Source organism: Pseudomonas sp. UBA7500, assembly GCF_002478435.1.
Lineage (GTDB): Bacteria > Pseudomonadota > Gammaproteobacteria > Pseudomonadales > Pseudomonadaceae > Aquipseudomonas > Aquipseudomonas palmensis.
Genome location: NZ_DLNW01000001.1, coordinates 1 through 115,343, shown reverse-complemented (window position 1 = coordinate 115,343; position 115,343 = coordinate 1). Strand labels below are relative to the sequence as shown.

Annotated in this window: 93 protein-coding genes, 1 tRNA gene and 1 pseudogene (1 of these 95 running past the window's edge); 41 read left to right on the top strand and 54 right to left on the bottom strand. The window is 64.4% G+C overall.

Features of this window, described 5'->3' with window-relative positions; genetic code table 11:
- The 6 genes from B4I46_RS00470 to B4I46_RS00445 form a co-directional block, all read right to left on the bottom strand.
- Nucleotides 1–119: the 5' portion of an HAD-IB family hydrolase gene (locus B4I46_RS00470; RefSeq protein WP_210014681.1), read on the bottom strand. 634 nt of this gene lie to the left of the window's left edge; only the first 119 of its 753 coding nucleotides appear in the window; it begins with the start codon at nucleotides 117–119; its stop codon lies off the left edge, out of view.
- Nucleotides 120–258: 139 nt separating this feature from the next.
- Nucleotides 259–2,865, bottom strand: coding sequence for a type I DNA topoisomerase (topA, locus tag B4I46_RS00465; protein WP_043864567.1), 2,607 nt, complete (start codon nucleotides 2,863–2,865; stop codon nucleotides 259–261).
- Between the two features lie 100 nt (nucleotides 2,866–2,965).
- A complete protein-coding gene (locus B4I46_RS00460) occupies nucleotides 2,966–3,217 on the bottom strand; it encodes a DUF1653 domain-containing protein (protein WP_054916193.1) in 252 nt (83 codons plus the stop codon).
- A 79-nt stretch (nucleotides 3,218–3,296) separates the two neighbouring features.
- On the bottom strand, nucleotides 3,297–4,472 hold the full coding sequence (gene fadA, locus B4I46_RS00455; protein ID WP_043864569.1) for an acetyl-CoA C-acyltransferase FadA: 1,176 nt from the start codon (nucleotides 4,470–4,472) through the stop codon (nucleotides 3,297–3,299).
- Nucleotides 4,473–4,501: 29 nt separating this feature from the next.
- Complete coding sequence (gene fadB, locus B4I46_RS00450) at nucleotides 4,502–6,649, bottom strand: fatty acid oxidation complex subunit alpha FadB (protein ID WP_043864570.1); 2,148 nt, start codon at nucleotides 6,647–6,649, stop codon at nucleotides 4,502–4,504.
- Nucleotides 6,650–7,088: 439 nt separating this feature from the next.
- Nucleotides 7,089–7,526 carry a hypothetical protein gene (locus B4I46_RS00445; RefSeq protein ID WP_043864571.1) on the bottom strand — a complete coding sequence of 146 codons (438 nt, stop codon included), beginning with the start codon at nucleotides 7,524–7,526 and terminating at the stop codon, nucleotides 7,089–7,091.
- Between the two features lie 108 nt (nucleotides 7,527–7,634).
- On the opposite strand from B4I46_RS00445, the gene B4I46_RS00440 reads away from it, so the two are divergent.
- The gene (locus B4I46_RS00440; protein ID WP_043864572.1) at nucleotides 7,635–8,078 is read left to right on the top strand and encodes a universal stress protein; all 444 of its coding nucleotides are present in this window, start codon (nucleotides 7,635–7,637) and stop codon (nucleotides 8,076–8,078) included.
- A 42-nt stretch (nucleotides 8,079–8,120) separates the two neighbouring features.
- On the opposite strand, the gene B4I46_RS00435 is transcribed toward B4I46_RS00440, so the two are convergent.
- The gene (locus tag B4I46_RS00435) at nucleotides 8,121–10,040 is read right to left on the bottom strand and encodes an ATP-binding cassette domain-containing protein (RefSeq protein ID WP_043864573.1); all 1,920 of its coding nucleotides are present in this window, start codon (nucleotides 10,038–10,040) and stop codon (nucleotides 8,121–8,123) included.
- A gap of 210 nt (nucleotides 10,041–10,250) precedes the next feature.
- Here B4I46_RS00435 and B4I46_RS00430 point away from each other — a divergent pair, with 210 nt between their 5' ends.
- A complete protein-coding gene (locus tag B4I46_RS00430; RefSeq protein ID WP_043864574.1) occupies nucleotides 10,251–12,179 on the top strand; it encodes a transglycosylase SLT domain-containing protein in 1,929 nt (642 codons plus the stop codon).
- 97 nt (nucleotides 12,180–12,276) lie between these two features.
- Here B4I46_RS00430 and B4I46_RS00425 read toward each other — a convergent pair whose 3' ends face one another.
- Both B4I46_RS00425 and B4I46_RS00420 read right to left on the bottom strand, forming a co-directional pair.
- Nucleotides 12,277–13,080 (bottom strand): MOSC domain-containing protein, encoded by an 804-nt coding sequence (locus tag B4I46_RS00425; RefSeq protein WP_286897989.1) that lies wholly within the window; start codon nucleotides 13,078–13,080, stop codon nucleotides 12,277–12,279.
- 75 nt (nucleotides 13,081–13,155) lie between these two features.
- On the bottom strand, nucleotides 13,156–14,091 hold the full coding sequence (locus B4I46_RS00420) for a chemotaxis protein CheV (protein WP_286897987.1): 936 nt from the start codon (nucleotides 14,089–14,091) through the stop codon (nucleotides 13,156–13,158).
- Nucleotides 14,092–14,488: 397 nt separating this feature from the next.
- Between B4I46_RS00420 and B4I46_RS00415 the strand changes: the two genes are divergently transcribed.
- From B4I46_RS00415 to B4I46_RS00405, 3 genes are all read left to right on the top strand, one after another.
- Complete coding sequence (locus B4I46_RS00415; protein ID WP_043864577.1) at nucleotides 14,489–14,950, top strand: hypothetical protein; 462 nt, start codon at nucleotides 14,489–14,491, stop codon at nucleotides 14,948–14,950.
- Between the two features lie 459 nt (nucleotides 14,951–15,409).
- Complete coding sequence (locus tag B4I46_RS00410) at nucleotides 15,410–16,306, top strand: sensor histidine kinase (RefSeq protein ID WP_043864578.1); 897 nt, start codon at nucleotides 15,410–15,412, stop codon at nucleotides 16,304–16,306.
- Nucleotides 16,296–16,955: a response regulator gene (locus tag B4I46_RS00405; protein ID WP_043864579.1), complete on the top strand. Its 660-nt coding sequence runs from the start codon at nucleotides 16,296–16,298 to the stop codon at nucleotides 16,953–16,955. The genes B4I46_RS00410 and B4I46_RS00405 overlap by 11 nt, the downstream gene beginning before the upstream one ends.
- On the opposite strand, the gene yegS is transcribed toward B4I46_RS00405, so the two are convergent.
- The gene (gene yegS / locus B4I46_RS00400) at nucleotides 16,939–17,838 is read right to left on the bottom strand and encodes a lipid kinase YegS (protein ID WP_043864580.1); all 900 of its coding nucleotides are present in this window, start codon (nucleotides 17,836–17,838) and stop codon (nucleotides 16,939–16,941) included. The genes B4I46_RS00405 and yegS overlap by 17 nt on opposite strands.
- Nucleotides 17,839–18,137: 299 nt before the next feature.
- On the opposite strand from yegS, the gene B4I46_RS00395 reads away from it, so the two are divergent.
- Both B4I46_RS00395 and B4I46_RS00390 read left to right on the top strand, forming a co-directional pair.
- Nucleotides 18,138–19,592, top strand: coding sequence for a mannose-1-phosphate guanylyltransferase/mannose-6-phosphate isomerase (locus tag B4I46_RS00395; RefSeq protein WP_088514233.1), 1,455 nt, complete (start codon nucleotides 18,138–18,140; stop codon nucleotides 19,590–19,592).
- 65 nt (nucleotides 19,593–19,657) lie between these two features.
- Nucleotides 19,658–20,902: a glycosyltransferase family 4 protein gene (locus B4I46_RS00390; RefSeq protein WP_043864582.1), complete on the top strand. Its 1,245-nt coding sequence runs from the start codon at nucleotides 19,658–19,660 to the stop codon at nucleotides 20,900–20,902.
- Here the strand turns inward: B4I46_RS00390 and glp are convergent.
- Both glp and moaB read right to left on the bottom strand, forming a co-directional pair.
- Complete coding sequence (gene glp / locus B4I46_RS00385) at nucleotides 20,891–22,117, bottom strand: gephyrin-like molybdotransferase Glp (protein ID WP_043864583.1); 1,227 nt, start codon at nucleotides 22,115–22,117, stop codon at nucleotides 20,891–20,893. The genes B4I46_RS00390 and glp overlap by 12 nt on opposite strands.
- Nucleotides 22,101–22,640, bottom strand: a complete 540-nt coding sequence (gene moaB, locus B4I46_RS00380; RefSeq protein ID WP_043864584.1) for a molybdenum cofactor biosynthesis protein B — start codon at nucleotides 22,638–22,640, stop codon at nucleotides 22,101–22,103. Before moaB ends, glp begins: the two co-directional genes overlap by 17 nt.
- A gap of 200 nt (nucleotides 22,641–22,840) precedes the next feature.
- Between moaB and B4I46_RS00375 the strand changes: the two genes are divergently transcribed.
- Entirely contained in the window at nucleotides 22,841–23,062 is a 222-nt protein-coding gene (locus B4I46_RS00375; protein ID WP_043864585.1) for a YgdI/YgdR family lipoprotein, read from the top strand.
- 79 nt (nucleotides 23,063–23,141) lie between these two features.
- Nucleotides 23,142–23,218, top strand: a tRNA-Pro gene (locus tag B4I46_RS00370).
- Nucleotides 23,219–23,360: 142 nt separating this feature from the next.
- Here the strand turns inward: B4I46_RS00370 and mqo are convergent.
- From mqo to B4I46_RS00355, 4 genes and pseudogenes are all read right to left on the bottom strand, one after another.
- A complete protein-coding gene (mqo, locus tag B4I46_RS00365; protein ID WP_054916197.1) occupies nucleotides 23,361–24,947 on the bottom strand; it encodes a malate dehydrogenase (quinone) in 1,587 nt (528 codons plus the stop codon).
- A 368-nt stretch (nucleotides 24,948–25,315) separates the two neighbouring features.
- Nucleotides 25,316–26,020 (bottom strand): methyl-accepting chemotaxis protein, encoded by a 705-nt coding sequence (locus B4I46_RS25520; RefSeq protein ID WP_376787174.1) that lies wholly within the window; start codon nucleotides 26,018–26,020, stop codon nucleotides 25,316–25,318.
- A 225-nt stretch (nucleotides 26,021–26,245) separates the two neighbouring features.
- A pseudogene (locus B4I46_RS25515) lies at nucleotides 26,246–26,359 on the bottom strand (hypothetical protein); the annotation flags it as partial.
- A 792-nt stretch (nucleotides 26,360–27,151) separates the two neighbouring features.
- Nucleotides 27,152–28,915, bottom strand: a complete 1,764-nt coding sequence (locus B4I46_RS00355) for an ABC transporter transmembrane domain-containing protein (protein ID WP_043864588.1) — start codon at nucleotides 28,913–28,915, stop codon at nucleotides 27,152–27,154.
- A gap of 248 nt (nucleotides 28,916–29,163) precedes the next feature.
- Here B4I46_RS00355 and B4I46_RS00350 point away from each other — a divergent pair, with 248 nt between their 5' ends.
- Nucleotides 29,164–29,334, top strand: coding sequence for a PA1571 family protein (locus tag B4I46_RS00350; protein ID WP_167400204.1), 171 nt, complete (start codon nucleotides 29,164–29,166; stop codon nucleotides 29,332–29,334).
- A 119-nt stretch (nucleotides 29,335–29,453) separates the two neighbouring features.
- Here B4I46_RS00350 and pdxB read toward each other — a convergent pair whose 3' ends face one another.
- Entirely contained in the window at nucleotides 29,454–30,596 is a 1,143-nt protein-coding gene (gene pdxB, locus B4I46_RS00345) for a 4-phosphoerythronate dehydrogenase PdxB (protein WP_286897973.1), read from the bottom strand.
- 145 nt (nucleotides 30,597–30,741) lie between these two features.
- Between pdxB and B4I46_RS00340 the strand changes: the two genes are divergently transcribed.
- Nucleotides 30,742–32,142, top strand: a complete 1,401-nt coding sequence (locus B4I46_RS00340) for an MATE family efflux transporter (protein WP_373874872.1) — start codon at nucleotides 30,742–30,744, stop codon at nucleotides 32,140–32,142.
- On the opposite strand, the gene tusA is transcribed toward B4I46_RS00340, so the two are convergent.
- Nucleotides 32,139–32,381: a sulfurtransferase TusA gene (gene tusA / locus B4I46_RS00335; protein ID WP_043864590.1), complete on the bottom strand. Its 243-nt coding sequence runs from the start codon at nucleotides 32,379–32,381 to the stop codon at nucleotides 32,139–32,141. The genes B4I46_RS00340 and tusA overlap by 4 nt on opposite strands.
- Before the next feature lie 59 nt (nucleotides 32,382–32,440).
- Entirely contained in the window at nucleotides 32,441–33,505 is a 1,065-nt protein-coding gene (gene rlmM, locus B4I46_RS00330) for a 23S rRNA (cytidine(2498)-2'-O)-methyltransferase RlmM (RefSeq protein WP_043864591.1), read from the bottom strand.
- A gap of 251 nt (nucleotides 33,506–33,756) precedes the next feature.
- Here rlmM and acnA point away from each other — a divergent pair, with 251 nt between their 5' ends.
- Nucleotides 33,757–36,498 carry an aconitate hydratase AcnA gene (gene acnA, locus B4I46_RS00325; protein ID WP_043864592.1) on the top strand — a complete coding sequence of 914 codons (2,742 nt, stop codon included), beginning with the start codon at nucleotides 33,757–33,759 and terminating at the stop codon, nucleotides 36,496–36,498.
- A gap of 312 nt (nucleotides 36,499–36,810) precedes the next feature.
- Nucleotides 36,811–38,376: a methyl-accepting chemotaxis protein gene (locus tag B4I46_RS00320; protein ID WP_043864593.1), complete on the top strand. Its 1,566-nt coding sequence runs from the start codon at nucleotides 36,811–36,813 to the stop codon at nucleotides 38,374–38,376.
- 40 nt (nucleotides 38,377–38,416) lie between these two features.
- Here the strand turns inward: B4I46_RS00320 and B4I46_RS00315 are convergent, their stop codons facing one another.
- The 4 genes from B4I46_RS00315 to B4I46_RS00300 all read right to left on the bottom strand — a co-directional run bounded on the left by B4I46_RS00315 (nucleotide 38,417) and on the right by B4I46_RS00300 (nucleotide 40,528).
- Nucleotides 38,417–39,301, bottom strand: coding sequence for a pseudouridine synthase (locus B4I46_RS00315; protein WP_286897968.1), 885 nt, complete (start codon nucleotides 39,299–39,301; stop codon nucleotides 38,417–38,419).
- Nucleotides 39,302–39,351: 50 nt separating this feature from the next.
- Nucleotides 39,352–39,663: a hypothetical protein gene (locus B4I46_RS00310; RefSeq protein WP_043864594.1), complete on the bottom strand. Its 312-nt coding sequence runs from the start codon at nucleotides 39,661–39,663 to the stop codon at nucleotides 39,352–39,354.
- A 70-nt stretch (nucleotides 39,664–39,733) separates the two neighbouring features.
- A complete protein-coding gene (locus B4I46_RS00305) occupies nucleotides 39,734–40,165 on the bottom strand; it encodes a D-Ala-D-Ala carboxypeptidase family metallohydrolase (RefSeq protein ID WP_054916203.1) in 432 nt (143 codons plus the stop codon).
- A 126-nt stretch (nucleotides 40,166–40,291) separates the two neighbouring features.
- Nucleotides 40,292–40,528, bottom strand: coding sequence for a glutaredoxin family protein (locus B4I46_RS00300; RefSeq protein WP_043864595.1), 237 nt, complete (start codon nucleotides 40,526–40,528; stop codon nucleotides 40,292–40,294).
- A 160-nt stretch (nucleotides 40,529–40,688) separates the two neighbouring features.
- On the opposite strand from B4I46_RS00300, the gene B4I46_RS00295 reads away from it, so the two are divergent.
- The 8 genes from B4I46_RS00295 to B4I46_RS00260 all read left to right on the top strand — a co-directional run bounded on the left by B4I46_RS00295 (nucleotide 40,689) and on the right by B4I46_RS00260 (nucleotide 51,106).
- Nucleotides 40,689–42,647, top strand: a complete 1,959-nt coding sequence (locus tag B4I46_RS00295) for a monovalent cation:proton antiporter family protein (protein ID WP_043864596.1) — start codon at nucleotides 40,689–40,691, stop codon at nucleotides 42,645–42,647.
- A gap of 261 nt (nucleotides 42,648–42,908) precedes the next feature.
- Nucleotides 42,909–43,214 (top strand): DUF883 family protein, encoded by a 306-nt coding sequence (locus B4I46_RS00290; RefSeq protein ID WP_043864597.1) that lies wholly within the window; start codon nucleotides 42,909–42,911, stop codon nucleotides 43,212–43,214.
- A gap of 10 nt (nucleotides 43,215–43,224) precedes the next feature.
- Entirely contained in the window at nucleotides 43,225–43,593 is a 369-nt protein-coding gene (locus B4I46_RS00285; protein WP_043864598.1) for a phage holin family protein, read from the top strand.
- Nucleotides 43,590–43,925, top strand: coding sequence for a hypothetical protein (locus tag B4I46_RS00280; protein ID WP_043864599.1), 336 nt, complete (start codon nucleotides 43,590–43,592; stop codon nucleotides 43,923–43,925). The genes B4I46_RS00285 and B4I46_RS00280 overlap by 4 nt, the downstream gene beginning before the upstream one ends.
- Nucleotides 43,926–44,022: 97 nt before the next feature.
- A complete protein-coding gene (locus B4I46_RS00275; RefSeq protein WP_100633158.1) occupies nucleotides 44,023–45,186 on the top strand; it encodes an EAL domain-containing protein in 1,164 nt (387 codons plus the stop codon).
- Between the two features lie 62 nt (nucleotides 45,187–45,248).
- The gene (locus B4I46_RS00270) at nucleotides 45,249–46,580 is read left to right on the top strand and encodes a deoxyguanosinetriphosphate triphosphohydrolase (RefSeq protein ID WP_054916205.1); all 1,332 of its coding nucleotides are present in this window, start codon (nucleotides 45,249–45,251) and stop codon (nucleotides 46,578–46,580) included.
- A 237-nt stretch (nucleotides 46,581–46,817) separates the two neighbouring features.
- The gene (locus tag B4I46_RS00265) at nucleotides 46,818–47,444 is read left to right on the top strand and encodes a response regulator transcription factor (RefSeq protein ID WP_043864602.1); all 627 of its coding nucleotides are present in this window, start codon (nucleotides 46,818–46,820) and stop codon (nucleotides 47,442–47,444) included.
- Between the two features lie 8 nt (nucleotides 47,445–47,452).
- Nucleotides 47,453–51,106 carry a transporter substrate-binding domain-containing protein gene (locus B4I46_RS00260; RefSeq protein ID WP_236176604.1) on the top strand — a complete coding sequence of 1,218 codons (3,654 nt, stop codon included), beginning with the start codon at nucleotides 47,453–47,455 and terminating at the stop codon, nucleotides 51,104–51,106.
- A gap of 42 nt (nucleotides 51,107–51,148) precedes the next feature.
- Here the strand turns inward: B4I46_RS00260 and B4I46_RS00255 are convergent, their stop codons facing one another.
- On the bottom strand, nucleotides 51,149–51,493 hold the full coding sequence (locus B4I46_RS00255; protein WP_043864604.1) for a YggL family protein: 345 nt from the start codon (nucleotides 51,491–51,493) through the stop codon (nucleotides 51,149–51,151).
- A gap of 215 nt (nucleotides 51,494–51,708) precedes the next feature.
- On the opposite strand from B4I46_RS00255, the gene dacB reads away from it, so the two are divergent.
- The gene (gene dacB, locus B4I46_RS00250) at nucleotides 51,709–53,172 is read left to right on the top strand and encodes a D-alanyl-D-alanine carboxypeptidase/D-alanyl-D-alanine endopeptidase (RefSeq protein ID WP_043864605.1); all 1,464 of its coding nucleotides are present in this window, start codon (nucleotides 51,709–51,711) and stop codon (nucleotides 53,170–53,172) included.
- A gap of 84 nt (nucleotides 53,173–53,256) precedes the next feature.
- Here dacB and rlmKL read toward each other — a convergent pair whose 3' ends face one another.
- The gene (gene rlmKL / locus B4I46_RS00245; RefSeq protein WP_054916208.1) at nucleotides 53,257–55,455 is read right to left on the bottom strand and encodes a bifunctional 23S rRNA (guanine(2069)-N(7))-methyltransferase RlmK/23S rRNA (guanine(2445)-N(2))-methyltransferase RlmL; all 2,199 of its coding nucleotides are present in this window, start codon (nucleotides 55,453–55,455) and stop codon (nucleotides 53,257–53,259) included.
- A 540-nt stretch (nucleotides 55,456–55,995) separates the two neighbouring features.
- Here rlmKL and rmf point away from each other — a divergent pair.
- Entirely contained in the window at nucleotides 55,996–56,211 is a 216-nt protein-coding gene (rmf, locus tag B4I46_RS00240; RefSeq protein WP_078479587.1) for a ribosome modulation factor, read from the top strand.
- A 94-nt stretch (nucleotides 56,212–56,305) separates the two neighbouring features.
- On the opposite strand, the gene B4I46_RS00235 is transcribed toward rmf, so the two are convergent.
- The 9 genes from B4I46_RS00235 to ppsA form a co-directional block, all read right to left on the bottom strand.
- Nucleotides 56,306–57,331 carry a quinone-dependent dihydroorotate dehydrogenase gene (locus B4I46_RS00235; RefSeq protein WP_286897950.1) on the bottom strand — a complete coding sequence of 342 codons (1,026 nt, stop codon included), beginning with the start codon at nucleotides 57,329–57,331 and terminating at the stop codon, nucleotides 56,306–56,308.
- 154 nt (nucleotides 57,332–57,485) lie between these two features.
- On the bottom strand, nucleotides 57,486–58,529 hold the full coding sequence (locus tag B4I46_RS00230; protein ID WP_043864608.1) for an OmpA family protein: 1,044 nt from the start codon (nucleotides 58,527–58,529) through the stop codon (nucleotides 57,486–57,488).
- A 109-nt stretch (nucleotides 58,530–58,638) separates the two neighbouring features.
- Nucleotides 58,639–59,205, bottom strand: a complete 567-nt coding sequence (sigX, locus tag B4I46_RS00225; RefSeq protein ID WP_010223317.1) for an RNA polymerase sigma factor SigX — start codon at nucleotides 59,203–59,205, stop codon at nucleotides 58,639–58,641.
- A 112-nt stretch (nucleotides 59,206–59,317) separates the two neighbouring features.
- Nucleotides 59,318–60,142: a mechanosensitive ion channel family protein gene (locus B4I46_RS00220; RefSeq protein WP_043864609.1), complete on the bottom strand. Its 825-nt coding sequence runs from the start codon at nucleotides 60,140–60,142 to the stop codon at nucleotides 59,318–59,320.
- A gap of 2 nt (nucleotides 60,143–60,144) precedes the next feature.
- Nucleotides 60,145–60,393, bottom strand: coding sequence for a hypothetical protein (locus B4I46_RS00215; RefSeq protein WP_043864610.1), 249 nt, complete (start codon nucleotides 60,391–60,393; stop codon nucleotides 60,145–60,147).
- A gap of 98 nt (nucleotides 60,394–60,491) precedes the next feature.
- Nucleotides 60,492–61,487: a zinc transporter ZntB gene (locus tag B4I46_RS00210; protein WP_043864611.1), complete on the bottom strand. Its 996-nt coding sequence runs from the start codon at nucleotides 61,485–61,487 to the stop codon at nucleotides 60,492–60,494.
- Between the two features lie 27 nt (nucleotides 61,488–61,514).
- On the bottom strand, nucleotides 61,515–62,003 hold the full coding sequence (gene rraA / locus B4I46_RS00205) for a ribonuclease E activity regulator RraA (protein WP_043864612.1): 489 nt from the start codon (nucleotides 62,001–62,003) through the stop codon (nucleotides 61,515–61,517).
- A gap of 91 nt (nucleotides 62,004–62,094) precedes the next feature.
- On the bottom strand, nucleotides 62,095–63,087 hold the full coding sequence (locus tag B4I46_RS00200) for an alpha/beta fold hydrolase (RefSeq protein ID WP_043864613.1): 993 nt from the start codon (nucleotides 63,085–63,087) through the stop codon (nucleotides 62,095–62,097).
- 108 nt (nucleotides 63,088–63,195) lie between these two features.
- Nucleotides 63,196–65,571, bottom strand: a complete 2,376-nt coding sequence (gene ppsA / locus B4I46_RS00195; RefSeq protein ID WP_043864614.1) for a phosphoenolpyruvate synthase — start codon at nucleotides 65,569–65,571, stop codon at nucleotides 63,196–63,198.
- A gap of 177 nt (nucleotides 65,572–65,748) precedes the next feature.
- Here ppsA and ppsR point away from each other — a divergent pair, with 177 nt between their 5' ends.
- Nucleotides 65,749–66,567, top strand: a complete 819-nt coding sequence (gene ppsR / locus B4I46_RS00190; protein WP_043864615.1) for a posphoenolpyruvate synthetase regulatory kinase/phosphorylase PpsR — start codon at nucleotides 65,749–65,751, stop codon at nucleotides 66,565–66,567.
- Between the two features lie 90 nt (nucleotides 66,568–66,657).
- Here ppsR and B4I46_RS00185 read toward each other — a convergent pair whose 3' ends face one another.
- Complete coding sequence (locus B4I46_RS00185) at nucleotides 66,658–71,523, bottom strand: NAD-glutamate dehydrogenase (RefSeq protein ID WP_116055061.1); 4,866 nt, start codon at nucleotides 71,521–71,523, stop codon at nucleotides 66,658–66,660.
- A gap of 248 nt (nucleotides 71,524–71,771) precedes the next feature.
- Between B4I46_RS00185 and B4I46_RS00180 the strand changes: the two genes are divergently transcribed.
- From B4I46_RS00180 to B4I46_RS00115, 14 genes are all read left to right on the top strand, one after another.
- The gene (locus B4I46_RS00180) at nucleotides 71,772–72,125 is read left to right on the top strand and encodes a hypothetical protein (protein ID WP_043864617.1); all 354 of its coding nucleotides are present in this window, start codon (nucleotides 71,772–71,774) and stop codon (nucleotides 72,123–72,125) included.
- 18 nt (nucleotides 72,126–72,143) lie between these two features.
- Complete coding sequence (locus B4I46_RS00175) at nucleotides 72,144–72,911, top strand: amidohydrolase family protein (RefSeq protein WP_253086283.1); 768 nt, start codon at nucleotides 72,144–72,146, stop codon at nucleotides 72,909–72,911.
- A 56-nt stretch (nucleotides 72,912–72,967) separates the two neighbouring features.
- Nucleotides 72,968–73,678 carry a FadR/GntR family transcriptional regulator gene (locus B4I46_RS00170; RefSeq protein WP_043864619.1) on the top strand — a complete coding sequence of 237 codons (711 nt, stop codon included), beginning with the start codon at nucleotides 72,968–72,970 and terminating at the stop codon, nucleotides 73,676–73,678.
- Nucleotides 73,679–73,775: 97 nt separating this feature from the next.
- A complete protein-coding gene (lhgO, locus tag B4I46_RS00165) occupies nucleotides 73,776–74,969 on the top strand; it encodes an L-2-hydroxyglutarate oxidase (RefSeq protein ID WP_286897930.1) in 1,194 nt (397 codons plus the stop codon).
- A 69-nt stretch (nucleotides 74,970–75,038) separates the two neighbouring features.
- A complete protein-coding gene (locus tag B4I46_RS00160; RefSeq protein ID WP_043864621.1) occupies nucleotides 75,039–76,367 on the top strand; it encodes an MFS transporter in 1,329 nt (442 codons plus the stop codon).
- Nucleotides 76,368–76,587: 220 nt separating this feature from the next.
- Nucleotides 76,588–77,547: an AAA family ATPase gene (locus tag B4I46_RS00155; protein ID WP_043864622.1), complete on the top strand. Its 960-nt coding sequence runs from the start codon at nucleotides 76,588–76,590 to the stop codon at nucleotides 77,545–77,547.
- Nucleotides 77,548–77,551: 4 nt separating this feature from the next.
- Nucleotides 77,552–78,496, top strand: a complete 945-nt coding sequence (locus B4I46_RS00150) for a DUF58 domain-containing protein (RefSeq protein ID WP_054916213.1) — start codon at nucleotides 77,552–77,554, stop codon at nucleotides 78,494–78,496.
- Nucleotides 78,493–78,987, top strand: coding sequence for a DUF4381 domain-containing protein (locus B4I46_RS00145; protein ID WP_043864624.1), 495 nt, complete (start codon nucleotides 78,493–78,495; stop codon nucleotides 78,985–78,987). The genes B4I46_RS00150 and B4I46_RS00145 overlap by 4 nt, the downstream gene beginning before the upstream one ends.
- Nucleotides 78,980–80,056, top strand: coding sequence for a vWA domain-containing protein (locus tag B4I46_RS00140; RefSeq protein WP_054916214.1), 1,077 nt, complete (start codon nucleotides 78,980–78,982; stop codon nucleotides 80,054–80,056). The genes B4I46_RS00145 and B4I46_RS00140 overlap by 8 nt, the downstream gene beginning before the upstream one ends.
- Nucleotides 80,053–81,771, top strand: coding sequence for a vWA domain-containing protein (locus B4I46_RS00135; protein WP_286897922.1), 1,719 nt, complete (start codon nucleotides 80,053–80,055; stop codon nucleotides 81,769–81,771). Before B4I46_RS00140 ends, B4I46_RS00135 begins: the two co-directional genes overlap by 4 nt.
- Entirely contained in the window at nucleotides 81,768–83,390 is a 1,623-nt protein-coding gene (locus B4I46_RS00130; RefSeq protein ID WP_088514246.1) for a BatD family protein, read from the top strand. Before B4I46_RS00135 ends, B4I46_RS00130 begins: the two co-directional genes overlap by 4 nt.
- Nucleotides 83,391–83,482: 92 nt before the next feature.
- Complete coding sequence (locus B4I46_RS00125) at nucleotides 83,483–84,724, top strand: exonuclease SbcCD subunit D C-terminal domain-containing protein (protein WP_078479577.1); 1,242 nt, start codon at nucleotides 83,483–83,485, stop codon at nucleotides 84,722–84,724.
- Nucleotides 84,721–88,368 carry an AAA family ATPase gene (locus tag B4I46_RS00120; RefSeq protein WP_286897913.1) on the top strand — a complete coding sequence of 1,216 codons (3,648 nt, stop codon included), beginning with the start codon at nucleotides 84,721–84,723 and terminating at the stop codon, nucleotides 88,366–88,368. The genes B4I46_RS00125 and B4I46_RS00120 overlap by 4 nt, the downstream gene beginning before the upstream one ends.
- Complete coding sequence (locus B4I46_RS00115) at nucleotides 88,365–88,958, top strand: glutathione S-transferase (RefSeq protein ID WP_196932519.1); 594 nt, start codon at nucleotides 88,365–88,367, stop codon at nucleotides 88,956–88,958. The genes B4I46_RS00120 and B4I46_RS00115 overlap by 4 nt, the downstream gene beginning before the upstream one ends.
- A gap of 48 nt (nucleotides 88,959–89,006) precedes the next feature.
- Here B4I46_RS00115 and B4I46_RS00110 read toward each other — a convergent pair whose 3' ends face one another.
- The 11 genes from B4I46_RS00110 to B4I46_RS00060 all read right to left on the bottom strand — a co-directional run bounded on the left by B4I46_RS00110 (nucleotide 89,007) and on the right by B4I46_RS00060 (nucleotide 100,958).
- Nucleotides 89,007–89,186, bottom strand: coding sequence for a hypothetical protein (locus B4I46_RS00110; RefSeq protein WP_043864631.1), 180 nt, complete (start codon nucleotides 89,184–89,186; stop codon nucleotides 89,007–89,009).
- Between the two features lie 121 nt (nucleotides 89,187–89,307).
- Nucleotides 89,308–90,426, bottom strand: coding sequence for a lactonase family protein (locus tag B4I46_RS00105; protein ID WP_286897905.1), 1,119 nt, complete (start codon nucleotides 90,424–90,426; stop codon nucleotides 89,308–89,310).
- The gene (locus B4I46_RS00100; protein WP_058541348.1) at nucleotides 90,392–90,682 is read right to left on the bottom strand and encodes a DUF5629 family protein; all 291 of its coding nucleotides are present in this window, start codon (nucleotides 90,680–90,682) and stop codon (nucleotides 90,392–90,394) included. Before B4I46_RS00100 ends, B4I46_RS00105 begins: the two co-directional genes overlap by 35 nt.
- Before the next feature lie 131 nt (nucleotides 90,683–90,813).
- Nucleotides 90,814–93,210 carry an efflux RND transporter permease subunit gene (locus B4I46_RS00095; RefSeq protein WP_043864634.1) on the bottom strand — a complete coding sequence of 799 codons (2,397 nt, stop codon included), beginning with the start codon at nucleotides 93,208–93,210 and terminating at the stop codon, nucleotides 90,814–90,816.
- Nucleotides 93,207–94,214, bottom strand: coding sequence for a WD40/YVTN/BNR-like repeat-containing protein (locus tag B4I46_RS00090; protein ID WP_229590342.1), 1,008 nt, complete (start codon nucleotides 94,212–94,214; stop codon nucleotides 93,207–93,209). Before B4I46_RS00090 ends, B4I46_RS00095 begins: the two co-directional genes overlap by 4 nt.
- 241 nt (nucleotides 94,215–94,455) lie before the next feature.
- Entirely contained in the window at nucleotides 94,456–97,113 is a 2,658-nt protein-coding gene (pepN, locus tag B4I46_RS00085) for an aminopeptidase N (protein ID WP_286897898.1), read from the bottom strand.
- A gap of 12 nt (nucleotides 97,114–97,125) precedes the next feature.
- Nucleotides 97,126–97,956 (bottom strand): DUF2797 domain-containing protein, encoded by an 831-nt coding sequence (locus B4I46_RS00080; RefSeq protein ID WP_058541350.1) that lies wholly within the window; start codon nucleotides 97,954–97,956, stop codon nucleotides 97,126–97,128.
- Complete coding sequence (locus B4I46_RS00075; protein ID WP_054916681.1) at nucleotides 97,953–98,213, bottom strand: YeaC family protein; 261 nt, start codon at nucleotides 98,211–98,213, stop codon at nucleotides 97,953–97,955. Before B4I46_RS00075 ends, B4I46_RS00080 begins: the two co-directional genes overlap by 4 nt.
- A 14-nt stretch (nucleotides 98,214–98,227) precedes the next feature.
- Entirely contained in the window at nucleotides 98,228–99,100 is an 873-nt protein-coding gene (locus tag B4I46_RS00070) for a rhomboid family intramembrane serine protease (RefSeq protein WP_100633146.1), read from the bottom strand.
- Nucleotides 99,097–100,071 carry a metallophosphoesterase gene (locus B4I46_RS00065; protein ID WP_173925093.1) on the bottom strand — a complete coding sequence of 325 codons (975 nt, stop codon included), beginning with the start codon at nucleotides 100,069–100,071 and terminating at the stop codon, nucleotides 99,097–99,099. The genes B4I46_RS00070 and B4I46_RS00065 overlap by 4 nt, the downstream gene beginning before the upstream one ends.
- Nucleotides 100,068–100,958 (bottom strand): NAD(+) kinase, encoded by an 891-nt coding sequence (locus B4I46_RS00060; protein ID WP_043864641.1) that lies wholly within the window; start codon nucleotides 100,956–100,958, stop codon nucleotides 100,068–100,070. The genes B4I46_RS00065 and B4I46_RS00060 overlap by 4 nt, the downstream gene beginning before the upstream one ends.
- A gap of 134 nt (nucleotides 100,959–101,092) precedes the next feature.
- Between B4I46_RS00060 and B4I46_RS00055 the strand changes: the two genes are divergently transcribed.
- From B4I46_RS00055 to cybB, 3 genes are all read left to right on the top strand, one after another.
- Nucleotides 101,093–102,037, top strand: coding sequence for a DUF1853 family protein (locus tag B4I46_RS00055; RefSeq protein ID WP_043864665.1), 945 nt, complete (start codon nucleotides 101,093–101,095; stop codon nucleotides 102,035–102,037).
- Nucleotides 102,038–102,172: 135 nt separating this feature from the next.
- A complete protein-coding gene (locus B4I46_RS00050; RefSeq protein WP_286897888.1) occupies nucleotides 102,173–103,036 on the top strand; it encodes a hypothetical protein in 864 nt (287 codons plus the stop codon).
- A 113-nt stretch (nucleotides 103,037–103,149) separates the two neighbouring features.
- On the top strand, nucleotides 103,150–103,701 hold the full coding sequence (gene cybB, locus B4I46_RS00045) for a cytochrome b561 (RefSeq protein WP_058541353.1): 552 nt from the start codon (nucleotides 103,150–103,152) through the stop codon (nucleotides 103,699–103,701).
- Here the strand turns inward: cybB and B4I46_RS00040 are convergent, their stop codons facing one another.
- The 8 genes from B4I46_RS00040 to B4I46_RS00005 all read right to left on the bottom strand — a co-directional run.
- The gene (locus B4I46_RS00040; protein WP_054916685.1) at nucleotides 103,702–104,598 is read right to left on the bottom strand and encodes a 1-aminocyclopropane-1-carboxylate deaminase/D-cysteine desulfhydrase; all 897 of its coding nucleotides are present in this window, start codon (nucleotides 104,596–104,598) and stop codon (nucleotides 103,702–103,704) included. It abuts the gene before it with no gap.
- Between the two features lie 57 nt (nucleotides 104,599–104,655).
- Nucleotides 104,656–106,692, bottom strand: coding sequence for an NADPH-dependent 2,4-dienoyl-CoA reductase (locus B4I46_RS00035; protein ID WP_286897881.1), 2,037 nt, complete (start codon nucleotides 106,690–106,692; stop codon nucleotides 104,656–104,658).
- 165 nt (nucleotides 106,693–106,857) lie between these two features.
- The gene (locus tag B4I46_RS00030) at nucleotides 106,858–107,358 is read right to left on the bottom strand and encodes a DUF2199 domain-containing protein (protein WP_213606027.1); all 501 of its coding nucleotides are present in this window, start codon (nucleotides 107,356–107,358) and stop codon (nucleotides 106,858–106,860) included.
- A gap of 65 nt (nucleotides 107,359–107,423) precedes the next feature.
- Complete coding sequence (locus tag B4I46_RS00025; RefSeq protein WP_286897877.1) at nucleotides 107,424–108,197, bottom strand: alpha/beta fold hydrolase; 774 nt, start codon at nucleotides 108,195–108,197, stop codon at nucleotides 107,424–107,426.
- 111 nt (nucleotides 108,198–108,308) lie between these two features.
- On the bottom strand, nucleotides 108,309–108,608 hold the full coding sequence (locus B4I46_RS00020; RefSeq protein ID WP_286897876.1) for a hypothetical protein: 300 nt from the start codon (nucleotides 108,606–108,608) through the stop codon (nucleotides 108,309–108,311).
- 301 nt (nucleotides 108,609–108,909) lie between these two features.
- On the bottom strand, nucleotides 108,910–109,194 hold the full coding sequence (locus tag B4I46_RS00015; RefSeq protein ID WP_143516621.1) for a hypothetical protein: 285 nt from the start codon (nucleotides 109,192–109,194) through the stop codon (nucleotides 108,910–108,912).
- A gap of 21 nt (nucleotides 109,195–109,215) precedes the next feature.
- A complete protein-coding gene (locus B4I46_RS00010) occupies nucleotides 109,216–113,982 on the bottom strand; it encodes an RHS repeat-associated core domain-containing protein (protein WP_286897873.1) in 4,767 nt (1,588 codons plus the stop codon).
- Nucleotides 113,979–115,343: DUF2345 domain-containing protein (locus B4I46_RS00005; RefSeq protein ID WP_286897871.1), on the bottom strand; the 1,365-nt coding region annotated here is incomplete at its 5' end. The genes B4I46_RS00010 and B4I46_RS00005, both read right to left, overlap by 4 nt.

Sequence of the window (115,343 nt, the reverse complement as noted above, 5' to 3'; positions counted from 1 at the left end):
CCGAAAGCGAACCTCAAAAAAGGTACAAAGCTGTCACGGCGGGTCAGCGTGCCATCGAAATCGAACACCGACAGGATTCTGGCCGACTGCGGCCCTGCTTCCAACATTTCCTGACTCATCTGCTTGCCTCTGCTCGATGGTGTACAGCCCTGGCGGAGAAACGTCCCGATCAAACATCACAACCGTTCGCTGACATGACTAAAAAAAAGGCTGCGTCCAGGATCACCAGATGCAGCCTCTTGTAGCCGATTCTATCGCTTAGCGCTTGTCTTCCACCTTCCACGCCTTACCGTCATAGAACGCTCGCCAGCCGGTCGGCTTGCCGTCGACCTCGGTCTGCACATACTGCTCCTTGGTCTTGCGGCTGTAGCGGATCACCGTAGGGCGACCGTCCGGGTCCTTCTTCGGCGCTTCACAGAGGAAGTGATACTTCGGATCGATCTCGTCCTTGTGCGGCACGATCTCCATCACCAGGGGGGCGCGGGTCTCGCGGTTCTTCGGGAACTGGCTGGCGGCCAGGAACAGGCCCGAAGCCCCGTCACGCAACACATAGGTGTCGTTGACCTTCTCGCACTTGAGCTCCGGCATCTTCACCGCGTCCATCTTCGGCGGCGCCGCCTCGCCGCTCTTGAGCAGCTTGCGGGTGTTCTTGCACTCCGGGTTGGTACAGCCGAAGAACTTGCCGAAACGACCGGTCTTGAGCTGCATCTCGCTGCCGCACTTGTCACACTCAAGGCTCGGACCCTCGTAGCCCTTGATGCGGTAGCTGCCTTCCTCGATCTCGTAACCCGTGCAATCGGGGTTGTTGCCGCAGATGTGCAGCTTGTGTTTCTCGTCGAGCAGGTAGGCGTCCATCGCCGTGGCGCAGATCGGGCAGCGGTGCTTGCCCAACAGCACGCGCGACTCGGACTCGCCCTCGTCGTCGGCGGCAATCTCGTCACCTGGCACCAGGTTCACGGTGGCCTTGCAACGCTCTTTGGGCGGCAGGCTGTAGCCCGAGCAACCGAGGAACACACCCGTGGAGGCTGTGCGGATCATCATGTGCCTGCCGCATTCCTTGCAGGCAATGTTGGTCGGGGTCGGCTGGTTGGCACGCATGCCCTTTTCGGCATCTTCAGCCAGTTGCAGCTTCTTGCTGAAGTCGCCATAGAACTCGTCCAGCACGTTTTTCCAGTCGCGCTCGCCCTGGGCCACATCGTCGAGGTTCTCTTCCATGCCGGCGGTGAAGCCGTAGTCCATCAGGTTGGAAAAGCTCTCGGACAGACGCTCGGTCACGATGTCGCCCATCTTCTCGGAGTAGAAGCGGCGGTTGTGCAGGGTCACATAGCCACGGTCCTGGATGGTGGAGATGATCGCCGCGTAGGTGGATGGGCGACCGATACCGCGTTTTTCCATTTCCTTGACCAGGCTCGCTTCCGAGAAACGTGCCGGCGGCTTGGTGAAGTGCTGGCTCGGGTCGAGCTTGATGAGCTTGAGCACTTCGCCCTGGTTCATTTCCGGCAGTACATCGTCATCGCCCGGCTTGCTCTGCTGCGGCAACACACGGGTGTAACCGTCGAACTTGAGGATACGGCCCTTGGCACGCAACTCGAACTCGCCCGCCGTGACGCTGACGGTGGTCGACAGGTACTGCGCCGGCGGCATCTGGCAGGCCAGGAACTGGCGCCAGATCAGCTCGTACAGACGCTCGGCATCACGCTCCATGCCGCTGAGCTTGGTCGGGTGCGTGGCCACGTCCGAAGGTCGGATCGCTTCGTGCGCTTCCTGTGCGCCTTCCTTGCTGCCGTAGACGATCGGCGCTTCTGGCAGGTACTTCTTGCCGAACTCGCTTTCGATGTAGCTGCGCGCCATTTCCACCGCATCGACCGAAAGGTTGGTCGAGTCGGTACGCATGTAGGTGATGTAGCCGGCTTCGTACAGGCGCTGGGCCATCATCATGGTCTTCTTCACGCCGAAGCCGAGGCGATTGCTCGCCGCCTGCTGCAGGGTCGAGGTGATGAACGGCGCCGAGGGCTTGCTGCTGGTCGGGCGGTCTTCACGCTTGGCAATGGTGTAGCTGGAAGCCTTGAGCTTCTCCAGCGCGGCCATCGCCTGGGCTTCGTTGAGCGGCTTGAAGGCCTCGCCGTTCTGGCGAGCCACCTCGAAGCGCACCTTGGCGTCCTTGGCAGTACCCAGGTCGGCGTGCACTTCCCAGTACTCTTCGGGGATGAATGCGCGAATCTCGCGCTCACGCTCCACCACCAGCTTCACGGCCACCGACTGCACCCGGCCGGCCGACAGGCCACGGGCGATCTTCTGCCACAGCAGTGGCGAGACCATGTAGCCCACCACGCGGTCGAGGAAGCGACGCGCCTGCTGTGCATTGACACGGTCGATGTCCAGCTCGCCCGGCTGGGAGAAGGCCTCCTGGATGGCCTTCTTGGTGATTTCGTTGAACACCACGCGCTTGTAGCGGCTGTCATCCCCACCAATGGCTTCGCGCAGGTGCCAGGCAATGGCTTCCCCCTCGCGATCCAAGTCGGTTGCGAGATAGATGGTGTCGGCATCCTTGGCCAGGCGGCGCAACTCCTCGATGACCTTTTCCTTGCCCGGAAGGATCTCGTACTTGGCCTTCCAGCCGTGGTCCGGGTCGACGCCCATGCGCGCCACCAGTTGCTTGCGCGCCTTTTCTTTCGGCGACAGCGCGGGTGCCTCGCCGGCAGCAGCCTTGCCGCGCTTGGCAGCAGGCTCCTTGCTGGCGGAACCGCTGGTGGGCAGGTCTCGGATATGGCCGATACTCGACTTCACCACGTACTGGTTGCCCAGGTACTTGTTGATGGTCTTGGCCTTAGCCGGGGATTCCACAATGACCAGCGATTTGCCCATGGATCGGAAAATTCCTGAATAACGAAAATAAAAACACGGCAGGTACCTGACGTGGCACCGCTATATATAGTGGCAACAGAGTGAGGTCAAGCGCCGAAGGTTAGCCCACTTGCGCATCGGCACGCGAAAACAGCTCGGGTTCGGCCTCGACCAAAGCAAAGCGCGGCACGTGCTCGCCGTCAACCTCGACCGACTCGGTGAACATCGAAAGCGGGCGTACCCACAGGCCGAAATCGCCGTACAGGGCCTGGTAGAACACCACCCACTCCTCGGTCTCGGAATGGCGCGCGGCACCGAATACACGATACTCAGGCCCTTTGTAATGCCGGTATACGCCTGGTTGTATCTGCATGCTGCCAACCCTCTTGAAAAAAAATCTGCAAAAAGCAAAAAACCGGGGCACAAGGCCCCGGCTTCCGACAACGAAACGCTTAGATGCGTTCGAAGACGGTGGTGATCCCCTGACCAAGGCCGACGCACATGGTCGAAACACCCAGGGTACCGCCATTCTGCTTCATGACATTGAGCAGAGTGCCGGAAATCCGCGCACCGGAGCAACCGAAAGGGTGACCCAGGGCGATTGCGCCGCCGTGCAGGTTAACCTTCTCATCCATCTTGTCGAGCACTTTCAGATCCTTGAGCACTGGCAGGGCCTGTGCAGCGAAGGCTTCGTTGAGCTCGAAGAAGTCGATATCGGCAATGCTCAGGCCCGCACGCTTGAGGGCTTTCTGGGTTGCCGGCACCGGGCCGTAGCCCATGATCGCAGGGTCCACGCCGGCCACCGCCATCGAGCGGATCACCGCCAGCGGCTGGATGCCCAGGTCCTGGGCACGCTGGGCCGACATCACGATCATGCACGAGGCGCCGTCGGTGATCTGCGAGGAGGTACCCGCTGTCACGGTGCCGCCCTTGGGGTTGAACGCCGGCTTCAAAGCCGCCAGGCTTTCCAGGGTGGTGTCCGGGCGAATGGTTTCGTCGTAGTCGAAGACCTTGAGGAAGCCGTTCTCGTCATAGCCCTGCATCGGGATGATTTCGTCCTTGAACTTGCCTTCGACCGTCGCCTTGTGGGCGAGCTGGTGCGAACGCAGACCGAAGGCGTCCTGCTGCTCACGGCTGATGCCATGCATCTTGCCCAGCATCTCGGCGGTCAGGCCCATCATGCCCGAGGCCTTGGCCGCATACAGCGACATGTGCGGGTTGGGGTCCACGCCGTGCATCATGCTCACGTGGCCCATGTGCTCGACACCGCCGACCACGAACACATCGCCGTTGCCGGTCATGATCGCCTGGGCAGCCGTGTGCAGCGCGCTCATCGACGAACCGCACAGGCGGCTGACAGTCTGGCCGGCCGCAGTGTGCGGGATCTGGGTCATCAGCGAAGCCATGCGCGCGATGTTCCAGCCCTGCTCCAGGGTCTGGTTCACGCAGCCCCAGATCACGTCCTCGACTTCACTCGGGTCGACCTTGACGTTGCGCTCCAGCAGCTTGCTGATCAGGTGCGCCGACATGTCTTCGGCGCGGGTGTTGCGGTGCATGCCGCCCTTGGAGCGGCCCATCGGCGTACGACCGAAGTCGACGATCACGACGTCTCTTGGATTCAAGCTCATACAATATTCTCGCTCTAGTCGTTGGGCGCTTAACCGAAGAAGCTCTGGCCGTTCTTGGCCATCTCGCGCAGCTTCTCGGTGGGGTGGTACAGCGCGCCCAGGTCGGCGTACTGGTCAGCCAGGGCAACGAACGCGGCCACACCGATCGAATCGATGTAGCGCAGTGCACCGCCACGGAACGGAGGGAAACCGATGCCGTAGACCAGGCCCATGTCGGCCTCGGCCGCCGTCTCGACGATGCCGTCTTCCAGGCAGCGCACGGTCTCCAGGCACAGCGGGATCATCATCCAGTTGATGATGTCCTCGTCGCTGACTTCACGCTGCTCGTAGACGATCGGCTTGAGCACTTCGAGCACCGACGGGTCGGCAACCTTCTTCTGCTTGCCGCGCTTGTCGGCCTCGTAGGCATAGAAACCCTTGCCGTTCTTCTGGCCCAGGCGCTTGGCTTCGTAGAGCACGTCGATGGCCGAACGACGGTCATCCTTCATGCGGTCCGGGAAGCCCTCGGCCATCACGTCGCGGCCGTGGTGGCCGGTGTCGATGCCGACCACGTCCATCAGGTACGCCGGGCCCATCGGCCAGCCGAATTTTTCCATGATCTTGTCGATGCGCACGAAGTCCACACCGGCGCTCACCAGCTTGGCGAAACCGCCGAAGTACGGGAACAGCACGCGGTTGACCAGAAAGCCCGGGCAGTCGTTGACCACGATCGGGTTCTTGCCCATCTTCTTGGCGTAGGCAACGGTAGTGGCCACCGCCAGTTCGCTGGACTTCTCGCCACGGATCACTTCCACCAGCGGCATCATGTGCACCGGGTTGAAAAAGTGCATGCCGACGAAGTTTTCCGGACGCTTGAGGGCCTTGGCCAGCAGGCTGATGGAAATGGTCGAGGTGTTGGAAGCCAGGATGGTGTCCGCCTTGACCTGGTCTTCGACCTCGGCCAGCACGGCCTGCTTGACCTTGGGGTTTTCGACCACGGCTTCCACCACCAGGTCCACGTGACCGAAGTCGCCGTAGGACAGGGTCGGACGGATGCCGTTGAGCACTTCAGCCATTTTCGCGGCGGTCATGCGGCCCTTGTCGACGCGGCTGACCAGCAGCTTGGCGGCTTCGGCCAGGCCCTGCTCGATACCGTGCTCGTTGATGTCCTTCATCAGGATCGGCGTGCCTTTGGAGGCCGACTGATAGGCGATGCCGCCACCCATGATACCGGCGCCGAGTACGGCGGCCTGCTTCACGTCCTGGGCGATCTCGTCGTAGGCCTTGGCCTTTTTCTTCAGTTCCTGATCGTTCAGGAACAGGCCGATCAGGCTCTGGGCTGCCGAGGTCTTGGCCAGCTTGACGAAGCCGGCGGCCTCGACTTCCAGTGCCTTGTCACGCCCGAAGTTGGCGGCTTTCTGAATGGTCTTGATGGCTTCGACCGGCGCCGGATAGTTCGGGCCTGCCTGACCTGCCACGAAACCCTTGGCGGTCTCGAAGGCCATCATCTGCTCGATGGCGTTGAGCTTGAGCTTTTCCAGCTTCGGCTGGCGCTTGGCCTTGTGGTCGAGCTCGCCGCTGATGGCGCGCTTGATCAGTTCCAGGGCAGCTTCCTGAAGTTTCTCCGGGACCACCACTGCATCGACGGCACCGACTTTCAGTGCGTCTTCAGGGCGGTTCTCCTTGCCGGCGGCAATCCATTCGATGGCATTGTCGGCGCCGATCAGGCGCGGCAGGCGTACGGTACCGCCGAAGCCCGGGTAGATACCCAGCTTGACTTCAGGCAGGCCGATCTTGGCTTTGGTCGACATGACGCGGAAGTCGGCCGCCAGGCACATTTCCAGGCCGCCGCCCAGCGCGATGCCGTTGATGGCGGCAACGGTCGGTACATCGAGATCTTCGAAATCGCTGAAGATTCTGTTGGCTTCGAGGTTGCCTGCAACCAGCTCCGCATCCGGCAGCTTGAAGTTGTCGACGAATTCGGTGATGTCGGCGCCGACAATGAACACGTCCTTGCCGCTGCTGACGATCACACCTTTGATCGACGCATCTGCCTTGATGGTGTCTACGGCCTGACGCAATTCATTCAGGGTAAGACGGTTGAACTTGTTGACGGACTCACCCTTGAGGTCGAACTTCAGTTCGACGATGCCGCTTTCAAGAGCCTTAACCGTGATGGCTTTACCTTCGTAAATCATCAACTGATCTCCACGATATGGAAGCTGAACTGTACACGCCGAACGCTGGCACGAAATTCGGCACCAGGCACACCCGTCAGCGCGATAGTCGGGATTCTGCGAGCGTCATGTGACATACAAACGCTCAATTCATACGCCCGTTTGATTTGGGTACGGACACATTCACCGAAAAGCCTGCCGTTGTCAAATACCCAAAAGCACGAGCAAAACGCGACTTTACGGTCATTCTGAGCGAAGGGGTGCGGGTTCAGCCTGTAGGTGATTGGCCATCATTCATGCAGGTGATCGGCCATGGATACACACGAGAGAGGCGGCGAAGGGATAAAGCGCAGCTACACTGAGGGCATCGAAGAAATTTCCGGCCTGCCTGGCCTTTTTTTATTCAGTTGCCGGCCCCGCCATGGGGCTGGCCCTGGCGGTCAATCACACGACTCACGGGTCACGCCAGCGCCTTGAGCAACCGGGCAATGTCCTGCAACGCTGCGGCATCCCCCTTCTCTCCCCAGCACAACGCGATCATCTGCGGGTTGGCCTCGACCTTGTAGACACTCGCCGGCAGGCGCGACAGGTGCTCGAGCACGCGCGCATCCTCGCAGGGCTCGCGCCACTGGTTGAGCCACACCCCTGGTGTCACCTGCCAGTAGCTCCAGCTGTCTGCATGCCCGCGACGGCGCGCACAATGATACTGCGCGCAGGTGTGCGGCGGCTCTTCGGGCAGCCAGTGCGGCCAGGTCTGCGGGGTGAGCTGCATGGCCAGCCCCATGCGCCGCGCCTCCAGGCGCAGGGCCATGCGCCCGCTGGTGCGACGCGAGGGCAAAAGCCAGACCATGGGGCTGAGCATCAGCGCAAGGATTGACACTACTACCCAGAACGTCATATCTGTTATTCCTATAAAGACTTTGCAAATGAGCTGGTTAGCCGACATCGATGCGATCAGCCTGAAACCGACCATACTTTAACTATCGCGATTGTCAGGAGAGCCCTCATGCCCTACGAACACATTCTGGTCGCCGTCGACCTGACCGAAGAATGCGACCCGGTGATCAAGCGCGCTCGCGAGCTGGCCACGCCCAACGGCACCAAGGTTTCCCTGGTACATATCGTCGAGCCCATGGCCATGGCCTTCGGCGGCGACGTGCCGATGGACCTGTCGCAACTGCAGCAGCAACAGTTCGACCAGGCCAAGGAGCGCATGGACCGCCTGTTCAACAAGTATCCGGAGATCAACCGCGGCGATTCCCACCTGACCTACGGCCAGCCTCGCCAGGAGATTCACCAGTTGGCCAAGGACCAGAAGTGCGACCTGATCGTGGTCGGCAGCCATGGCCGCCACGGCCTGGCGCTGCTGCTGGGCTCCACCGCCAATGACGTGCTGCACGGCGCACCGTGCGATGTGCTGGCGGTACGCCTGCAGAAGAAGGCCGACTGATACCAGAAGGCCCGCTGTTGGACACAGCGGGCCTTCTTCATATCAGCTGTCGAGCTCGGCCCAACGCTCCACCAGTGTGTCCAGCTCGCCCTGCAGCTTCTCGAGGCTGGCCAGCACGGCGGTGGTCTGGTCGATTGGCCGCTGATAGAAGCCTGCATCGGAAATCTCCGCCTGCACCGCAGCCATCTTCTGCTCCAGGGCATCGATCTGCCCCGGCAGAGCCTCCAGCTCGCGCTGCAGCTTGTAGCTGAGCTTCTTCTTGCCTTCATTGACCACCGGCGCTGCCGCAGGTTCGGGTGCAACGGCCTCGACCACCGCACTGTTGAGCTCGGACTTGCCCGACTTGCTTTCGGTCACGCCGAGCAGCTTGGGCGAACCGCCCTGGCGAATCCAATCCTGATAGCCGCCCACGTACTCACGCACCTTGCCCTCGCCTTCGAATACCAGGGTGCTGGTGACCACGTTGTCGAGGAACGCCCGGTCGTGACTGACCATCAGCACGGTGCCCTTGAAACCCGCCAGCACCTCTTCGAGCAGCTCCAGGGTTTCCACGTCCAGGTCGTTGGTCGGCTCGTCGAGCACCAGCAGGTTGGCCGGCTTGCTGAACAGCTTGGCCAGCAGCAGGCGCGCACGCTCGCCACCGGACAACGCCTTGACCGGCGTGCGTGCACGCTGGGGGCTGAACAGGAAGTCGCCCAGGTAGCTCAGTACGTGACGGTTCTGCCCATCGATCTCGATGAAGTCACGGCCTTCGGCCATGTTCTCGATCACGGTCTTTTCCAGGTCAAGCTGATGGCGCAACTGGTCGAAGTAGGCCACTTCGAGACGCGTGCCCGACTCCACCTTGCCCGAGCTTGGCTCCAGGTCGCCCAGCATCAGCTTGAGCAGCGTGGTCTTGCCGGTACCGTTGGCGCCCAGCAGGCCGATACGGTCCTCGCGCTGCAGGACCATCGAGAAATCCTTGACCAGGTAAGGGCCATCGGGGTGTGCGAAGCTGACGTTTTCCAGCACCATCACCTGCTTGCCGGACTTTTCCGCCACGTCGAGCAGGATGTTGGCCTTGCCCTGGCGCTCGCGACGCTCGCTGCGCTCCACACGCAGTGCCTTCAGGGCGCGCACGCGGCCTTCGTTGCGGGTACGCCGGGCCTTGATGCCCTGGCGGATCCACACCTCTTCCTGGGCCAGTTTCTTGTCGAACAGCGCGTTGGCAGTCTCTTCGGCAGCCAGCGCGGCTTCCTTGTGCACCAGGAAGCTGGCGTAGTCGCCGTTCCAGTCGATCAACCCGCCACGGTCCAGTTCGAGGATGCGCGTGGCCAGGTTCTGCAGGAAGGAACGGTCGTGGGTAATGAACAGCACGGCGCCGCCAAAACCGCTCAGGGCATCTTCAAGCCAGGCGATGGCGCCGATGTCCAGGTGGTTGGTCGGTTCGTCGAGCAGCAGCAGGTCGGGCTCGGACACCAGCGCCTGGGCCAGCAGCACACGCCGACGCCAACCACCGGACAGCTCGGCCAGGGTCTTGTCGGCCGGCAGCTGCAGGCGGCTCAGGGTGCTGTCGACCAGTTGCTGCAAGCGCCAGCCATCGCGCGCCTCAAGGTCGCTCTGCACGTGCATGAGCTTTTCCAGGTCGGCGTCGGTGTGAATGTTCTGGCTCAGGTGGTGATACTCGGCGAGCAATGCACCGACACCGTCCAGGCCTTCGGCAACCACATCGAACACGGTGCGCCCGTCGGCCACCGGCAGTTCCTGCGGCAGCTCGCCGATCTTCAGGCCCGGGGCACGCCACACATCGCCTTCGTCGGGCTTCTGGTCGCCCTTGACCAGGCGCAGCATGCTCGACTTGCCCGTGCCGTTGCGGCCGATGATGCAGACCCGCTCACCACGGGCGATCTGCCAGGACACCTTGTCCAGCAACGGCATGGCGCCGAACGCAAGGGACACATCGCTTAATTTGAGCAGGGTCATGATCTTCTCCAAAAACCGGGGGCGCATTCTACCTGAGTTGCGCCTGCTTCACATTAAGCGCGACCGGCGTGCCGACCGCAGTCCTGCATTACATGCCGATACAAGCACAATGCTTTCTTCCGCCCCCGGCAAACGGCTAAGCTTAAGCACGTAATCCCACCAGTGCTGGCGCCGCCGACACTCGTTTTGGTCAAACTGTCCGGAAGTATCATGCGCCGCAGCCTGCTCAGCCTCGTATCCTGTCTGCTTTTTTCCGCCACCGCGGCCAGCACCGTCCAGGCCGCCGATCTCACCCAGCAACGCCAGTACTACGATGAAGCCAAGCGTGCCCTGGCCAAGGGCGACAGCGGCCCTTACCGCCGTTACGAACAGGCCCTGCGTGATTATCCGCTGGAGCCCTACCTGGCCTACGACGAACTGACGGCGCGCCTCAAGAGCGCCAGCAACGCCGAGATCGAGAAGTTTCTTGCCGAGCATGGCGACCTGCCCCAGGCCAACTGGATGAAACTGCGCTGGTTGCGCTGGCTGGCAGAGCGCGGCGACTGGCAACCCTTCGTCAAGTACTACGACCCCAAGCTGAACTTCACCGAGCTCGACTGCCTCAACGGCCAGTATCAGCTCAGCCACAACCTGCGCGCCGAGGGCTATGCCACCGCCGACAAGCTGTGGCTGGTGGGCAAGTCTCAGCCGGCGGCCTGTGACGTGCTGTTCGACCGCTGGGCCGCCGAGGGCCAGCTGACCGAACAGAAGCGCTGGGAGCGCATCAAACTCGCGGCCCAGGCGCGCAACTACGCCCTGGCCAACACCCTGATCAAAGGCCTGAACACCCTGGGCCCGCAAGGCCGTCTGCTGGTGGATGTGGCGCAGAAGCCCGAACTGCTCAACAACCCCGGGCGCTTCACCCCGGTCAACGAAGCGATGTCCGACGTGGTCAGCCTGGGCCTGCGCCGCCTGGCGCGCCAGGACCCGGAGCGGGCCATGGCGCTGCTCGACGACTACGCCAATCGCATGCATTTCTCCCGCGACGAGAAGGTGGCGATCGCCCGCGAAATCGGCCTTACCCTGGCACGGCGCTACGACCCCCGCGCCCTGGGCCTGATGACCCAGTACGACCCCGAGCTGCGCGACAACACCGTGACCGAATGGCGCCTGCGCCTGCTGCTGCGCCTGGGCCGCTGGGAAGATGCCTACGAGCTGACCAAACGCCTGCCCCAGGACCTGGCCACCACCAACCGCTGGCGCTACTGGCAGGCGCGCAGCCTGGAGCTGGCGCAGCCGAAGAACCCGCAGATTCCACTGCTGTACAAGACGGTAGCGCGAGAACGCGACTTCTACGGGTTCCTGGCCGCCGATCGTGCACAGACCCCCTACCAGCTCAACAACAAGCCGCTGGTGCTCAGCCAGCAACTGATCAACAAGGTACGCAACACGCCCGGCGTGCGGCGCGCGCTGGAATTCCATGCCCGCGGCCAGATCGTTGACGGGCGCCGCGAGTGGTACCACGTCAGCCGTCATTTCAGCCGCGACGAGATGGTCGCCCAGGCGCGCCTGGCCTATGAAATGCGCTGGTACTTCCCGGCCATCCGCACCATCAGCCAGGCCCAGTACTGGGACGACCTGGATATCCGCTTCCCGATGGCCCACCGCGACACCCTGGTACGCGAAGCCAAGGTACGCGGCCTGCACTCGAGCTGGGTATTCGCGATCACCCGCCAGGAAAGCGCCTTCATGGACGATGCCCGTTCCCACGTGGGTGCCAGCGGCCTGATGCAGCTGATGCCGGCCACCGCCAAGGAGACGGCGCGCAAGTTCAACATCCCGCTGGCTTCGCCGGCGCAGGTACTGAACCCGGACAAGAACATCCAGCTGGGCGCCGCCTACCTGAGCCAGGTGCACGGCCAGTTCAACGGCAACCGGGTGCTGGCCTCGGCCGCCTACAACGCCGGCCCCGGACGCGTGCGCCAGTGGCTGCGCGGCGCCGATCACCTGAGCTTCGACGTATGGGTGGAGTCGATTCCGTTCGACGAGACCCGCCAGTACGTGCAGAACGTGCTGTCGTATTCGGTGATCTACGGGCAGAAACTCAATTCACCGCAGCCACTGGTGGATTGGCACGAGCGGTTTTTCGACGATCAGTAAGCGGTGATCAGCGCTTCGCCGGCAACGTCGAAGCGCAACCTTGTGGAGGCGACGGTGCGTGTGCAGGGGCCAGCCTTGCTGGCAAAGCGGCCCGTCGCTATTCCAGCACCTCGACCGCCATCCCCACCTGCAGCACGCCCTCGCCGTCGGCCACCAGGTTCTGGCCGAACAGCACATCCCCCTCCTTCTGCCGATAGGTCTTGAGCGTGGTCAAGGGTTCGCGATCGGGGCTGCGTTCGCCGGTCTGCGGGTCGAGGGTGGTGAGGATGCAGCGCGTGCACGGGGAAAGCACCCGAAAGGTCTGCTGGCCAATACGAATACGCTTCCAGCCATCCTCGACATATGCCGCACTGCCCTCGACCACCAGATTGGGCCGAAAGCGCAGCATCTCCAAGGGGCGCCCAACCCGCTGTACCAGGTCGTCGAGCGACGCCTGGCCGATCAGCAGCAAGGGGAAACCATCGGCGAAGGCCACACGGTCGCTGTTCTCACCGTAGCCGGCCGGCAGATAGCGGGTACGCGGCTCGGGCACATGCACCAGGCGCACCGGCTTGCCGATGAAGCGACTCAACCAGTCGGCCGCCGCATCGCCTGCATCCGGTACGCGCAGGGTGTCGCGCCAGATGGTCGCCCCACGCAGATTGGCGTCCGCTTGCGGCACCGCCACCTGCAAGGGGTCAAAACCCGGGGCACTGAGCACCAGACCGCCATCGGCGTCGTACAGCGCCGATAACTGGCTCATCTGCGGGTAGGCGCGCTGGGTCAGGAAACGTCCGTTGTCCTGCTCCACCAGCATCCAGCGCCGGTCACCCAGCAAGCCCAGCAGGCCGCACGGCGACTGGCCCAGGGCTTGCGCCTGGGCCGACTTGAGTGGGTAACGATACAACGCGCTCAGACGCATGGGCCGGCTCCGGATGATAAAGGTGCAAGCTTACACCGAAGGCCGGGCAACCGCTGCCCGGCCCTCGGTGCCGGCTCAGACGGTCGCTTCGTCCAGCATCAGGCGCTGGCGCACCACATCCACCAGCTTGTCGGGCTGGAACTTGGACAAAAAGTTGTCACAACCGACCTTCTTCACCATCGATTCGTTGAAGCTGCCCGACAAGGACGTGTGCAGTACCACGTACAGGCTGCGCAGGCGCGGGTCGTTGCGGATCTCGGTGGTCAGGCGGTAGCCGTCCATTTCCGGCATTTCGGCATCGGTGAAGACCATCAGCAACTTCGAGCACACGTCTTCACCGGCATCCGCCCAGCCTTTGAGCAGGTTGAGTGCCTTGAGGCCATCGCTGGCCACATGCATCTTCACCCCCAGCTGGCTCAGGGTTTCACGCAACTGCGCCAGAGCCACGGTGGAGTCGTCCACCAGCAGCACCTCCCGCCCTCGCGCCTGCGCCAGTACCGGGTCTTCCAGCTTGTCGCGGGACACCTTGGCGTTGTACGGCACGATTTCGGCCAATACTTTCTCCACGTCGATGATTTCTACCAGTTGCTCGTCGACCTTGCTGATGGCCGTCAGGTAATGCTGACGCCCGGCACTGGTGGGCGGCGGCATGATCGCCTCCCAGTTCATGTTGACGATACGGTCCACGCCTCCCACCAGGAACGCCTGCACCGAACGGTTGTACTCGGTGACGATGATGGTGCTGTTGGGCCCCGGCTCCAGTGGGCGCGTGCCGATGGCCTGGGACAGGTCGATCACCGGCAGGGTCTGCCCACGCAGGTTGACCACGCCGCACACATACGCATGGCGTTGCGGCATCAGGGTCAACTTGGGCATCTGCAGCACTTCCTGCACCTTGAACACGTTGATTGCGAACAGTTGGCGCCCGGCCAGGCGAAACATGAGGATTTCCAGACGGTTCTCGCCTACCAGCTGCGTCCTTTGGTCTACCGTGTCGAGAATGCCAGCCATTAAACAACCCCCAGGCGTGTCGCAAAAATTGAATTATCAACCGTGTATCGGCCGCGTTCGTCTTGGCTTGACCCCCCAAAATAAAATGCTGCGGGGGGCATTGATGTCACTTTAGCATCATGGTTTACTGCGCTGACAGTTTTGCAGTCGCGGCAGGTCATCAGCGATCACACCAAGCCAATGCCATCAGGGAAACCCCTAGCCACAATCGGGCGAGACCTGATGTTCGCAATATCCTTTAGCCATTAATGTGACGCCATTCTCATTGCATGAATGGAGTCAGGCTTTTGCTCGCTACTGCCTTGTTGTCCACAACCAATGCTAGCGTCTTGCCAAAACACCGGCTCCAGGGCGTTTCAGCCCCCATCCGCAGTCTGCGCCTGGCAGGAAACGACTGATGTCCGACACCACTGCGGACATCAGCGCCCTACACGACTTTCAGGTCGATGCCCACGTACTGCTGACCCGCGCTCAGGAGTGCCTGTCGCACCTTGACCTGATCGGCCACGATACCGACGCGTGCGACTGCCTGCTGAACACCCTCGGCACACTGGCCGAGCGTGCCCACCTGCAGGCCCAGACGCAGATCGCCGACTTCTGTCGCCAACTCTGTCATGTGCTCGAACCGCAGCAATGCCGCGCGCGCCTTCACGCTGCACTGCCCAAGCTGAAAGCCTGCCTGAGCCTGCTGGCCTGGCAGCTTGAACTGATCGACCCGCACACCGGCCAATTGAACCTGGACCCCCAAGAGCAACTGGCCTTGCTGGAGGAACTGGAACAGACCTTCCGGCAGTTGCACGCAGAACCGGCCAAGGCGACCGCCACACCCGCCGCCCCTGCACCCGCCCTGGGCGCATGAAGTTGCACAACTAACCGGCGTGGGAAATTTCCCCGCCGCACATCATTTCAAAGCACTTTCCCACAACACTAAGCATTAACTTACGCGTGGGCGGCGAGTTTCTGTCAGCTGTATACAAAAACAATATCAGCGCATATAGGACAAGTTGTGTATCGCCACCAGTGATAGCAAAGTGCTAGACTTTGCGCCATCCGGAACGACCGTACCAGCCCGTAAAACTGACAGTTCGGACATCTTTCACGCCCCGCGACCATTTCCAAGCGAAGTGATACTATGCCCGACGCAAATTGCACACCGACAATGCACGGTGCTGAAGTTTGGCGTTTTCAGCACACTTGAAATCGTCTGATTCCAGTGTTGGCAAAACTGCACAAAGTTAAATCCAGGCGTTGCCCCAAACGCCTGTTGGGCGATATTCGACCGGCTTTCAACAGCGATACTTCAGTGGCTTCATTCCCTATGCTCTCAAGCCTCAAGACACTCAAGCGCGGCCCTCCGGGCGCTTCTCTGCTGCATTGGCTGAGCGCCCTGCTGTGCCTGGTGTCGGCGGCGGCCAACCTGTACCTGTACCTGCGTGCGGCACCGATGCCCGGCAGCCTGCTGGCACTGCAGCTGGCCGCCCTGCTCGGAATTGGCTGGCAATTGCGCCAGGCCGCGCGCTCGATCGCCATGCGCCCCCAGGAGCTGGCCCACCGCCTGCTCGAGGTGCAGGAGAGCGAACGCCAGCGTCTGAGCCGCGAACTGCATGACGATATCGGCCAACTGCTGACAGCCGCCAAGCTGCAGGCAGACTGGCTGCAACGGCGCATGCCGGCCGACCTGCAGGAACACTGCGCCACATTGCGCAGCACCCTGGACGACACCCTGGCCAATGTGCGTGATGTGTCGGCGATCCTCAACCCACGCCAACTGGCCAGCCTGGGGCTTGAAGCGAGCCTGCGCGCGCACCTGCTGCGCACCCTGGAAAACACCGACGTGCACTGGAGCCTGGAGTGCAGGCAGCGCCTGGGTGGTATTCCGGAAGACATGGCCATCGCTGCCTTTCGCATTACCCAGGAAGCCGTCACCAACATTCTGCGACACGCCCGGGCGCGCAACCTGAGCGTGCGCATCGAGCGCACCCCCGAAGGCCTGGCACTATCGATCAGCGACGACGGCCAGGGCTTCACGCCTGCTGCCGCCCCCGGCGAGGAGGGCCAGCGCGGCATGGCCGGCATGAGTGAACGGGTCAACCTGCTCAATGGCCGGCTGAGCGTGAACAGCCAACCCGGCCAGGGCACCCACATCGACGTACTGTTCCCCTGGCCACCGCGTGCCCGTGAACGCGCCAATACAAGTAAACCCCATGATCTGTAATCTGTTGCTGGTGGATGACCACTCCCTGATTCGCGCCGGCGTACGCGCCCTGGTCGCCGACATACCCGGCTACGCCGTGGTAGGCGAGGCCAACGACGGTAGCCAACTGCTCGAACTGGTGCAGCGCCTGGACCCGGATATCGTGCTGCTGGACATCTCGATGCGCTCGACCGGGGGCCTGGAGGCCCTGGGCCGCCTGAAGGCTGCTGGCTGTCGCAGCAAGGTGCTGATCCTGTCGATGCACACCGACCCCGAGCTGATCATGCGCGCACTGGAAATCGGCGCCCATGGCTACCTGCTCAAGGACACCACCGCCACCGAACTGGAGCAGGCACTGGCCGCGCTGCGCAGCGACGAGCGCTACCTGAGCCCGGCCATCGCGCATACCGTGATCAACCAGGCGTTACTGCGCGCCCAGAGCAGCAAGCCCGAGGCCGTCGAGAACCACAACCTCACGGCGCGCCAGCTGGAAATCCTGCGCCTGATCGTGCGCGGCAAATCCACCCGTGAAATCGCCAACGGCCTGGGCCTGAGCATCAAAACCGTCGAGACCCACCGCTCGCAGATCATGAAACGCCTGCAGATCTACGACGTGGCGGGCCTGGTGCTGTTCGCCGTGCGCGAACAGATCATCAGCCTGGACGACTGAGCAGCGGCGACTCGGCGGGCAGGTGCACGCGCAGCGCCCCCGGCAGCGCACTGAAGCGCCAGCTGTCGCCTTGCAGCGGCTCGCCATCGAGGTTGATGTCCAGGCCTTCGGCGCTCTTGATCTCGACCCACGGCAGGCGCGCGCGAACGAACAGATTGTCCAGCCCCAGGCCCTCGCTCAGCAGGTCACGCAAAGTGCCGACCACTTCCTGCGGCGCCGGCAGGATGCTGATATCGAGCAGCCCGTCGTCCACCTGCGCCTGCGGGCACAGCACATGCCCGCCGCCGGCCTGGCGGCCGTTGCCGATTCCCAGGGCCAGCAACTGACCTTGCCAGTGAAAATCCGGACCTTGCAGCTCCACCGAGGCCGCACGCAACTCGCTGAAACGCGACAGCCCGGTGAACAGATAGGCCGCGGCACCGATTACCTTCTTCAGGTCCTCGGAAGTGCTGGCCGTGACCTGGCTGCCGAAACCGCCGGTGGCCATGTTGAGGAACACCTGCCCGCCCACCTCGCCCAGGTCGATCGCCCGCGCCGGCAACTCCAGCAGGTTCAGAGCCTGGTCCGGCTCCAGCGGCACACCGGCAGCCCGTGCGAAATCGTTGGCGGTACCCAGCGGCAATAGCGCCAGGCTGGCATCACCCCGGGCCTGGGCCAGCGCCTCTGCCACATCGCGCAGGGTACCGTCGCCACCACCGGCCACCAGATGCGGGTACCCCGCCGCCAGCGCCTCGTGCACCAGGCGCTGGGCATCGCCCCCCTCCCAGGTGAGTCGAACATCGAGCTGCCAGCCGCGCTCGCGCAAGCCCATTACCGCCGCGCGCACCTCGTCGTTCATGGCCTGCTTGCCATGCAGAATCAACAATGCCCTGCGCTCACCCATAACTGCTCCCCCGCATTGATCACCGCCGACGGCGGTGCCGCGTCAGATGACGCCCGTGTATATCGACCGATTACAACACGGTTCCGTTGCATGCGGACCACGTCAAAAACAGCGCTTTCACACAATTGCCATTGAAAGATTCTCAATCGATGTGCATCATTCGACAAATATTTGGCCTTCACGGACGATGCCAGTGATAAAAGTCACTTTTTTGACTCATTGAGCAAAGCGCCTGCCAGGTTCACCTTTTCCCTGTTATCACACCGCCTAGCGGTGCCCAGAACACGAGGCTGAGTGAAATGAGCACACTGATCCCTTGCATCATTGCCGGTGGAGCCGGCACCCGATTGTGGCCGGTTTCACGCGAGGCCATGCCCAAGCCCTTCATGCGCATGCCCGATGGCCAGAGCCTGCTGCAGAAAACCTTCCTGCGTGCCTGCGCACTCAAGGATGTGGCCCGCGTACTCACCGTCACCAATCGCGAAGTGTTCTTCCGCACCCAGGATGAATACCGCCAGCTCAAACAGCCCGGCATCGCGCTGGACTTCATTCTCGAGCCCTGCGGGCGCAACACGGCCCCAGCGATTGCCGCCGCCGCCCTGCACTGTGCCCGTGAATACGGCGAAGACGCCCACCTGCTGGTGCTGCCCGCCGACCACCTGATCACCGACCAGGCAGCCTTCGAAGAGGCCGTGGAACGCGCCCGCGCCCTGGCCGAGCAAGGCTGGCTGACCACCTTCGGCCTGGTGCCCACCCAACCGGAAACCGGCTTCGGCTACATCGAGAAGGGCCAGGCCCTGGATGCCCATGGCTATCGCGTGGAGCGCTTCGTCGAAAAGCCGAACGCAGAGATCGCCCAGCGCTATGTCGAGGGCGGCCAGCACCTGTGGAACGCCGGCATGTTCTGCATGCGTGCAGATGCCATCCTGCGCGAGCTGCAGCAGCACGCACCGCAGGTTCTGGATGCGGTCGGCGAATGCCTGGGGCTGAGCCAGAGCAAACAGGGCAACAACAGCCTGCAACTGGAACTGGATGCCACCAGCTTCGCGCAGGTTGCCGACATCTCCATCGACTACGCCGTGATGGAGCGTTCCACCCAGGTGGCAGTGCTGCCCAGCCAGTTGGGCTGGAGTGACATCGGCTGCTGGCGGGCGGTGCGCAGCCTGGCCCAAGGCGATGCCCAGGGCAACCAGTGCAACGGCGAGACCGTGCTGCACGACGTGAGCAACTGCTACATCGATTCGCCTCGCCGCCTGGTGGGCGCCATCGGCCTGGACAACCTGATCATCATCGACACCCCCGACGCCCTGCTGATCGCCGACGCGAGCCGCAGCCAGGAGGTCAAGCTGATTGCCCAGCAGCTCAAGCGCCAGGACCACGACGCCTATCGCCTGCACCGCACCGTGACGCGCCCCTGGGGCACCTACACCGTGCTCGAGGAAGGCCCGCGCTTCAAGATCAAGCGCATCATGGTACGCCCGCAGGCCTGCCTGTCCCTGCAGATGCACCATCACCGCAGCGAACACTGGATCGTGGTCAGCGGCATGGCCTGCGTGACCAACGGCGAAGAGGAATTTCTGCTCGACACCAACGAGTCGACCTTCATCAAGCCGGGGCGCGAGCATCGCCTGAGCAACCCCGGGGTGATCGATCTGGTAATGATCGAGGTGCAAAGCGGCGAATACCTGGGCGAGGACGACATCGTGCGCTTTACTGATATCTATGGACGCGCCCCGGCAGCAGCGATCGGCTGAGGCCCGCCAGGCGCGTTTTCGCATTCAGCCTGTCGACGCCCCTGCGGCAAGAGAGGAAGTGGGTCATGCGCGTACTCTGGACACTGCCTTACCTGCCCTGGCCCACCACCAGCGGCAGCAAGGCCCGGCAATACCACCTGTTGCGTGGCCTGGCTGAACGCGGGCACAGGATCACGCTGCTGGTGCACTCGAAAGTTCCGCTTGGCGAGGCAGCCCGACAGGCACTGGAGCCACTGCTCGAGCGCCTGATCGTGTTGCCGCGAAGGCCTTTGCGCAGCCCGCTCAACCTGCTGGCGGCGCTGTACGTCGGCTACCCGATGCGGGCCAGCACCAACGGCCTGGCGCCCCACCTGCGCCACTGCTTCGAAACGTTGCTGCGCGAGCAGTGGGATGTGATCCAGATCGAGCACAGCTACAGTTTCCAACCCTTCGAAAAGGCCCTGCAAGCCAGCGGCCTGCCTTTCATGGTCAGCGAGCATCATGTGGAGTCGGACACCGGCGCGGTGTGCCAGGACCGCCTGCCCCTGTGGCTGCGCCCGTTCAACAGCTTCGACCGCTGGCGCTACCGGCGCTGGGAGTCGCGGGTGCTGCGCCAGGCCAGCGAAGTGGTGGCCGTCAACCCGCGCGATGCCGAACAGATCCGCCAGTTCACCGGCCGCCCTGCCGAGGTGGTGATCAACGGCGTGGACTACGAGTACTACCAGCACATCAGCGCCTGCCCGCACAGCCAGCGCCTGCTGCTGGTGGGCAACTTCGAATACGGCGCCAACCTGGAGGCGCTGGAGTGGGCGCTGGAGGAGATCCTGCCGCAGGTATGGCTGAGCAACCCGGCCGTGCGCCTGGCGGTGGTCGGACATGCCCTGCCCACCCAGTGGAAGCTGCGCTGGAACGACCCGCGCATCGAATGGATCGGCTACCTGCCCGACCTGCGTGAGCTGCAACGCCACTCGGCGCTGTTCTTTGCCCCGCTGCGCCATGCCGGCGGGTGCAAGATCAAGTTGCTCGAGGCCATGGCCGCAGGCCTGCCGGTGGTCACCACCACCCAGGGCGCAGCGGGGTTGGCAGTGCGCAACGGCGAGCATTACCTGGGTGGGGACGACACCGACACGCTGGCACTGATCATCACCCGCCTGCTGAGCCACCCGACGCGCATGCAGCAGTTGTCCGATGCCGCGCGCCAGTTCGTGCGCGAGCAGCATGACTGGAGCAGGGCCGCCGCGCAGCTGGAGAGCGTGTATGCGCGACTCGCCGCGCAGGCCCCACTGGGCAACGACCGGGTTGCCCGGGGCCTGCTGCCGTCAGCCGAGTAGCTCGCTGAGGGGGATGAACTGCACGCTGTCGCCCTTGCCGGGCGCAGTGCCCTCGCGCACCTCCACCAGGCCCTCGGCCCACGCGGCGCTGCGCAGCACACCCGAGCTCTGGTTCTTGTAGATCAGCGCCTGGCCCTGCTCCATGCGCGCGCGCAGGTATTCGCGGCGATTGCCTGGCTTGGGCCAGTCGAAACCGGCAGGCACGCTGAACTGCAGCGGCGTCACGTCCTGCACACCCTGGCGGCGCAACAGGTACGGCCGGGTGAGCAGGCCGAAGGTGACCAGGGTCGACGCCGGGTTGCCTGGCAGGCCGATCACCGGCACCCCGCGAAAATGCCCGAAGGTCAGCGGCTTGCCGGGCTTGATCGCAAGCTTCCACAGCGACAGCTCACCTTCTTCGCGCAGGGCGATACCCAGGTAATCGGCCTCGCCCACCGATACACCACCGGTGGACAGAATCAGGTCGACGTCCTTGAGCTGGCCCAGGCGCTCACGGGTCAACGCCAGATCATCGGGCAGGATGCCGGCGTCCTTCACCTCGCAGCCCAGGCGCTGCAGCCAGCTGACCAGCAGGCGCCGGTTGCTGTTGTAGATCTGCCCGGGGCCCAGGGGCAGCCCCGGCTCGACCAGTTCGTCGCCGGTGGAAAGCACCGCCACCCGCACCTTGCGCACTACCGACAGCACCGCGCAGCCGAGCGAGGCAGCCAGGCCCAGCTCGACCGGCCCGAGGCGGGTCCCGGCGTCCAGCACGGTTTCACCTGCCCGGGTTTCCTGGCCCTGCGGGCGCACGTTGAGCCCGGCACTGAGCGGCTCGGTGAAACACACGCGTTGATCGGGCTGAACGTCGGCGTTCTCCTGCATCTCGACGCAGTCGGCCCCTGCCGGCAGCGGCGCACCGGTAAAGATGCGCGCACAGGTACCCGGCTCCAGAGGCGCAGGCGCCTGCCCGGCCTGAATGCGCTGGCTCACCACCAGCGGCGTGCCCTGCCAGTCGGCGTGGTGCAGTGCGTAGCCGTCCATGGCGCTGTTGGGCCAGGGCGGCAGATCAAGGCCGGCGACCAGCGCCGTGGCCAGCACACGGCCCTCGGCAGCAGCCAGTGGCACCTCTTCGCAGTCTTCGATGCGCGCCGCTTCGGCCAGCGCCAGCAAGCGCTCCAGTGCCTGCTCCACGGGCAGCAGCGGCTTTGCCGCAACAGGCTCAGCCACGGCTTTCACACGGCGCCGCCTGCTTGAGGTGCGCGACGAAATTGCACGGGCGATGGCGTACATCCAGTTGCTCGGCAAGAATCCCGTCCCAGCCGGTGCGTACCGCGTTGGTCGAGCCGGGCAGGCAGCACACCAGCGTACCGTTGGCCAGCCCGGCCAGGGCGCGGGACTGCACGGTGGAGGTGCCGATATCGGCCAGGGAGATATGCCGGAACAGTTCACCGAAGCCGTCGACCTGCTTGTCGAGCAGGCAACCGACCGCCTCGGGGGTGCTGTCGCGGCCGGTGAAGCCGGTGCCGCCCGTGATCAGTACCACCTGCACCTGCTCGTCGGCGATCCAGGTAGCGACCTGCGCGCGAATCTTGTAGAGGTCGTCCTTGAGCAGTACACGGGCGGCCAGCGCGTGGCCGGCAGCAGTCAGGCGGTCGACGAACACCTGGCCGGAGGTATCGGTTTCCAGGGTGCGGGTATCGCTGACGGTCAGCACGGCAATGTTCAGCGGCACGAACGGTACATCAGCCTTGGCTTTCATGAGGAAGGTGAATCCATGACAGGGAAAGAATGCCGCCAGTTATATCACAGCCCTCCCCGCGCCCGCCCGCCAGCGGCCGATTGCATTGTTCCCGATCAATGACGCGGTTCAGCCGCTATGCTCAAGTTGCGAGGAACTTGCTGGGACGCGATGCGTCTCAATGACATGACCCGCAACTTCCCCCTCAATGGAGAAAGAATATGATTCAACGGACCCTCCCCGCTTTCCTGCTCGCCCTGGGCCTGGGCACCCTCGCCGGGTGTGCTTCGCCTACCGTGATCACGCTGAATGACGGACGTGAGATCCAGGCGGTCGACACCCCCAAGTACGATGAAGATTCGGGCTTCTATGAAATCGAACAGCTCGACGGCAAGAGCACCCGGATCAACAAGGACCAGGTCCGCACCGTGAAAGAGCTGTAAAAGGCAGTACAGACGGCAAGCTTCAGGCCCCTCGCCGGGGCTTGCCGGTCGCGTTTTTTTTTGAGTAGAATTTTGTCATCGGAGTGTAGCGCAGCCAGGTAGCGCGTCTCGTTCGGGACGAGAAGGCCGCAGGTTCGAATCCTGTCTCTCCGACCAGATCGGCAAAAACCACAAAGCCCGCTTTTGCGGGCTTTGTGGTTTCTGGCTGTACTGCATCCGCTGTGGCTCAAACCCGCCCCCACAAGGATGTCAATCATCCGGTGGGGGCGGGCTCGATCCGCGAAGCGTCAACCCGACGTTACTGCGCGGCCACCGCCGTCTCGTCCGGCAGCACCGGCACGAACAGCAGGTTCAGGCGCGAGCTGCTCCACTCACGGGTCTTGTTGGTCAGCTCGAGGTTGTTGTTGAGCTTCTGACCATAGGTCGGCACGATCTGCTTCAGCTTGGCCTGCCATTCAGGGGTCTTGATACGGTCCTTGAAGGTCTTTTCCAGCACGGTCAGCATGATCGGTGCGGCGGTGGAGGCACCTGGCGAGGCGCCCAGCAGCGCGGCGATGGTGCCGTCCTGCGAAGCCACCACCTCGGTACCGAACTGCAGGATGCCACCGTGCTCGGGATCCTTCTTGATCACCTGGACGCGCTGGCCGGCCTGCAGCAGTTTCCAGTCTTCGTTCCTGGCGTTGGGGAAGTACTCGCGCAGGGCATGCATGCGGTCTTCGAAGCTCAGCATCAACTGGCCCATCAGGTAGGTGCTCAGGTCGATGTTGTCGATACCGGCATGGGTCATCGGCATGATGTTGTGGGTGGTCAGTGCCGAGAACATGTCCAGCAGCGAACCGTTTTTCAGGAACTTGGTGGAGAAGGTCGCGAACGGGCCGAACAGCAGCACTTCCTTGCCATCGATGACACGGGTGTCCAGGTGCGGTACAGACATCGGCGGCGCACCGACCGAGGCCTTGCCGTACAGCTTGGCCTTGTGGCGTTTGACGATGTCCTGGTTGTCGGTCATCAGGAACTGGCCGCCCACCGGGAAGCCGGCATAGCCGTCAGCTTCCGGGATGCCGGACTTCTGCAGCAGCTTGAGCGCGCCACCACCGGCACCGATGAACACGAACTTGGCCTTGACGCTGGTTTCGACGCCCTTGTTGGCGAGGTCGGCGACCACCACGGTCCAGGTGTTGTCGGCGTTGCGCACGATGTCGCGCACTTCGTGCGAGGTGTGCAGCTTGACGTTGTCATGCTGGGTCAGCGAAGCGAACAGCTGGCGGGTGATCTCGCCGAAGTTCACGTCGGTACCGATCGGCATGCGCGTTGCGGCAATCTTCTGGTCGGCGGCACGGCCTTCCATCACGATCGGCACCCACTTCTGGATCTGCGCGTGGTCTTCGGAGTACTCCATGCCACGGAACAGCGAACTGTGCTGCAGGGCCGCATGACGTTTCTTGAGGAACTCGACGTTCTTGTCGCCCCACACAAAGCTCATGTGCGGCACGTTGTTGATGAACGAGGTCGGGTTGTTCAGCACCTTCTGCTCGACCTGGTAGGCCCAGAACTGCTTGGAGATCTCGAACTGCTCGTTGACGCCCACCGCCTTGCTGATGTCCATCGAACCGTCAGCCGCTTCGCTGGTGTAGTTCAGCTCGCAGAACGCAGAGTGGCCGGTACCGGCGTTGTTCCAGGCGTTGGAGCTTTCCTCGGCCACCTTGTCCATGCGCTCGTACACGTCGATGGACCAATCCGGCTCCAACTCGTTGAGGTAGGTCCCCAGGCTTGCACTCATGATGCCGCCGCCGATCAGCAGCACGTCGACGGTCTTTTCCGGTTCACTGGGCTTGGAGCAACCCATGACGCTCAGGCACAGGAGCGTCAGCAGGATTTTTTTCATAGTTCAATCCAATTGAAGTGAAGTGAAGTGATTGGCAATGACCATCACGCCCGCAGTGCACGCCCGTCTCTTGTGGTTCTGCGCGCGCAGGCCATGGCTCAAGGCATGGCGTCCAGGCCTTCGAGGCTGGCTGGCGGCTGGGGTATCGAGGGTGCGGGGAACGGTCTGACGCCATGGCTGCCGTAGCAGCCCTGAATGTTTCGCAAGGCTTAAGCCTGGGTCGCCTTAAGCAGAAAGCGGGCCAACTTGCACAAGACCAACGGCTAATAGCTAGGACCTGTGGTCGCACCCCATCGTTGATGGTTTTGCTGGCGACAATCCGCCACATTGCCCGACATAAAGGCCGGCAGGTGGCGGATTTCCCCCGGTCAGGCCCGCAGGCGCGCCGTCACCTCGCCCAACCGACCCGACAGGTCGTGCAAGTGCTGCCCGGCCTGCTCGGTCCGCTGCACGGCGCCCTGATTGGCGGTGGCGATGCGGGTGATCTCCACCAGGTTGCAGGACATGTCTTCGGCCACGCTGGTCTGTTCCTCGGCGGCGGTGGCGATCTGGCGGTTCATGTCGCGGATGGCCTCCACCGCCTGGGTGATGCGCTGCAACATGGCACCGGCACGCTGTACCTGTTCGGCCCCCTCCTCGCTGCGGGCCTGGCCGTTCTCGATGGCCTTGACCGCCTCCAGCGCGCCCGACTGCACGGCGCTGATGATCTGGTTGATCTCGGCGGTGGACGCCGCCGTGCGCTGGGCCAGGTTGCGCACCTCGTCGGCCACCACCGCAAACCCGCGCCCGGCCTGGCCGGCACGGGCCGCCTCGATGGCAGCATTGAGCGCCAGCAGGTTGGTCTGCTCGGCGATAGCGCGGATCACCTCCAGCACCTTGCCGATACGGGCGCTGTCCTGTTCCAGATGGCGAATCACCGCCGCCGTGCCGGCGATGTCCCGGTTGACCGCGTCGATGGTGGCAATGGTCGACTGCATCACCTGCTCGCCGGCCTGGGCACTGTGGTCGGCATCATCCGCGGCGTGCGCCGCGTCCGCTGCATGACGGGCCACCTCCTGGGCAGTAGCGGACATTTCCTGCATGGCCGTGGCCACCTGGTCGGTCCGCTGGAACTGGTCTTCGGTGCCCCGCGCCATACCGCCTGCCAGGCTGCGCAGCTCGCCGCTGGCGGACTCCAGCTCCCGGGCGTTGTCCTGCAGGCGCCCTACCGTGTCGGCCAGAAAATCGCGCAAGGTATTGGCAGCCACCGCCAGGCGCCCCAGCTCGTCATGGCGCCCGCAGGCCACGCGGGCATCGAAGCGGCCCTGGCTCAGGTGTGCCACGTATTCGATCAGGCGTCGAATCGGCTCGATCAGGCTGCGATCAACCAGCCACAGGCTCAGCAGCGCAATCAGCAGCGCCGAGCCGAGCATCACCAGCAGCCCCAGCCACACCGTACGCTGCGCGCGGGCATCGATGGCCGCCGCCTGCACCTGGGCATCGGCACGCAACTGGCTGACCAGTTCGCTCATCTGTTCGCTGGCCGCGCGGTCCACGCCCTTCACTGCCTGGTCCCCGACAGCGGGGTCGGCCCCTGCCGCGATGAACGCATCGCGACCGCGGGCGTAGGCAGCACCCAGTTGCGCGTGGCTGTCCTTGAGCGCCTGCAGACGCGTTCTGAGCCCCGCATCGTCGGCGTTGGCCCGCACCAGCTGGGCCAGCAGCGCCTGCACCTGCTGTTCACGCGCCGAAAACTGCTGCCAGTACTTGTCCCGCTCGACCGGCTGCTTGCCGCGCAGCAATACGTTCTTCCATTCCTGCACCTGCACCTTGAACTGCAGGTTGGCTTCGTCGATCAGTTGCGAAGCCAGTATCGGCCCCTCCACCAGCTGGCCGTAGCCACGCACGCTGGCCGACAGGAACTGAAAGCACACCAGGGCGATCAGCAACATCGCCAGCAGGCTGCCAGCCAGCAGGGCGAGAATTTGCAGCCGCAGGGATTTACGCACGAACATCGCAAGGGTCTCGGAACAAGAGGATAGGAAAGCTGGCGCGCCACCTGCCGCACCAGTCAAAGACGTCCTTGTCCTCGTTCACCGGGCAAAAAAAAGCTGCCATCGAGCGATGGCAGCAAACTGCATTGAGCATTACGCAACAGCTGATCCGATACTCTCAGGGGATTGCTACAGAAATGTTACAGACGTACAAAATCTGTAACATTTCCTTCATGCGCTGTTGAACTGCAAGGCGGCAAGCCGCGCATACAGCGGGTTCTCGGCAATCAGCTGGCGATGGGTGCCCACCGCGACCAGCCGGCCCTGGTCGATCACGGCGATACGGTCGGCGTGCTGCACCGTGGCCAGGCGATGGGCGATGACCAGCGTGGTTCGCCCGGCCATGAGGGCTGGCAAGGCCTGCTGGATCAGGTGCTCGCTTTGTGCGTCGAGGGCACTGGTGGCCTCGTCCAGCAGCAGGATCGGCGCGTCCACCAGCAGCGCCCGGGCAATGGCCAGGCGCTGGCGCTGACCACCGGAAAGCCCAAGCCCGGCATCGCCCAGGTGCGTCTGGTAGCCCTGGGGCAACTGCAGGATGAATTCATGGGCATGCGCGCTGCGCGCCGCTGCCTCGACCTCGGCACTGGTAGCCTCGGCACGCCCGTAGCGGATGTTGTCTTCGACCGTGCCGAAGAACAGCGCCGGGTTCTGCGCAACCAGTGCGAAATGCCGACGCAGGTCCTGCGGGTCGAGCCGGGTCAGTGGCTGGCCGTCGAGCAGTATCTGCCCCTGCTGCGGGTCGTAGAAGCGCAGCAGCAGGTCGAACAGCGTCGACTTGCCCGCCCCCGAGGGCCCGACCAGGGCCAGGGTCTCGCCAGGCACCACCGTCAGGCTCAGGCCGTCGATAGCCGCTGGGGTGGGCCGCGAGGGGTAGGCAAAATGCACCTCCTGCAGTTCGAGGCGGCCACTGACCCTGGGAGGCAGGCGCTCCAGCCCTTCGTCGGGGGCGTGGATCTCGCTGCGTGCCGCCAGCAGCTCGGCGATCCGCTCGGCTGCGCCCGCGGCCCGTTGCAGCTCGCCGATCACTTCGCTGAGGGTGCCGAAGGCGCTGCCGACGATCAGGCTGTAGAACACGAACGCCGCCAGCTCGCCGCCGGAAATACGCCCGGCGATCACGTCCATGCCACCGACCCACAGCATCACACCGACCGCCCCGAGCACTAGCACGATCACCAGGGTGATCAGCCAGGCGCGCTGCACGATTCGCTGGCGAGCGGTGGTAAAGGCAGCCTCCACGGTCAGGCCGAAACGCTGCTGGTCACGGGCCTGGTGGTTGTAGGCCTGCACGGTCTTGATCTGGCCGAGGGTTTCGGCCACGTAGCTGCCCACGTCGGCGATGCGATCCTGACTCTGGCGCGACAGGCCGCGCACCCGCCGGCCGAAGATCAGGATCGGCGCCAGCACCAGCGGCAAGGCCAGCACCACGATGCTGGTGAGCTTGGGGTTGGTGACAAACAGCAGCACGATGCCGCCCAGCACCATCAGGGCATTGCGCAGGAACAGCGAGAGCGACGAGCCGATCACCGATTGCAGCAGCGTGGTGTCGGTGGTCAGGCGCGACTGGATCTCCGAACTGCGGTTGCTTTCGAAAAAGCCCGGGTGCAGGTAAACCAGGTGGTCGAACACCTGCTGGCGTATATCCGCCACGCACCGCTCGCCGATCCACGACACCAGGTAGAAACGACTGAAGGTACCCACCGCCAGTGCCAGCACCAGCAACATGAACAGGCCGATGGACTGGTTGAGCAGGTGTGGCGACTGGGTCATGAAACCCTGGTCCACCAGCAGGCGAATGCCCTGGCCCATGGACAGCGTGATGCCTGCAGTGACCACCAGCGCCAGCAGTGCGGCCATGGCCTGTTTGCGGTAAGGGCGAATGAAACGCCAGGCCAGGCGCAGGGCCTGGCGCTGGCGAGCAGAAAGAAGGCTGGGCATGAAGGTCTTCGTTTATCCGGAGTATGCAGGTCAGCCTACACCCGACCACCGGTCAGGCGCCAAGGAACTCTGCAGCGCGTGGGGCATCACTGACAAGACCAGGCAACAAGTTCACTAGAGCGTTTCGTTCTAAAGTGCCGCTGGAGATTTGTCTGACTTTCTGTTGGACTGGAGGTGTGACAGGGCTGTCATGGTGCGGTCATGTCGCGGATCTAGTCTGAGCTTGCAACCTGATGAGGAGACAGGAAATGAGCTTGCAAAACAGCAATACCCAAGCGCAACGCCCAAGCCATCCGAACCCGGCGTGCGGGTCGATCATCGATGCCCAGGGTCGGGAAATCGAGATCACCGAAGACATGATCAGAAAAGCCTGCGAGGACCTGGAGAAAAGCCGGGTAGAGCTCGCCAAGAAAGCCTGACCCCTATTCAAATCAACCCGGCCCTGGTGCCGGGTTTTTTATGCCTGGTGTAAAGCCCGCTTCGCCGGCAAGGCCGGCGCCTGCAGGAAGACGCGTTGCCGGCCGGCGAAAGCAGTACCTCACACCAACAGGCCACCCAACGCCTTGACCATCTGCTGCAACTGCGGCGCATCACCCTCGATGCGCACCATCAGCCCCTCGATCTCACGCCGCGGCGGGTACTGTTTGCGCAACACATCGAAGGCCGCGCGCTGGGCCTGCGGGTCACGGTCAAGGCTGCGACGAAAATCCGCATCGTCGCGGCGCGGGTCGTACACCGCACGGCACAGTGTGGCCAGAGCCCAGGCCGGATCGGTTTCGGCCTGCAGGCTGAGCTGCGCCAGCCATGGGCGCGGCAGCAGGTCGGCCAGGCGCACCGTTTTGGCCTCGCCCCGCCAGGCGCAGAACGCCTGGTAGATCTGCGCCGTGCCGCGCTGCTTGCCATCCAGGCTGTAGCCGGCGATATGCGGGGTGGCAATCACGCACAGGTCGGCCAGCGCCTGATCGACCTGCGGCTCGCCCTCCCACACATCCAGCACCGCCTGCACATCATCACGCGCCTGCAGCAGGCTGCGCAATGCCGCATTGTCGACCACCGGGCCGCGGCTGGCGTTGATAAGCCAGGCGCCGGGGCGCAGTTGCGCCAAGCGCTCGGCGTCCAGCAGGTGCCAGGTCGAATGCTCGCCGCCCTTGGTCAAGGGCGTGTGCAGGCTGATCACATCGCACTCGGCCAGCACCTGCTCCAGGCTCACGTAGTCCCCCCCCTCCTGCGCCTGGCGCAACGGATCGCATACCCGTACCGCCCAGCCCAGCCCGCGCAGCACCTCCACCAGACGCCCGCCGACTTCACCGGCGCCAACCACCCCGTAGGTGCGCCGCGCCAGGTCTGCGCCATCCAGCTCGGCCAGGGTCAGCAGGCTGCCCAGCACATAATCCACCACGCCCCGCGCATTGCAGCCCGGCGCGCTGGACCACTGGATACCGGCCTGGGCAAAGTAGTCCAGGGCCAGGTGATCGGTGCCGATGGTGCAGGTGCCGACGAAGCGCACCTTGCTGCCTTCGAGCAGGGCCTGGTCGACGTTTGTCACCGAGCGCACCAGCAATACATCGGCGTCCTGCACGCAGGCGCGGTCGATGCTGCGGCCCGGGTAACGGCGGATCTCGCCGAAGCCTGCGAAGAAGGCATCGAGCAGCGGTATATTCTCGTCGGCAACAATCAGCATGGCGCTCTCCTGTAAGGGAGCGCAGTGTAGGCCCATACACCCGGCTCGATCCAGCCGAGATAAAGCCCGCCGGTGTATTTCCTGACCCATGCGTCAAGGCGTAGACTAGGCGGTTTTCCGCGCCTTTATTGTGGACATCCGCCCCGTGACACAGTCGAACACCGCTACCACCCGCCTCTCCCGCCCAGCCAGGGTCGGCACTGAAGTGCGCAGCCTGCTGCAGTTGGCCACGCCGATCATCATCGCCCAGCTGGCCACCACCGCCATGGGCTTCGTGGATGCCGTGATGGCTGGCCGGGTCGGCCCGCGCGACCTGGCAGCGGTTGCCCTGGGCAACTCGATCTGGGTACCGGTGTTTTTGCTGATGACCGGCATCCTGCTGGCCACCACGCCCAAGGTGGCACAGCGCTTCGGTGCCGGCCAGCATGCCGAGATCGGCCCGCTGGTGCGCCAGGCCCTGTGGCTGGCCGGCGTGGTCGGCCTGGGCGGTTGCGGCCTGCTGCTCAGCGCCGAGCCGGTACTGCACCTGATGAAGGTCGACCCGGAACTGATCGCACCGTGCATGGGCTACCTGCAAGGCATCGCCTTCGGCCTGCCGGCGGTGGCGCTGTACTACGTGCTGCGCTGCAGCAGCGACGGCCTGGGCCGTACCCGGCCGAGCATGGTGATCGGGCTGAGCGGGCTGATGCTGAACATCCCGCTGAACTACGTGTTCATCTACGGCCACCTGGGCGTGCCAGCCATGGGCGGCGTGGGCTGCGGCTGGGCCAGCGGCATCGTGATGTGGTTCATGGCCCTGGCCATGGCGCTGTGGGTCGGCCGTGCAGCGGCCTATCGCCAGGCCCAGGTGTTCGCCCGTTTCGACTGGCCGCAATGGTCGGTGATCAAGCGCCTGCTCACCGTCGGCCTGCCGATCGGCATCGCGGTGTTCGCCGAATCGAGCATCTTCGGCGTGATCGCCCTGTTGATCGGCAGCCTGGGCTCCACCGTGGTGGCCGGGCACCAGATCGCCCTGAACGTGAGTTCGCTGGTGTTCATGATCCCGTACTCGCTGGGCATGGCGGTAACCGTGCGGGTCGGCCAGGCCATCGGTGCCGGCGACCCGCGCCAGGCGCGCTTTGCCGCCGGGGTGGGCATGGGTACGGCGCTGGCCTACGCCTGCTTTTCGGCCAGCCTGATGCTGTTGCTGCGCGAGCCTATCGCCAGCATCTACACCACGGACCTGGCGGTGATCCAGATCGCCTCGATGCTGATCGTGTATTCGGCGCTGTTCCAGTTCTCGGACGCGATCCAGGTGACTGCGGCCGGCGCCTTGCGCGGCTATCAGGACACCCGCGTGACCATGATCCTGACCCTGTTCGCCTATTGGGGCATCGGCCTGCCGGTGGGCTACCTGCTGGGGCTTACCGACCACTTCGGGCCGGCCAGCGGCCCCAGCGGGCTATGGGAAGGCCTTATCGTGGGGCTGACCTGTGCGGCGCTGATGCTGTCGGTGCGCCTGGCGCGCAGCGCACGCAAGCGCATCCGCCAGCAGCGCCGGGGTTAGGCGAGCTTCTTGCGGATCCAGTACAGGTAGGTGCCGGCGTCTTCCTGCTGCTGCACCAGTTCATGGTCCAGAAACACACAGAACTTGGGGATGTCGCGGCGGGTCGAGGGGTCGGTGGCAATCACCTTGAGCAGGCCGCCGGGCGCCAGGTCGCGGATGTGCTGGTGCAGCATCATGACCGGCTCGGGGCAGTTGAGGCCGGTGGCATCCAGGGTGGCGTCGGGGGTGAGGTCGGTCATCAGGTACTCCGGGGTCAGCGGTTGTTCGGTGTTGATTGAAGGCCTTGCCGGCGAAGGCCTCAACGCGGTTTCAGATCCAGACGACGCAGGTGACACGTCACCTCTTCACGGTCGTGATACAGCTGCTTGCAGCCGATCGACACCTTGACCTTGCGCGCCTTGAATCCGTCCTCGATACGCTCGAGCAGCCGCCGCACCTCGGCATAGCGCTGCTTCATCGGCAGCTTGAGGTTGACCACTGCCTCGCGGCACAGCCCTTCCCCCAGCCAGGTTTCCAGCAGCGCTGCGCTGCGCGCCGGCTTCTCGACAATGTCGCACACCATCCAGTCCACGGTCTGCCTGGGCTTGTAGGTAAACCCGTCGGCCATCAGGTGCTGCACCAGCCCGGTATCCATCAGGCTCTCGGCCATCGGCCCGTTGTCGATCGCGGTCACCAGCATGCCGCGCTTGACCAGCTGGTAGGTCCAGCCACCCGGCGCGGCGCCCAGGTCGACCCCGGTCATGTCGCCCGACAGGCGCTGCTCCCACTGCTCACGCGGGATGAAATGGTGCCAGGCCTCCTCGAGCTTGAGGGTCGAACGGCTCGGCGCCTCTCGCGGAAACTTCAGGCGCGGGATGCCCATCGGCCACATCGCCGAGTTGTCCGCTGCGGCCAGGCCCACGAACACGCGCCGGCCACTGACGAAGGTCAGCAGCAGACGCGGCCTGGCCGGGTCGTCAACCAGCCGGCCAGCCTTGCTCAAGGCCTTGCACAACGGCGCCTCGAACTTGCGGCAGAAGGTCGACAGCTCTTTGCCGTCATTGGTGTCCATCACCTCCAGCCACACGCTGCCACACACCGGGTAGGCGGCCAGGTGCTCGAGCAGCACGCTGATACGGTCGGTTTCGGGCAACTCGACGAAGCTGCCGCGGGCCCACTGGCGCGGAAAGATCAGCTGCTTGAAACGCAGCTCGCGCATCAGGCGCTCGGCGCCCTCGGCGTCGTTGCACACGAACTCGGCACAGGCGCTCTGCGGCTTGCCCTTGGCATAACCGGCAACCCCCAGGCGTGCGGCATGCTCGGCGATCTCGGCGCACACTTCACCCTCGAAACCGGGCCGGCAATGCATAAACAGGGTATTCATCAACTACTCCAGAACGGCTGGCCTGCACGCCAACCCTGACCGGGCGCAACACCTGCACACGGCAAATCGGCGAATGATAAAGCAGTTTAGGAACTGGCGACACGCCCCGCCGGTCCAGTACATGGTCAGGTCCGCCAAACAGGGCTAACCTGACCGCTTAGCCAGGTCCGTGCCGTGCGGACCGTCACAGAGGCGGTGAACTGGCGACTGCAAGGATGATTGCCAGGCACCGACGCAGAAGGAGTTGGCAGATGCCCTCGCTCGACAGCCTGAAAACCCTCAAGACCCTGACGGTGGAGAACCGTGAATACCATTACTACAGCCTGACCGAGGCCGCCCGCAGCCTCGGCGACCTGCAGCGCCTGCCGATGTCGCTCAAGGTGCTGCTGGAAAACCTGCTGCGCTGGGAAGACGGCAAGACCGTCACCGGCCAGGACCTGCACGCACTGGCCGAATGGCTGCAGCAGCGCCGCTCGGACCGCGAGATCCAGTACCGCCCGGCACGGGTGCTGATGCAAGACTTCACCGGCGTGCCCGCCGTGGTCGACCTGGCCGCCATGCGCGCCGCCATGGCCAAGGCCGGCGGCGATCCGCAGCGCATCAACCCGCTTTCCCCGGTCGACCTGGTGATCGACCACTCGGTGATGGTCGATCGCTACGCCACCGCACAGGCCTTCGGCGAGAACGTCGACATCGAGATGCAGCGCAACGGCGAACGCTATGCGTTTCTGCGCTGGGGCCAGAACGCCTTCGACAACTTCAGCGTAGTGCCGCCGGGCACTGGCATCTGTCACCAGGTCAACCTGGAGTACCTGGGCCGCACCGTGTGGACCCGCGAGGAAGACGGACGCACCTATGCCTTCCCCGACACCCTGGTCGGCACCGACTCGCACACCACCATGATCAACGGCCTGGGCGTGCTGGGCTGGGGCGTGGGCGGCATCGAGGCAGAGGCGGCCATGCTCGGCCAGCCGGTGTCGATGCTGATCCCCGAGGTGATCGGGTTCAAGCTGACCGGCAAGCTGCGCGAAGGCATCACCGCCACCGACCTGGTGCTGACGGTGACGCAGATGCTGCGCAAGAAGGGCGTGGTGGGCAAGTTCGTCGAGTTCTACGGCGACGGCCTGGCCCAGTTGCCCCTGGCCGACCGCGCGACCATTGCCAACATGGCGCCGGAGTACGGCGCCACGTGCGGTTTCTTCCCGGTGGACGACGTGACCCTGGACTACCTGCGCCTGTCCGGTCGCCCCGCCGCCACCGTGCAACTGGTGGAGGCCTACTGCAAGGCCCAGGGTCTGTGGCGCGAGGCGGGCCAGGAGCCGGTGTTCACCGACACCCTGGCACTGGACATGGACGAAGTCGAAGCCAGCCTGGCCGGGCCCAAGCGCCCGCAGGACCGTGTGGCGCTGTCCCAGGTGGCCCAGGCATTCAACAACTTCATCGGCTTGCAACTGAAGGTGTCGACCAAGGAGGTTGGGCGCCTGGAAAGTGAAGGGGGCGGCGGCGTCGCGGTGGGCAATGCCGACCAGGCCGGCGAAATCGAATACGAGCACGAGGGCGCCAATCACCTGCTCAAGGACGGTGCCGTGGTGATCGCCGCGATCACCTCCTGCACCAACACCTCCAACCCCAGCGTGATGATGGCTGCCGGGCTGGTGGCCAAGAAGGCCGTGGAAAAGGGCCTGCAGCGCAAGCCCTGGGTCAAGACCTCACTGGCCCCCGGCTCCAAGGTGGTGACCGACTACTACAAGGCGGCCGGGCTGACCCCTTATCTGGATGCCCTGGGCTTCGACCTGGTCGGCTACGGCTGCACCACCTGCATCGGCAACTCCGGCCCGCTGGCCGAGCCGATCGAAAAGGCCATCACCCAGGCCGACCTTACCGTCGCCTCGGTACTGTCGGGCAACCGCAACTTCGAAGGCCGGGTACACCCGCTGGTCAAGACCAACTGGCTGGCGTCGCCGCCGCTGGTGGTGGCCTACGCCCTGGCCGGCAGCGTGCGCGTCGACCTGTCCAGCGAGGCCCTGGGCCTGGGCAAGGACGGCAAGCCGGTGTACCTGCGCGATATCTGGCCCAGCCAGCAGGAAATCGCCGAAGCCGTGGCCAAGGTCGATACCGCAATGTTCCACAAGGAATATGCCGAGGTATTTGCCGGCGACGCACAGTGGCAGGCCATCGAGGTGCCGCAGGCAGCGACCTATGTGTGGCAGGAGGACTCCACCTACATCCAGCATCCGCCCTTCTTCGACGACATCACCGGCCCGCTGCCGGTCATCGAAGACATCCACGGCGCCCGGATACTCGCGCTGCTGGGCGATTCGGTGACCACCGACCACATCTCACCCGCCGGCAACATCAAGGCCGACAGCCCGGCCGGACGCTACCTGCGCGACAAGGGCGTGGAGCCGCGGGACTTCAACTCCTACGGCTCGCGTCGCGGCAACCATGAGGTCATGATGCGCGGCACCTTCGCCAACATCCGCATCCGCAACGAGATGCTCGGTGGCGAGGAAGGCGGCAACACGGTGCATGTGCCCAGCGCCGAGAAGCTGGCGATCTATGACGCGGCCATGCGCTACAAGGCCGAAGGTACACCACTGGTGGTGATCGCCGGGCAGGAATACGGCACCGGTTCCAGCCGCGACTGGGCCGCCAAGGGCACCAACCTGCTGGGGGTCAAGGCGGTACTGGCCGAAAGCTTCGAGCGTATCCACCGCTCCAACCTGGTGGGCATGGGCGTGCTGCCCCTGCAGTTCGCCGAGGGCCAGACGCGCAAGACCCTGGGGCTGACCGGCCATGAGCGCATCGACATTCTCGGCCTCAGCCAGACCCAGGTGCAGCCACGCATGACGCTGACCCTGCACATCACCCGCGAAGACGCATCGACGCAGCAGATCCAGGTACTGTGCCGCATCGATACGCTCAACGAAGTGGAGTACTTCAAGGCTGGCGGCATTCTGCACTACGTGCTGCGCCAGTTGATCGCTAGCTAGCCTGAAGCAGGCCCGGCGCCGTTGCGCCGGGCCTGCACCGGCCCGCAGTGTGGCCACTGAGTTCGACCTGAACCGGAGGCACTGTGCGGCGTTGCCCGCCCGCTACCTGCCCCCGCGTGAACACCAAGTCACTAGCTGACTAACATGACAAATATATGAAAGAATGCAAACAAGTTGCTTGACTTTGCAGCCTTTCAACTACAACACGAACAGCTAAGGCACCTTGAGCCGGATCAATATTCTTTAAATATCCATTCAATAAAAACGCCTGTCTGCCGATACACCACGAAAGCCTTCCGGATAGAACAGCTTATGCGTAACAATCAGCCGATTACCCAGCGCGAACGGACTTTCCCTGCCCAACAACGTCTGATATCGACCACCGATGCCAAGGGTGTGATCACCTACTGCAACGATGCGTTCGTCGAGATCAGCGGCTTTTCGCGGGAGGAGCTCATTCGTGCGCCACACAACCTGGTCCGGCACCCGGATGTGCCGCCGGCTGTGTTTGCGCATATGTGGAGTACGCTCAAGCAGGGCCTGCCGTGGATGGGCATCGTCAAGAACCGCTGCAAGTCGGGTGATCATTACTGGGTCAACGCCTACGTCACCCCCATCTTCGAGAACAACCAGGTAGTCGGCTACGAGTCGGTGCGGGTCAAGCCCAGCGCCGAACAGATCCGTCGCGCCGAGGCGCTGTATCACCGCATCAATCAGGGCAAGCCACCCATTCCGCGCCGCGACCGCTGGCTGCCGGTACTGCAGGACTGGCTGCCGTTCATCCTGGTCAGCCAGGTCGGCTTCCTGATCGGCAGCTGGCTGGGCCACTCCTGGGGCTTCGCCGTGGCGGCCGCCCTGTCGGTACCGCTGGGGCTGCTGGGCCTGAGCTGGCAGCAGCGTGGCCTCAAGCGCCTGCTGCGCCTGGCCGAACAGACCACCTCCGACCCGCTGATCGCGCAGATGTACACCGACAGCCGCGGCGTGCAGGCTCGCCTGGAAATGGCCATGCTCAGCCAGGACGCGCGCCTCAAGACCTGCCTGACCCGCCTGCAGGACACCGCCGAGCACCTCAACGAGCAGGCCCGCCAGTCCGACACCCTGGCCCACAACAGCTCCTCGGGCCTGGAGCGCCAGCGCGTGGAGACCGAGCAGGTGGCCGCTGCCGTCAACCAGATGGCCGCCACCACCCAGGAAGTGGCCAACCACGTGCAGCGCACCGCCGATGCCACCCAGGAAGCCAACCGCCTGACCGGGCGCGGCCGCGACATCGCCGGCGAAACCCGCGATGCGATCCAGCGTCTGTCGGCTGCCGTGGGCGAAACCGGCCTGACCGTGACCCAGCTGGCCCGCGACAGCGACGAGATTGGTGGCGTGGTTGATGTGATCAAGGGCATTGCCGACCAGACCAACCTGCTGGCGCTCAACGCCGCCATCGAAGCGGCACGCGCCGGTGAAATGGGCCGCGGCTTCGCGGTGGTGGCCGACGAAGTGCGTCAGCTGGCGCAGCGCACCAGTGAATCGACCGGGCAGATTCACGGCCTGATTGCCAAGCTCCAGCAAACCGCCAGCAATGCCGTACAGACCATGGAAACCGGCCATCGCCAGGCCGAGGAAGGTGTGGCACGGGTGATGGAAGCCGACCAGGCGCTGGTGGGCATCAGCGAGGCGGTGGCCAACATCACCGACATGACCACGCAGATTGCCGCCGCTACCGAAGAGCAGACCGCAGTGGCCGATGAAATCAGCCGCAACATCAGCACCATCGCCCAGCTTGCCGACCAGACCTCCGAGCAGGCCCAGCATTCGGCGCTGCTCAGCGAGGAACTGACCCTCACCGCCACCACCCAGTATTCCCTGGTGGAGCGCTTCAACCGTTGACCCGGTGGCGCACAACCTCTGGTTGTGCGCCCACAGCGGTCTACCAGTCCAGTGTCAGCCGGCTTTCGAAATAGCGCTCCTGCCCATCGAGCGGGTCGTTGAAGCGCAGGTTGTGGGCCAGCAGCTTGAGTGGCCTTGCGTAGTCATCGGGCCCCTGCACGATCTGCGGGTAGAACGGATCATTGCAGATACTCGCCCCCAGCGCCGTCATGTGCACCCGCAACTGGTGGGTCTTGCCGGTGACCGGTGACAGGCCGTAGCGCCACCACTCGCCGTTTTTTTCCAGAACCCGGGCAATGGTTTCGCTGTTGCTGACGCCGGGCACCTCCTGCATGCGAAAGAACGGCTCGCCATTGACCAGCCGGCTCTTGTGCACCCGCGGGAACTCCAGCTGCGGCAAGGCGCGGGCAATGGCCTGGTAGTGCTTGTCGATCTGTCGGGTGGGAAACAGCTGCTGATAGGCCGAACGGCTTTGCGGGTTGGCCGAGAACAGCACCAGGCCCGCCGTGTGCCGGTCGATGCGGTGCAATGGCACCAGGTGCGGGTTGTCGAGCCGGCGAATCAAACGGCGCAGCAACGTGTGCTCGACATATTCGCCAGTGGGCGTCACCGGCAGAAAGTGCGGTTTGTCGGCCACCACCAGGTGCTCGTCGACGTGCAGGATATGCTCCTGCACCGGCATCGGCTTTTCGTTGGGTACTTCGCGAAAATAGTGGATACGCAGGCCTGGCTTGTAGGCAAGGCCCACGTCAATCGGCGCGCCCTGGGCATCCAGCACCCGCCCACGGGAGATGCGATCGAGCCATTGTTCACGGCTGATCGCCTTGAAGTGGTCGCACAGGCAGTCGAGCACGGTGGCCCAACTGCCCGGTGGCAGGCAGACAGTGCTGGCCTGGTGCTGGGCCGGATCGAAAGGGACACTCATGGACATGCTCGCCAGTTGGGGGCCGTCCATTATCCGGCATGCCTGCCGGCTCAGCCAGCCCGGGTTGCCGCAGCCTCGGTAAACTCCTTGAGCCAGCGCAGCACATCCACCGCCTCCCAGCGGCCCGGATCGTACAACGCATACATCAGGCCCTGATAACCGACCACATCCAGCGCCCGGTGGTAACCGGCGCGCTGGAACAATGCCTCTATCTCGGCAAAGCAGGTATTGAAGTGGATCTTGCTGAAAGGGGTCTTGCCCTCGGTGACCAGGCCATCGAGGCGCAATTCGAGCACGGCCTCGCGCACCTGTTCGACAGCCATGCGGTTGACGCTGTATTTCAATTGTTCGACGTTGACCATCGTCCGGCCCCTCTGGCGCAAGCGCTCACCCGATTACTGTATTTGCATACAGTGTATGAATGAACAGTACTCACTGCAACCCCGGCAGGTAGCCGGTACCCTCGCGCACCGTCAGCACCTGCTTGCGCCCTGCCCCTTCGGCGATGGCGAGGTGAACCCAGCGGTCGAACTCCAGAATGAGCTGGTCGAATGCCAGACCGCTGTCCAGGATACGTTGCGCCACCACCAGGGGTGAAAGCGCCGCCACGCTGATATCGGCTGCCAGCCCGAGGGTATGCGCACTGCCGCTCACCCCGCCGACACGGCGGTTGAGCTCGTTGCTGCGGTAGGCACTGTTGACGCGGATGGGATGCCCGAGCAGGCTGCGTACCTGCTCCAGGGTCTGGCTCAGACGGCGCAGGTTGGCCAGGGCATCGGGGCCGGGGTGGTTGGTCAGGCCTTCACGCCGGGCAGTTTCGGAAGCGGTCAGTTCTTCCAGTGTGAAATGCGGACTCAGGTGCATGGTTCGCCACTCCTTGGCGGATGAGACTTCGTCACGGGTGTATGCTGCGCTGGCGATTCTCCAACAGCACCTGCGCCGTTGCATCACAGATTGTGCATCGGCATGTGAACATCCCGCTGGCGACGCTCAGCTCAGAAACGCGACCACCTGCTCGGTATCGAACGGCCAGAGCAGCTCGGCACCGGAGTCACAGCGACGCAGCACCGGAATCAGCAGGCCGTAGCGCTCGACATCGGCCGGATCATCGGCAATATCGACCAGCTCGACCAGCAGCCCGTGCTCGACAAGCGGCATCAGAATGGCCTCGGCCACCTCGCACAGGTGACAGCCCAGGGTGCCGAGCAGTTGAGTTTCAGGAAGCATGGGAAGTACCGTGAAACGTGAAAAGCGGACCCGTATTCTAGGCCCGTACACCTGGCGGGTCGAGACACCAACGACTGACCTGGGTCAGCCTGCGTGGCCTCGAGCGCTGTAGACTGACAAATTTTTTCGCGCCCGTCGGCATTGCAATGGAGTGTATTGAGTGTTTGCCAACCTGCTGATCATCCTGGCCTCGTCACTGGTGGTCATCGCCATTTTCCGGCGCCTGCAACTGCCCCCCGTGCTGGGCTACCTGTGCGTCGGCCTGTTCGTCGGCCCCACCGCCCTGGACTGGGTCAATGAAAGCGAAGAACTGCCCGACCTCGCCGAAATGGGCGTGGTGTTCCTGCTGTTTTCCCTGGGCCTTGAATTCTCCCTGAGCAAGATGCTCGCCCTGCGCCGCGTGGTCTTCGGCCTGGGCAGCCTGCAGGTGATCTGCTCGGCGCTGCTGCTGGCCGGCCTGCTGGGGCTGCTTGGCATGCCGGCCGGGGCTGCCCTGCTGCTGGGCGGCGGCCTGGCGCTGTCGTCCACCGCCATCGTCAGCAAGGAGCTCACCAGCCTCGGCGAAATCTTCAGCAGCCACGGCCAGAACGCCATTGGCGTGCTGCTGTTCCAGGACGTGATTGCGGTACTGCTGCTGACCCTGGTGCCGGTGTTCGCCGGCCAGGGCGGCCAGGCCTGGTACTGGGCGCTGCCGCTGACCCTGGGCAAGACCGTGATCCTGTTCATCGGCCTGCTGCTGGCCAACCGCTGGCTGCTGCCGCGCCTGTTCCACGAGGTGGCCCGCTCGCACTCGGCCGAGCTGTTCGTGCTGCTGGCGCTGGTGATCGTGCTGCTGACCGCCTGGCTTACCCACCTGCTGGGCCTGTCTCCGGCACTGGGGGCGTTCCTCGCCGGGATGCTGCTGGGCGAAAGCAACTATCGCCACCAGATCGAAGCCGATATCCGCCCCTTCCGCGACATCCTGCTGGGGCTGTTCTTTGTCAGTATCGGCATGCTCATCGACCTGCAACTGTTTGCCAGCCACGGCCTGGAAATCCTCGGCCTGACCCTGGCCCTGCTGGCCATCAAGGGCGTGGTGGTGGCGGTGCTGGTCAAGCTGCGCGGCAGCGACAGCGAAACCGCCTGGCGCAGTGGCGTGGCCCTGGCCCAGGGCGGCGAGTTCTGCTTCGCACTGATGGCGCAGATGCAACAGACCCGCCTGCTGCCCGAAGACCTCGGGCACCTGCTGCTGGCCGCCACCTTCTGTTCGATGCTGGTCACCCCGCTGATGCTGCGCGGCGCTCCGGCGCTGGCCGCCCGCCTGCATCGCAAACCCAACCAGGAGGTGCAACTCGAAGAGATCCAGGCACAAAGCGCCTCGCTCAGCGGGCACGTGCTGATCTGTGGTTATGGCCGGGTAGGCCAGTCTATCGGGCGCTTCCTGCGGCGCGAACAGCTGGCCTTCATTGCCCTGGACGACGACCCGGTCAGGGTGCAGGAGGCCGCCGCCGGCGAGCAGCGCGTGCACTACGGCGACTCGCGGCGCGGCGAACTGCTGGCGGCCATCGGCCTGGAGCGTGCCCGGCTGCTGGTGATCGCGGTGGACAAGACCGATGTCGCCATGAGCGTGCTCAAGGCCGCCCGTCACTTCAACACCCAGGTGCCGATCCTGGTGCGCACCCGCGACGACAGCCTGCGCGACGAACTGCGCGCCGCAGGTGCCACGGCGGTGGTACCGGAGTTGCTGGAGTCCAGCCTGATGCTCGCCTCCCATGCCCTGGTGATGCTCGGCGTACCCCAGGAGCGTGTACAGCAGCGTATCGACGAGGTGCGCCAGAGCCGCTATCGCCTGCTGCACGGGTTCTACCAGGGGGCGCAGACCAGCCCGGTCGACAGCGAAGGCCTGCCAAAGGTCATGCTGCATGCGGTCAACCTGGGCGCCGATGCCTATGCCTGCGGTCGCCCGCTGACCGAGCTGGGCCTGGACCTGCTCGGGGTGGAAGTACAGGCCGTGCAGCGCGATGGCGAGGAAGTGGCCCTGGCCACCGATACCTGCCTGCATGCCGGTGACGCGGTGCTGCTGAGCGGCCCCTCCAACGCCATCGATGCCTGCCAGGCCCGCCTGCTGACCGGGCGCTAGCGGCTGCCGTGCGCACTACCCTGGCCCGCGATGTGGGGGCCGGGGGCGCGAATGCAGCGCTGACGTGGAGTTTTTTCCGGGGTTTGTCGTGGATTGGGTTATGGTTTATCGACCGGCCGTCGTTTCGCGCCCTGATCTGGCGCGGCCGCCCGGCCTGCTGCACCAAGGCAAGGCAAATGCTGTACCACTGCCGATTGCACTGAACCTTACGCAGCGCTCGGCACTCGAAATGCCAGACGCCCACTTGACACGGAGAGACCCATGGCCCGCAAAACTGCAAAAGACATCCTTCAGGCAGACTTCGAAATCCTGGTACAGGATGCCGAAAAACTGCTGGAGCACTCCGCGACCCTGGCCGGCGATCAGGCCGACGAGTTGCGCAGGCAGATCGAGGAAAGCGTGTCGCGTGCCCGCGAGACCCTCAAGCAGACCCAGGACTCGGTACGTGAACGCAGCCAGGCTGCACTCAGCGCCACCGAGGACTACGTGCAGTCCAACCCCTGGCAATCCGTCGGCATCGCCGCTGGCGTGGGCTTTCTGATCGGCCTGCTGGCCAGTCGTCGCTGAGGTACGGGGTATGGAAACCGAAACCACCGGCTCGTCTTCACGGCGCCTTGGCGCTGCCATCCTTGGTCTGCTGCACGGCCACGTCGAACTGTTCGGCATCGAACTGCAGGAACAGAAGGCGCGCACCCTGAGCCTGCTGCTGTTCGCCGGGCTGGCCCTGGTGTTCGCCCTGCTGTTGCTGACGGCCTTGTCGGCGCTGCTGCTGATTCTGCTGTGGGACAGTTATCGCCTGGCCGGCATCATCGGCCTGTGCGTGTTCTACAGCCTGGCGGCGGTGTTCTGCGGGCTGCGCCTCAAGGCAGCGGTGTTCGACGAGTCCTCGCCGTTCCATGCCACCCTCGAAGAACTTGCCAAGGACCGGGAGCGCCTGTTGCCATGAGCCTGCCTGAATTGCCGCAAACCACCGACCGCCGCGAACTGCGCAAGGCCCTGGTACGCCTGCGCCTGGAAATGCGTCGCCAGGAAATCCGCCACGAATCCGGGCAACTGCTCAAGCCGCTGACACGCCTGCGCGGGGTGGGCGACTCCCTGCAAGGCGGGCTGCAGGGCGGCCTGGGCATCAAGCACGCACCCCTCTGGGGTATCGGCGCCGTGGTGCTGCTGGGCTTTCTGACCGGCAAGGGCGCACGCAACGGCAGCCTGACACGGCTGGCCGGCGTGGGCAGCAGCCTGACGCCGCTGATACGCCTGTTCATGCAGTCAAGGCGCTGAACGCAAACTGGCTGCATTCTTGCAATACGAGGCGGCGGGCCGCAGGCTTGCCGTGCTGAGCATCCGGCCAGCCGTCTCGTAAAAACAAGGAGCCGCCGTGTACGACGGGCACCCGCTCGCCTGCTATCAACCCTTCATCGATACGGCCACTGGCCGCATCGCCGGTATCGAAGCCCTTGGCCGACTGGTTCAGGCCGACGGCCAGCTGCGCTCGGTCGGCCCGCTGTTCATTGACCCGCAAATGCCCACCGCAGCCCTGCGCACCCTCGATCGCACGCTGCGTGGCCAGGCCCTGGCAACCTTCAGCCAGGCACCGGGCGACTGGTTTCTGAGCCTGAACATCTCGCCCCGCTGGATCAGCGAGCTGACTGCCGACGAACCCTTGCCCAGCCTGATGCAGGTACGACAGCACGGCATCGATCCACGCCGGGTGGTCTTCGAGATCACCGAACAGGGCGGCGACCTGCAGCGCCTGGCCGATGTGGTCACGCGCTATCGCCAGGCCGGCGCGCGCATCGCCATCGATGATTTCGGCGCCGGCTACTCGCAGCTGGACCGGGTGCTGGCGCTGCAGCCAGACATTCTCAAGCTCGACATGCGCCTGTTCCAGGCCGCCGCCCGCGGCGGGCCCAGCAGCGAAGTGGTCAAGGCCCTGGCCCAGATGGCCGAGAAGACCGGGTGCTGGATCATTGCCGAAGGCGTCGAGAACGAGGCCGAGCTTGACTTCGCTCTGGAATGTGGCGCGCGTTACCTGCAGGGCCACCTGTTCGCCCAGGCCCAGGCCGGTTTTTTCGCCAGCGATGCATTCGTCACCCGCTTCGGCCACCTGCGCGAGCGCTACGTGCAGGGCAAGCTGGACGAGCGCGCACGGCTGATGCAGCGCCGCCAGCAACTGGCCGAACTGATGCCCCGGCTGCAGGCCTGGGCGCAGGCCCAGGCCTCGGTCGAACAGTTGCCGAACCTGCACGCCTACCCTTGGGTGCTGCGGTTTTTTCTGTGTGACCGGCACGGCACCCAGCTCACCCCCAATCTGGAATGGCACGGCCAGCACTGGCACGTGAACAACGGCTACCAGGGCCACAACTGGTCATGGCGGCCCTACTTTTATCACCTGCTGGCCGAGGGCTGGGATGAGCGCCGGTTGATCCTGTCCAGCACCTACCGCGACGCCACCACCAACCAGTACTGCATGACCGCCGGCCAGTTCTTCGACGACGGGCGCCGCCTGCTGCTGATCGACCTGGATGCCGATGGCCTCTGAGGGTTGCGGCCACGTCCGGGACACGGGAAGCTAGGGGCCTGCCCCGCACTGGAGAACCGGCCTTGGACTGGCACACACTGCTTACCCGCGAACGCCTCGGCAAAACCCTGCACAGCCCCGAAGAACTCGGGCGCAGCCCCTTCCACAAGGACCATGACCGGATCATCTTCTCGGGTGCCTTTCGCCGCCTGGGGCGCAAGACCCAGGTACACCCGGTCACCAGCAACGATCACATCCACACGCGTCTGACCCACTCGCTGGAGGTCAGTTGCGTGGGCCGCTCGCTGGGCATGCGGGTGGGCGAGACACTGCGCGACAGCCTGCCGGACTGGTGCGCGCCCAGCGACCTGGGCATGGTGGTGCAGTCTGCCTGCCTGGCCCACGATATCGGCAACCCGCCGTTCGGCCACTCCGGCGAGGACGCGATCCGGCACTGGTTCCAGCAGGCCGCCGGACGCGGCTGGCTGGATGCGATGAGCGATGCCGAACGGGGCGACTTCCTCAATTTCGAAGGCAATGCCCAGGGCTTTCGCGTGTTGACCCAACTGGAGTATCACCAGTTCGATGGCGGCACGCGCCTCACCTACGCCACCCTGGGCACCTACCTCAAGTACCCCTGGAGCGCCCGCCACGCCGATGCCCTGGGCTACAAGAAGCACAAGTTCGGCTGCTACCAGAGCGAGCTGCCGCTGCTGGAGCAGATCGCACGCAAGCTGGGCATGCCGCAACTCGAGCCGCAACGCTGGGCCCGGCACCCGCTTGTGTACCTGATGGAGGCCGCCGACGATATCTGCTATGCGCTGATCGACCTGGAGGACGGCCTGGAAATGGAGCTGCTCGACTACGCCGAGGTAGAAGCGCTGCTGCTGGGGCTGGTGGGTGACGACCTGCCGCAAACCTACCGCCAGCTGGGCCCCGGGGATTCGCGCCGGCGCAAGCTGGCGATCCTGCGCGGCAAGGCGATCGAGCACCTGACCAACGCCGCCGCACGGGCATTCGTCGAGCAGCAGCAAGCCTTGCTGGCCGGCACCCTGCACGGCGACCTGGTCGAGCACATGCACGGCCCGGCCAAGCGCTGTGTGCTGCAGGCCAAGGACATGGCGCGCAAGAAGATCTTCCAGGACAAGCGCAAGACACTGCATGAAATCGGTGCCTACACCACACTGGAGATTCTGCTCAATGCATTTTGCGGCGCAGCGCTGGAACAGCACGGCGGACGCACGCCATCGTTCAAGCACCGGCGCATCCTTGACCTGCTGGGCAACAATGCGCCCGACCCCAACAGCACATTGCACAGCGCCTTCCTGCGCATGATCGACTTCATTGCCGGCATGACCGACAGCTATGCCAGCGAAATGGCCCGCGAAATGACCGGGCGTTCAAGCCCGATCTGATGCAGTTGATCCGATCAATACGCTGCAACTTCCACGTATGTAACGTAGGCGATTGCAGCCGTATTGATTAGTGCGCAAAACGATATGGCGCGCTTGAAAATCAACTATTTGTAGCCTTGCGCCCAACTTATTGTAGGAATTTTCCCATATTAAGTTTGAGCGCAACTCTATTTACGTGCACGCCTTCCAACTGGGCTATGGTGCGGCTTCTTTATGGCCCCTACCTGGAAGGTGATTATGCACTCCGTATTTATTGTCGACGATCATCCCGTCATTCGCCTGGCTGTACGCATGTTGCTGGAGAACGAGGGTTATCGGGTCACCGGCGAATCCGACAATGGCGTGGACGCCATGCAGATGACCCGCGAAACCGTGCCCGACCTGATCATCCTCGACATCGGCATCCCCAAGCTGGACGGCCTGGAAGTGCTGTCACGCTTCAACAGCATGGCCGTGCCGATGAAGGTTCTGGTGCTGACTGCGCAATCACCCGTACTGTTTGCAACACGCTGCATGTTGTCGGGCGCCTGCGGTTATGTATGCAAGCAGGAGGACCTCAGCGAGTTGCTCAGTGCCATCAAGGCGGTACTTTCCGGTTACAACTATTTCCCCAGCCAGGCAATAAACCCACTTCGCCATCAGGACAGCGGCGACAGCGAGATGGAACTGTTCAAGACCGTCAATGATCGCGAACTGATGGTTCTGCAACTGTTTGCCCAGGGCAAGAGCAACAAGGAAATTGCGTCCGGCATGTTTCTCAGCAATAAAACCGTGAGCACCTATAAAAAACGCCTGATGCAGAAACTCAAGGCCAACTCGCTGGTGGAACTGATCGAGATGGCCAAACGCAACGCGCTGGTATGAGTGCGAGCATGGCCAAACGTCTTCTGTTGTTCTGCCTGCTGTTCGTCGGGGCCTGCCTCGCCCCTTCGCTCTGCGCCAACGAACCCGGCGAGCGCAACTACGAGCTGCTCAGCCGCAGCGGCCTGGCGGCCATGGCTGTAACCCCCACACCGGCCCAGGCCGACTGGCTCGACAAGCATGACGTGCTGGTACTGGGCACTTCGGCGCCGGACTACGCGCCGTTCGACATCACCGCCAGTGGCCGCGATTATGAGGGCCTGACCGCCGACTACGCCGGCCTGATCGGCAATACCTTGAACCGGCCCATTCGGGTCAAGCGCTTCGCCAACCGCGACAAGGCCCTGCAAGCCCTGATAGACGGGCACATCGACCTGCTGGGAAGTGCCAATGGCTACGATGCCGCCCTCCCCGAGGTGGCCCTGTCGCGCCCCTATGCCGAAGACCTGCCGGTGCTGGTCACCCGCGAAAATGAAACCCGGGCACTGGACAACGGCCTCAAGGGGCTGCGCCTGAGCGTGGTTGCCCATTACCTGCCATTGAGCGAGGTTCGCGCCACCTACCCCAACGCCACGGTGCAGACCTACAGCTCCTACCACAATGCCCTCAACGCGGTGGCCTTCGAACAGGCCGACGTGTTCCTGGGGGACGCCTTGTCGACCTATTACCAGATCAACCAGGGCTACCTGAAAAACCTCAAGATGGTGAACTTCGGCAAACACGAGCCTGTGGGCTTCAGCTTCGCCCTGCGCGCCGACAACCCGCTGCTGCTCGAGCTGGTCAATACCACCCTGGACGCGGTCACCAGCGCCATGCGCACCAGCATCTTCCAGCGCTGGAGCATCGGCGACGGCATGCTGCTGACTGATCGCAAGCTGCAACTTTCCCCACGCGAACAACGCTGGCTGGCGGCACACCCGGTGGTGCGCGTGGTGGTGGACGAAAACGCCGCGCCGCTGTCGTTCTACGACAGTGCCAACAACCTGCGAGGTATCGTTGCCGACCTGCTCGAGCTGATCCGTCTGCGCACCGGCCTGCGTTTCGAGATCCATCGCAGCGCCGGCATCAGCGACATGATCGACCAGTTGCACCAGGGTCGCGCCGACGTCATCGCCACCATCACGCCCAGCACACAGCGCGAAGCCACCCTGAACATCAGCCGGCCCTACCTGGAGAACGCCTACGTGCTGGTCACGCGCAAGGGCGAGGACGAACCTGCCTCGCTGCGCCAGCTGTATGGCAAGCGCCTGGCCGTGACCCGCGGCAGCACGCTCAACGACGGGCTGCGCATTCGCCATGGCGGCATCGAGCTGGTTGAAACGGAAAGCCCCGCAGCCTCCGCCGAACTGCTGTCGCGTCACCAGGTGGACGGCATGGTCACCGCGCTGATCAATGCCAATTTCAGGCTCACCACCCAAAAGCAGCTGATCATCCGCGCCAACATCGGCGACGAGCCGGCGACCTACTCCATGGCCACCGCCCAGGGCGCCGACGAACTGACCTCTATCCTCGACAAGGCCCTGCTTAGCATCCCGCCCCAGGAGCTGGGCGCAATCAATGGCCGCTGGCGCGATTTCAGCGGCGAACCCAGCTCCTACTGGCAAAGCCACCAGCGCTTCATCATTCAACTGGTGCTGGGCACCGGCCTGCTGCTGATCCTGTCGCTGGCCTGGAACGGCTGGATGCGTCGCCAGATCAAGAAGCGCGAGCAGATCGAGCGCGCCCTGGGCGACCAGCTCGAGTTCATGCGGGCGCTGGTCAACGGCACGCCGCACCCGATCTACGTGCGTGACCGCCAAGGCCTGCTCAAGAGCTGCAACGACAGCTACCTGCAGGCCGTTGAGGCGCGCGCCGAAGAGGTACTGGGCAAGTCCATCCACGATGCGCCGCTCACCGATGCCGACAATGCCAGTCAGTTTCAGGCGGACTACCAGCAGGTGATGAACGAAGGCCTGCCATTGATCGTCGACCGCCCCATGATGCTGAAGAACCGCGAGCTGACCATCTACCACTGGGTACTGCCGTACCGCGACTCGCTGGGCGAGGTACAGGGCATCATCGGCGGCTGGCTGGACATCAGCGACCGCCGCCAGCTGATCCAGGAACTGCGCCAGGCCAAGGAGCAGGCCGATAACGCCAACCGCGCAAAAAGCAAGTTCCTGGCCACCATGAGCCACGAGATCCGTACCCCCATGAACGCGGTGATCGGCATGCTCGAGCTGGCACTCAAGCGCGCCGATGCCGGGCACCTCGACCGTCCCGCCATCGAGGTGGCCTACAGCTCGGCCAGGGACCTGCTGTCGCTGATCGGCGATATCCTCGACATCGCGCGTATCGAGTCCGGCCACATGAGCCTGAGCCCCCAGCGCGTCAACCTGGGTGAGCTGGTGGAGTCGGTGGGTCGGGTGTTCGAGGCCCTGGCCCGGCAGAAGGACCTCAGCCTGAGCCTGGTCATCGACGAGAGCGCCTGCCGCGACGTGCTGCTCGACCCGCTGCGCTTCAAGCAGATCCTCTCGAACCTGGTCAGCAACGCGATCAAGTTCACCGACCAGGGCCAGGTACGCGTGGACCTGGCCCTGCAACCGGGCGCCGGGCCCGATACCCTGCAACTGCTGCTCTCGGTCAGCGACAGCGGTATCGGCATCAGCGCGACCGACCAGCAGTACCTGTTCCAGCCCTTCGCCCAGGTCGCCCCCGACAGCCCGCTGGCACGCAGCGGCACCGGCCTGGGCCTGGTCATCAGCCGCAGCCTGTGCGCCATGATGGGCGGCCAGCTGACGCTGCACAGCGAACCGGGCACCGGGACCGAGGTGAAGATCAGCATGCCACTGACGGGGCTGGCAGCCTGCGAGAAGCTCGCCGACCCCGTGCCCCAGCCGACCTTGCCGGCGCCGGCGGTGAAGGTGCTGGTGGTCGACGACCACCCGGCCAACCTGCTGCTGATGGGCCAGCAGCTGGACTTTCTCGGCGTGCAGCACACCAATGCCGACAGCGGCCTGAGTGCGCTGCAGGCATGGCGCCTGGAGCCTTTCGACGTGTTGATCGTGGACTGCAACATGCCGCAGATGGACGGCTACCAGTTGGCCCAGGCCGTACGCGAGGAAGAGCGCATACTCGGGCGCGCGCCCTGCACCATCCTGGCCTACACCGCCAACACCCAACCTGAAGTGCGTGATCGCTGCCACGCCGCGGGCATGAACGACTGCCTGCTCAAACCCATCACCCTGCATGAACTCAGCCAGCGCCTGAACGACGCTCCCCTGTCGGCAGGCCGCGCCCGTGGTGACATGCCCCTGATCGACCTGATGGGGCTGGGGCCGATCATCGGCAACGACCCAGGCGAACTGCGCCGCCTGCTCGAACAGTTGCTCAGCTGCGCCCCGATCGACCGTCAGCAGCTGCTCGACGCCGATACTCGCGGCTCGCCGGCAATACTCAGGGACGCTGCACACAAGGTGCTGGGGGTGGCGCGCATGGTGCAGTCCGAAGCGCTGATGCTGGCCTGCGAACGGCTGGAAGCGGCGTGCGAGGACGCTGCGCCAGAACCTGTGCTCAGGCGACGCAAACGGCAGGTGCTAAGGGCAATGAACGAGGTGGATCAGGCGTTGCGCGATACGCTGGAGGCGCTGTCGCAGCCCACGGGAACGGGGCCGATGCAGGGGTAGAACGCAAGCGGCAGCCACCAGGGCTGCCGCTTTGACGAGGTATCAGCTAGCCGGGTTGACCGGCTTTTCCGGATACCAGGCATCCAGCAACGGGCTGACTTCGATCTTGGTCAGCTCGCTGCGGCCTTTGAGCCATGCCTGCACTGCAGCACGCTGCTCTTCGGTGACCGAGCCACGATCTGCCTTGCAGACCAGACCGAAGTCGTCGCCGCCGACGTAGTCCAGGCCGTTGGCATCCATGGCTTCATCCAGGAAGGCGTCGAGGAAAGCGTCAATGGCTTCGTCGGACAGGTCTTCCTTGAACTCCAGGTTCAGTTCGAAACCCAGCTCCTGGAACTCGTCTACACACAGTTTTTTACGCAGACGGCGGGAACGGTTGGTCGCCATGAAACAATCCTCTTAAGTAATAACGCGCGGCACTTTACCAGTTCCACCGCGAAACTGCCTGAATAAAACCCGAAAAATCGCCGCACTGACAGGCATTGTTAGGCACATGGGCAGCATGCGTGGTGCATAATGCGCGCTATATTTTTCCATACCGGGGCCGTCACCCTATTGCGCTCTGGTTTTTTTCACCCCTCGCCTGCAGGGTTTCAGTGCAAATGACCACATCTCTACGTTCACTGCTGTTCGCCGGCCTGCTGCTGCCACTGGCCATGCCGGCCCACGCCGCCCCCGTCAACACCACCCTTTCGCCCAAGGTGCAACAGGCCCTCAAGACCAACAAGCTCGACGGTTCCGCGCTGTCGCTGGTGATGCTGCCGCTCAATGGCCCGGGCACACCCACGGTGTTCAACGCCGATGTGTCGGTCAACCCGGCCTCGACCATGAAACTGGTCACCACTTATGCCGCGCTGGAAATGCTCGGCCCGACCCACCAGTGGAAAACCGAGTTCTACACCGACGGCACCCTGAGCAACGGCACCCTCAACGGCAACCTGTACCTCAAGGGCGGCGGCGACCCCAAGCTGAACATGGAAAAACTCTGGCTGCTGATGCGCGACCTGCGCGCCAACGGCGTACAGACCATCAATGGCGACCTGGTGCTGGACCGTAGCCACTTCGTGCAGCCCCAGCTTCCCCAGTTCAACGACGACGGCGGCGATGAAAACAAGCCGTTCCTGGTCAAGCCCGACTCCCTGCTGGTCAACCTCAAGGCCTTGCGCTTCGTGGCACGCAACGATGGCGGCAAGGTCCTGGTATCGGTAGAGCCGCCCATCGCCAGCATCCGCATCGACAACCAGGTCAAGGCGGTACCGGGCAACCAGTGCAAGGGCGAAGTGCGCTACAACCCGGTGACCCAGGCCGACGGCGTCAGCGTGGTGGTCAGCGGCCAGTTGGCTGACGGCTGCAACTCCCAGACCTACCTGGCACTGCTCGACCACCAGACCTACGCCGCCGGCGCGGTACGTGCCATCTGGAACGAACTGGGCGGGCGCATCATGGGGGCTGACCGGGTTGCCGAAGTTCCCAAGAGTGCACGCCTGCTGGCCCGCGCATTCTCCCCGGACCTGGTGGAGGTGATCCGCGACATCAACAAATACAGCAACAACACCATGGCCCAGCAACTGTTCCTGAGCCTGGGCGCGCAGTACCGCACCGATGCCGACGGCGACGATGCCCGTGCCGCACAGCGCGTGGTGCGCCAGTGGCTGGCGAAGAAAGGCATCACCGCGCCGCATCTGGTCATGGAGAACGGTTCAGGGCTGTCCCGTGCCGAGCGTGTCAGCGCCAGGGAAATGGCTACCCTGCTGCAGGCAGCCTGGAAGAGCCCCTACGCTGCCGAATTCATCAGTTCGATGCCGCTGACCGGCATGGACGGCACCATGCGCAAGCGCCTCAAGCGCACCGCCATGACCGGTGAAGCACACATCAAGACCGGCACCCTGAATACGGTGCGTGCCATCGCCGGCTTCAGCCGCGACAGCAACGGCAACACCTGGGCGGTGGTGGCAATTCTCAACGACCCAAAACCCTGGGGCGCCTCGGCAGTGCTCGACCAGGTGCTGCTGGACCTGTACCGCCAGCCAAAGCTCAACAGCAGTACCGCAGCGCTGCAACCCTGAGCCGGGCTCAGGGCTCCACCCGGGCGTGTAGGCGGTGGCTGCAAGGTAGCCACCCCCACACGCCTGATCACATCCTGCGCGCCATCAGCGCGCCTGGATGCGCCATGCGCGGTGGATCTTGCTGTTGCGCGCGAAGTCCGGGTCCAGGGTCTGGGCGGTGATCTCCTCGACCGCGTAACGCTCCTGCAAGTGTTCGTCGAGCTGGAACTTGCGGAAGTTGTTGGAGAAATACAGCACGCCACCCGGTGCCAGGCGCGCAACGGCCAGGTCAAGTAGCTCCACATGGTCACGCTGCACGTCGAACACCCCTTCCATGCGCTTGGAGTTGGAGAAGGTCGGCGGGTCGATGAAGATCAGCTCGTACTCCTCGCGGCAGGCCTGCAGCCACGCCATCACGTCGCCCTGCTCCAGGCGGTTCTTGTCCGAGAAGCCGTTGAGCGAGAAGTTGCGCCGCGCCCAATCCAGGTAGGTTTTCGACAGGTCGACACTGGTGGTGCTGCGCGCGCCACCCTTGGCCGCATGCACGCTGGCCGTGGCGGTATAGCAGAACAGGTTGAGGAAGCGTTTGCCGGCCGCCTCGCGCTGGATGCGCATGCGCATCGGGCGATGGTCGAGGAACAGCCCGGTATCGAGGTAGTCGGTCAGGTTGACCAGCAGCTTGACGCCGCCTTCGCTCACCTCGGTGAACTGACCCTGGCTGCTCTGGCGCTCGTACTGCTTGGTGCCGGATTGCCGCTCGCGCCGCTTGATCACCACGCGGCTCTGGTCGATGTTCAGCGCCTGGGGGATCGCCGCCAGGGCATCGAACAGACGCGCCTGGGCTTTTTCCGGGTCGATCGAACGCGGCGCGGCGTACTCCTGAACATGCACCCAGTCATGGTAGAGGTCGATGGCCAGCGCGTATTCCGGCATGTCGGCATCGTAGACGCGATAGCAGGTGATGCTCTCGCGCTTGGCCCACTTGCCCAGCTGCTTGAGGTTCTTCTGCAGGCGGTTGGCGAACATCTGCCCGCCTTCGCTCAGACGCGCCGGCTCGCTGGCGACTGAAACCACGGGCTCGCTCGGCTCGCTGCCCCGCTCGCGCTCTGGCTGACGACGCTCGCCGGTGACGAACTGATCGGGCTGCACCCTGATCAGCAGCAGCTTGCACGGCAGCGCGCCGTTCCAGAAGGCGTACTGCTTGTGGCTGCGAATACCCATGCGCTTGCCCAGATCGGGCGCGCCGGTGAATACCGCCGCCTCCCAGTTCAGGCAGGCCTGGCGCAGGCGTTCGCCCAGGTTCTGGTAGAGATACAGCAGGCTGGCTTCATCACCCAGACGCTCACCGTAGGGCGGGTTGCAGATTACCAGGCCCTTCTGGTTCTGGTCGGGACGCGGCTCGAAGCTGCCCACTTCGCCCTGGTAGATCTTGATCCAGTCGCTCAGGCCCGCACGCTCGACGTTGTTGCGCCCTGGCTGGATCAGCCGCGGATCGGCCTCGTAGCCGCGGATCCACAGCGGCGGACGTGCCAGCCCGGCTTCGGCGCGCGCCTTGGCCTCGTCGTGCAGCTTGCGCCACAGCGCCGGCACGTGACCCAGCCAGGCGCTGAAGCCCCAGCGCTCGCGGCGCAGGTTCGGCGCGATATCGGCGGCAATCATCGCCGCCTCCACCAGGAAGGTACCCACACCGCACATCGGGTCGGCCAGCGCGCCGCCCTGGGCGGCAATACGCGGCCAGCCAGCACGGATCAGCACGGCAGCGGCAAGGTTTTCCTTCAGTGGCGCAGCCCCCTGCTGCAGACGGTAGCCTCGCTGGTGCAGGCTGTGGCCGGACAGGTCCAGGGACAGAATCGCCTCGCCGCGTTCCAGGCGCAGGTGCACACGCAGATCGGGGTTGAGCTTGTCTACCGAAGGCCGCTCGCCCGCCGCGTTGCGCAGCTTGTCGACGATGGCATCCTTGACCTTGAGCGCGCCGAAGTGGGTGTTGTCGATGCCCGAGCCGTGCCCGCTGAACTCCACAGCCAGGCTGCCAGTGGCTTCCAGGTGATCCTGCCAGTCGACGGCGTTGACCCCGTCATACAGGTCATCGGCGTTCTTCATGTTGAAGCGCTTGAGCACCAGCAGTACGCGGTTGCCCAGACGCGACCAGAGGCACAGGCGATAGGCGGTTTCCATGTCGGCTTCGCCGCGAATGGCCGAGGTGTGCTCTCGCACATCCTCCAGGCCCAGCCCACGGGCTTCTTCGGCAAGCAGGCCTTCCAGGCCCTTGGGGCAGGTGAGATAGAGTTCGAAACGGTCCGACATGAGTAATCCAAGCCTTGAGCAATAGGTGAAAAGGCAAGCGCATCGCCCCTTCGCTGTTTGATCGAACGCCTTCCAGCAGGCGTTCGAATGGCGCTGACATGGCGCCGGGCCGCCGGACAACGGCCATTTACCCCAGGGTAAAAAGGCTTTGATCGTCCGGCAGAATGAAAAATTCTAGTAAAACTGCGACTTTTTATGACCCTTCGTCGTTTTGAGCCCCTGCGTTGGAAGTGATTCTCAACGATGGCGTTCTGACCTGAGCCATGAGCAAAGCCTGATCATAGCTGGCTTTGCCTTCATTTCGCCGCTGAAGCAATTTTTTACTTATCCCCTGACCCTTGGAAAGGTTACGTCCTTATGACAAAACGATCATTCACACTGTGACCTGCATTGGTTAGAACTCGTATCAGGTTGTCCTGCAACGGGGCAACACTTCCAGCTCGCCACGCCGGCAGCGAGCGCATAACCGGCAGAACGACTCTGCCCGGCCTCAGCCGAGGCCGACGGGACATTACAGTCAACAAGTGAGGGCAACACCCTATGAGAAGACTTAAGCGTGATCCGTTGGAAAGAGCATTTTTACGTGGCTACCAATATGGGGTCACCGGCAAATCCCGCGAGCTTTGCCCTTTTACTCTACCGTCAGTACGCCAAGCCTGGGTCAACGGCTGGCGCGAGGGACGTGGCGACAACTGGGACGGTATGACCGGCACTGCGGGTATCCATAGACTCAACGAACTTCACGCCGTTGGCTGAACGAGGATCTGAATTCTAGTCACCATGCACGCTCTATCCGAGCGGCGGGCTGCGGCCCAGGGGCCCCTTTTGAGGGGCCCTTTTTTATGCCCGCTCAGCGTGGCCCCATGGCGGCGATGGCGTCCACCGACTCGCGAATCAGCGCAGGCCCCTTGTAGATGAAACCGGAGTAGATCTGCACAAGGCTTGCACCGGCCGCGATCTTCTCGGCGGCGTGCTTGCCTTCGGTGATACCGCCTGCTGCGATGATCGGCAGCTTGCCACCCAGTTCGGCGGCCAGCATGCGCACCGTGTGGGTACTCTTGTCGCGTACCGGGGCGCCCGACAGCCCACCGGCCTCGTCAGCATGCGCCAGGCCTTCCACGCCTTCGCGGCTGAGGGTGGTGTTGGTCGCGATCACTGCGTCCATGCCAGTGGCCAGCAAAGCCGACGCCACCTGTACGGTTTCCTCATCGCTCATGTCCGGGGCAATCTTGATGGCCAGTGGTACGCGCTTGGCATGGGTCAGGGCCAACGCCTCACGGCGCTCGGCCAGGGCCTGGAGCAGTTGCTTGAGCGAATCGCCAAACTGCAGGCTGCGCAGGCCCGGGGTGTTGGGCGAACTGACGTTGACGGTGACGTAGCTGGCGTGACCGTAGACCTTCTCCAGGCAGATCAGGTAATCGTCCACTGCCCGCTCCACCGGGGTATCGAAGTTCTTGCCGATATTGATGCCCAGCACGCCATGGTAATTGGCCGCACGCACACGCTCGAGCAGATGGTCGACGCCCAGGTTGTTGAAGCCCATGCGGTTGATGATCGCCTCGGCTTCAGGCAGGCGGAACAGCCGCGGCTTGGGATTGCCTGGCTGCGGGCGCGGGGTGACGGTGCCGATCTCGACGAAACCGAAGCCCAGTTGAGCGAAGCCGTCGATGGCGGCACCGTTCTTGTCCAGCCCCGCTGCCAGCCCGACCGGGTTGGCGAACTGCAAGCCCATGACGGTTACCGGCAACTGCGCCGGCGCCTTGGTCAACAGCCCGTTGAGGCCCAGGCGCCCACCTGCACCGATCAGGTCCAGCGACAGGTCGTGGGAGGTTTCCGGGGACAGTTTGAACAGCAGCTGGCGGGCCAGGGTATACATGGGCAGGCTTAGCTCGAGGTGTGGGAAGGCAGCGATTATAGCGGTGCAGCCGCCACGAAGACAGGCCCGCGTACGCCTCGCACCCACCGCCTGATCAAATCGCAGGCAAAGAAAAGCCCGGCCGGAGCCGGGCTTTTCTCAAGCGTCAGACCAATTACTTGGCTTGGGCTTCTACTTGAGCTTCAACGCGACGGTTGACAGCGCGACCAGCTTCGGTGGCGTTGTCAGCTACCGGACGGGTCTCACCGTAGCCAACCGATTCAACGCGGTTCGACTCAACACCGTACTGGTTGGTCAGAACCTGCTTCACGGCGTTTGCACGACGCTCGGACAGCTTCTGGTTGTAAGCGTCAGGACCGACGGAGTCAGTGTGACCTTCAACAGTGGTGGTGGTGGATGGGTACTGCTTCATGAAGTCAGCCAGGTTCTTGATGTCGCCGTAGCTGTTTGGCTTGACGACCGACTTGTCGAAGTCGAACTTGACGTCCAGCTCTACACGAACGACTTCAGCAACAGCCGGGCAGCCATCAGCGTCAACGGTAACGTTGGCTGGGGTGTCAGGGCACTTGTCGACGTTGTCGCACACGCCATCGTTGTCGCTGTCGGAGCAGACTTCAGCTACTGGAGCTGGCGCAGGAGTCGGTGCAACCTTGCCACCGCTACCACCGAAGTTCAGACCCAGACCCAGGGATGGGCCCCACTCGGTGTTGCCGTTGTCGATGTTGTACATCGCTTCAACGCCAGCACGGGCGAACAGGTTGTCGGTGATGTACCACTTGGCGCCAGCGCCCAGGTTGGCGAAGGTGGAGTGATCGCGACCGTTACGGGTAGCTTGGCCCAGGCTCTCGTGAGCGAAACCAGCCGATACGTAAGGACGGATTGCGTCACCAACGGTACCCAGGTGGTAGGTGGCGTCCAGCTTGGCCTTGGAACCTTTGATGTCCTTGTTGAACACGTCGCCACGAGCGTTGTGAGTCTCGTTGTAGCCCAGGTCCAAGGACACGTCGTCGGTCAGGAAGTAACCGAGGCGAACACCAGGATTGGTGCCGTCGTTCTTGAAGTTACGCTCGCTGTCGTAGTACTGCTTGGTGACGTTGCCTTCAATTTCGACTGCGCCTTGGCCTTGTGCCAGAGCGCCGAAGGAAGTTGCGGCAACAAAAGAACCAATGGCCAAGCCCAAGGTGTTTTTCAATTTCATCCGTTAAATCCCCATCTGGTGATTGTTAAGTAGTCCCACCAAACCCGGGGGACAACTCGTCGACAAGTTTAGCAGACCTTGTCGATACGTTAGAGATATTTGCGACTCACTAAGTTTCGGTGAGGCCCGCAAATTTCTCGCGTAGCTTGTCGAGCGCACGCTTGTAGCGCATTTTCGTGGCGCTCAGGCCCATGTGCATGATGTCGGCGATCTCCTGGAACTCCAGCTCTGCGACAAATCGTAGCACCAGGATTTCGCGGTCGATCGGGTTCACATGAACCAGCCATTTATCCAGCCCGCCTTTCTCTTCCGGTTTGGGGGCCTTCTCTTCAGAGGCCTCCTCGAGCGGATCGAGACTTAGCGCATCCATCAAACGACGTTTGCGCCGCTCCTTGCGGTACTGGGTGATGCATTCGTTGTAGGTGATGCTGTAGAGCCAGGTCTTGAATTTCGACTTGCCTTCGAAATTCTTCAGGCCGTACAGCACCTTCAACATCACCTCCTGACAGACATCGTCAGCATCCCGATCGTTCCCCAGATAACGTGCACACACGTTAAAAAGGGTCCGCTGGTAGCGCCGCATGAGCTCTTCATAGGCGCGAGTAACATGAAAAAGCTCCTCATGCGAACGCGCCACCAACTCCTCATCAGTGAGCTCGCGGGGGTCGTAACGCATGGGCAGCGAGTGAACTTTATTCAAAACAAATCTGGCCGACAGTCAGGTCATTGTCGCCGCTCGCCCTACCTGGGCGATTTTGCGGCGGCATACATTAGCAGGATTTGCCCGGTTAGCGGCTACTGACCCGCTGCTCCAGGAGGATCCGGTTCGACAGCGATACCAGTTCACCCTCGTCGGTGAGCACGGTCGTCTTGACCGTGCCGATCTCTTCGATCTGCCCCTCGACCTCGCCAATCTGGACCTGCTGGCCGACCTGATAGAGCTCACGTACGTAAATTCCAGCCAGGATCTGCCCGGCGATTTCACGGCTGCCCAGGCCCATGGCCAGCGCAACTGCCAGACCAACGGTAATCAACCCGATGACAATCACGTGGTTGAGCAGGTCGGTCTTGACCTCCAACTGGCTGATGGCCACCGAAATGCTGATGATGATGACCAGGCCCTGGGCGATACGCCCGACCCCTGCGGCGTATTCCAGGCCGATGCCCTCGGCGGCACCGCGCACCAGGCCGTTGACGATCTGGGCCAGCAGCACACCGGCCAGCAGCACCAGCGCACCGCCAAACACCTTGGGCAGGTACAGCGCCAGCATGTCCAGGGTCGCCGAAACACGTTCAAGCCCCAGGGATTCGGCGGCCGAAACCAGGAAGATCAACAGCACGAACCAGTAGACGATCTTGCCGATCAGCGTCGAGATCGGCACCTGGATGCCCACCCGGCTGAGCATCTTGGTCAGGCCGGTGCCGCCCATCAGGCGATCCAGGCCAAGCTTGGCCAGCAGCTTGGACAACAGGGTATCGAGCAGCTTGGCAACCACAAAGCCCAGCAGCACCACCACCAGCGCCCCAAACAGGTTGGGAATGAAGTTGGCGACTTTGGTCCACAAGGCGGTCATCGCCGCCACCAGGCTCTGGGTCCAGAGATCAAGTTCCATAATCAATCAGCCTTATCAGCTTTACGGGCAGAAGCGTTACGACGCACCGGCGCGACATGCGCCGAGCCATTGTTCACTGCGATCATCAGCGCCTGGCTCCAACGGCCGAGCAGGCTGAACAGATCGCCCGCGCCTACCTGACGGTTGGCGGTCTTGAGGACCCGGCCCAGGCAGGCGTCGTCGTCGCGGTCTTTGCCGGACGGCGAGGCCTTGAGCAGGTCCCGCAGGGATTCTTCAAACGGATCGTGCATGGGCACCTCGCGCAATGTCTGTCAAAGACGAGACGCTCATAGGGCGGGTCACATGAACAATCTGCGCAAATGTTGTAGGAAATTTCAAGAAAGTGCCCCTATACCCAGCGAAGACGGCGAAACAGCCACCATTGGCCCAGGGCCAGCACGAGCACCAGCAAGCTGGCATAAAGGAAGCCGTAGGGGTTTTCCGAACCCGGAATGCCCCCCACGTTGATGCCCAGCAAGCCGGTCAGAAAGCTCATGGGCAGGAAGATACAGGTGATGATTCCGAAGCGGTACATGGTCTTGTTCATGCGTTCGCTCAGGCGCCGGTCCTCGCTTTCAAGCACCAGCGCCACGCGCTCGCGGGTCAGTTCCAGCTCTTCGAGGTAGCGGATCAGGCTGTTGTTGAGCTCGTTCCAGTAGTCGGCATCGTCCGGCGCGAACCATGGCCATTTGTTGCGCGCCAGCTGCGCATAGATTTCCCGCTGCGGCGCCAGGAACCGACGCAGGCCGGCGGCGCGCCGCCGCATCTGCTGCAGGCTGCCGTGCTCAGGCGTATACCGTTCGTCGGATTCGAGTTTTTCTTCCTCTTCATCCACCACTTCGGACAGGTCCGACACAAGCGCCTGGACCTTTTCGGTCAGCAACTGGGCCAGGCTCAGCAACAGCTCGGAGGCCGTGGTCGGGCCACGCCCCTCGTCCAGTTGCTGAAGCAGCTCGTCGGTGGCGCGCAGCGGCCGCAGGCGCAGCGAAATCACCCGCTGCGCCTGGGCGAAGATGCGCACCGACACCATGTCTTCGGGTTCGGCGCCCGGGTTGAGGTTGACCCCGCGCAGAAACAGCAACATCTGCGCATCCGGTAAAGGCACCAGGCGCGGCCGGGTGTTTTCCTCCAGCAGCAGGTCACAGGCGAAGGGGCTCAGGCCGCTGTCATGGCGCAGCCAGGTCTGGGTTTGCGGGTGGCTGCGATCCCAGTGCAGCCACAGGCTCTGCTCCGGCTGCAACTGCAGATCGTCCAGTTCGGTTCGAGCGATCGAACGCGCACCGCCCTTGCCATCGAGTACCAGGGCATGCACCAGCCCCCACTGCGCGTTTTCTTCCTCGAACATCCCTACCCCACGCACCGTCAGCGAAAATTACTCGGGCATCTTCAACGGGCTGGGCGACACGATGACACCGTTGTTGTCAGCGTACACGTACTCCCCCGGCCGGAAGGTCACACCAGCGAACGTGACCACCACATTCAGGTCACCAATGCCGCGCTTGTCGGTCTTCATCGGGTGGCTGGCCAGCGCCTGCACACCCAGATTGGTTTGCGCCAGCGCATCCACGTCACGCACGCAACCGTAGATCACCAGCCCTTCCCAGCCATTCTTGGCGGCCTTCTCGGCAATCATGTCACCCAGCAGCGCCCGGCGCAGCGAACCGCCGCCGTCGACCACCAGCACCTTGCCCTTGCCATCCAGGTCGGCTTGCGCCTTTACCAGCGAGTTGTCCTCGAAGCACTTGACGGTGACGATCTGACCGCCGAACGAATCGCGGCCGCCGAAGTTGCTGAACATCGGCTCCAGCACCTGCACCAGGTCCGGGTAGGCGTCACACAAGTCGGGGGTAAGGTAATGCATGGGAAACTCCTGTCGATGGCCAATTGAATGGAAAGCGGATTTCACACGTTCACTGAAAAGACGAAGCCGGCGCACCGGCGTTTAACCAAGGCTACACGCCGACGGGCTGCGGGTCACCTGTCTCGGCCGGGGCCAGCATGGCCTGCGGGTCGCTCAGCCAGCGCTCCACCAGCGGCCACACCTGGGCCTGGGCCGGTTTGCTGACCAGCATATCGACATGACCGAAATTGTCGAAGCCTTCCTCGCGCCCCAGCCGCACGAAACGCTTGTGCTCGCTGCCTATTTGCTCGAACAACTTGCGACAGGCCCACACAGGGTCCTGGTGATCTCCGGCCCCAGCCACCGCCAGCACCGGCACGCGCACCTCGGCAAGCCCGGCCCACCAGTCGCTCTGCTTGTCGCCAAAGCGTCCGAACAGGCCGAACCAGCGCATGCTTTCCAGCGCCAGGCCGATGGGCTCATCTTCGGGCCCGCGCTTGAGCCGCGAACCTGACAGGTGTGCAAAGCGCTTGAGCAGCAGGCGCCCGCCCCACTCCACCGGTGGGATTTTCAATGGCCAGTAGGTTCGGCTGACCTGGGTGCCGAAAAAGGCCGCACTGGCGACCTGCTCCTGGGCCAGGTACGCCCCGCCCAGTGCTGCCGCCAGCGTGGTACCGCCCAGCGAGTGGCCAAGCCAGTGCGGGGTGCGCCCGCTCACCTCGCACACGAACGCGGCAATTGCCGGCAGATCGTAACGGGCATAGTCCGCCACACGGTTGTGGCGGTAGTCGCGGTTGCGGGGCGACAGCCCATGGCCGCGCATTTCCGGTATCCACACGTCGAAGCCGGCGCGTGCCAGGGTCGCGCCAAGGCCGATACCGCGCGGCGAGAACCAGAAGCGCCGGTTGGAAAAGCTGCCATGCAACAGGATGACCGGGGCACCGCGCACCTCGCTCTGGTCGGCCATGCCAAGGCGTGTCAGCGCCAGCTCGACCGTACGGTCGGGGCTGTTGCCGGCCTTGAGCCGATACACGTCTTCGCTGAGGTCGCCGCGCCGCTCGGCACTGAGCAGGGCAACGGGAAAAAGAGTACTGCTGCTTTGCATAGGTTACTTGCACAAAAAAGGGCGAGCCCATCACTGGATCACGCCCTGAAAATCCGTTGAAGCGGCCGCCCGACGCCTCCTGGCTGGCGGCCGCTCCTCTTCAGCGCATCAGGCCTGGGCCTGGCCCTCGGCCAGGAAGAACCAGGTTTCGAGCACCGAGTCAGGGTTCAGCGAGACGCTTTCGATGCCCTGCTCCATCAGCCACTTGGCCAGGTCAGGGTGATCGGACGGGCCCTGGCCGCAGATACCGATGTACTTGCCGGCCTTGTTGCAGGCCTGGATGGCGTTGGCCAGCAGCTTCTTGACCGCAGGGTTACGCTCGTCGAACAGGTGCGCAATGATGCCGGAGTCGCGGTCCAGGCCCAGGGTCAGCTGGGTCAGGTCGTTGGACCCGATGGAGAACCCGTCGAAGTACTCGAGGAACTCATCGGCCAGGATCGCGTTGGAGGGCAGCTCGCACATCATGATCACACGCAGGCCGTTGACGCCACGGCCCAGGCCGTTCTCGGCCAGCAGGTCGACCACCTGGCTGGCTTCGCCCAGGGTCCGTACGAACGGCACCATGATCTCGACGTTGGTCAGGCCCATTTCGTCGCGCACGCGCTTGAGTGCACGGCACTCGAGCTCGAAGCAGTCACGGAACGATTCGCTGATGTAGCGCGAGGCGCCACGGAAGCCCAGCATCGGGTTTTCTTCTTCCGGCTCGTACAGCTTGCCGCCGATCAGGTTGGCGTACTCGTTGGACTTGAAGTCCGACAGGCGCACGATGACCTTCTTCGGCCAGAACGCTGCGGCCAGGGTGCTGATGCCCTCGACCAGCTTCTCGACGTAGAAACCGACCGGATCGCCGTAGCCGGCAATGCGCTTGTCGACGCTTTCCTTGAGCTCGGCCGGCAGGCCGGCATAGTTGAGCAGTGCCTTGGGGTGCACGCCGATCATGCGATTGATGATGAATTCCAGGCGCGCCAGGCCGACACCGGCGTTGGGCAGCTGGGCAAAATCGAATGCGCGATCCGGGTTGCCGACGTTCATCATGATCTTGAACGGCAGGTCGGGCATGGCATCCACCGAGTTCTGGCGAATGTCGAAGCCCAGCTCGCCTTCGAAGATGAAGCCGGTATCGCCTTCGGCGCACGACACGGTCACGCCCTGGCCATCCTTGAGCAGCTGGGTGGCGTTGCCGCACCCGACCACCGCCGGAATGCCCAGTTCACGGGCAATGATCGCGGCGTGGCAGGTACGCCCGCCACGGTTGGTGACAATGGCGCTGGCGCGCTTCATCACCGGTTCCCAGTCCGGGTCGGTCATGTCGGACACCAGCACGTCGCCGGGCTGGACCTTGTCCATCTCCGACACGTCCTTGATGATCCGCACCTTGCCGGCACCGATGCGCTGGCCGATGGCACGGCCTTCCACCAGCACGGTGCCGGTTTCCTTGAGCAGGTAGCGCTCCATGACGTTGGCCTGGGCGCGGCTCTTCACGGTTTCAGGGCGCGCCTGCACGATGTACAGCTTGCCGTCGTCACCGTCCTTGGCCCACTCGATGTCCATCGGGCACTTGTAGTGCTGCTCGATGATCATGGCCTGCTTGGCCAGCTCGCTGACCTCTTCGTCGCTCAGGCAGAAACGGGTGCGGTCGGCCTTGTCGACATCGACGGTCTTGACCGAACGACCGGCCTTGGCCTCGTCGCCGTAGATCATCTTGATGGCCTTGCTGCCCAGGTTGCGGCGCAGGATGGCCGGGCGCCCGGCTTGCAGGGTGCCCTTGTGCACGTAGAATTCGTCGGGGTTGACTGCGCCCTGCACGACGGTTTCGCCCAGGCCGTAGGCGCCGGTGATGAACACCACGTCACGGAAACCCGACTCGGTGTCCAGGGTGAACATCACGCCGGCGGTGCCGGTTTCTGAACGCACCATGCGCTGCACGCCGGCCGACAGGGCCACCAGCTTGTGGTCGAAGCCCTGGTGCACGCGGTAGGAAATGGCGCGGTCGTTGAACAGCGAGGCGAACACTTCCTTGGCCGCGCGGATCACGTTGTCCACGCCGCGGATGTTCAGGAAGGTTTCCTGCTGCCCGGCAAACGAGGCGTCCGGCAGGTCTTCGGCAGTGGCCGAGGAACGCACGGCGACAGCCATGTTCGGGTTGCCCTGGGACATTTCGGCGAAGGCGGTACGGATTTCGGTGTTCAGCCGCTCGGGGAATTCGGCTTCCATGATCCACTGGCGGATCTGTGCGCCGGTGCGGGCCAGGGCATTGACGTCATCCACATCCAGCGCGTCGAGGGCGGCATGGATCTGGGCGTTCAGGCCGCTCTGCTCGAGAAAGTCACGGTACGCCTGAGCCGTAGTGGCAAAGCCGCCGGGGACCGATACACCGGCGCCCGCGAGATTACTGATCATCTCTCCGAGGGATGCGTTCTTGCCCCCCACATGCTCTACATCATGGACGCCGAGCTTATCGAGGGAAACTACGTACTCTACCAAGGTGATCTCTCCACTAACTGTGTTGGAAAAGCTCATGACGCCGGTCAGTTCGCTGTGACCGTACCGGGCGTTTGTGGCCTGGACCTGGAAAATAAGTGAGAATGCCGACCAGGGATGTTCGGCAAACCGAACGTATCATATCCAAGAATCGTCACCAGCTTAAGGCCCAAGGCGCAAATGAAACGATCTGCTTTCTTTATTTCCGACGGCACCGGCATCACTGCCGAAACGCTGGGACAAAGCTTGTTGGCACAATTCGAGAGCATCGGGTTCAACAAGTTCACGCGACCGTACATCGACACCGTGGACAAAGCGCGCACCATGGTACAGCAAATCAATACCGCCGCAGAACGCGACGGCGTGCGCCCGATCATCTTCGACACCATCGTCAACCAGGATATCCGCGAGATCCTGGCTACCTCCAACGGCTTCATGATCGACATCTTCTCGACCTTCCTGGCGCCGCTGGAACAGGAGCTGACCGCCCATTCGTCGTATTCGGTGGGCAAATCGCACTCGATCGGCGGCAACTCCAACTACATGGAGCGCATCGAGGCGGTGAACTTCGCCCTGGACAACGACGACGGTGCGCGCACCCACTACTACGACAAGGCCGACCTGATCCTGGTGGGCGTATCGCGCTGCGGCAAGACCCCCACCTGCCTGTACATGGCCATGCAGTTCGGCATTCGCGCAGCCAACTACCCGCTGACCGAAGACGACATGGAGCGCCTGCAGCTGCCACCGGCCTTGAAGAACCACCAGCACAAGCTGTTCGGCCTGACCATCGACCCCGACCGCCTCACTGCCATTCGCCACGAGCGCAAGCCCAACAGCCGCTACGCCAGCTTTGCCCAGTGCGAGTTCGAGGTGCGCGAGGTGGAGAACCTGTTCCGGCGCGAGAACATTCCCAACATCAACTCCACGCATTTTTCGGTGGAAGAGATATCCGCCAAGATCCTGGTGGAGAAAGGCGTGGAGCGGCGCTTCAAGTAAGCCGCCCGGCCGGCCTTGCCGGCGCAACGGCCCACCCCGCCAAAAGAAAGCCCCGGCACAGGCCGGGGCTTCTTTTTATCTGCTACACAATCACGACGGCACCGCTGCCGACTGCCCGCTCAGCGCCAGGTCAACCAGCTCGCGGTTGGCCACCGCGTACATGGCGTAATCGGTGCCGGTGGCCGCACGCAGCTCATCGAGCATCGCGCGCCAGCGCTCCACCATCACCGCATGCTGCGCCAGCCACAAGGCTACCCGCGCATCCATGTCGGCAGGCGCATCGACCATCTGCAACACGGAGATGGTGATGGCGCGCTGCTGCAGGTCGATGTCATCGCGAAACGCTTCACGTGCCAGTGCCTGCCAGTTGTTCTCCACCGGCAGATTGCTGATTTCCTGCAGGTACCAGGTCAGGTCCAGCGCGCTGCCCACGGCGAAGAACGCCTTGGCCACCTCGGCCGGGTCCTGGCCGGTTACATCGGAAGCCTCGATGATCGGCAACAGGGTGTACAGGTGCGTAGTGCCAGCCACCATGCGCGCCAGCAGCTCCGGCACGCCGGCTTCGACGAAGCCCTGGTAGCGGGTCATCCAGCGCTCGCGGGTCGGCCCCTCCAGCAGTTCGTCCAGCTTGAGCCCCAGCGCCGCGATCTTGGGCCCGAAGTGGGCCACGTCACGCCCGGCATCCTGCTCGTTGCGACGGCTGCGCAGGAACCAGCGGGTGGCCCGGCGGCCCAGGCGCATCAGCTCGTCCATCAGCGTCAGCTGCACTTCGGCGGGCACCAGGTAGTCCAGTGCCTCGATCTGGCGGAACCAGTGCGGCAGGTGGAAGATGTCGCGCACGATCACGTAGGCACCGGCAACGTTCGCCGGGCTCATGCCCGTGGACTCCTTGAGCCGCTGCACGAAGGTGATGCCCATGTTGTTGACCAGGTCGTTGGCGATCTGGGTGCTGACGATCTCGCGCTTGAGGCGATGGCGACGCATGGCCTCGGCGAACTTGTTCACCAGCGACGGCGGGAAGGCCGTCTCCATGTCGCGGGTCAGGTAGTCGTCATCCGGCACCAGCGACTGCAGCAGGGCTTCCTTGAGGTCGATCTTGCTGTACGAGATCAGCACCGACAGCTCGGCCCGGGTCAGGCCCTGGTTGGCCGCAATGCGCTCGGCCAGTTGCTCTTCGGTAGGCAGGAACTCGATGGCCCGGTCCAGCTTGCCGCGACTTTCCAGGTCGGCCATCAGGCGCTTGTACTCGGAAATCCGCTCACGCGCCCGGCGCGCCGCCAGCGACAGTGCCTGGGTCTGCTTGTAGTTGTTGCCCAGCACCAGCGCAGACACTTCGTCGGTCATGCTGCCCAGCAACTGGTTGCGCTGCTTCTCGGTCATGTCACCGGCCTGCACCACCTCGTTGAGCAGGATCTTGATGTTGACCTCGTGGTCGGAGCAGTCCACGCCACCGGCGTTGTCGATGAAGTCGGTGTTGGTCGCGCCGCCGTTGAGGCCGAACTCGACCCGACCCAGCTGGGTCATGCCCAGGTTGCCGCCCTCGCCCACCACCTTGCAGCGCAGCTCGTTGCCGTCCACGCGCAACGCGTCGTTGGCCTTGTCGCCCACATCGGCGTGGCTCTCTTCGCTGGACTTGACGTAGGTGCCGATACCGCCGTTCCACAGCAGGTCGACCGGCGCCTTGAGCAGCGCATTGAGCAGCTCGGTCGGGGTCAGCTTGTCGGCCTCGATGGCAAAGCGTTCCTTCATCTGCGGGCTGATGGCGATGCTCTTGGCACTGCGCGAGAAGATCCCGCCACCTTCGGACATGATGCTGGTGTCGTAGTCGCTCCAGGCCGACCGCGGCAGGTCGAACAGGCGCTTGCGCTCGGCAAAGCTGCTGGCAGGCTCCGGGTTCGGGTCGATGAAGATATGCAGGTGGTTGAAGGCGGCCACCAGTTGCAGCTTGTCTGACATCAGCAGGCCGTTGCCGAACACGTCGCCGGCCATGTCGCCCACACCGACCACGGTGATCGGGTCCTGCTGCACGTTGATGCCACGCTCGCGGAAATGGCGCTGCACGCCAACCCACGCACCACGGGCGGTAATCCCCATCTTCTTGTGGTCGTAGCCGGCCGAACCGCCCGAGGCAAAGGCGTCGCCCAGCCAGAAGCCGTAGTCGATGGCGATGCCGTTGGCGATGTCCGAGAAGGTCGCGGTGCCCTTGTCGGCCGCCACCACCAGGTACGGGTCGTCATCGTCGTGACGCACCACGTTGACCGGCGGCACCAGCACGCCGTCCTTGAGGTTGTCGGTAATGTCCAGCAGGCCGGAAATGAAGATGCGGTAGCAGGCGATGCCTTCGGCCTGGATATCGTCGCGGCTGCCGCCCAGCGGCAGGCGGCGCGGCAGGAAGCCACCCTTGGCGCCCACCGGCACGATCACCGAGTTCTTCACCTGCTGCGCCTTCACCAGGCCCAGCACTTCGGTACGGAAGTCCTCTTCGCGGTCCGACCAGCGCAGCCCGCCGCGTGCCACGTTGCCAAAGCGCAGGTGCACGCCCTCGACCCGCGGCGAATACACGAAGATCTCGAACTTGGGCACCGGCTTGGGCAGCTCGGGAATCAGCCTTGGGTTGAACTTGAAGCTGAAGTACGACTTGGCCTGGCCATTGGCGTCGGTCTGGTAGAAGTTGGTGCGCAGGGTGGCCTTGATCAGGTCCAGGTAGCGACGCAGGATGCGGTCTTCGTTGAGCACCTGCACGTCGTCCAGCGCGGTCAGGATCGCCTGTTCCAGGCGTTGCTGCTTGTCGTCCAGGTCATCCCCGGCCAGCTTGCGCGCCAGGTAGAAGCGGGTCTTGAACAGCCGGGTCAGCTCGCGGGCGATGTCGGTATGGTTGTTCAGGGTGCTGGCGATGTAGCCCAGGTCGAAGCCCAGGCGAATCTGCTTGAGGTAGCGGGCATAGGCGCGCAGCAGCGCCACGTCGCGCCACGGCAGGCCGGCAGTCAGCACCAGACGGTTGAACGCATCGTTTTCGGCGTCGCCGTTGACGATGTGCACGAAGGCGTCCTGCAGGGTGTCGTTGAGCTGCTGGATATCCAGGTTCAGGCCTTCGCTGTAGGTGAAGGCAAAGTCATGAATCCAGAACTCGCGGCCATTGCTGTGGCGAAGACGGTACGGGAACTCGCCCAGTACGCGCAGGCCCAGGTTTTCCAGGATCGGCAGCACGTCCGACAGCGCCAGCGGGGTGTCGGCGTGGTACAGCTTGCAGTGCAGCTGCTGTTTGCCGGCCTGGGTCAGCGGCTGGTAGAAGCTCATCACCAGCGGCTTGCTGTCGGACAGGGTCAGCAGGTGCTGCATGTCCACCACCGCCGAATGCGCGGCAAAGCGCTCGCGGTAGCCGGCCGGGAAGCCTTTGGGGAAGTCGGCCAGCACATTGGTGCCCTGGGCCTCGCCGAAGCTCTCGACGGTCAGGCTGGCATAGTCGTCCTGCCACGAACGGCAGGCCTGCACCACTTCGTTTTCCAGCTGCTGGGGGTCGATGTCGATGCGGTTTTTCGGGTCGACCCGCAGAATCAGTTGCACGCGGGCCAGCACCGACTCGGAGAAGAAGGTCCAGAACTCGCAGTCGCTGGCCTTCAGGCGCTCCATCAGCACCTGCTGGATCTTCTGGCGCACCTCGGTGGAATAGATGTCGCGCGGCACATAGGCCAGGCAGTAGCAGAAGCGCCCGTAGGGGTCCTTGCGCAGGAACACGCGAATCTTGTTGCGCTCCTGGATCTGCACGATCGACATCACGGTGCTGAACAGCTCGTCCACCGGGGTCTGGAACAGGTCGTCGCGCGGCAGCACCTCAAGTACCTGGGCCAGCTCCTTGCCCAGGTGGGCCTTGGCGTCGAAGCCCGAACGGCGCTCCACTTCGGCGACCTTGCCGCGAATGTACGGGATCACCCGCACACTTTCGCCATACACCGACGAGGTGTACAGGCCCATGAAGCGGCATTCCTTGATCACCTTGCCGTCGGCGTCCAGCTGGCGGATCGACACGTAGTCCGGGTAGGCCGGGCGGTGCACGCGGCTGGGGTGCGCGGCCTTGGCGAACGACAGCAGCAGCGGCTCGTTGAGGTAATTGACGGCGTAGTCTTCGATGCGCAGGTCGTCGGCGCTGAGGCCGCTGCGCAGGCGGCGGGTCAGGCCGAGGAAGGACTGCTCGTCATACTCCAGCTGGCCGCCCTGGGCGTCGGCCTTGACCACGAACTCTTCGTAGCCCAGGAAGGTGAAATGGTTGCTCACCAGCCATTGCAGGAAGCTCTTGACCTCGTCCTTCTCGGCAGCGGCCGGGGCGTAGGCCGTGTGGTCGATCAGCTCGAGCAGCTCGCGCACCTTGGCCTTCATCGGCTCGAAATCGGCCACCACCACGCGCACTTCGGCCAGCACCTGCTCCAACTCGCGGGCCAGCAGGTTGAGCTCGGCGGCATTGGCGCAGCGGTCGATCTCCAGGTACATCAGCGATTCCTGCAGGATGCCCTCACCCTGGGTGCCCTTGGGCAGAATCTCCAGCAGCTCGCCCTTGGCCCCGCGACGCACGCTGAGCACGGTGGTCTGCAGGGTATGGATGCTGTAGCCGCGGCGGTTGAGCTCGGTACGCACCGAGTCGACCAGAAACGGCAGGTCATGGTGCAGCACTTCCACGGCCGTGTGGGTGGACTGCCAGCCGTGGCGTTCGTAATCGGGGTTGTAGACCCGAACCTGGGGTTCGGTGTGGTCGAAGCGTTCGATGATGCGCCAGGCCGAGAGGGTGCAGCCGGCCAGGTCGGAGAGGCGACGCTGGGTCAATTCGTCAAGAGAGATGATGCCAAAGAACTGCTCGGCAAACAGCGCCACTTGTGGCAGTGCCTGTTCCCCGATGTGCTGCGCCAGGGCCGCCTGCAGTTGATGCTGGAAGTCGGCTTTGCTGGCTGCGGTGAAAAACGCCATCTGTGGTACTCCGCTTGGGCTTGTTATTGAGTGAAGCGTCGCGCACATGCCGTCATGCTCGGATCAACCATAGCCAACCACACGCTGGGTGTCGTCGGGTTGTCCATCGACAGGGCAGCTTAACGACTGGCCGGTCACCCCTGCTTGCGATGCTGCGACATATTCGGTCAATCAGCGGCAGGCGGCGATTTATCCATTGACCGAAGACTGGCACACTCGCGTTTCACTTCTTGACCACCGAGCCGTCCATGCAACTGACCACCCCCCTGCTCTTCGCCACCCCCTGCGATGATGAAGAAGACAACATGGCCACCCTGTGCTGCCACAGCGACAAGGGCCAGATGTTCCTCATGACCCGCTACCCGGACGAAGACACGGTGGACATCACCCTGGATGACGAACCGAGCACACTGGACGGCATCAAGGTCACCCTCAGTGCCAGGCGCCTGCTGATCGAAGTGGCGCCGGGAGACGCCGACGTGTTCAACGGCGCCGATCATCTGGAAATCACCCTCAGCAGCGACGGCACCGACCTCGCCGAAGTCGAGCAGACCCTGCAGAACATCCTCAAGGGCACCGGCACCTACGTCAGCGAGCTGTAACCCCGTCAAGGAGCCCCCATGCCCCAGCCGATCTTCGACGCCCACTGCCACATCATCGACCCGCGCTTCGCGCTGGTGCCCAACAACGGCTACCTGCCCGAGGCCTTCACCACCGAAGACTACCTGGCGGCCGTCACGCCGCTGGGCATCTGCGGCGGCGCGGTGGTGTCGGGCTCGTTCCAGGCCTTCGACCAGGGCTACCTGCTGGCCGCCTTGAAACAGCTGGGCCCAGGCTACGTGGGGGTGACCCAGGTGCCGGCCGGCATCAGCGATGCCGAGCTGCTCGCGCTGGATGCCGCCGGCGTGCGTGCGCTGCGCTTCAACCTCAAACGCGGCGGCTCGGCGCAGGCCGATCAGCTCGAAGCCATGGCCCTGCGCGTGTTCGAGCTGGCCGGCTGGCACGTCGAGCTGTACGTCGATTCGCGCGAGCTGGGCGAGCTGACCCCGCTGCTGCGCCGCTTGCCGGCGGTGAGCATCGACCACCTGGGCCTTCGCCGCGAAGGCCTGCCGGCGCTGCTGCAACTGGCCGAGGCAGGTGTGCGCATCAAGGCCTGCGGCTTTGGCCGGGTCGATTTCGACGTGGCCAAAGCCCTGCGCGACATCGATGCCGCCAACCCCCACGCCCTGATGTTCGGCAGCGACCTGCCCTCCACCCGCGCACCGCGCCCGTTCGACCCGGCCGATATCCAGCTGATCCGCCACACGTTGGGCAGCGCCAGTGTCGAGCGCGTGCTGTGGGGTAACGCACGGGCGTTCTATCGCCTGCAACCCCAGGCACATTCTTGACAACATGCGGCTGCACGGGCATTGTCTGACAACCTGACCTACTGGCTTTATCCTTCATGCTCGAGCTTCAACGCCCCGACACCCTGGTGGAACGCGTCGTCAGCGCCATCCGCACCGAGATCGACTCGGGGCGCCTGGCTGCCGAAGCACGCCTGCCCACCGAGCAGCAACTGGCCGAACAGCTGAATGTCAGCCGCTCGGTGGTGCGCGAGGCGATCTCCCAGCTCAAGGCCGATGGCGTACTGATCGCCCGGCGCGGGCTGGGCTCGTACATTTCGCAGAATCCGACCGGCACGGTGTTCCGCTTCCCCAGCAACAACGGGCGCAGTGCCGACCTGGTGCAGATGTTCGAAGTGCGCCTGTGGATCGAAACCCAGGCCGCTTCGATTGCCGCCCAGCGCCGCGACCAGGCAGACCTGGCGCGCATGGCCAAGGCCCTGCAGGAAATGATCGACAAGCGCAGCCAGTTCGACGTGGCCGCGGCTGCCGACGTGGAGTTTCACCGCGCAATTGCCGAAGCCAGCAAGAACGACTACTTCGTCGCCTTCCATGACTTTCTGCGCGGCCAGCTGGCTGCCGCGCGCAAGACCGCGTGGGAGAACTCGGCGGCGCATTCGGTAGGCGGCTCGGCCGACGCCAATCGCGAACACCAGGCGCTGTACCAGGCGATTGCCGACGGTGACCGCCAGCGCGCCGCGGCCTGCGCCGAAGCGCACCTGCGGGCCTCGGCCAAGCGCCTGAAGCTGGACCTGCCAGCCATGGAATGAACAACACGTGACGGGCGCTGCGGATCAGCGCCCTTTTCTTCGCACTACTTAGTCTGACAACCTGATAACCTGATAAGAATACCAAGGTGACCCCTGCATGATTTACGACTACTGCATCATCGGCGGCGGCATCGTCGGCCTCGCCACCGCCATGGCGCTGCTCAAGCGCCAGCCTGGCGCCTCGCTGGTCATCCTGGAGAAGGAAACCACACTGGCCCGGCACCAGACCGGCCATAACAGCGGGGTCATCCACGCCGGCATCTACTACGCACCCGGCAGCCTCAAGGCCGACCTGTGCAAGCGCGGCGCCCAGGCCACCAAGGACTTCTGCGACACCCACGCCATCAAGTACGAGGTGTGCGGCAAGCTGCTGGTGGCGTCCAACCAGCTCGAGGTGCAACGCATGCAGGCGCTGTACGAGCGCTCGCAACAGAACGGGCTGAAGGTCGAGCGCCTGGATGCCGCCGAACTGCGCCGTCGTGAGCCGAACATCGTCGGCCTGGGCGGGCTGTTCCTCGATGCCACCGGCATCGTCGACTACAAGCAGGTGTGCCAGGCCATGGCCAAGGTCATCCAGGCCGCCGGCGGCGAGATCTGCCTGGACACCCGCGTGGCGGCGATCGCCGAAAGCGGCGACAGCGTCACCATCAGCAGCGAAGACCGCGTATGGCGCGCCAGGCAGCTGGTCGCCTGCGCCGGCCTGCAGTCGGACCGCCTGGCGGCGCTGGCCGGGGTCAGGATCGACCACCAGATCATCCCGTTTCGCGGCGAATACTTCCGCCTGCCAGCCACCAAGAACCAGATCGTCAATCACCTGATCTACCCGATCCCCGACCCGGAGCTGCCGTTTCTGGGCGTGCACCTCACCCGCATGATCGACGGCAGCGTCACTGTCGGGCCGAATGCGGTGCTGGGCCTGGGCCGCGAGAACTACGGCAAGTTCTCGATCAACTGGCGCGACGTGGCGCAGTACGCCAGCTTCCCCGGCTTCTGGAAAACCCTGTGGAACAACCTCGGCTCGGGCACCACCGAGATGAAGAACTCCCTGTTCAAGCGCGGCTACCTGGAACAGTGCCGCAAATACTGCCCTTCGCTCGAGGTCGACGACCTGCTGCCCTACGAGGCGGGCATCCGCGCCCAGGCAGTGATGCGTGACGGCACTCTGGTGCACGACTTCCTGTTCGCCGAGACCCCGCGCATGGTCCACGTGTGCAACGCACCGTCGCCGGCAGCCACCTCGGCCATCCCGATCGGCGAAATGATCGCCGACCGCCTGCTCACACCACGCTGATCCGCATTGCTGCACGGGCGCCCGCCGCCCGCTTGAAAATAACTACAAAGACCAACAAGGAATCTCTCGATGTCGGTACATGAAGCGGTCACCACCGCAACCGAAACCCCGGAACAGAACAGGAAGCGCCTGCGCAAGGTCGCGGCGGCCACCATCTTCGGCTCGATGCTGGAGTGGTACGACTTCTACCTGTACGCCACCATGGCGGCCATCGTGTTCTCGAAGATCTTCTTCGACGCCAGCAACCCTCAGGTTGCCTCGCTGCTGGCCTTCTCCACCTTTGCCATCGGCTTTATCGCCCGCCCGTTCGGCGGCGTGCTGTTCGGCTACCTGGGCGACCGCTTCGGGCGCAAGCAGGTACTGGTGGTGACCTTCTGCATGATGGGCCTGTGCACCACCCTGATCGGCCTGATCCCCAGCTACGCCAGCATTGGCATCTGGGCGCCGATCATCCTGGTGCTGGTGCGCATCATCCAGGGCCTGGGCGCGGGCGCCGAGCTGTCCGCCGCGGCCGTGACCAGCTACGAACATGCCAGCGAAGGCAAGCGCGGCAGTCAGGGTGCCTGGCCTGCGCTGGGGCTCAACCTGGGCCTGCTGCTGTCGTCGCTGACCGTGTACCTGCTGACCATGAACGGCAACGACTTCCTGCTCTCGGGCGGCTGGCGCATCCCGTTCATCTGCAGCATCGTGCTGGTGGGCGTGGGCTTCTGGGTACGCCGCAGCATTCCGGAAACCCCGCAGTTCGCCGAACTCGAGCAGGCGCCGAAAAAAGCCAAGGTGTCGCCGCTCAAGGCGCTGTTCAAGAACGACCTCAAGGGCCTGGCCGTGGTGTTCTTCGTGGCCATCGGCTACAACGCCCTGAGCTACATCTTCAAGACCTTCTCGCTGGCCTACCTGACCCAGTTCAAGGGTGTGGAGGCCCACGTGACCTCGCTGTCGGTGACCATTGCCAGCCTGGTGGCGATCGTGGCGGTGCCATGCTTCGGCTGGTTGTGCGACAAATGGAGCAGCAAGGCCGTGCTGATCATGGGCGGTCTGTTCTCGGTACTGTTCGCGTACCCGTTCATGGCCCTGCTCAACACCGCCGAGCCGCTGATGATCTACATCGCCATCGCCATTGGTACCGGCCTGCTGGCGCCGATGATGTTCGCCCCGCAGGGTTCGTTCCTCAGCCGCCAGTTCCCCACGGCCACGCGCTCTTCGGGCTTTGGCACCGGGCGCGAGATCGGCACCGCGGTGGCCGGTGGCCTGGCGCCACTGGGCGGCCTGGCACTGGTGGCCAGCTCGCCGACCCATTCGACCGACGGCGTGGTGGCGATCCTGGCGATTGCCGCAGTGTTCGTGGTGGTGTTCGCCCTGTGTGACCAGGGGCGCAAGCACTCCAGCTTCAAGAACTGACTCGCCTGGCTAATCATCGCGGGTCAAGCCCGCTCCCACAAGAACAGCGCCGACCTTGTGGGAGCGGGCTTGACCCGCAATGGCGGCACCGATGATTTGTGATCTGCGCTCAAATTTACCCACCCACCATTAGTCGCCACACCCCCGGATGGATTAAAGTATCAGCCCCTGCCCGGGCGTTGTTGCCCTCCCCCCGGGCGCACGCCCAGGAACCGTCCCGATGGAACATCGTGAAGCGCTCATCGCGCTGCGCACCTTTCTCTCCACCCAGATTCTTGGCCAGGAAAAACTGGTCGAGCGCCTGCTCATCGTGCTGCTCGCCGATGGTCATATGCTGGTGGAGGGTGCGCCGGGCCTGGCCAAGACCAAGGCCATCAAGGAACTCGCCGAAGGCGTCGAGGCGCAGTTCCACCGCATCCAGTTCACCCCCGACCTGCTGCCCGCCGACATCACCGGCACCGAAATCTATCGCCCTGAAACCGGCAGCTTCGTGTTCCAGCAGGGTCCGATCTTCCACAACCTGGTGCTGGCCGACGAAATCAACCGCGCCCCGGCCAAGGTCCAGTCGGCCCTGCTCGAGGCCATGGCCGAGCGCCAGGTCAGCGTGGGGCGCAGCACCTACGAGCTGTCGCCCCTGTTCCTGGTGATGGCCACGCAGAACCCCATCGAGCAGGAAGGCACCTACCCGCTGCCCGAAGCCCAGCTCGACCGTTTCCTGATGCACGTGAAAATCGGCTTTCCCGATGCCGCCGTGGAGCGGCGCATCCTGCAGCAGGCCCGCGGCGAGGCGCTCAACGGCGAAACCAAGCCCGAACGCCGGGTCAGCCAGCAGGCGATCTTCGCCGCACGCAAGGAGATCCTCGGCCTGTACATGGCCGACGCAGTGGAGGAGTACCTGGTGCAACTGGTGATGGCCACCCGCACCGGTGCCAAGTACGACGCCGAACTCGGCGACTGGATCGCCTACGGCGCCAGCCCGCGCGGCTCCATTGCCCTGGACCGCTGCGCACGCGCCCACGCCTGGCTGGCCGGACGCGACTTCGTCAGCCCCGAAGACATCCAGGCGGTGCTGTTCGATGTGCTGCGCCACCGCATCATTCTTTCGTTCGAGGCCGAAGCGGCCGGTATCGACCAGGACCGGGTGATCCAGCGCATCCTCGACGTCGTCGCCGTGGCCTGAAGCCATGCCTCTTTCAGCGCAGGCCGAGCCCGGCATCCGCATCGGCCTTTCCGAGCTGATCGAGATGCGTCATCGCGTGCGCGAGGTGCAGCTGTTCTCCGCCCCCGGGCAACGCAGCCCGCTGGTGGGCCTGCATCACTCGCGCCTGCGCGGGCGCGGCGTGGACTTCGACCAGGTGCGCGTTTACCAGGCCGGCGACGATGTGCGCAACATCGACTGGCGAGTCACCGCCCGCACCCAGGAACCCCACACCAAGCTGTTCCACGAAGAGCGCGAGCGGCCCATTTTCATCCTGGTCGAACAGAGCCGACGCCTGTTCTTCGGCTCCGGGCTGATGTTCAAGTCGGTACTTGCCGCCCAGGCCGCCGCCCTGATCGGCTGGGCCGCGCTGGGCCACAACGACCGCATCGGCGGCCTGGTGTTCGGCGACAACGAGCACTATGAAATCAAGCCACGGCGCAGCAAGCAGAGCCTGCTGCAACTGCTCAACCGCCTGGCGCGGGTCAACCAGTCGCTGCACACCGAGGCCCAGCCCCAGGGCGACAACCTCAACATCGCCCTGCGCCGCGCCCGCGAAGTGCTGCGCCCGGGCAGCCTGGCCATCGTGATCTGCGACGAACGCGCGCTCACCCCCGGGGTGGAGCAACAGATGAGCCTGCTGGCGCGCCACTGCGACCTGCTGCTGCTGCCGGTGTCCGACCCACTCGACCACGCCCTGCCCGCCGCCGGCTTGTTGCGCTTTGCCCAGCGCGGCGCACAGCTGGAGCTCGATACCCTGGATGCCAACCTGCGCAAGAGCTATCGCCAGCAGAGCGAGGCACGCATCGAACGCTGGGAACTGCTGGCCCAGAAACTGCGCGTGGTGCTGATGCCCTTGAGCACGCAGAGCGAAATGATCGAGCAACTGCGCGAATACCTCGACCCGCAACGCTCGGGTAAAAGCCGATGAACCCACTGGACGCACTGCAACCGCTGATCGCCCCCGCCCCCATCGGCGCGTGGCCGCCCGCGCCGGGCTGGTGGGTGCTGCTGGCATTGCTGCCCGTGCTCGCCTGGGGCCTGTGGCGGCTGCGTCACTGGCGCCCGCGCAAGGCTCCGCTGCCACGCGCCGAACAACCGCTGGAACCGATCCGCATCGCCGCCCTGGCAGAGCTGGCGGCGCTGCCCAAGCCCTACGACGGCGCACCGGCCGGCGCCTGGCTGCAGCAGATCAACGCCCTGCTCAAACGCCTGTGCCGCAACCACTACCCCGACAGCCACAGTCACACCCTCAACGGGCGCAAGTGGTTGGCGTTTCTCGACAACCGCTGCCCGGCCGCCGGCCTGACCCGCTGGATGGTACTGGTGGAAGGCGCCTACAAGCCCGAGTGCCGGCTTGACGACAAGGCCATCGCCGGGCTCAACCAGGCGGTCGACACCTGGATTCGCAAACATGTTTGAACTGGCCTGGCCGTGGGTCTTCGCGCTGTTGCCGCTGCCGTGGCTGGCCCGCCTGCTGCTGCCGGCCGCCGACAGCGGCGAACCGGTGCTCAAGGTGAGCTTTCTGGACGAACTCGAAGGCCTGGCCGGGCGCCGCGCGCGGCTCAACCTGCCGACCTGGCGCCAGCAGGCGCCGTTCGTGCTGGTGTGGCTGCTGTTGCTGTGCGCCGCCGCGCGCCCGCAATGGCTGGGCGAGCCGCTGCCGGTGGCCGCCAGTGGGCGCGACCTGCTGGTGGCGGTGGATGTATCCGGCTCGATGGACTTCCCCGACATGCGCTGGGACGACGAGGACGTCAGCCGCCTGACCCTGGTCAAGCAACTGATGGGCGACTTTCTGCAAGCGCGTGAAGGCGACCGCGTGGGGCTCATCCTGTTCGGCAGCCAGGCCTACCTGCAGGCCCCGCTGACGTTCGACCGACGCACCGTGCGCAGCTTTCTCGACGAGGCGCAGATCGGTATCGCCGGCAAGAACACCGCCATTGGCGATGCCATCGGCCTGGCGGTCAAGCGCCTGCGCATGCGCCCTGCGCAAAGCCGCGTGCTGATTCTGCTGACCGATGGCGCCAACAACGGCGGGCAGATCCACCCGCTGACCGCCGCGCGCCTGGCCGCCCAGGAAAGCATCAGGATCTACACCATCGGCATCGGCGCCGACCCGGACGAAACCGGCACCGCCGGCATGCTCGGGCTCAACCCGAGCCTGGACCTGGACGAAGCCTCGCTCAGGGAGATCGCCGAGGTCACCCACGGCGCCTACTTCCGCGCCCGCGACGGCAACGAACTCAACGCCATCGGCCAGACCCTCGACCGCCTCGAGCCGGTAGCCCAGCAACCGACCCAGGCGCGTACCGCGCATGCCCTGTACAGCTGGCCGCTGGCCCTGGCGCTGGGCCTGAGCGTACTGCTGGTGGTGCGCGATCGCTGGCCCGACAACCTGCTGCAACGCCTGCTGCGCCGGCCGCACTTTCTGCAGCCGCACCCCGAATGGCGCGAGCGCCTCAAGCGCCTGCGCCTGCGGAGGCGTCGATGATCGAGCTCTGGCCCCAATGGTTGCGCCCGGCCTGGCTGTTGCTGCTGCCGCTGCTCGGCTGGCTGCTGTGGAAGCTGTGGCACCGGCAAAAGCGCGCCGGACGCTGGCAGATGATCCTGCCCGCGGCGTTCCATGCCGTGCTGCTGGGCGGCGGCAATGGCCGCGACAGCAAGCTGCCGTGGATCGCCCTGGGCCTGGCCTGGCTGCTGGCCGTGCTGGCCCTGGTCGGCCCCAGCTGGGAGCGCCTGGAAGAGACCCGCCAGCGCGCCGCCGACCCGCTGGTGGTCATGCTCGAACTGACCCCGCAGATGCTCGCCGACGACACCCCGCCCAACCGCCTGCAGCAGGCCAGGCGCAAGCTGCTCGACCTGCTCGAACACCGCCGCGACAGCCAGACCGCGATCATCGTGTATGCCGGCAGCGCACACACCCTGGTGCCACTGTCCGACGACCTGGCCACCAGCCGCAACCTGCTCGACGCCCTGGACCCCGCCATCATGCCGCAACCTGGTCAGCGCGCCGACCTGGCGGTACGCAAGGCGCTGGCACTGCTGGCCCAGGGCGCGCTGGGCCAGGGGCGCCTGCTGCTGATCGGCTCCTCGCTCAGCCCGCAGGAACGTCAGGGCATCACCCAGGCACTGGGGCGTCATGGTCCCAAGCTGCTGATGCTGGGCGTGGGCACCCCCGAAGGCGCGCCGGTCAGGCAGACCAACGGCGAATACCTCAAGGACGCGGACGGGGCAATCCTGGTTCCGCGCCTGGACAGCGCCGAGCTCAAGGCCTTCATCAACAGTACCGGCGGGCGTTACCGCAAGGCGCGCATCGACGACCTCGACCTGCGCGGCCTGGGCCTGTTCGACAATCCCCAGGCGCTGCGCGCCGACGGCCAGACCCTGCAACTGGACAGCTGGGCCGACCAGGGCTACTGGCTGCTGATCCCGCTACTGCTGCTGGCCGCGTGCGCTGGCCGGCGTGGCTGGCTGTTCTGCCTGCCGCTGCTGCTCGGCCTGCTGCCGCAACCGAGCTACGCCTTCACCTTCAACGACCTGTGGCTGCGTCCCGACCAGCAGGGCCAGCGCCTGCTCGAACAGCAGCGTCCGGCCGAGGCCGCCCGCCACTTCGAAGACCCGCAATGGAAAGGCATGGCGCTGTACCAGGCTGGCGACTATGCTGGCGCCGCCCGTGAATTCGCACGGGCCAGCAGCGCCAGCGCCCATTACAATCGCGGCAATGCCCTGGCCCGCAGCGGCGAACTGGAGGCGGCCGTGGATGCCTGGGAGCAGGCCCTGGAGCTGGAGCCCGAGCTGGAAGCGGCCCAGGCCAACAAGGACCTGGTAGAGCAAATGCTGCGCCGCCAGCCCGAACAGCCCCAGCAACCGCCGGCCACCGAAGACCCGCCTCAGGGCCGGCCCGACCTGCCGACCGATTCGGCCAGCAACGGCCAGCAATCGAACAGCAGCGACAGCAGCCAGGGCGATGCCAAGGCCGGCGCCGGCGAAGACACCGCCACCGCGCCAGAGCACGCGCACAACGCCAGCGAGCCGCCGGACGAAGACACCACCCGGCCACCGCAGCGCCCCGTCGACAGCACCCTGGATGCCGAGCAGCGCCAGGCCCTGGAACAATGGCTGCGCCAGATCCCGGACAACCCGTCCGAGCTGTTGCGCCGCAAGTTCTGGTACGAACAGCAACTGCATCAGGAAAACCCCAAATGATCCGCGTCTGCGCCCTGGTTTTCAGCTTCTTGTTCGCCCTGCAGGTGCAGGCGGCGACGCTGCTCGCCAGCGTCGACCGCAGCCGCCTGATCGCGGGCGAAACCCTGGAGCTGACCCTGGAAATCGAAGACGTGACCCAGTTCGGCAAGCCCGACCTGACCCCGCTGCAGGCCGACTTCGAAGTGCGCGACACGCGCCAGGTCAACAGCCTCAAGAGCCTCGACGGCCAGACCCAGGCCAATACCCGCTGGATCATCACCCTGCGCCCGCGCCAGAGCGGCACGGTCCAGGTGCCGGTGCTGCACCTGGGCGAGGCGCAGAGCCAGCCGGTGACGTTGCAGGTACTGCCGGCCGAGGCGGCCAGCGACATCAGCCAGGCGCCGGTGAGCATCGATGCCAGCCTGGACGCAGACAGCGTGTACGTGCAGGCCCAGGCCGTACTGACCCTGCGCATCTACCACTCGGTGTCGCTTTACGATGACAGCAGCCTCAGCCCGCTGGTGATCGCCAATGCCCGGGTCGAACCGCTGGGCGAGTCGCGCACCTATGAAAAACTGATCAACGGCGTGCGCTTTGGCGTGATCGAGATGCGCTACGCGATCTTCCCCCAGCAAAGCGGCGCACTGAGCATACCCGCCCTGACCTTCAGCGCCACCAGCGCCGACGAGCCGGCCCAGGGCGACAGCGGCGCGGCACGTGGCAAGCAGGTACGGGTCAGTTCCACGCCGCTGCCCTTGCAGGTGCTGCCGATACCGGCCGAGTACCCCGCTGACCAGCCGTGGCTGCCGGCACGCAGCCTGAGCCTTGAGGAACGCTGGAGCCCGGACCCGGCGCAGACCCCGACCCAGATCGGCGACTCGCTGACGCGCAGCGTGATCCTCAGCGCCGACGGGCTGTCCAGTGCGCAACTGCCACCGCTGCCCGCCACCGAAGTCAACGGCCTGCGCCGATACCCGGATCAGCCGCAACTGCGTGAAGAGGTCAGCGAACGCGGGCTGGTAGGCCTGCGCGAGGAACGCGAGGCGCTGGTGCCGACCCACAGTGGCGCACTGGAACTGCCGAGCCTCGAGGTGGTGTGGTGGAACACCCGCGAACAGCACGTGGAGCGCACCAGCCTGCCGGCGCGCGGGTTGAAGATCGAAGACAACCCGGCCCTCACGGCAGACACCCCGGCCAGCGTCGTCAACCTCGAGAACCGGCCGCTATGGCCGTGGCAACTGAGTACGCTGCTGCTGGCCCTGACCACCCTGCTCGGCTTCGCCCTGTGGTGGCGCGCACGCTCGCAGCCGGCGGTAATGCGTGCGGCGCAGAGCGGGCCGAGCCCGCGCACCCTGCTCGACGACCTCAAGCGTGCCTGTCAGGCCAACGACCCGCAGGCCACCCGCCAGGCGCTGGATGCCTGGGCCCGCCAGCAGCCCGAGACCCTGGCCGAGATGGCGGCGCGCTTCGTGCCGCTGTCGGATGCGCTGGACGGGCTCAACGGCGCGCTGTACAGCGAGAGCGGGCAATACTGGCAGGGCGATGAACTGTGGCGGGCGATCGGCACCATTCCCGCAGCCGAACAGGCGCAGCCGAGCGCCGCCGAGAACGGCAGCTTGCCGCCGCTCTATCCCAAATAACGCGGCGCCTGCGCAGGGGCTATCGCAGCCCCCAAAACCTGCCACCCGCGTTACCATAGCCGGCTACCGGCTCGACCTTCACGGGACTTCCAATGCGTCTGTTTCACACCTCCGACTGGCACCTGGGGCAAACCCTGCATGGCCAGGAGCGCGACTTCGAACATGCCTGCTTTCTCGACTGGCTGCTCGGCCAGCTCAAGCTGCGCCAGCCTGACGCGCTGCTGATCGCCGGCGACATCTTCGACACCGTCAACCCGCCGGTCAAAGCGCAGGAGCGCCTCTACGACTTCATCGTCCAGGCCCACGAACAGCAGCCCAGGCTGAACATCGTGATGATCGCCGGCAACCACGACTCCGGCTCGCGCATCGAATTGCCCGCACCGCTGATGCGCCGTCTCAGGACCTACGCCCTGGGTCGCGTGCACTGGCTCGACGACGGCCAGCTCGACAGCGAGCGCCTGCTGGTGCCGCTGACCAACGCCAAGGGCAAGGTGACCGCCTGGTGCCTGGCCCTGCCCTTCCTGCGCCCGGCCGAAGTCACCGGTGCGCACCTGGGTGACGACTACCTGCGCGGCATCGGCCAGGTGCACGAATGGCTGATCGAGGCCGCCCTCAAGCAACGCAAGCCTGGCCAGGCGCTGATCGCCGTGAGCCACGCACACATGGCCGGCGGCTCGGTATCGGAAGACTCCGAGCGCAGCCTGATCATCGGCAATGCCGAGGCCCTGCCCGCCAGCCTGTTCGGCAGCCAGATCAGCTACGTTGCCCTGGGCCACCTGCACAAGCCGCAGAAGGTCAACCGCGAAGACCGCATCCGCTACAGCGGCTCGCCGATTCCGCTGTCGTTCTCCGAAATCGGCTATCAGCACCAGATCCTCGAAGTCGAACTCGACGGCGCCACCCTGACCAGTGTCGAACCACGCCTGATACCGCGTGCCGTGCCCCTGCAACGCCTGGGCCCGGCGCCGCTGGTGGAGATTCTCGAACAACTCGGGCAACTGCCCCAGGTCGACCTGCTCGACGACCCGCAGCGCCAGCCCTGGCTGGAGGTGCGGGTGCGCCTGGACGAACCGCAGCCCGACCTGCGCCAGCAGCTCGAAGCCTGCCTGCAAGGCAAGGCCGTGCGCCTGGTACGCATCGCCGCCGAATACGCCGGCACCGGCGCCAGCGACGGCGAGGATGACACCCGCCTGATCGAGCTGGGCCAGCTCAGCCCCCACGACCTGTTCAGCCGTGCCTGGGAACAGGCCTACGGCACCAGCGTCGACGAACAGACCCTGGCCGACTTCGCCCTGCTGTTGCAGGACGTGCAGCAGGAGGAGGAACAGCCATGAAGATTCTTGCCATTCGCCTGAAGAACCTCGCCTCCCTGGCCGGCCCGTTCGAGATCGACTTCACCTGCGAGCCGCTGGCCAGCGCCGGCCTGTTCGCCATCACCGGGCCGACCGGGGCCGGCAAGAGCACCCTGCTCGACGCCTTGTGCCTGGCGCTGTTCGGCGCGGTGCCGCGGCTGAACAACATCGGCCGCGAGACCAAGCTGCCCGAGGTCGACAGCGAAATACTCACCAGCGACCCGCGCACCCTGCTGCGCCGCGGCACCGGCAGCGGCTTTGCCGAAGTCGACTTCGTCGGCATCGACGGGCGCCATTACCGCGCCCGCTGGGAAGCCAACCGCGCCCGTGACAAACCCACCGGCAAGTTGCAGGGCAGCCGCCAGAGCCTGCACGACCTGGACAGCAACCAGTTGCTGAGCAACCAGAGCAAGCGCGAATACGAGCAGATGATCGAGGCCCGCCTGGGCCTGAACTTCGAACAGTTCACCCGCGCCGTGATGCTGGCGCAGAGCGAATTCAGCGCGTTCCTCAAGGCCGACGACAAGGAACGCAGCGAACTGCTCGAAAAGCTCACCAACACCGCCATCTACAGCCAGCTGGGCCGGCGCGCCTACAGCAAGAGCAAGGAGGCCGAAGAGGCGCACAAGGCGCTCACCGACCAGGCCCAGGGCGTGATGCCGATGGCCGACGAGGCACGCGCCGAGCTCGACCAGCGCCTCGCCGAGGCGCAGCGCCAGCTCAAGGCCGAACAGGCCCGCCTGCGCCTGCTCGAACAGCAGCGCAGCTGGTTCGCCGAACTCAAGCAGCTGCAGGACCAGCAGGCCGCCGCCAGCGAGCAGTTGCACAGCGCCCAGCAACAGTGGGCGCAGTTGCAGGGCGAACGCCTGAACCTGAGCCGCCTCGAACAACTCGCCCCGCAGCGCCATCAGTTCGCCCGCCAGCGGGAACTGGCCAGCCAGCTCAGCCCACTGGCAGCGAGCATCCAGCAGCAACGCCAGCAGCAGGCCGAGTTGCAGCAACGCCTGCAGCAGCTTGAACAGGCGCAGCAAGCCGCCGGTGAGCACCTGGCCACAGCCCTGGCCCGGCAGACCGAATGCGCGCCGCTGCTGCGCCAGGCCTTCGCCGAGCAGCAGACGCTGGCGCGCCTGGAGCAGGAACTTGACCAGCGCAACGTTCAATGTCAGCAGGCCGAGCAAGCCAGTCGCCAAGGCCAGCAGCAGATCCAGGCGCTGATCGAGCGCCAGCAGCTCACCCACCAGCGCCTGGCCCAGGTCGACGAGCAGTTGAGCCAGAGCGCTCACCTGGCCAGCATCGGTGATGCCTGGAACGCCTACCGCGCCCAGTTGCAGCAACTGATGCTGGTCGGCAACCGCCTCAGCCAGGGCCGCGAGGAACTGCCCGGCCTGCAGCAGCGCGCCGATGAATGCGCACGCCAGTTGCAGGCACACCGTGAAAGCCTGGCCCTGCTCTACCACGAGGCCGGCGCCGAGCCCGAGGCGCTGGCCGAACAGATCGACCTGCTCGGCACCCTGCTGCAGGACAACCGCAAGCAACAGCGCGCCGTCGAAGAGCTGTCCCGCCTGTGGGCCAGCCAGCAGGAGCTCACGCAACGCGCCCAGGCCCTGCGCGAGCGCCAGCAGGCGGCCCAGCAACAGCGTGAAGGCCTGATCGCCGAAGGCCTGCAGGGCAAGACCGAGCTGACCGCCGCCGAACAGGCCCTGCAGGTCACCCGCCAGGTGCTCGAACGTCAGCGCCTGGCCCGCAGCGCCAGCGTCGAGGAACTGCGCGCGCAGTTGCAGGACGACCAGCCCTGCCCGGTGTGTGGCAGCCAGGAGCACCCCTATCACCAGCCCGAAGCCCTGCTGCAAAGTCTCGGCCGGCACGACCAGACTGAAGAGGCCGGCGCCCTGCAGGCGGTGGAGGCGCTCAAGCTCAAGCTCGACGAACTGCGCAGCACCCTGGGCGGCGTGAATGGCCAGATCAAGGAGTACCTGCACCAGCAGGAACAACTGGCCGTCCAGCAGCAGGCACTGGCTCCTGGCCTGGAGGCGCACGCGCTGTATGCGCAACTCTCGGCACAGGATGTGGGCGAGCGCTCGGCCTGGCTGGAGCATCAGCTACGCCGCCTGAACGACGACATCGCCCGCGACGAGCAACGCCTCGCTACCCTGCTGACCCTGCAGAAAGATGCCGCCCGTGTGCAGCAGCAGGTGCAGGCGAGCGCCGAGGCGAACCAGCAGGCCGCGCACCACCTGAGCCAGCAACAGCATGCGCTGCAGGCCGACGACGAACACCTGGAGCAGGCGCTGGCCGGCTTCGCCACGCTGCTGCCAGGCGACATTCTCGACGCCTTGCGCCAGGAGCCCGCCGCGACCTTCCTGCAACTGGACCAGCAACTGGCCCAGCGCCTGGAGCTGCTGGACCGGCAAAAGGACGAGCAGCAGGAAAACGCCGAGCGTCAGCAGCAGCTTGAAAAGACCCAGGTGCAGCAACAGGCGCTCGAACTCAGCCATCAGGCCGTGCAGCAACAGGTCGATGCACTGCGCACCCAGCAGCAACAGGCCCGCGACGCCCTGACCGCGCTGATTGGCGAGCATGCCGGTGCCGAGCACTGGCAGCAGCACCTGGAGCAGCAGGTCGAGGCAGCGCGCAGCACGCAGGCAACGACCGGCCAGCAGTTGCAGCAGGCCCAGGCCCAGGCCATCGAACGGGCGGCCGAACTCAAGGCAGACGAACAGCGTCTGGGCGCCCTGGAGCAGGAAAGCCAGCAGCTCGACCACGCCATCGGGCAATGGCGCCAGGGTCACCCGGAACTCGACGATACCGGGCTGGACCAGCTGCTGACGGTGGATGACGAGCAGGTCAGTCAACTGCGCCAGCGCCTGCAACAGGCAGAAAAGGCCATCGAGCAGGCCGGCGTGCTCGTCGCAGAGCGCGAACAGCGCCTGCAGCAGCATCAGGCCCAGGCCAGCGGCGAGGTACCCGCCGAGCAGCTGGAGCAGGCGCTGAGCGAGCTGCAGCAACACCTGGTGATCAGCGAACAGCAGTGCGCCGAACTGCGCGCCGAGCAGGCCGACGACCAGCGCCGGCAACTGGCCAACCAGGCCCTGGCCGAGCGCATCGCCCAGGCCTATGCCCAGTGGCAGCGCTGGGCACGCCTGAACGCGCTGATCGGCTCGGCCACCGGCGACGTGTTCCGCAAGATCGCCCAGGGCTACAACCTCGATCTGTTGGTGCACCACGCCAACGCCCAGTTGCGCCAGCTGGCACGGCGCTACCGGCTCAAGCGTGGCGGCAGCGCGCTGGGGCTGCTGGTACTGGATACCGAGATGGGCGACGAACTGCGTTCGGTGCACTCGCTGTCCGGCGGCGAGACCTTCCTGGTGTCGCTGGCACTGGCGCTGGGCCTGGCCTCGATGGCCTCGAGCACCTTGCGCATCGAGTCGCTGTTCATCGACGAAGGCTTCGGCAGCCTCGACCCGGAGTCGCTGCAACTGGCCATGGACGCGCTGGATGGCCTGCAGGCCCAGGGCCGCAAGGTGGCGGTGATCTCCCACGTGCAGGAAATGCATGAGCGGATCCCGGTGCAGATCCAGGTGCGGCGCCAGGGCAATGGGTTGAGCACGGTGGAGGTCAGCGGATGATCCTGTATTCGTTCCGCCGCTGCCCCTACGCGATGCGTGCGCGCATGGCCTTGCGCTACGCCGGTTGCCCGGTGCAGATCTGCGAAGTGAGCCTGAAGGCCAAGCCGGCCGACATGCTGGCGCTGTCGCCCAAGGGCACGGTGCCGGTGTTGAGCGTGGACGGTGAGGTACTGGAGGAAAGCCTGCAGATCATGCACTGGGCGCTGGCCCGGCATGATCCGCAAAACTGGGCGCTGCGGGACGACCCGAACGCAGCGCAGCAGGCCACGCAACTGATCGAGCGCAATGACACGCTGTTCAAGCAGCAGCTCAATCACTACAAGTATGCCGAGCGTTACCCGGAGCAGTCGCGCGAGACGTATCGTGCGCTGGCCGAGGCGGTACTGCTGGACCTGGAACAGCGCCTCGAGCGGCAGGCCTACCTGGTGACGGCGCACCCGAGCATCGCGGACGTGGCGCTGATGCCATTCGTTCGCCAGTTTGCCGGGGTCGAGCCGGACTGGTTTGCCACAGCGCCCTACCCGCGCTTGCGCGTGTGGTTGCAGGGGTGGCTGGAGTCGGCGCTGTTCAAGGCGATCATGGCACGCTGACCAGCGAAGGGGCCGGTACTGACGCTACAAGGTCAGCACCGGAAACGATCAGTGCTGGACCTTGTGATCCAGCGCCGCATAGAAATTCGCGCTTTGCTGCAGGTACTTCTGGGTGTAGCTCGGGGTGGAGGATTTTTTCTCGCGGATCTCGACCTGGGCGCCGGCAGGCAGCACCACGGAGGCAGAAATGGCCGAAGCCGCGATAACCGAAAAAAGATTGAAGTTCATGGCAATGCCCTCGAAAGCGTCAGGTTGAAGTGGCCGGTTGGGCCGTGGTTCAAACCTACGCCGCTGCCGGCGCACTGAAAAATTCATTGCGCCAGTAGCGAATATCAAGGCGATTGATAGTTCAGTCGACGAACTTGAGGTCCGAAGGCGATTGCAGTGCCAGCGTCTGCACCACCTCGCCCAGCAGGCCGGTCTGCGCATCGCGCCGGATCACCACGATCTGGTTGCTCTGCTGGTTGCCGACCAGCACGTAGCCCCCGGTCGGGTCCAGGGTGAACTCGCGCGGGTGATCACCCTCCACCGAACGGCGCTGCACCTGGCGCAGGCTGCCATCCTGACGGTCGATGGCGAACACGATCAGTTCGTTGCGGGTGCCGCGGTTGCTCACGTACACGAAGCGCCCGTCGGCGGACACATGCACCGCGCTGGCCGCCTTGGCCGCGGCATCGGCCTGTTCGGTCAACGGCAGGATCTGGCGCTGGCTCAGGGTGCCGTCTTGGTAGTCGAACACCACCAGCTGTGCACTCATTTCCAGGGTCAGGTAGGCATGCTTGCCGTTTGGACCGAACGCCAGGTGACGCGGCCCGCTGCCCGGCGGCAGGACGACCGGGGTTGCCGCGCCCAGTGGCCGGGTCGGGGTCTGGGGCTGGTAGCGGTAGCCGATCACCTGGTCGGCGCCAAGGTCGCTGGCAAACAGGTATCGCCCGTCCGGGGACGGCACCACCGAATGCACATGCGGCCCGGCCTGGCGCTCGGGGTTCACCCCGCTGGCCACATGGCGCACCTGCTGCACCGACGCCGACAAACGGCCACCGGCGGCGACCGGCAACACGCTGAGGCTGCCGCCCGGCTCAGGCTTGACGCCGTAGTTGGCCACGAACAGATAACGCCCATCCAGGCTCAGGCTCGAGTGGGTCGGTTCGTCACCGTCGCTGGACACCTGGCTCGACAGGCTCAGTTCACCGCTGTCATGCGCCCGGGCAAAGCTGCTGACCTGGCCCTGGCCGTCACCGTTCTCGTTCACCGCGAACACGTTGCGCCGGTCCGGCGACAGCGTCAGCCAGGACGGGTTGCTGCTTCTGAGCACTTGCAGGGGCGTGGGGTCGAGCTGGCCGCGCTGGCTGTCGAAGCGGTAGCGGTAGATCCCGTCATGGGTGCCCACCAGCAGTTCATGGCCATGGGCGTTGAGCGTCAGCGCCATGGCACTAGCGGTCAGCAGGGACATCAGCTGGCGTTTCATCGTCGTCCTCTTCAGAAGCGCGCAAGGCACTCATGCAGACTAGTTGATGCTCGCCCGTGTCGTCGCTGAGCTGCCAGTGCTCGCCGGCAAGCGTCGCGTTGCCGATCTGCTCGGGGCTGAACTGCCATTTCTTCAACGCACGGCCGTCCATCAATTCGATGCGCAGGCCCGTATCGTCGAAGGTGAAGTCGAATGCGTGCAGGCCATCGATCAACAGCATGTCGCAGGATTCAAGGGCTTGGGCAAGGGTGGTCATGGGGGGTATCCCTGATTAAACACGCATGATACCCCAACCTTAAAAGCATCGCGGGTCAAGCCCGCTCCTACAAGGACCGCGGTAGTCATTGTGGGAGCGGGCTTGACCCGCGATGAAAACGACGCAGTGTGTCAGTGCGCGAAAATCGACTTGCTCTGGGTGCCCGCCATCTTCTCCGGCTTGATCAGGAAGCGTGCCAGCGCCGGCAACAGCCACAGCGCACCGAACATGTTCCACAGCAGCATGAAGGTCAGCATCAGGCCCATGTCGGCCTGGAACTTGATGGCCGAGAAGATCCAGGTGCACACCCCGATCGCCAGGCACAACCCGGTGAACAGCACCGCCTTGCCGGTGGAGCGCAGCGTCTGGTAGTAGGCCTCCTGCAACGGCAGGCCGGCGCGCAGGAAGCTCTCCAGGCGGCTGTAGATGTAGATCCCGTAGTCCACGCCGATGCCCACGCCCAGCGCCACCACCGGCAAGGTCGCGACCTTGACGCCGATGCCCATGAACGCCATCAGCGCGTTGCCCAGCACCGAGGTCAGCACCAGCGGCAGCACGATGCACAGGGTGGCAGCAAACGAGCGGAAGGTGATCATGCACATCACCGCCACGCACAGGTACACCAGGATCAGGATGGTCAGCTCGGCCGACCGGATCACCTCGTTGGTGGCCGCCTCGATCCCTGCGTTGCCCGCCGCCAGCAGGAACTCCAGGCCCTCCTGGTCATGCTCGGCAGCGAATGCCTTGACCGCATCCACCACGCGGTCGAGGGTCTCGGCCTTGTGGTCGTTGAGGAACACCAGCACCGGCGCCAGCGAGCAGTCGGCGTTGTACAGGCCCTCGGCACGCGACACCGAGGTGTTGAGGATGTCCGGGTTGCGCGACAGGCTTTCCCATTTCAGGTTGCCCTCGTTCATGCCCTTGATCATCTGCTTGGACACGGTCACCAGCGAGATCGCCGACTGCACCCCGGGGGTGTTCTCCATCTTCCACATCAGCTCGTCGACCGGCGCCATGGTCTTGTACACCGAGCAGCCTTCGGTCGGGGTCTTGACCATCACCACCAGCACGTCGGAGCTGGTGGAGTAGTTGTCGATGATGAAGGCGTTGTCCTTGTTGTAGCGCGAATCCGGACGCAGCTCCGGCGCACCCTGGTCGAGGTCGCCGATCTTCAGGTTCTGGCTGTACCACAGGCCGCCACCGAACATCGCCAGCGCCAGCAGCACCGACACCGGCGCCACCTTGGGGCTGGCGAAGCTGGACAGCAGGCGCCAGAACGGATGCTCGCGGGTCGCATCCTTCTTGCTGCGTTCGATGGCCTTCTTGCTGATGCCCACATAGGAGATCGCCACCGGCAGCAGGATCAGGTTGGTGAACACGATCACCGCCACGCCGATCGAGGCACCGATGGCCAGTTCACGGATGACCCCGATGTCGATGATCAGCAAGGTGATGAAGCCCACCGCATCGGCCAGGATGGCGATCATGCCCGGCAGGAACAGCTGGCGGAAGGTACGCCGCGCCGCAGTCAGCGCGTTCTCGGCCTCGCTGGACTGCAAGGCGATGCCGTTGATCTTCTGCACCCCGTGGGAGATGCCGATGGCGAAGATCAGGAACGGCACCAGCATCGAATACGGGTCGAGCCCGAAGCCCACCGCGTGCATCAGCCCCAGTTGCCACACCACCGCCACCAGGGTGGTGATGAGCACGGCAATGGTGCTGCGGATGCACCAGGTGAACCAGTACAGCAGCACCCAGGTGATCACCAGGGCGATGCCGAAGAACATCACCACCATCATCAGGCCGTCGATCAGGTCGCCGACCTTCTTGGCAAAGCCCACGATGTGGATCTTGACGTTGGGGTTCTGCGCCTCGAACTTGTTGCGGATCAGGTCTTCGAGCTGGTGCGAGAACGCCTGGTAGTCGAGCTTGATCTGGCGCCCCGGGTCGTTGGGGTCGGGGTAGGATTCGAGCAGCGGCACATCGACGATGCTCGACTTGAAGTTGTTGGCCACCAGCCGGCCGACCTGACCGGACTTGAGCACGTTGTTGCGCAGTTGCTCCAGGCTGTCGGGCGAACCGTCGTAGGTCTGCGGGATCACCTCGCCACCGGCGAAGCCCTCCTCGGTCACCTCGGTCCAGCGCACGCTGGGGCTCCACAGCGACTTGAGCGCCGAACGATCGACGCCAGGAATGTAGAACACCTCGTCGTGGATCTGGCGCAGGGTCTCCATGTACGCCTTGCTGAAGATGTCACCGTCCTTGGCCTCCACCGAGATCCGCACGGTGTTGCCCAGGTTGGCCAGGTCGTTGCGGTGCTCGATCATGTTCTGGATGAACGGATGCTCCAGCGGGATCATCTTCTCGAAGCTGGTGGACGGGCGAATCAGCATGGCCTGCCAGAACAGGAACAGGCTCACCAGCACACAGATGCCGATCACCGCCGGGCGGTTGTTGAATATCAGGCGCTCGAGCAGGCTCGCCTTGTCCTGGTTGTGCTGCATGTTGAACGACTCCTGACTGCTCATGGTTGCGCCCTCGCGGCGCCGGTGGCGGTAGCCAGGCGTGCCCCGCCCTGGCCGACCAGGATCAGCTGCCCATCGGCCTGGCCGCTCACGCCCGAAAGGGCGATACGGTCGGGCCGGTTGAACACGCTGAAGCTCTGGCCGTCATCGGTGCTGCGCAACACGCTGCCGCCGTTGCCCACCAGCACCAGGCTGCCGTCTTCGAGTAGCGTAGCGCTTGCCAGGCCGAATTCGAGCGCACCGCGCTCGCCCTGGAGCGCGATGGCCTGCCAGGTGCTGCCGAAATCGCTGGAACGGTACAGGTTGCCGCGCAGGCCGTAGACCAGCAAGGTATCGGCGCGGGCGGTACCGATCGCTCCGAACAGCGAGCCCTCGTAGGGGCCGTCGAGGTGTTCCCAGGTCTGCCCGGCATCGCGGGAGCGGAACATGCTGCCCTGCTCGCCCACGATGAACAGGCCCGCGTCCTTCACGGCAGCGATGCCGTTGAGGTGATACTGATCGGGGTTGTCGAGGCGCTCTGCGACGTCCTGCCAGTGCGCGCCGCCGTCGGTGGTTTCGAACAGGCTGCCATAGGCCCCCACGGCCAGCCCGTGCCGGGTGTCCTGGAACCAGACATCCAGCAGCGGGGATTCGCGGGACGGGTCTTCGAACTGTTTGCTCCAGGTGGCGCCGCCGTCGCTGCTGGCGAGGATCTGCGCATCATGGCCGACCGCCCAGCCGTGCTTGGCATCGGCGAAGTACACGGCAGTGAGCAGTTGGCGGCTGGGTACGCGGGCCTGGGTCCAGCTCTGGCCCTGGTCGTCGGAGAAGAGGATATGCCCGCGTTCGCCCACCGCCACCAGGCGCGGCCCGGCCTTGGCGATGTCGATCAGCAGGCTGTGGGAGGCCTTGTTCGAGGTCTGTGAATACACCGTCTGCGGTGTCGGGCCGTCATCGGCAGCCCCGGCGGTTGCGGCGAACAGCCCCAGGCCCAGGCTCAGCAAGACGCTGGCCGTGAATACATTCATAGTCCTCTCCCACATTATTGTTATTCGGTGCTACTGGCGGGGCTGGAAGCGGCAATCTAGAGCCCCGCGAATGCTGGCCTCAAGCTAGCAGGCTTTGGAAATGGATGACAACGTACAACGCGTTATGTTTTGTTAAGCGCGGCCTCTGGATCGTGGATGTCGCGTTGTCCTCCCGCACCTTCATCATAAAAAAGGGGGCTGCCCCGAAAAGGCCAGCCCCCTGTTCAACCTGCCCTCAACCTCAGGCCAGGCTCTTGCTCACCACCTCGAACACATCGCTGGACAACCCGCCCGAGCCGCGAATGCGCTCCAGCTCGGCCTTCATCAGCGCCTGGCGCGCGGCATCGTACTTGCGCCAGCGGGTCAGCGGCGCCAGCTGGCGCGAGGCGATCTGCGGGTTGAAGCCGTTCAGTTCGATCACCAGGTCCGCCAGGAAGCGATAACCCGAGCCATCGGCCGCATGGAAGTTGACCAGGTTCTGCCCGGCGAACGCACCGATCAACGCGCGCACCTTGTTCGGGTTCTTCAGGGTGAACGCCGGGTGCTCCATCAACCCACGCACTCGCGCCAGGCCGCCCGGCAACGGGCTACCCGCCTGCACGCTGAACCACTGGTCCATCACCAGCGGGTTGTCCTTGAAGTGCTCGGCAAAGCTTTGCAGGGCCCTGGCGCGCTCGTCCTGGAACGGCGAATTGACCAGCACGGCCAGTGCGGTCAGGCGTTCGGTCATGTTGTCGCACGCCTCGAACTGCTCGAGCGTCGCCTCCAGCACCTGCGCCCGGCCCGTGAGCATCAGGTACGACAGCGCGATGTTCTGCAGGCTGCGCCGGGCAAAGTGCTCGGCCTCGGCCACATAGGCGGTTTCGCGCGAGACCGCACGGTTGGCCTGGTAGCGCGCCCACAGCGCGTCGAACAGCTGCTCGGCCAGTTGCTGGCGGGCAAAGTCGCGGGCCGCGTGAATCGCGTCCACATCGGCCACTTCGCTGATTTCGGTGAGGTAGGCCTCACTCGGCAGCGAGAGCATTTCGGCGACCATGGCCTGGTCGAGTGCCTCGTTGGCCAGCACGCTGCCCAGGGCAGTGACCAGGCGCTGATCGAGCACCAGGGCTTCACCGCGCTGATGCTGCGCGATCAGTTCCTGCAAGACCTGAACCGACAGTTGCTGGCCGGCTTCCCAGCGATTGAAGCCATCGCTGTCATGCTGCATCAGGAACATGAGTTGGTCGCGGTCGTACGGGAAGCTCAGCTTGACCGGCGCACTGAAGCCGCGCAGCAGCGACGGCAACGGCCTGGCGGCCACGTCGACGAAGGTGAAGGTCTGCTCGGCCTCGGTCACCGACAGCACCCGCGTGGTCGCGCCCGCCTGCGTTTCGCCTTGCAGGCGCAGGGCAATGTCGTTGCCCTGGGCATCGAGCAGGCCCAGTTCGACCGGGATCACGAACGGCTGCTTCTCGACCTTGTCCGGGGTTGCCGGGCAGCTCTGGCTGAAGGTCAGGCTGTAGGTCTGGGCAGCGGCGTCGTACGCCTCGCTGACGTTCAGGCGCGGCGTGCCGGCCTGGCTGTACCAGCGCTTGAACTGGGTCAGGTCGACGCCGTTGGCGTCTTCCATGGCCTTGATGAAGTCGTCGCAGGTCACGGCCTGGCCGTCATGGCGTTCGAAGTACAGGTCGCTGCCCTTGCGAAAGCCTTCGGCACCCAGCAGCGTGTGCACCATGCGTACCACTTCCGAGCCCTTCTCGTACACGGTCAGGGTGTAGAAGTTGGAAATCTCGATGAAGCTGTCCGGGCGCACGGCGTGGGCCATGGGGCCGGCGTCTTCGGCGAACTGGTGGGTACGCAGGTAGGCCACGTCCTCGATGCGCTTGACCGTGCGCGAGTTCATGTCGGCGCTGAACTCGGAATCGCGGAACACCGTGAAGCCTTCCTTGAGCGACAGCTGGAACCAGTCGCGGCAGGTCACGCGGTTGCCCGACCAGTTGTGGAAGTACTCGTGGGCCACCACCGCCTCGACCCGCTGGTGCGCGGCATCGGTGGCGGTCTCGGCACGCGCCAGCACGCAGCTGGAGTTGAAGATGTTGAGGCCCTTGTTCTCCATGGCGCCCATGTTGAAGTCGTTGACCGCCACGATCATGAAGATGTCCAGGTCGTATTCGCGGCCATACACCTCTTCGTCCCAGCGCATGGATTTCTTCAGGCTGACCATGGCGTGCTGGCACTTGTCGATGTTCTCCGGCTCGACATAGATGCGCAGGGTCACGTCGCGCCCCGACTGGCGGGTGAAGGTGTCTTCGACACACCACAGGTCGCCGGCCACCAGTGCGAACAGGTAGGCCGGTTTCTTGAACGGGTCTTCCCAGGTGGCCCAGTGCCGACCGTCCTGCTGCGGCCCGCTGCCGATGGGGTTGCCGTTGGACAGCAGGACCGGGTAGCGATGCTGCTCGGCGATCACCGTGGTGGTGAAGGTGCTCATCACGTCCGGGCGGTCGAGGTAGTAGGTGATCTTGCGAAAGCCCTCGGCCTCGCACTGGGTGCAGAACATGCCGCCGGACTTGTACAGGCCCTCGAGCGCGGTGTTGGTCTCGGGGTGGATCTTCACGCTGGTGTCGAGGGTGAAGCGCTCGGCAGTGGGCTGCAGGGTCAGGTGGCTGTCGTCGAGCTGGTAGTCGTCAGCGCCCAGCGGCTGGTCGTCCAGCGCCACGCTGAGCAGTTCCAGCTGCTGGCCGTCGAGCACCAGCGCCGGCAGGCCGGCACCGCGCGCCGGGTTGCGGCGCATGACCAGCTGCGCGTGGACCAGGCTGTGGTCCTCGAACAGTTCGAAGGTCAGGTGCGTCTCGTCGATCAGGTACTCGGGTGCCTGATAGTCCTTGAGGTAGATCACTTGCGGCTGTTCGGTACGCATGTGGCGGTCCTTTTACTGATGCACGGCCAGCTGGTAGGCCGTGTACTTGCGAATATTGATCACGCCGGTATCGAAAATCAGGTACTGGCCCTTGATCCCCAGCAGGGTGCCTTCGGCGACAGGGTTCTTGTCCAGGTTGAAGCTCACGATCTTGCTCGGGTACGCCTCTACCGGGTAGCGGATTTCAATCGGCTCGACGTCGGTCAGCGGCTGGATCGCCTGCAGGCCGAAGCGGTCCTGCAGGCCCTTGAAACCTTCACTGCAGCTGTCGAACAACTGCTCGCGCACGGCCACCAGGTCGACCGCCTCGGCGTTGCCCTTGAGCAGTGCGCGCCAGTTGGTGCGGTCGGCCACCTGGCTGCGGAACAGGTCCTCGACCAGCCCGGACTGCTGCCGGGTGGCCACCCGCACGATCGGCAGGGCCTGGCTGGCGCCCTGGTCGAGCCAGCGCGTGGGCAGCTGGGTGGCGCGGGTGATGCCGACCTTGATACCCGACGAGTTGGCCAGGTACACCACGTGGTCGGTCATGCAGAACTGCTCGCCCCAGGCCGGGTCACGGCAGGTGCCGTGCTCGTAGTGGCAGCGCTCGGGGCTCATGATGCAGGTGTCGCATTGCGCCAGCCTGGTCATGCACGGGTAGCAGTAACCCTGGCTGAAGCTGGTCTTGGTCTTGCGCCCGCAGTGGGTACAGTGGATCGCGCCCAGGTATTCGAGACGCACGGTCTTGCCCAGCAGGGGGTTGACCGGCACTTCGACGTCGCCCAGGCGAAACGCATATTGCACGACCGGCTGCTCGAGGCGCGCCGTCATCTTGCTGATGGAACCACGGCCGAGTTCGATCAATGGATCGCGTCCGACTTGAACAGGATGTTGGGCACCGGCGCAGACTTGGAGGCGCATTCCTGCGGGCCCATGTAGCCGGTACGCTGGTCTTCGGGCAGGTTCTGCATCTCCCAGGCGATCACGGCCTGCAACGACAGCTCCTTCTGCTCGGCGGTGAGCTTGCGCCCGTCGGACCATTTGCCGATTTCCACGGCCAGTTTCAGGCTGGCGTAGATCTCCGGGGTGATGTTTTCGATCATTTGCGCAAAAGTGGACATAGCGTCTCCAAAAATCAAGCTGACAGTTTACGCCGGGCCAGTGCCCCGCCCAAGAGCCCGCTGAGGCAGCCGACCAACAGCCCACCCACGTGGGCGGCGTTGGCGATCGCGCCGAAGCCGAGCAGGGTGATCAACCCGGACAGGCACAGCAGCAGCCATACCAGCATCATCACCAGCACGCCACGTGGCATGCGATACACCGGGTTCGGCGCCAGCCACTGGTACAGCCAGATGTGCCCGAGCAGGCCGTACAGCACCCCGGACAAGCCGCCGAACAGGCTGGGCCCGCCGAACACGAACTGCGCCACGTTCGACACCAGGCTGAACAGCAGGGTCAGCGACAGCAAGGCCAGGGTGCCCTGACGCAGCTCGATGCGCCGCCCCAGCTCCCAGTACCACAGGCCGTTCATGGCCAGGTGCAGGATGCCGAAGTGCACCAGCATCGGGCTGAACAAGCGCCACCACTGGCCTGCATCGAGGCTGGTCAGCAACGGGGTGAAATACAGGTAGTCGCCCTGTACGCGAAAATCCAGGAAGGTCAGCCAGCTCAAGGTGGCGAAGTTGTCGCCCAGGCCGGTCAGTGCCGCCACCACCACGCACAGCAGCAACACCGCTGCAGTGGCCTTGCTGGCCTTCGCCTGCGCGGCCAGGCTCGGGCGCGGTGGGGCCGGGGGCTGCGCCAGGGGCGGCAGTTGCACATCGGCATTGCCCTCCGGATAGCGCTGGTACAGCTGGCGAACATCTTCCACCAGGTAGTCGGCGGTCCACAGTACCTGCTCCTCGCCCTCCTCCGAGACCCGGTGCGGCACCTGCAGGCGCTTGAGCAGCTCGACAAAGCCGCTGAGGTCGACGCTCAGGGGCAGGCGCATCACCATTGCCGCACTCATTGACTGGCCTCCGGCCGTTCGACATCCACCCATACGAACTTGTGCGGGTCGATGCGGGTTTCATCATCCAGCCGATAGGCCACCAGCTTCCCGTAGAGCACCGCACTGTAGTCCAGGCACGCCAGGTTGGCGCGGATGGGTGCGGGCCGGCCGCTGCGCCAGTAATGGCCGACGAACAGCAGCGGCTCGTCGTCACCGTAGCGCAGCAGCGCGTTCTTCTGGCTGCGACTGAGCGGAGCATTGGCCACTTCGGCCGGCAGCGCATCGGGCTGGAACACGATATCGCCGTAGGTCTGCGGGTCTTCCTCCCAGAACTTGGTGCGAAAGAATGCGCGGGTCAGGCCGTCGCCGCCGGTCAGGGTGAGGCCGTCGGGCAGGCGCATGTCGGTGCCGCGCAGCAGCCGGTTGCACACGGTGTGGGCAAAGCTGCCGGCCACGGCCGAGGCCTGCACGAAATGCTCGTCGATGCGCCCGTCCGGATGCTGCTGGCGCAGCGGCTCGATCAGGCGCGCGTCCCAGCAGGCATGTACCACGCGAAAGCGTCCGGCATCGATGAACAGCGGCAGCTCGTAGAACCAGCCGAGAAAGTCGTGCCAGTCGTGGGGGTGGTCGGCGAACTGGGTCAGTGTCTCTTCGATCAGCCGCGCATGGCGCGGGTTGTGCTCGCGCACGAACTGCTTGCCGCTGCCCGGTAGCGCCGGCGTGGTCCAGCCCAGTGCGCTGAATTCGTGGTTGCCCATGATGCAGTGGGCCTGACCGGCTTCGACCATGTCGTGCACGATGTGCAGGGCCTCGCGAATGCGCGGGCCGCGGTCGATGATGTCGCCAAGGAAGATCGCCTGACGCTGCGCATGCCGCCACACCCCGCCCTGACGCTTGTACCCCATGGCGTCGAGCAGACGCTCCAGGGTGTGGGCACAGCCGTGGACATCGCCGATCAGGTCGTAACTGCGCGCGGGATCGAGCATCAGTCGCCTCCACCACCCAGACGGCTGCCCCAGCCGAGCTTGGTCCGGCAGACCTCGTAGTAGTTGTGGTCCAGCGGGTGGATCAGGCGCAGCTTCTGCGGCTTCTTGTTCACCGTGATGGTGTCGCCGGGGGCACAGGTGAAATGGTTCTGGCCATCGCACGAGACTTGCGGGTACAGCTGCAGGTCACGCGATACCACGATCTTCAGCTCGCTGTTGCCATCGACCACGATCGGGCGTCCCGACAGCGTGTGCGGGTACATGGGCACGATCACGATGGCGTCGAGCTTGGGGTGCATGATCGGTCCGCCGGCCGACAGCGCGTAGGCGGTCGAGCCGGTCGGTGTGGCGACGATCAGGCCGTCGGCCTTCTGGCTGCACACGAACTGGCCGTCGATGTAGATCTCGAACTCGATCATGCGGTTGGACTTGCCAGGGTGCAGCACCACGTCGTTGAGCGCGTCGCCCTGGCCGATGGCCTCGCCGTGGCGGCGGACTTCGGCCTGCAGCAGGAAGCGGTTTTCCACCAGGTAGTGGCCGTCGAGCACTTCGGCCACCTTGACCTCGAGCTCGTCGGGGCGAATGTCGGTGAGAAACCCCAGGCTGCCGCGGTTGATGCCCAGTACCGGGATGTTGTGGCGCGCCAGTGCGCGGGCGGCGCCCAGCAGGCTGCCGTCGCCGCCGACCACGATGACCATGTCGCACACCTCGCCCAGCAGCTTGCGCGAGGAGGTCTGCAGGCCGTGGCCGGGCAGCACGTCGGCGATGGTGTCCTCGAGGATCACGTGCAGGTGCCGCTCGAGCAGGAATTTTTTCAGTCGGCGAATGGTATCGAGCACCTGCGAACTGCCAAGGCGGCCGATGATACCGATATTGCGAAATTGCTCCATGGGGCTCCTGCGGGGCACTGCGGCGTTGAATGGGCCGGTTGGCCAAAGCGTTGATTATGGGCGAAAGCGCCGGGCAGCGGCAAACGCCGCAGTTTTTTGCACAAGGCGCCGGGGCGGGCGGCTATGCTCGCAGGATGATGCCCTTTACAGACCTTTGCGACCTGCCCAACCGCCTGCGCCAGCCCCCGGTGCGGGACCTGGCGTGGGTAATCCTTGCGCCCCCCATGCTCGCAGTGACGCCCTGGCCGCAACGCCACCCGTTGGCCGGCAGCGACTGGGTGGCCGCACCGGCGCTGCTGCGCGACTGGCTGCTGGCGCTGGACCACGACAGCCGTGACCTGCAGGCCTGGCTGGCACAGGCCGCCAGCCGGCGCCTGGGGTTGTACTACGAGCGGCTGTGGCAGTTCGCGTTGCGCCATGCTCCGGGGGTGGAGCTGCTGGCGGCCAACCTGCCGATCCGCGACGGCGGGCACACCCTGGGCGAGCTGGACATCCTGCTGCGTGACCGCGACGGGGTGCATCACCTGGAGCTGGCCATCAAGCTGTACCTGGGCCCGCAGCACGGTGACGGGCGCAACCCGGCGCAGTGGCTTGGGCCGGGCTGCCATGACCGGCTGGACCGCAAGCTGGCGCACCTGAACGACCATCAACTGCCGATTTCGGCGCGGGCCGAGGGGCGCGAGGCGCTGGCGGCGCTGCACATAGACAGCTTCACGGCTCAGCTTTGGCTGGGCGGGTATCTGCTGTATCCATGGCCGGGGACGGCGCAGCCTCCAGCGGGTGCGCACCCGCAACACTTGCGCGGGCGCTGGCTGCATCAGCGCGACTGGGCCCGGTTTGCGGCGCAGGCCGACCCCGGGCGCTGGCAGCCGTTGCCGCGCCAGGCATGGCTGGCGCCGGCGCGGTACACGCAGGAGCAGGCCTGGGGCACGGAACAGTTCCAGGCCTGGCTGCAAGCGCTGGACCCGATGGCCCCCGCGCAGTTGCTGGTGCGGCTGGTGCCTGGGGATAGCGGGGATTGGGTAGAGGCTCAACGCTTGTTTCTGGTGGCCGATGCCTGGCCGAACCTGGCGGGTTAGCATGCACTGGCTGGACCGGCCCCCACATGAACGTACGCCCCCGTGGGAGCCGGCCTTGCCGGCGAAGGGGCCAGCGCTGACAACATTCTGCTAACCTCGCCCCCCTCACCCAGCACCCGCACAAGGAACCCACCCGTGCCCGGCAATCTTCTCGCCCTGGCGCTCGCCGTCACCCTGGCCTGGCCCGCAAGTGCCAGCGCAGCGCCTGCCCCAGGTCTGGACCAGGACAACGACCTCGCCCTGCTGAGCGACAGCTTCTGGCGCCAGGCGACGCCCACCGACCTGGACACGTGGCTGGCCCCGCGCAGCCAACCCGGTGAGTATCCACCCGGTGTGGTCACCCGCAATACCACGGCCTTTCACCTCGCACTCGAAAACAACGCCTCGCTGGCCATGCTGCAACACCTGCGTGCCGCGCTACCGGCCATGGTCGGGCTCGGCGACTACCCCGAATCGCTGCTGTCCACGGCCATCAAGCACAACCACCCCACTGCCACCATCGAATGGCTGCTGGTCCAGGGCGCGCCGGTGGAAGCCGGCGACTACCACAACCCACGTCCGCTGCTGCTGGCCATCGCCCAGGGCGCCGATGCCTCGCTGATCGACGCCCTGGTCAAGGCCGGCGCCGACACCTCCTACTTCACGCGCAGCGACAGCAACATGGACGCCTTCGACGCCGCAGTGCTGACCGAGCACAGCGCCACGCGCCGGGCCGTCGCCCGCCATCTGCCACTGCCCGAGGCCGGCAGCGAAACCATGGAAGCGATCCTGGTCGAGCTTTCGCGCCAGGGTCGCGACGGGCCCGACGCCTCGCACGTGAGCTACGACATCCTCAGCGTGCTGCTCGAGCGCGGCATGAGCAGCACCGGCACCTACTGCGACCCGCACAAACCCTACTGCCTGGCCGACGACAGGAGCGACCTGATGGACCTGGCCATCCGTATCGAGGACCCGCAACTGGTCGACTACCTGCTCGGCAAGGGTCTGAAGGCCCGCTAGCACACTTTTTTGCCCCAGCGCAGGTGCAGGGCACGCGCAAGCGATTAGAGTTATCCGCACAGCGCCATCAAGAGCGCGGCCATTGACCTGATTGACCGATATGAGGAACCACCATGACCCTGACCAATACGCAGGCACGCTACGGCAGCCTGTCGATCGCCCTGCACTGGCTGATGCTGATTCTGCTGGCGGTGGTATACGCCTGCATCGAACTGCGCGGCATCTTCCCCAAGGACAGCGCCGAGCGCGACCTGATGAAAAGCCTGCACTTCATGCTCGGCCTGAGCGTGTTCGTGCTGGTATGGCTGCGCCTGATCCTGAAGGTCACCCACCCCACCCCGCGCATCGAACCCAAGCCGCCGGCCTGGCAGACGGGTCTTGCGCACCTGATGCACTGGGCGCTGTACGCCCTGATGATCGGCCTGCCGCTGGCCGGCTGGGTGATCCTCAGCGCGGCTGGCAAGCCGATCCCGTTCTTCGGCCTGGAGTTGCCCGCCCTGGTAGCACCGGACACCGACCTGGCCAAGTTCGTCAAGGGCTGGCACGAGTGGTTCGGCGCACTGGGCTACTGGCTGATCGGCCTGCACGCACTGGCCGGCCTCTACCATCACTACGTGGTCCGCGATAACACCCTGCTGCGCATGCTGCCGCAAAAAGGTGACTGACTAGGCGAACCCGCGGCGGCCCTGCAAGCCGCCGGTGTGAACGAAGATCAGCCGCGTGCCGGCCACGAACGCGCCAGCCAGCACACGCTCCTGCAGGGCCAACAACGCCTTGCCGGTGTACAGCGGTTCCAGTGGCAGGCCCGATTCGGCCTCGCTGGCCTGGATGAATGCCAGCAAGGCCGGGTCGACCTTGGCAAAGCCGCCCCGGCTGGCGTCGTGCAGGCGGTAAGTGCCCGGCGCCAGCACCTCGACCTCGCCTTCCACCCCGTGCCCCGGCGGCACGGCCAGTGCGCCGTGCACCGGGTGGGCGCCCGCTTCGGCCTGGGCCAGCCCCACCAGCGTGGTACCGCTGCCCACCGCCAGCCACCAGGCGTCGTAATCGGCCCAGCCCACGGCCGCCAGCTGCGCCCGCGCCTGGGTCACGATCTGTGCGCAGCCTTCGGTGCCCAGTGGCCCCGCGCCGCCTTCGGGCACGCAATGCCATGCCGGGTAGAGGGCTTGCCAGGGCTGCCAGAAATCCGCCTGATGCCGCGCCCTGTATCCGGCGTACCCCAGCCAGTGCAGGTGCATGCCCAGTGCTTGCAGGTCGTGCACGGTGGGGTTGCTGTGCGGGTGCCCACGCAACAGCCCGGCCGTGGCAAAGCCGAAGCGCTTGCCGGCCGCCGCCAGGGCATGCAGGTGGTTGGAATAGGCGCCGCCCAGGCTGATCACCCCCGGGGCACCACGGGCATGGGCAAGGCGCAGGTGCCCCTGCAGCTTGAACCATTTGTTGCCGCTGATCAGCGGGTCGATGAGGTCCAGACGCAGCACTGCCACCTCGACCCCGGCGCGCGCCAGCCAGCCTAGGGCCAGCGGTTGCAGGGGTGCCAGTGGCAGGTCATCGAAAGCGGCAGACATCGAACAGGCTCGGCAGAACGGGAGCGCGCAGTCTACCAGCGCACCCCCGCCACCGCTTTACAGCTCGGCCGCCAGGCGTGAACCCTGGTTGATCGCGCGCTTGGCGTCCAGCTCGGCGGCGACGTCCGCGCCGCCGATCAGGTGTACCGACTGCCCGGCGGCCAGTAGGCCATCCTGCAGCTCGCGCAGCGGGTCCTGGCCGGCGCAGATCACCACGTTGTCCACCGCCAGTACCTGCGGCTCGCCTTCGGCGATACGGATATGCAGGCCGGCGTCGTCGATCTTCAGGTAGTCGACGCTGTTGAGCATCTGCACCCGCTTGTTCTTCAGGCCTGTGCGGTGGATCCAGCCGGTGGTCTTGCCCAGCCCGTCGCCAACCTTGGTCTTCTTGCGCTGCAACAGGTACACCTGGCGCGCCGGAGCATGGGGCTCGGCCTGGATGCCCGCCACGCCGCCGCGCGCTTCGAGCCGGGTGTCGATGCCCCACTCCCTCCAGAACGCCTCGCGGTCCTGGCTGGTGGCAACGCCCTGGTGCACCAGGAACTCCGACACATCGAAGCCGATGCCGCCGGCACCGATCACCGCGACCTTCTGCCCCACCGGCTTGCGCGCCAGCAGCACGTCCAGGTAGCTCAGCACCTTGGCGTGATCGATACCGTCGATGGCCGGCAGGCGAGGCGCGATGCCGGTCGCAAGGATGATCTCGTCGTAGCCGCCCTCCACCAGTTGCTCGACATTGACGCGGGTGTTCAGACACAGCTCCACGCCGGTGGTCTGCAGCTTGCGCTTGAAGTAGCGCAGGGTCTCGAAGAACTCCTCCTTGCCCGGCACGCGCTTGGCCACGTTGAACTGCCCGCCGATCTCGCTGGCCGAGTCGAACAGGGTCACCTGGTGGCCACGCTCGGCGGCCACGGTAGCGGCGGCCAGGCCGGCCGGGCCGGCGCCGACCACGGCAATGCGCTTGGGCTGGGCCACCGGCAGGTAGTTGAGTTCGGTTTCATGACAGGCCCGCGGGTTGACCAGGCAACTGGTCAGCTTGCCGCCGAAGGTGTGGTCCAGGCAGGCCTGGTTGCAGCCGATGCAGGTGTTGATCTCGTCGCCGCGCCCGGCGGCGGCCTTGTTGACGAAGTCCGGGTCGGCCAGGAACGGGCGTGCCATCGACACCATGTCGGCGTCGCCTTCGGCAAGGATCTGCTCGGCGACTTCCGGGGTGTTGATGCGGTTGGTGGTGATCAGCGGGATCTGCACCGCGCCGCGCAACTTGGCGGTGACCTTGCTGAACGCGGCACGCGGCACCTTGGTGGCGATGGTCGGGATACGCGCCTCGTGCCAACCGATGCCGGTGTTGATCAGCGTGGCGCCGGCCTGCTCGATGGCCTGGGCCAGCTGCACGATCTCCTGCCAGTTGCTGCCGCCTACCACCAGGTCGAGCATCGACAGGCGGAAGATGATGATGAAGTTCGGGCCGACCGCTTCGCGCACCCGGCGCACGATCTCCACGGCCAGGCGCATGCGGTTCTCGTAGCTGCCCCCCCAGCGGTCGGTGCGATGGTTGGTGTGGGCGGCCAGGAACTGGTTGATGAAGTAGCCTTCGGACCCCATGATCTCGACGCCGTCGTACTCGGCGCTCTGGGCCAGCGTGGCGCAGGTGACGAAGTCCTGGATCTGCTTCTCGATGCCCTCTTCGTCCAGCTCGCGGGGCTTGAACGGGTTGATCGGCGCCTGGATCGCGCTGGGGGCCACCTGCTTGGGGCTGTAGGCGTAGCGCCCGGCGTGGAGGATCTGCATGCAGATCTTGCCGCCGGCCTCGTGCACCGCCTGGGTAACGATACGGTGCTTCTGCGCTTCTTCGGCCGTTGTCAGCTTGGCCGCGCCGGAGTACACCCCGCCCTCTTCGTTGGGCCCGATGCCGCCGGTGACCATCAGGCCGACGCCACCACGGGCGCGCTCGGCAAAGTACGCCGCCATGCGCTCGAAACCGCCGGGTTTCTCCTCCAGGCCGGTGTGCATCGAGCCCATCAGGGTGCGGTTGCGCAAGGTGGTGAAGCCCAGGTCCAGCGGGGCAAGCAGGTGCGGGTATTGAGCGGCGGTCATGGTGAACTCCACAGCGAACTGATCACGGAATGCGGGCGCCTCGCTGCGTGCAGCGGGGCCCGTCGGTTATCTGTGAGGGACAGTAATGCGCCTGGAAGTGAGGCTCAATGACCGAAAGTTACAAGTTGATGACCGTAACTGACAGTGCGTGGAGCGCTGACCTGTTCACGGATGCAGGCAGCGTTCGGCCAGTTGCCGAGCCTGATCGAGGGTGATGCCGGCGTTTTGCTGCAGGGCGAGCGGGTGATCCCCCGCGTCCACGAACACCAGCGGGCGGTCGCCCAGGGCCTGGGTCTGCAGCGTAGCCTTGAGGTTGAGGGTCGAAACCTCATAGGGGAACTCGCTTTGCACACGTGCCGCATAAGGTGGTTCGCGCTCGCGACCTGGGGTTTCCCACAGTTCGCTGGTGCGGTAGAAATCCGCCTCGCTGACCGTCACCCAGGTCAGCCACACGAACGGCTCGGGTGAGCCGATGATCGGGATTTCCAGGCGTCCGAGCACGAAGTGGTGGGTGTCATCGATGATGCACTGATCGCTGGACAGTGGCGCACGCTGCTCGCGCTCTGCCTCCGGCAGGTCATACCAGGCGGCAGGGGCTGGCGCGCCGAAGGTGGTGGGCAACTCGTCGTGATACTCGCCACAGGTGGCGCAATGGAAGCCTTGCATGGTGGGTACTCCTTGAACACTTAAGGCCGGATCAAGCCGCGCGGCGCGCAAACGGCAGCGTCATGTTACAGGCCCAGCAGTGCCTTGAGCGCAGGCATTACCCACTGGGGGTGATCCTCGTGCGGCGAATGCCCGGTAAACGGGATGTTCAGCAGTTGCGCATTCGCCACCCGATCGGCCAGCTCGCAGGCGTTGGCCCGCGTTACCAGGCGGTCTTCATCGCCATGAATCACCAGCAAATCGGCGGTGATGCCGCACACCGTTTCATTCGGGTAGCCCTGCTCGCCTGAATCCAGCCACAGCTCGCGCAACGCCACGGCCAGGCGGTCGAAATCGGGTTCGGGGTTCAACTGCAGGTAGCGCTCGTAGCTGTGCGGGAACAGCTCACGCCAGCGCGCGCCGGTCACGCGGCTGTACATGCCGCGCACGGGCTCATCCGCTTTCAGTTGCCAGTGGGCACCGATCGTCACCAGTTTGTCGATGCCAGCACTCCCGGCAGCCGCGATGCGCAGCGCTGCAATGCCGCCATCGCTGTGGCCGACGAGGCTGAAGCGCTCAAGCCCCAACTGCCGGGCAACCGCCTCCACATCCAGTTGCAAACGCTGGTAGGTCAGCGGCAGGTGCCCCAGGGTCGATTTGCCCTGACCGCGGCTGTCGATGCCGATCAGGCGATAATGTTCGGCCAGGGCCGGCGTGATGGCATTGAAGGTTTCGATATCGCCAAAGCCACCGTGCAGAAAAACCAGTGCCGGGCCCTGTGGGTTGCCTTGCTGTTCACAATAGAGGCGTGCCCCGGCAACTTCGACGTACTGGCCGTCCTGGTGAGTGAATGTCGTCATTTGAGGGTCCCTTGTTTGTGTCGCGGTGGCAATTGTCGGCGGCAGTTTAATGCGTTGCGCCTTCGACGCGGTACCCCCGATGCCCTCATTGCCATGTATGAAGTCCTTTGCTTAACGCATCGTCCTGTCATTGATCGGAAAGACACATCCCTGGCTTTGGCCCCAATGCGTTAGTATGAGGATGACGATTGCCAGTACCGCACCTCCATAGGCTGATGTCAGCAACATGATTGAAAGCTTTTTATTTTCGAATCTGAAAACCATACCCCACACTTCAAGCATGCCCGAAAAAGTGTTCATATTTATACCCTTTTTCTTGCTGCAGCGATTTGCGTATATCACCGAAACCGTCAAAAACAACCATCCCACAAAAAACAGAAAAACACGGAAGAACTGGATCGTATCGCACATGAATTTCTTCTGACCACGCTGATGGCACAAGACTAAAGATAGAACGCTGACCACAAAGCGAACTGAGATACATCACCGCATGGCAGTACTGAAATATGGCCCACCCCACCAAACCGCCCATCAACTACAAAACACAGCCTTTCGACCGCCCCCAACAAAACAATAAACACCAAGCAAAATACAAATTTCCTGTAAAAATTCAAGACATCACAGTTGCGACTTAAAACACACTTCTTCGGCGCCAAACACGCACCAGTAAAAACTTGCCGAGCCATACTTCAGCTCTTGTTTCTCCTTTCGCTCACCCTAAATTAACCACTACATCAAGCGCACACCCCTGAGATCGCGCGTAAAACACCAAAGAAGCCAACCCGACTCCTGCGGCCGCTCCGCCGTAAACAGTTGTAAGAACCACCCACGAAAGCATCTTATTTTTAAATGAAAAAACATGCCTATACATCTCAAAAAGCCCTGCAAAGGTATTCATATTTATGCCATTACGCTTGCAGTATGCATTTGCATAAAAAACCGTTAAAAAAACCACCCCAAACAAAAACCAGAAAATTATTTCAATCAATAAAGCCATCCAAAAGCACACAATACGCCCTCAATCTTTCAGTGGAATAATTACAGTTGGATTTACCGGAACCTTAATCTCAGGGCCTGCACCCGGACCCAGCCCAAAGTATAGTTCTGGCCAAGTGGAAGTTTGCGCCATTTCTATAGTTAACAAACCAAAGCTCATGCCAACTCCTGCGCCAACGGCCAACGCCTTCGAGTCCGGATCCGAAATTTTGAATCCACAGCTTGCAACCGCACGTAGACCAACACTTGAAACTGGCACTCCTAGCTGTTTGGAAAACCCCGATACTTCGTTTGCGCTTGCCCCAATAGACAACCCTGCCCCAACTGCGGCAGTGCCAGACGTCCTGCATTCTCCCGTCATAATAGGTTTGGCCGGCGGCGGCGCCATCGCTCGGGAAACCTCATCCGGTGTCGCACCATTCTGCAACATCCAACTTCCCAGTGAAGCGCGCTCCGCGACGCCTGGCATGTTCAGGTCGAACAGCCCCAACGGGTCAGCCCGCATAACAGGCTTGTTGCTCACATAGCTGTACACGTTCAACCCACCCAGCATCCCGATCGGGTCTCTCGACACATAGCGCGCCATGCGGGGTTCGTAGTAACGGAATCGGTTGTAATGCAGCCCCGTTTCAGGGTCGTGGTATTGCCCCTGAAAACGAATCGGATTGCCCACGCCATGCTGCGCGGCCCACGACGAGCGCTCTTCACGAACCTCACCCCACACCTTGTACTGCCCCGTCCAGGCAACATTGCCGTTGTGGTCGGTGATTTCCATCGGCGTGCCCAGGTGGTCGCAGTGGTACCAGGCAATGACGTCGAACGCTGGCGCAGTGGGCAGTGCCTGCCAGAGTGGGTCCTGGTCGATGTCGTAATGACGGCCCTGCCAGTCGGGTTGCCTGAGCAGGCGTATCGAGCGCTTGTGCAACGCTTGAGCCACAGGCACGAAGCGGCCCGGTTCGTAGAGGTAGTGAACGGTACGGCCTGTGTCGCCCTCGTCGAGGGGCAATACGCTTTCCCAGGCCAGGGTTTCGCCGTCCCATCCGTACAGCGTGAAACCGCAGTGCAGCTCACGCTGACGCTTGCTGCGCTGCATTGCATTCCAGCCGGTGCCGGCCTCGGGCTTGTCCTTGTAATGGGCGACGGCATGCTTGTGCAACCGCCGACCAAGGGCGTCATAGCTGTATTCCACACTGAGCCTGTCGTCGCTGTAGCGCACCAGGCGATTGAACAAGTCCCAGCTGAAGTGGGCAGGCACACCGTTGTGCAAGCGTTGCACAAGGTTACCGCGCTCGTCATACGTGTAGCGGCTGCCCGCGTATTCGCGCAGCACGTTGTCCATCACATTGTGGGAGCTGGCATCGTTATCCAGCGGGCGATGCAGTTGCCGCGCCTTGTCCGTCAGGTTGCCGGCCGGGTCGAAGGCAAAGGTTTCTTCACCCAGGCGGCTGTTGGCCTGCAACAGGCGGCCTAGCGGATCGTACTGGTAGGCCAGGTGACCACGACGGGTATCGAGGATGTCTGTCAGTTGACCGGTCGGGTCGTATTGATACTCGCGCTTGCACAGAATGGATTGGCCGTCATGACTGGTGAGCAACTGTTCTTGCGGACGCCCCAGCGCGTCCCATACCTGCGTTTGCGTCAGTTTGTTGCCCTGATGGCGGGCGACTTCGCGATGCAGATCGTCGCGCTCATAAGCCAGTATTTCGTGCTGGTCAAGTCGCATGCCCAAGAGATGGCCGCTGCCGTAAGTCAGCCAGCTGACCTTGTGGCCATCCGGGCGCGTGGTGGCGATTCGCTGGTTGAGTGCGTCGTACTCGTGCAGCCACACCGCTACCATCGGCGTACCCGTTGCCAGGTAATGCTGGTGCTCACGGGTCAGGTTGCCCGCGTCGTCATAGAACCATTGCAGTGTGCTGGAGTCGTTGATCGCCTGCAGCACCTTGCCATTGCCGTCGTAGGCAAAGCGCTCTGTTTGGCGCTGATCGCCAAGGTGCGCTGTGCGCTCGATCAACCGGCCCATGCGGTCGTGGTGCAAATCGATGCGGCGCTGCCCCACCTGGCTGCTCGCCAGGCGCCCAGTGCAGGGGTCGTACCGATAACGGACGGTCACACCATCGAAGCCGGTTTCTGCCACTCGACGTCCCATGGGATCGTACTGGTAAAACGCGCACTGCTCGTTCTGGTTCTCCAGGCTGAGCAACCGCCCCAGCCTGTCCCACTGGTAGCGCAACGTGTGCTCCTTCGCATCCACCCGTTCAGCCAACAGACCGGCAGCCGTATAGGACCAGGTAGTACAGCGATCCAGCGCATCCAGGTGCGCGAGCAAGCGCCCTTCGGCGTCACGCTCGAAGCGCTCTTCGGTTTTGTCTGGATGAATCACCTTGGCCAACTGCCCCGCCTTGTATTCGTACTGCGTCTTGTCGCCCGCCGCATTCGCGGTTTCCACCAGTTGCCCGAATTCGTTGTAGTGCCACTGGCTGGTCTTGCCCGAACAGTCGGTGTATTCGAGCATCTGCCCAGCCTCGTTGTACCCGAGTTTCTTCTCGTTGCCGTGAGCATCCTTGATTGCCTTGACCTGACCTGTGGCGGTGTAGGCAAACTCGGTCTTGTTGCCCAGCGGGTCGACCGTCTCTACCAGGTTGCCGCGCTCGTCGTAGTCCCGTCGCCACAGCCCACCTTCAGCATCCCGAACCTTGATCAGCTGATCATCGTCGCTGTACGCGTAATGCACCACGCTATGGTCGGCACGAATGTGTTGCAGCCGGTTGCTTCGCTCGTCGTAGGCAAAACGATCCTGGCTGCCGTCGGCATGAAGGTGGCGAATCAGGTTCTTGCGCTGGTCGCGAAACAGCCACTCCGAGCGCCCATCCGGGTACTCGATACGATAGGTGTAGCCCTGCGCATCGTAATAGTGACGGGTCTGCTGGCCATACGCGTCAGTCACCGTTGTCAGGCGAATGTGTTCATCCCAGGTGAGACGAGTCTCGAAGCTGCCGTCGTCTGCCCATTCGTGCACGGCCCTGGCGCGAGGGCCGCTGCCGTCCCAGCGCAAGTTGAGACCACGACCGGTACGGTCGGTATAGCGCGTGATCAGGTGGTGCTGGTACGCGTACTGCCAGGCAGCGCCATGCTCGTCCTGGGCGGTTACCAGGTCGCCAAGCCGGTCGTGGTGATAAGCGCAGAGCTGGCGCAGCGGCTTGCCATCGACCACCTGCCAGAGCTCCTGGATACGGCCATGCCCGTCAAGCACGGTGCCGAGTTGCAGGTGTACCTTGGCAGGGTCATTCTCCTGGTAGGTGTTGATGTCCGAGAGTACCGGGCGCCCCTGATGACGGTGCTCGTAATGCAGCATGGCTCCTGCGCCACTGCGCAGCACGATATGCGTGAGGAGGAAGCGCCCCCCTGCCCGCTCATAGGTTTCCCTGCGCCCCAGCCCGCGCATGAGAATCAGCTGACTGTCGGTGGTGCGTACCAGGGCGTTGTACTCCACCGGGTCATAGTGCGACATACCGATCTTGGGCAGCGGGTAGGCATGGCTGCGGCCATCCACGTCGTGGAACAGCACGCCGTCATCCAGCACATCGATGCACGTGGTGAATTCGGTGATCCAGCGTGCGCCCAGGCTGGCGCTGTCGAGGGCATCGAGGCGCGAATGATAGGTACGCGTCCACACGATCGGAAACGGCCCCGGCAGGCTGAAGTCGGTGTGCTGAAGCGTCTCGCTACCCGAGGCGAAGTTGATGCGGTTGCACGTGCTGGTGGGCGCGCCATTCTTGCACTGGTTGGCCTCCAGGCTCGCCGGGCTCTGCATCTTCTGCGTTTCGACCTTACCGTCGGCAGCCTGGTGCTGGGCCGTGCTGATGGCTGCGGTCTTGACGTTGGCCACCACAACCTGGGGGTTGCGCGTGCGCCATTGCTCTACGCTGCTGGCCAGCTTCATGCGCAGGCCTTCAATGGAGCAAGGGCGGCCGGGATCGGAAAGTTCAAGGATTTCAGCACGCACCTGTGGCGCCAGTTCCCGCAGGCGCGCAATCTGCGCCAGTAGGCCAGCTTTGCCCTCGTCCCCCAGTGCAACGCTCACAGCAGCACTGGTCATGCCTTTGCCGGCCGCCTTGTAGGCATCAAAGGCTGCCCGGAGATAGTTGCCGATGCTCTCCGTCGGGTCGTGGACAAGCCGACTTCCAGCTGGCGCCGAGACCGGGCTGGCCACACCCACAGCAGTGCCGGCAACCAAAGCACCGAGGCCTGAGGCGATGTCGAGAATGATCTGTTCGCCCAGGATTGCTGCCTGGGCCAACGCCTCCTTGAGATTGCCCTGGGACTGCTCGACGAAGTCATCCAGGCTACCGACGATGTCAGCATTCAAGTGGCCCGCCATCAGCTCCATCAGCGCATCACCCAGCGCCCGCTTGCCCTCCTGGCGCACGATGAACAGCATCGGGCGCAAGGCCATGCGTGCTGCGGTCATGCTCGCAGGGGAAGCCACCAGACCGATCAGGTTGAGCCCGAAGCTCGCGCAATCAAAGGGCTCAGGTACGTTGCTGCGCGCCAGCGCGACAACATCACCCAGCGCGTCGACCAAGGCAATGATATTGCCTGCCATGGGCACACTGCCGGCGACACCGCTGATGCGCTCAAGGGTGGCAAAACTGGCACTGACCTCACGTAGCCAGGCATCGAAGACCACGGCGCCACGACCAACGTCCTCTATCTGGATTTCGCGAAGCGGGGTGATGGCTACCTGCGAGGCGCGGGAGTGGTCGTCGCAAGCGTAGGTATGTTCAGTCATGAGATCAGTTCACCTGGCAGCAAATCGGTAACAGTGTTCAGGCTGTGAGCCTTGAGTTCAGCCAGCTTGGGTACTGGCAACCTTGGCAGGCCGGCCAGGCCCGCCGCACTCAGCGCCGCCGAGGCGGCAGGCAGCGTAGAACCGACGGCACTGGAAGCGCTGACCCGCTGTGCCAGCCCACCCATGCCGCCTTGCATTGCGCCCCGCATCTGCTGCATGCCTTGGAGCGCGCTTTGGCCGGTGTTGAGCAAGTCACTGCCGGCCTTTGCTGCATGCATGCCCTTGCCGGCGAGTTGCTTGGCCTCTTCGATCAGGCTGCCGCCAACATCAGGCTTGAGCTTGTCGAGCATCGCACCGAGCATCGACGGCGTGCCCTCTTCGAGGGCCGACAGGCTCGGCCAGGGCAGGCCCTTGGTAAAACTGCCAAGGCTCCAGGTGTTGACCGTATCGAGACCAAACCTGACCCACGCCGGCCCCGGCGCAACCCCCGACACGGCATTGAACCCCTGACCATCGAGGCTGCCCTTGAGCACCGTGCCCAGCGCATCGGTCACTTCGTAATCGCCGGCCTGGATGCCCTTGGCATTGGCGTACAGGTTGAACAGCTCCAGGCTGCCCTTGCCCGGCTTGGGCGGCTCGGGGAAGGTCCCGGCCAGGCTCTTGGGCCCCACATGGGCGAAGTTCGCCGCGTGCGCGGTGTACGGCCCGGTGGTCACGTGGGTGATGCCACTGGCGTTGTAGGTGGTGGCACTGCCGCCGCCCTGCACCACCAGTTCGGTCTTGGCTGTCAGCGTGATGCGATCGGCATTGGCAGTGATGTCGAGCTTGGCCAGCAGGTTGATGCTGTCCTTCAGGGCCCGGAAGTCGATATCTCCTGATACGGCGATCAGCCGCCAGCCCATGTTCTGCACGAACAACCGCATGCCCTGGCTGGCACTGGCCAACAGCCGCTTGCCGATCGACAGGCTCGTATGCCCGGTGCTGCTCAACGCCAGGTGTTCACCGGTCGCGACATGCGTCGAGCGCGGGGTGGTCAGGGCGATGCCCGCCGGGCTGGCCAGCACCAGGTGCGGTTCGCTGAACTCGGGAAACTCGTTGGCGCTCTGGTTGGTCGGGCCGCTGCCGACAATGCCCTGGTGCTGGGCATGCAGGGCCTTGGCCACCTCGTCCTGATCGCCCGAATCCTGCGCCTGCACCTCGCGCGCCTGCTGGCCGAAGCCGTCCTGCTGCTCGCTGGCGGTGGCCAGGCGTTCGGCGGTCTCGGGCAGGTCCTTGTGGTGCTTGGCTTCGTGATGGCGCGGCTCGGTGGTCAGCAGCAGGCCCGCCGCCGCACGCACGGCGCCATGCCGGTCGGTGCGCAG

Coding starts and splice junctions, on each gene's coding strand:
- B4I46_RS00180 (WP_043864617.1), top strand. CDS start 71,772: ATGCAACTGACCACCCCCCTGCTCTTCGCCACCCCCTGCGATGATGAA.
- B4I46_RS00435 (WP_043864573.1), bottom strand. CDS start 10,040: ATGACCCTGCTCAAATTAAGCGATGTGTCCCTTGCGTTCGGCGCCATG.
- B4I46_RS00285 (WP_043864598.1), top strand. CDS start 43,225: ATGGAAACCGAAACCACCGGCTCGTCTTCACGGCGCCTTGGCGCTGCC.
- B4I46_RS00265 (WP_043864602.1), top strand. CDS start 46,818: ATGCACTCCGTATTTATTGTCGACGATCATCCCGTCATTCGCCTGGCT.
- B4I46_RS00200 (WP_043864613.1), bottom strand. CDS start 63,087: ATGCAAAGCAGCAGTACTCTTTTTCCCGTTGCCCTGCTCAGTGCCGAG.
- rlmM (WP_043864591.1), bottom strand. CDS start 33,505: ATGAATACCCTGTTTATGCATTGCCGGCCCGGTTTCGAGGGTGAAGTG.
- B4I46_RS00375 (WP_043864585.1), top strand. CDS start 22,841: ATGATTCAACGGACCCTCCCCGCTTTCCTGCTCGCCCTGGGCCTGGGC.
- B4I46_RS00100 (WP_058541348.1), bottom strand. CDS start 90,682: ATGACCACCCTTGCCCAAGCCCTTGAATCCTGCGACATGCTGTTGATC.
- cybB (WP_058541353.1), top strand. CDS start 103,150: ATGACCCTGACCAATACGCAGGCACGCTACGGCAGCCTGTCGATCGCC.
- B4I46_RS00020 (WP_286897876.1), bottom strand. CDS start 108,608: ATGTGCGATACGATCCAGTTCTTCCGTGTTTTTCTGTTTTTTGTGGGA.
- B4I46_RS00430 (WP_043864574.1), top strand. CDS start 10,251: ATGCGCCGCAGCCTGCTCAGCCTCGTATCCTGTCTGCTTTTTTCCGCC.
- B4I46_RS00395 (WP_088514233.1), top strand. CDS start 18,138: ATGAGCACACTGATCCCTTGCATCATTGCCGGTGGAGCCGGCACCCGA.
- B4I46_RS00445 (WP_043864571.1), bottom strand. CDS start 7,526: ATGACGTTCTGGGTAGTAGTGTCAATCCTTGCGCTGATGCTCAGCCCC.
- B4I46_RS00010 (WP_286897873.1), bottom strand. CDS start 113,982: ATGACTGAACATACCTACGCTTGCGACGACCACTCCCGCGCCTCGCAG.
- tusA (WP_043864590.1), bottom strand. CDS start 32,381: ATGACCGACCTCACCCCCGACGCCACCCTGGATGCCACCGGCCTCAAC.
- B4I46_RS00170 (WP_043864619.1), top strand. CDS start 72,968: ATGCTCGAGCTTCAACGCCCCGACACCCTGGTGGAACGCGTCGTCAGC.
- B4I46_RS00015 (WP_143516621.1), bottom strand. CDS start 109,194: ATGGCTTTATTGATTGAAATAATTTTCTGGTTTTTGTTTGGGGTGGTT.
- B4I46_RS00410 (WP_043864578.1), top strand. CDS start 15,410: ATGCTCTCAAGCCTCAAGACACTCAAGCGCGGCCCTCCGGGCGCTTCT.
- B4I46_RS00310 (WP_043864594.1), bottom strand. CDS start 39,663: ATGGTCAACGTCGAACAATTGAAATACAGCGTCAACCGCATGGCTGTC.
- B4I46_RS00140 (WP_054916214.1), top strand. CDS start 78,980: ATGTTTGAACTGGCCTGGCCGTGGGTCTTCGCGCTGTTGCCGCTGCCG.
- B4I46_RS00055 (WP_043864665.1), top strand. CDS start 101,093: ATGATGCCCTTTACAGACCTTTGCGACCTGCCCAACCGCCTGCGCCAG.
- B4I46_RS00035 (WP_286897881.1), bottom strand. CDS start 106,692: ATGACCGCCGCTCAATACCCGCACCTGCTTGCCCCGCTGGACCTGGGC.
- pdxB (WP_286897973.1), bottom strand. CDS start 30,596: ATGCTGATTGTTGCCGACGAGAATATACCGCTGCTCGATGCCTTCTTC.
- B4I46_RS00390 (WP_043864582.1), top strand. CDS start 19,658: ATGCGCGTACTCTGGACACTGCCTTACCTGCCCTGGCCCACCACCAGC.
- B4I46_RS00145 (WP_043864624.1), top strand. CDS start 78,493: ATGAACCCACTGGACGCACTGCAACCGCTGATCGCCCCCGCCCCCATC.
- B4I46_RS00090 (WP_229590342.1), bottom strand. CDS start 94,214: ATGAATGTATTCACGGCCAGCGTCTTGCTGAGCCTGGGCCTGGGGCTG.
- yegS (WP_043864580.1), bottom strand. CDS start 17,838: ATGGGTGAGCGCAGGGCATTGTTGATTCTGCATGGCAAGCAGGCCATG.
- B4I46_RS00215 (WP_043864610.1), bottom strand. CDS start 60,393: ATGCACGATCCGTTTGAAGAATCCCTGCGGGACCTGCTCAAGGCCTCG.
- B4I46_RS00415 (WP_043864577.1), top strand. CDS start 14,489: ATGTCCGACACCACTGCGGACATCAGCGCCCTACACGACTTTCAGGTC.
- B4I46_RS00185 (WP_116055061.1), bottom strand. CDS start 71,523: ATGGCGTTTTTCACCGCAGCCAGCAAAGCCGACTTCCAGCATCAACTG.
- B4I46_RS00025 (WP_286897877.1), bottom strand. CDS start 108,197: ATGACGACATTCACTCACCAGGACGGCCAGTACGTCGAAGTTGCCGGG.
- B4I46_RS00350 (WP_167400204.1), top strand. CDS start 29,164: ATGAGCTTGCAAAACAGCAATACCCAAGCGCAACGCCCAAGCCATCCG.
- B4I46_RS00130 (WP_088514246.1), top strand. CDS start 81,768: ATGATCCGCGTCTGCGCCCTGGTTTTCAGCTTCTTGTTCGCCCTGCAG.
- B4I46_RS00160 (WP_043864621.1), top strand. CDS start 75,039: ATGTCGGTACATGAAGCGGTCACCACCGCAACCGAAACCCCGGAACAG.
- B4I46_RS00110 (WP_043864631.1), bottom strand. CDS start 89,186: ATGAACTTCAATCTTTTTTCGGTTATCGCGGCTTCGGCCATTTCTGCC.
- pepN (WP_286897898.1), bottom strand. CDS start 97,113: ATGCGTACCGAACAGCCGCAAGTGATCTACCTCAAGGACTATCAGGCA.
- rmf (WP_078479587.1), top strand. CDS start 55,996: ATGAGAAGACTTAAGCGTGATCCGTTGGAAAGAGCATTTTTACGTGGC.
- B4I46_RS00320 (WP_043864593.1), top strand. CDS start 36,811: ATGCGTAACAATCAGCCGATTACCCAGCGCGAACGGACTTTCCCTGCC.
- B4I46_RS00235 (WP_286897950.1), bottom strand. CDS start 57,331: ATGTATACCCTGGCCCGCCAGCTGCTGTTCAAACTGTCCCCGGAAACC.
- moaB (WP_043864584.1), bottom strand. CDS start 22,640: ATGAAAGCCAAGGCTGATGTACCGTTCGTGCCGCTGAACATTGCCGTG.
- B4I46_RS00300 (WP_043864595.1), bottom strand. CDS start 40,528: ATGCTTCCTGAAACTCAACTGCTCGGCACCCTGGGCTGTCACCTGTGC.
- acnA (WP_043864592.1), top strand. CDS start 33,757: ATGCCCTCGCTCGACAGCCTGAAAACCCTCAAGACCCTGACGGTGGAG.
- B4I46_RS00115 (WP_196932519.1), top strand. CDS start 88,365: ATGATCCTGTATTCGTTCCGCCGCTGCCCCTACGCGATGCGTGCGCGC.
- B4I46_RS00070 (WP_100633146.1), bottom strand. CDS start 99,100: ATGAGTGCGGCAATGGTGATGCGCCTGCCCCTGAGCGTCGACCTCAGC.
- B4I46_RS00075 (WP_054916681.1), bottom strand. CDS start 98,213: ATGTCCACTTTTGCGCAAATGATCGAAAACATCACCCCGGAGATCTAC.
- B4I46_RS00210 (WP_043864611.1), bottom strand. CDS start 61,487: ATGTTCGAGGAAGAAAACGCGCAGTGGGGGCTGGTGCATGCCCTGGTA.
- B4I46_RS00440 (WP_043864572.1), top strand. CDS start 7,635: ATGCCCTACGAACACATTCTGGTCGCCGTCGACCTGACCGAAGAATGC.
- B4I46_RS00460 (WP_054916193.1), bottom strand. CDS start 3,217: ATGCAGATACAACCAGGCGTATACCGGCATTACAAAGGGCCTGAGTAT.
- fadB (WP_043864570.1), bottom strand. CDS start 6,649: ATGATTTACGAAGGTAAAGCCATCACGGTTAAGGCTCTTGAAAGCGGC.
- lhgO (WP_286897930.1), top strand. CDS start 73,776: ATGATTTACGACTACTGCATCATCGGCGGCGGCATCGTCGGCCTCGCC.
- B4I46_RS00305 (WP_054916203.1), bottom strand. CDS start 40,165: ATGCACCTGAGTCCGCATTTCACACTGGAAGAACTGACCGCTTCCGAA.
- B4I46_RS00255 (WP_043864604.1), bottom strand. CDS start 51,493: ATGGCGACCAACCGTTCCCGCCGTCTGCGTAAAAAACTGTGTGTAGAC.
- B4I46_RS00105 (WP_286897905.1), bottom strand. CDS start 90,426: ATGAAACGCCAGCTGATGTCCCTGCTGACCGCTAGTGCCATGGCGCTG.
- B4I46_RS00290 (WP_043864597.1), top strand. CDS start 42,909: ATGGCCCGCAAAACTGCAAAAGACATCCTTCAGGCAGACTTCGAAATC.
- rraA (WP_043864612.1), bottom strand. CDS start 62,003: ATGCATTACCTTACCCCCGACTTGTGTGACGCCTACCCGGACCTGGTG.
- ppsR (WP_043864615.1), top strand. CDS start 65,749: ATGAAACGATCTGCTTTCTTTATTTCCGACGGCACCGGCATCACTGCC.
- B4I46_RS00155 (WP_043864622.1), top strand. CDS start 76,588: ATGGAACATCGTGAAGCGCTCATCGCGCTGCGCACCTTTCTCTCCACC.
- B4I46_RS00135 (WP_286897922.1), top strand. CDS start 80,053: ATGATCGAGCTCTGGCCCCAATGGTTGCGCCCGGCCTGGCTGTTGCTG.
- B4I46_RS25520 (WP_376787174.1), bottom strand. CDS start 26,020: ATGTCCGCTACTGCCCAGGAGGTGGCCCGTCATGCAGCGGACGCGGCG.
- B4I46_RS00175 (WP_253086283.1), top strand. CDS start 72,144: ATGCCCCAGCCGATCTTCGACGCCCACTGCCACATCATCGACCCGCGC.
- B4I46_RS00040 (WP_054916685.1), bottom strand. CDS start 104,598: ATGTCTGCCGCTTTCGATGACCTGCCACTGGCACCCCTGCAACCGCTG.
- B4I46_RS00095 (WP_043864634.1), bottom strand. CDS start 93,210: ATGAGCAGTCAGGAGTCGTTCAACATGCAGCACAACCAGGACAAGGCG.
- B4I46_RS00150 (WP_054916213.1), top strand. CDS start 77,552: ATGCCTCTTTCAGCGCAGGCCGAGCCCGGCATCCGCATCGGCCTTTCC.
- B4I46_RS00030 (WP_213606027.1), bottom strand. CDS start 107,358: ATGCAAGGCTTCCATTGCGCCACCTGTGGCGAGTATCACGACGAGTTG.
- topA (WP_043864567.1), bottom strand. CDS start 2,865: ATGGGCAAATCGCTGGTCATTGTGGAATCCCCGGCTAAGGCCAAGACC.
- B4I46_RS00280 (WP_043864599.1), top strand. CDS start 43,590: ATGAGCCTGCCTGAATTGCCGCAAACCACCGACCGCCGCGAACTGCGC.
- B4I46_RS00120 (WP_286897913.1), top strand. CDS start 84,721: ATGAAGATTCTTGCCATTCGCCTGAAGAACCTCGCCTCCCTGGCCGGC.
- B4I46_RS00355 (WP_043864588.1), bottom strand. CDS start 28,915: ATGCCCAGCCTTCTTTCTGCTCGCCAGCGCCAGGCCCTGCGCCTGGCC.
- B4I46_RS00315 (WP_286897968.1), bottom strand. CDS start 39,301: ATGAGTGTCCCTTTCGATCCGGCCCAGCACCAGGCCAGCACTGTCTGC.
- B4I46_RS00230 (WP_043864608.1), bottom strand. CDS start 58,529: ATGAAATTGAAAAACACCTTGGGCTTGGCCATTGGTTCTTTTGTTGCC.
- fadA (WP_043864569.1), bottom strand. CDS start 4,472: ATGAGCTTGAATCCAAGAGACGTCGTGATCGTCGACTTCGGTCGTACG.
- B4I46_RS00220 (WP_043864609.1), bottom strand. CDS start 60,142: ATGGAACTTGATCTCTGGACCCAGAGCCTGGTGGCGGCGATGACCGCC.
- B4I46_RS00420 (WP_286897987.1), bottom strand. CDS start 14,091: ATGGCTGGCATTCTCGACACGGTAGACCAAAGGACGCAGCTGGTAGGC.
- B4I46_RS00125 (WP_078479577.1), top strand. CDS start 83,483: ATGCGTCTGTTTCACACCTCCGACTGGCACCTGGGGCAAACCCTGCAT.
- sigX (WP_010223317.1), bottom strand. CDS start 59,205: ATGCGTTACGACCCCCGCGAGCTCACTGATGAGGAGTTGGTGGCGCGT.
- rlmKL (WP_054916208.1), bottom strand. CDS start 55,455: ATGTCGGACCGTTTCGAACTCTATCTCACCTGCCCCAAGGGCCTGGAA.
- B4I46_RS00260 (WP_236176604.1), top strand. CDS start 47,453: ATGGCCAAACGTCTTCTGTTGTTCTGCCTGCTGTTCGTCGGGGCCTGC.
- B4I46_RS00425 (WP_286897989.1), bottom strand. CDS start 13,080: ATGCGTCTGAGCGCGTTGTATCGTTACCCACTCAAGTCGGCCCAGGCG.
- B4I46_RS00060 (WP_043864641.1), bottom strand. CDS start 100,958: ATGGAGCAATTTCGCAATATCGGTATCATCGGCCGCCTTGGCAGTTCG.
- mqo (WP_054916197.1), bottom strand. CDS start 24,947: ATGAAAAAAATCCTGCTGACGCTCCTGTGCCTGAGCGTCATGGGTTGC.
- dacB (WP_043864605.1), top strand. CDS start 51,709: ATGACCACATCTCTACGTTCACTGCTGTTCGCCGGCCTGCTGCTGCCA.
- B4I46_RS00405 (WP_043864579.1), top strand. CDS start 16,296: ATGATCTGTAATCTGTTGCTGGTGGATGACCACTCCCTGATTCGCGCC.